92 protein-coding genes and 1 other RNA gene (1 of these 93 cut by a window edge) are annotated in these 115343 nt (G+C 52.8%); 18 read left to right on the top strand and 75 right to left on the bottom strand.

Features of this window, described 5'->3' with window-relative positions; genetic code table 11:
* Nucleotides 1–162: 162 nt before the first annotated feature.
* The 4 genes from MKZ24_RS13065 to MKZ24_RS13050 all read right to left on the bottom strand — a co-directional run bounded on the left by MKZ24_RS13065 (nucleotide 163) and on the right by MKZ24_RS13050 (nucleotide 2380).
* Nucleotides 163–876 (bottom strand): lytic transglycosylase domain-containing protein, encoded by a 714-nt coding sequence (locus MKZ24_RS13065; RefSeq protein WP_042238553.1) that lies wholly within the window; start codon nucleotides 874–876, stop codon nucleotides 163–165.
* A 191-nt stretch (nucleotides 877–1067) separates the two neighbouring features.
* Nucleotides 1068–1469: a hypothetical protein gene (locus MKZ24_RS13060; protein WP_042238554.1), complete on the bottom strand. Its 402-nt coding sequence runs from the start codon at nucleotides 1467–1469 to the stop codon at nucleotides 1068–1070.
* Between the two features lie 11 nt (nucleotides 1470–1480).
* The gene (locus tag MKZ24_RS13055; protein WP_042216770.1) at nucleotides 1481–1702 is read right to left on the bottom strand and encodes a DUF1540 domain-containing protein; all 222 of its coding nucleotides are present in this window, start codon (nucleotides 1700–1702) and stop codon (nucleotides 1481–1483) included.
* A gap of 180 nt (nucleotides 1703–1882) precedes the next feature.
* Nucleotides 1883–2380, bottom strand: a complete 498-nt coding sequence (locus MKZ24_RS13050) for a YpuI family protein (protein WP_042238555.1) — start codon at nucleotides 2378–2380, stop codon at nucleotides 1883–1885.
* Nucleotides 2381–2661: 281 nt separating this feature from the next.
* Here MKZ24_RS13050 and MKZ24_RS13045 point away from each other — a divergent pair, with 281 nt between their 5' ends.
* On the top strand, nucleotides 2662–4539 hold the full coding sequence (locus tag MKZ24_RS13045; protein WP_340783560.1) for a S8 family peptidase: 1878 nt from the start codon (nucleotides 2662–2664) through the stop codon (nucleotides 4537–4539).
* A 36-nt stretch (nucleotides 4540–4575) separates the two neighbouring features.
* On the opposite strand, the gene pdxR is transcribed toward MKZ24_RS13045, so the two are convergent.
* Nucleotides 4576–6018, bottom strand: coding sequence for a MocR-like pyridoxine biosynthesis transcription factor PdxR (pdxR, locus tag MKZ24_RS13040; RefSeq protein ID WP_042238557.1), 1443 nt, complete (start codon nucleotides 6016–6018; stop codon nucleotides 4576–4578).
* Between the two features lie 96 nt (nucleotides 6019–6114).
* On the opposite strand from pdxR, the gene MKZ24_RS13035 reads away from it, so the two are divergent.
* Nucleotides 6115–7329, top strand: a complete 1215-nt coding sequence (locus tag MKZ24_RS13035) for an aminotransferase-like domain-containing protein (protein ID WP_042238558.1) — start codon at nucleotides 6115–6117, stop codon at nucleotides 7327–7329.
* A gap of 115 nt (nucleotides 7330–7444) precedes the next feature.
* On the opposite strand, the gene rnpB is transcribed toward MKZ24_RS13035, so the two are convergent.
* The 30 genes from rnpB to MKZ24_RS12885 all read right to left on the bottom strand — a co-directional run bounded on the left by rnpB (nucleotide 7445) and on the right by MKZ24_RS12885 (nucleotide 47416).
* Nucleotides 7445–7861, bottom strand: an RNA gene (gene rnpB / locus MKZ24_RS13030) — RNase P RNA component class A.
* Between the two features lie 72 nt (nucleotides 7862–7933).
* A complete protein-coding gene (locus MKZ24_RS13025; protein ID WP_042238559.1) occupies nucleotides 7934–9049 on the bottom strand; it encodes a Nif3-like dinuclear metal center hexameric protein in 1116 nt (371 codons plus the stop codon).
* Complete coding sequence (locus MKZ24_RS13020; RefSeq protein WP_042243205.1) at nucleotides 9025–9795, bottom strand: tRNA (adenine(22)-N(1))-methyltransferase; 771 nt, start codon at nucleotides 9793–9795, stop codon at nucleotides 9025–9027. The genes MKZ24_RS13025 and MKZ24_RS13020 overlap by 25 nt, the downstream gene beginning before the upstream one ends.
* Before the next feature lie 5 nt (nucleotides 9796–9800).
* On the bottom strand, nucleotides 9801–10625 hold the full coding sequence (locus MKZ24_RS13015; protein ID WP_042238560.1) for a hypothetical protein: 825 nt from the start codon (nucleotides 10623–10625) through the stop codon (nucleotides 9801–9803).
* A 159-nt stretch (nucleotides 10626–10784) separates the two neighbouring features.
* Nucleotides 10785–11918, bottom strand: a complete 1134-nt coding sequence (rpoD, locus tag MKZ24_RS13010) for an RNA polymerase sigma factor RpoD (protein WP_039304147.1) — start codon at nucleotides 11916–11918, stop codon at nucleotides 10785–10787.
* Nucleotides 11919–11958: 40 nt separating this feature from the next.
* The gene (gene dnaG, locus MKZ24_RS13005; protein ID WP_231637709.1) at nucleotides 11959–13794 is read right to left on the bottom strand and encodes a DNA primase; all 1836 of its coding nucleotides are present in this window, start codon (nucleotides 13792–13794) and stop codon (nucleotides 11959–11961) included.
* Nucleotides 13795–13818: 24 nt separating this feature from the next.
* Nucleotides 13819–14292, bottom strand: a complete 474-nt coding sequence (locus tag MKZ24_RS13000; RefSeq protein WP_039304144.1) for a YaiI/YqxD family protein — start codon at nucleotides 14290–14292, stop codon at nucleotides 13819–13821.
* A 178-nt stretch (nucleotides 14293–14470) separates the two neighbouring features.
* On the bottom strand, nucleotides 14471–16552 hold the full coding sequence (gene glyS, locus MKZ24_RS12995) for a glycine--tRNA ligase subunit beta (protein ID WP_042238561.1): 2082 nt from the start codon (nucleotides 16550–16552) through the stop codon (nucleotides 14471–14473).
* On the bottom strand, nucleotides 16545–17432 hold the full coding sequence (glyQ, locus tag MKZ24_RS12990; RefSeq protein ID WP_042238562.1) for a glycine--tRNA ligase subunit alpha: 888 nt from the start codon (nucleotides 17430–17432) through the stop codon (nucleotides 16545–16547). The genes glyS and glyQ overlap by 8 nt, the downstream gene beginning before the upstream one ends.
* 458 nt (nucleotides 17433–17890) lie before the next feature.
* Entirely contained in the window at nucleotides 17891–18646 is a 756-nt protein-coding gene (gene recO / locus MKZ24_RS12985; protein WP_042238563.1) for a DNA repair protein RecO, read from the bottom strand.
* 36 nt (nucleotides 18647–18682) lie between these two features.
* Nucleotides 18683–18826: a YqzL family protein gene (locus MKZ24_RS12980; RefSeq protein ID WP_076244089.1), complete on the bottom strand. Its 144-nt coding sequence runs from the start codon at nucleotides 18824–18826 to the stop codon at nucleotides 18683–18685.
* Between the two features lie 205 nt (nucleotides 18827–19031).
* Complete coding sequence (gene era / locus MKZ24_RS12975) at nucleotides 19032–19925, bottom strand: GTPase Era (protein ID WP_039304132.1); 894 nt, start codon at nucleotides 19923–19925, stop codon at nucleotides 19032–19034.
* Nucleotides 19926–20316: 391 nt separating this feature from the next.
* Complete coding sequence (locus MKZ24_RS12970; RefSeq protein WP_039304130.1) at nucleotides 20317–20736, bottom strand: cytidine deaminase; 420 nt, start codon at nucleotides 20734–20736, stop codon at nucleotides 20317–20319.
* Between the two features lie 331 nt (nucleotides 20737–21067).
* Nucleotides 21068–21463, bottom strand: a complete 396-nt coding sequence (locus MKZ24_RS12965; RefSeq protein WP_042238564.1) for a diacylglycerol kinase family protein — start codon at nucleotides 21461–21463, stop codon at nucleotides 21068–21070.
* Entirely contained in the window at nucleotides 21463–21966 is a 504-nt protein-coding gene (gene ybeY, locus MKZ24_RS12960; protein ID WP_042238565.1) for an rRNA maturation RNase YbeY, read from the bottom strand. The genes MKZ24_RS12965 and ybeY overlap by 1 nt, the downstream gene beginning before the upstream one ends.
* A complete protein-coding gene (locus tag MKZ24_RS12955) occupies nucleotides 21938–24217 on the bottom strand; it encodes an HD family phosphohydrolase (protein WP_042238567.1) in 2280 nt (759 codons plus the stop codon). Before MKZ24_RS12955 ends, ybeY begins: the two co-directional genes overlap by 29 nt.
* Before the next feature lie 17 nt (nucleotides 24218–24234).
* Nucleotides 24235–25206: a PhoH family protein gene (locus tag MKZ24_RS12950; RefSeq protein WP_042216800.1), complete on the bottom strand. Its 972-nt coding sequence runs from the start codon at nucleotides 25204–25206 to the stop codon at nucleotides 24235–24237.
* Nucleotides 25207–25221: 15 nt separating this feature from the next.
* Nucleotides 25222–26403, bottom strand: coding sequence for a sporulation protein YqfD (gene yqfD, locus MKZ24_RS12945; RefSeq protein ID WP_042238568.1), 1182 nt, complete (start codon nucleotides 26401–26403; stop codon nucleotides 25222–25224).
* Nucleotides 26400–26693, bottom strand: coding sequence for a sporulation protein YqfC (yqfC, locus tag MKZ24_RS12940; protein ID WP_039304110.1), 294 nt, complete (start codon nucleotides 26691–26693; stop codon nucleotides 26400–26402). The genes yqfD and yqfC overlap by 4 nt, the downstream gene beginning before the upstream one ends.
* 263 nt (nucleotides 26694–26956) lie before the next feature.
* The gene (locus tag MKZ24_RS12935) at nucleotides 26957–27571 is read right to left on the bottom strand and encodes a hypothetical protein (protein ID WP_340783530.1); all 615 of its coding nucleotides are present in this window, start codon (nucleotides 27569–27571) and stop codon (nucleotides 26957–26959) included.
* 16 nt (nucleotides 27572–27587) lie between these two features.
* Nucleotides 27588–28589: a flotillin-like protein FloA gene (gene floA / locus MKZ24_RS12930; RefSeq protein WP_340783528.1), complete on the bottom strand. Its 1002-nt coding sequence runs from the start codon at nucleotides 28587–28589 to the stop codon at nucleotides 27588–27590.
* Nucleotides 28590–28674: 85 nt separating this feature from the next.
* Nucleotides 28675–30009: an NfeD family protein gene (locus tag MKZ24_RS12925; protein ID WP_340790158.1), complete on the bottom strand. Its 1335-nt coding sequence runs from the start codon at nucleotides 30007–30009 to the stop codon at nucleotides 28675–28677.
* Nucleotides 30010–30382: 373 nt separating this feature from the next.
* Nucleotides 30383–30826: a GatB/YqeY domain-containing protein gene (locus MKZ24_RS12920; protein ID WP_039310385.1), complete on the bottom strand. Its 444-nt coding sequence runs from the start codon at nucleotides 30824–30826 to the stop codon at nucleotides 30383–30385.
* A gap of 15 nt (nucleotides 30827–30841) precedes the next feature.
* The gene (gene rpsU, locus MKZ24_RS12915; RefSeq protein WP_005547957.1) at nucleotides 30842–31015 is read right to left on the bottom strand and encodes a 30S ribosomal protein S21; all 174 of its coding nucleotides are present in this window, start codon (nucleotides 31013–31015) and stop codon (nucleotides 30842–30844) included.
* A 138-nt stretch (nucleotides 31016–31153) separates the two neighbouring features.
* Nucleotides 31154–31513, bottom strand: a complete 360-nt coding sequence (locus MKZ24_RS12910; RefSeq protein ID WP_042139435.1) for a histidine triad nucleotide-binding protein — start codon at nucleotides 31511–31513, stop codon at nucleotides 31154–31156.
* Nucleotides 31514–32118: 605 nt separating this feature from the next.
* Nucleotides 32119–35628: an SMC family ATPase gene (locus MKZ24_RS12905; RefSeq protein ID WP_340783525.1), complete on the bottom strand. Its 3510-nt coding sequence runs from the start codon at nucleotides 35626–35628 to the stop codon at nucleotides 32119–32121.
* A complete protein-coding gene (locus MKZ24_RS12900; protein ID WP_042238573.1) occupies nucleotides 35625–36812 on the bottom strand; it encodes an exonuclease SbcCD subunit D in 1188 nt (395 codons plus the stop codon). The genes MKZ24_RS12905 and MKZ24_RS12900 overlap by 4 nt, the downstream gene beginning before the upstream one ends.
* A 734-nt stretch (nucleotides 36813–37546) precedes the next feature.
* The gene (locus MKZ24_RS12895) at nucleotides 37547–41737 is read right to left on the bottom strand and encodes a UvrD-helicase domain-containing protein (RefSeq protein ID WP_340783519.1); all 4191 of its coding nucleotides are present in this window, start codon (nucleotides 41735–41737) and stop codon (nucleotides 37547–37549) included.
* Nucleotides 41734–45270 (bottom strand): helicase-exonuclease AddAB subunit AddB, encoded by a 3537-nt coding sequence (gene addB, locus MKZ24_RS12890; RefSeq protein WP_340783516.1) that lies wholly within the window; start codon nucleotides 45268–45270, stop codon nucleotides 41734–41736. Before addB ends, MKZ24_RS12895 begins: the two co-directional genes overlap by 4 nt.
* 745 nt (nucleotides 45271–46015) lie before the next feature.
* The gene (locus MKZ24_RS12885) at nucleotides 46016–47416 is read right to left on the bottom strand and encodes a class I SAM-dependent rRNA methyltransferase (protein WP_340783513.1); all 1401 of its coding nucleotides are present in this window, start codon (nucleotides 47414–47416) and stop codon (nucleotides 46016–46018) included.
* Between the two features lie 102 nt (nucleotides 47417–47518).
* Here MKZ24_RS12885 and MKZ24_RS12880 point away from each other — a divergent pair, with 102 nt between their 5' ends.
* Entirely contained in the window at nucleotides 47519–48508 is a 990-nt protein-coding gene (locus MKZ24_RS12880; protein WP_340783511.1) for a Na/Pi cotransporter family protein, read from the top strand.
* An 88-nt stretch (nucleotides 48509–48596) separates the two neighbouring features.
* On the opposite strand, the gene MKZ24_RS12875 is transcribed toward MKZ24_RS12880, so the two are convergent.
* The 16 genes from MKZ24_RS12875 to MKZ24_RS12800 form a co-directional block, all read right to left on the bottom strand.
* Nucleotides 48597–49424 carry an energy-coupling factor transporter transmembrane component T family protein gene (locus MKZ24_RS12875; RefSeq protein ID WP_340783509.1) on the bottom strand — a complete coding sequence of 276 codons (828 nt, stop codon included), beginning with the start codon at nucleotides 49422–49424 and terminating at the stop codon, nucleotides 48597–48599.
* Nucleotides 49421–51127 carry an ABC transporter ATP-binding protein gene (locus MKZ24_RS12870; RefSeq protein ID WP_340783507.1) on the bottom strand — a complete coding sequence of 569 codons (1707 nt, stop codon included), beginning with the start codon at nucleotides 51125–51127 and terminating at the stop codon, nucleotides 49421–49423. The genes MKZ24_RS12875 and MKZ24_RS12870 overlap by 4 nt, the downstream gene beginning before the upstream one ends.
* A 97-nt stretch (nucleotides 51128–51224) precedes the next feature.
* Nucleotides 51225–51785, bottom strand: coding sequence for an ECF-type riboflavin transporter substrate-binding protein (locus MKZ24_RS12865; RefSeq protein WP_042238584.1), 561 nt, complete (start codon nucleotides 51783–51785; stop codon nucleotides 51225–51227).
* Between the two features lie 183 nt (nucleotides 51786–51968).
* Nucleotides 51969–54221: an Ig-like domain-containing protein gene (locus MKZ24_RS12860; RefSeq protein WP_042238586.1), complete on the bottom strand. Its 2253-nt coding sequence runs from the start codon at nucleotides 54219–54221 to the stop codon at nucleotides 51969–51971.
* Between the two features lie 311 nt (nucleotides 54222–54532).
* Nucleotides 54533–55876 carry a tRNA (N(6)-L-threonylcarbamoyladenosine(37)-C(2))-methylthiotransferase MtaB gene (mtaB, locus tag MKZ24_RS12855; RefSeq protein WP_042238588.1) on the bottom strand — a complete coding sequence of 448 codons (1344 nt, stop codon included), beginning with the start codon at nucleotides 55874–55876 and terminating at the stop codon, nucleotides 54533–54535.
* Nucleotides 55877–55879: 3 nt separating this feature from the next.
* Entirely contained in the window at nucleotides 55880–56644 is a 765-nt protein-coding gene (locus tag MKZ24_RS12850) for an RsmE family RNA methyltransferase (RefSeq protein WP_042238589.1), read from the bottom strand.
* A 157-nt stretch (nucleotides 56645–56801) separates the two neighbouring features.
* A complete protein-coding gene (locus MKZ24_RS12845) occupies nucleotides 56802–57485 on the bottom strand; it encodes a site-2 protease family protein (protein WP_042139450.1) in 684 nt (227 codons plus the stop codon).
* A gap of 2 nt (nucleotides 57486–57487) precedes the next feature.
* On the bottom strand, nucleotides 57488–58564 hold the full coding sequence (gene prmA / locus MKZ24_RS12840; RefSeq protein WP_042238590.1) for a 50S ribosomal protein L11 methyltransferase: 1077 nt from the start codon (nucleotides 58562–58564) through the stop codon (nucleotides 57488–57490).
* Between the two features lie 215 nt (nucleotides 58565–58779).
* Nucleotides 58780–59343, bottom strand: a complete 564-nt coding sequence (locus tag MKZ24_RS12835) for a DNA-3-methyladenine glycosylase I (protein WP_442950532.1) — start codon at nucleotides 59341–59343, stop codon at nucleotides 58780–58782.
* Nucleotides 59344–59751: 408 nt separating this feature from the next.
* Nucleotides 59752–64284 (bottom strand): S-layer homology domain-containing protein, encoded by a 4533-nt coding sequence (locus MKZ24_RS12830; RefSeq protein ID WP_340783493.1) that lies wholly within the window; start codon nucleotides 64282–64284, stop codon nucleotides 59752–59754.
* Nucleotides 64285–64493: 209 nt separating this feature from the next.
* Nucleotides 64494–64880, bottom strand: coding sequence for a hypothetical protein (locus tag MKZ24_RS12825; protein ID WP_340783488.1), 387 nt, complete (start codon nucleotides 64878–64880; stop codon nucleotides 64494–64496).
* A gap of 19 nt (nucleotides 64881–64899) precedes the next feature.
* A complete protein-coding gene (locus MKZ24_RS12820) occupies nucleotides 64900–65082 on the bottom strand; it encodes a hypothetical protein (RefSeq protein ID WP_156123311.1) in 183 nt (60 codons plus the stop codon).
* A 169-nt stretch (nucleotides 65083–65251) separates the two neighbouring features.
* Complete coding sequence (locus MKZ24_RS12815) at nucleotides 65252–66163, bottom strand: methyl-accepting chemotaxis protein (RefSeq protein ID WP_340783484.1); 912 nt, start codon at nucleotides 66161–66163, stop codon at nucleotides 65252–65254.
* Nucleotides 66164–66467: 304 nt separating this feature from the next.
* On the bottom strand, nucleotides 66468–66842 hold the full coding sequence (locus MKZ24_RS12810) for a hypothetical protein (protein ID WP_042238598.1): 375 nt from the start codon (nucleotides 66840–66842) through the stop codon (nucleotides 66468–66470).
* A 175-nt stretch (nucleotides 66843–67017) separates the two neighbouring features.
* Complete coding sequence (locus MKZ24_RS12805; protein WP_042238599.1) at nucleotides 67018–67197, bottom strand: YfhD family protein; 180 nt, start codon at nucleotides 67195–67197, stop codon at nucleotides 67018–67020.
* A 35-nt stretch (nucleotides 67198–67232) separates the two neighbouring features.
* A complete protein-coding gene (locus MKZ24_RS12800) occupies nucleotides 67233–67589 on the bottom strand; it encodes a hypothetical protein (protein WP_042238600.1) in 357 nt (118 codons plus the stop codon).
* A 302-nt stretch (nucleotides 67590–67891) separates the two neighbouring features.
* Between MKZ24_RS12800 and MKZ24_RS12795 the strand changes: the two genes are divergently transcribed.
* Nucleotides 67892–72430 (top strand): S8 family serine peptidase, encoded by a 4539-nt coding sequence (locus tag MKZ24_RS12795; protein WP_340783479.1) that lies wholly within the window; start codon nucleotides 67892–67894, stop codon nucleotides 72428–72430.
* Nucleotides 72431–72768: 338 nt separating this feature from the next.
* A complete protein-coding gene (locus MKZ24_RS12790) occupies nucleotides 72769–73248 on the top strand; it encodes a GNAT family N-acetyltransferase (protein ID WP_081956636.1) in 480 nt (159 codons plus the stop codon).
* A gap of 95 nt (nucleotides 73249–73343) precedes the next feature.
* Here the strand turns inward: MKZ24_RS12790 and dnaJ are convergent, their stop codons facing one another.
* From dnaJ to hrcA, 4 genes are all read right to left on the bottom strand, one after another.
* A complete protein-coding gene (gene dnaJ, locus MKZ24_RS12785; RefSeq protein ID WP_042139464.1) occupies nucleotides 73344–74468 on the bottom strand; it encodes a molecular chaperone DnaJ in 1125 nt (374 codons plus the stop codon).
* 218 nt (nucleotides 74469–74686) lie between these two features.
* Nucleotides 74687–76534: a molecular chaperone DnaK gene (dnaK, locus tag MKZ24_RS12780; RefSeq protein WP_042238604.1), complete on the bottom strand. Its 1848-nt coding sequence runs from the start codon at nucleotides 76532–76534 to the stop codon at nucleotides 74687–74689.
* Between the two features lie 111 nt (nucleotides 76535–76645).
* Nucleotides 76646–77236 (bottom strand): nucleotide exchange factor GrpE, encoded by a 591-nt coding sequence (grpE, locus tag MKZ24_RS12775; protein ID WP_042238606.1) that lies wholly within the window; start codon nucleotides 77234–77236, stop codon nucleotides 76646–76648.
* Between the two features lie 49 nt (nucleotides 77237–77285).
* Nucleotides 77286–78317, bottom strand: a complete 1032-nt coding sequence (gene hrcA, locus MKZ24_RS12770) for a heat-inducible transcriptional repressor HrcA (protein WP_039309603.1) — start codon at nucleotides 78315–78317, stop codon at nucleotides 77286–77288.
* A 224-nt stretch (nucleotides 78318–78541) separates the two neighbouring features.
* Here hrcA and MKZ24_RS12765 point away from each other — a divergent pair, with 224 nt between their 5' ends.
* Nucleotides 78542–79255 carry a hypothetical protein gene (locus MKZ24_RS12765; RefSeq protein WP_340783471.1) on the top strand — a complete coding sequence of 238 codons (714 nt, stop codon included), beginning with the start codon at nucleotides 78542–78544 and terminating at the stop codon, nucleotides 79253–79255.
* A 365-nt stretch (nucleotides 79256–79620) separates the two neighbouring features.
* On the opposite strand, the gene MKZ24_RS12760 is transcribed toward MKZ24_RS12765, so the two are convergent.
* From MKZ24_RS12760 to gpr, 7 genes are all read right to left on the bottom strand, one after another.
* Nucleotides 79621–80765, bottom strand: a protein-coding gene (locus tag MKZ24_RS12760) for an IS3 family transposase (protein ID WP_156123389.1) whose coding sequence is annotated in 2 segments (ribosomal slippage) — nucleotides 79621–80492 and nucleotides 80492–80765 — 1146 coding nt in all. Because the reading frame shifts where the segments join, the coding sequence is not laid out codon by codon here.
* 160 nt (nucleotides 80766–80925) lie between these two features.
* The gene (locus MKZ24_RS12755) at nucleotides 80926–81435 is read right to left on the bottom strand and encodes an N-acetyltransferase (protein ID WP_340783469.1); all 510 of its coding nucleotides are present in this window, start codon (nucleotides 81433–81435) and stop codon (nucleotides 80926–80928) included.
* Nucleotides 81436–81509: 74 nt separating this feature from the next.
* Nucleotides 81510–82682, bottom strand: a complete 1173-nt coding sequence (gene hemW / locus MKZ24_RS12750) for a radical SAM family heme chaperone HemW (RefSeq protein ID WP_340783468.1) — start codon at nucleotides 82680–82682, stop codon at nucleotides 81510–81512.
* Nucleotides 82683–82921: 239 nt separating this feature from the next.
* A complete protein-coding gene (gene lepA / locus MKZ24_RS12745; RefSeq protein WP_340783466.1) occupies nucleotides 82922–84733 on the bottom strand; it encodes a translation elongation factor 4 in 1812 nt (603 codons plus the stop codon).
* Nucleotides 84734–84955: 222 nt separating this feature from the next.
* Nucleotides 84956–85474, bottom strand: coding sequence for a hypothetical protein (locus tag MKZ24_RS12740; RefSeq protein WP_340783464.1), 519 nt, complete (start codon nucleotides 85472–85474; stop codon nucleotides 84956–84958).
* 30 nt (nucleotides 85475–85504) lie between these two features.
* Nucleotides 85505–86917, bottom strand: coding sequence for a stage II sporulation protein P (locus tag MKZ24_RS12735; protein ID WP_340783462.1), 1413 nt, complete (start codon nucleotides 86915–86917; stop codon nucleotides 85505–85507).
* A gap of 159 nt (nucleotides 86918–87076) precedes the next feature.
* A complete protein-coding gene (gpr, locus tag MKZ24_RS12730; RefSeq protein WP_340783460.1) occupies nucleotides 87077–88087 on the bottom strand; it encodes a GPR endopeptidase in 1011 nt (336 codons plus the stop codon).
* A 180-nt stretch (nucleotides 88088–88267) separates the two neighbouring features.
* Between gpr and rpsT the strand changes: the two genes are divergently transcribed.
* Nucleotides 88268–88540 carry a 30S ribosomal protein S20 gene (gene rpsT, locus MKZ24_RS12725; protein WP_039309591.1) on the top strand — a complete coding sequence of 91 codons (273 nt, stop codon included), beginning with the start codon at nucleotides 88268–88270 and terminating at the stop codon, nucleotides 88538–88540.
* 166 nt (nucleotides 88541–88706) lie between these two features.
* Here the strand turns inward: rpsT and holA are convergent, their stop codons facing one another.
* From holA to MKZ24_RS12700, 5 genes are all read right to left on the bottom strand, one after another.
* Nucleotides 88707–89726 (bottom strand): DNA polymerase III subunit delta, encoded by a 1020-nt coding sequence (holA, locus tag MKZ24_RS12720; protein WP_340783456.1) that lies wholly within the window; start codon nucleotides 89724–89726, stop codon nucleotides 88707–88709.
* 287 nt (nucleotides 89727–90013) lie between these two features.
* Entirely contained in the window at nucleotides 90014–91273 is a 1260-nt protein-coding gene (locus tag MKZ24_RS12715) for a zf-HC2 domain-containing protein (protein WP_340783454.1), read from the bottom strand.
* Entirely contained in the window at nucleotides 91270–91821 is a 552-nt protein-coding gene (locus MKZ24_RS12710; RefSeq protein WP_039309588.1) for an RNA polymerase sigma factor, read from the bottom strand. The genes MKZ24_RS12715 and MKZ24_RS12710 overlap by 4 nt, the downstream gene beginning before the upstream one ends.
* A 278-nt stretch (nucleotides 91822–92099) precedes the next feature.
* Nucleotides 92100–92342 (bottom strand): hypothetical protein, encoded by a 243-nt coding sequence (locus MKZ24_RS12705; protein WP_042238617.1) that lies wholly within the window; start codon nucleotides 92340–92342, stop codon nucleotides 92100–92102.
* 200 nt (nucleotides 92343–92542) lie between these two features.
* On the bottom strand, nucleotides 92543–93184 hold the full coding sequence (locus tag MKZ24_RS12700) for a bifunctional 2-keto-4-hydroxyglutarate aldolase/2-keto-3-deoxy-6-phosphogluconate aldolase (protein ID WP_042238620.1): 642 nt from the start codon (nucleotides 93182–93184) through the stop codon (nucleotides 92543–92545).
* Between the two features lie 342 nt (nucleotides 93185–93526).
* On the opposite strand from MKZ24_RS12700, the gene MKZ24_RS12695 reads away from it, so the two are divergent.
* The 4 genes from MKZ24_RS12695 (at nucleotide 93527) to MKZ24_RS12680 (ending at nucleotide 95595) form a co-directional block, all read left to right on the top strand.
* Nucleotides 93527–94480 (top strand): sugar kinase, encoded by a 954-nt coding sequence (locus tag MKZ24_RS12695; RefSeq protein ID WP_042238622.1) that lies wholly within the window; start codon nucleotides 93527–93529, stop codon nucleotides 94478–94480.
* 102 nt (nucleotides 94481–94582) lie between these two features.
* The gene (locus tag MKZ24_RS12690) at nucleotides 94583–94705 is read left to right on the top strand and encodes a hypothetical protein (protein ID WP_269322077.1); all 123 of its coding nucleotides are present in this window, start codon (nucleotides 94583–94585) and stop codon (nucleotides 94703–94705) included.
* 109 nt (nucleotides 94706–94814) lie between these two features.
* Nucleotides 94815–95243, top strand: a complete 429-nt coding sequence (locus tag MKZ24_RS12685; RefSeq protein ID WP_340783445.1) for a hypothetical protein — start codon at nucleotides 94815–94817, stop codon at nucleotides 95241–95243.
* Between the two features lie 127 nt (nucleotides 95244–95370).
* Nucleotides 95371–95595, top strand: coding sequence for a hypothetical protein (locus tag MKZ24_RS12680; protein WP_156123315.1), 225 nt, complete (start codon nucleotides 95371–95373; stop codon nucleotides 95593–95595).
* Nucleotides 95596–95879: 284 nt separating this feature from the next.
* Here MKZ24_RS12680 and MKZ24_RS12675 read toward each other — a convergent pair whose 3' ends face one another.
* The 6 genes from MKZ24_RS12675 to MKZ24_RS12650 form a co-directional block, all read right to left on the bottom strand.
* Nucleotides 95880–96401, bottom strand: a complete 522-nt coding sequence (locus tag MKZ24_RS12675) for a phosphotransferase-like protein (protein ID WP_042238627.1) — start codon at nucleotides 96399–96401, stop codon at nucleotides 95880–95882.
* A 348-nt stretch (nucleotides 96402–96749) separates the two neighbouring features.
* On the bottom strand, nucleotides 96750–97775 hold the full coding sequence (locus tag MKZ24_RS12670; protein WP_340783440.1) for a LacI family DNA-binding transcriptional regulator: 1026 nt from the start codon (nucleotides 97773–97775) through the stop codon (nucleotides 96750–96752).
* 509 nt (nucleotides 97776–98284) lie between these two features.
* Entirely contained in the window at nucleotides 98285–99151 is an 867-nt protein-coding gene (locus MKZ24_RS12665; RefSeq protein WP_340783437.1) for an IS3 family transposase, read from the bottom strand.
* An 11-nt stretch (nucleotides 99152–99162) separates the two neighbouring features.
* Nucleotides 99163–99480: a transposase gene (locus MKZ24_RS12660; protein ID WP_340783434.1), complete on the bottom strand. Its 318-nt coding sequence runs from the start codon at nucleotides 99478–99480 to the stop codon at nucleotides 99163–99165.
* A gap of 496 nt (nucleotides 99481–99976) precedes the next feature.
* The gene (locus MKZ24_RS12655; RefSeq protein ID WP_340783431.1) at nucleotides 99977–101092 is read right to left on the bottom strand and encodes a hypothetical protein; all 1116 of its coding nucleotides are present in this window, start codon (nucleotides 101090–101092) and stop codon (nucleotides 99977–99979) included.
* A complete protein-coding gene (locus MKZ24_RS12650; RefSeq protein WP_052416673.1) occupies nucleotides 101089–101625 on the bottom strand; it encodes an RNA polymerase sigma factor in 537 nt (178 codons plus the stop codon). Before MKZ24_RS12650 ends, MKZ24_RS12655 begins: the two co-directional genes overlap by 4 nt.
* Before the next feature lie 248 nt (nucleotides 101626–101873).
* Here MKZ24_RS12650 and MKZ24_RS12645 point away from each other — a divergent pair, with 248 nt between their 5' ends.
* From MKZ24_RS12645 to MKZ24_RS12615, 7 genes are all read left to right on the top strand, one after another.
* Complete coding sequence (locus MKZ24_RS12645) at nucleotides 101874–102863, top strand: LacI family DNA-binding transcriptional regulator (RefSeq protein WP_340783426.1); 990 nt, start codon at nucleotides 101874–101876, stop codon at nucleotides 102861–102863.
* Between the two features lie 72 nt (nucleotides 102864–102935).
* Entirely contained in the window at nucleotides 102936–104672 is a 1737-nt protein-coding gene (locus MKZ24_RS12640) for an ABC transporter ATP-binding protein (protein ID WP_340783424.1), read from the top strand.
* Nucleotides 104629–106431 (top strand): ABC transporter ATP-binding protein, encoded by a 1803-nt coding sequence (locus MKZ24_RS12635; RefSeq protein WP_340783422.1) that lies wholly within the window; start codon nucleotides 104629–104631, stop codon nucleotides 106429–106431. The genes MKZ24_RS12640 and MKZ24_RS12635 overlap by 44 nt, the downstream gene beginning before the upstream one ends.
* Nucleotides 106432–107094: 663 nt before the next feature.
* Complete coding sequence (nrdI, locus tag MKZ24_RS12630) at nucleotides 107095–107454, top strand: class Ib ribonucleoside-diphosphate reductase assembly flavoprotein NrdI (RefSeq protein WP_042139483.1); 360 nt, start codon at nucleotides 107095–107097, stop codon at nucleotides 107452–107454.
* On the top strand, nucleotides 107441–109525 hold the full coding sequence (nrdE, locus tag MKZ24_RS12625; RefSeq protein WP_340783415.1) for a class 1b ribonucleoside-diphosphate reductase subunit alpha: 2085 nt from the start codon (nucleotides 107441–107443) through the stop codon (nucleotides 109523–109525). The genes nrdI and nrdE overlap by 14 nt, the downstream gene beginning before the upstream one ends.
* A gap of 37 nt (nucleotides 109526–109562) precedes the next feature.
* On the top strand, nucleotides 109563–110522 hold the full coding sequence (gene nrdF / locus MKZ24_RS12620; RefSeq protein ID WP_042216898.1) for a class 1b ribonucleoside-diphosphate reductase subunit beta: 960 nt from the start codon (nucleotides 109563–109565) through the stop codon (nucleotides 110520–110522).
* 381 nt (nucleotides 110523–110903) lie between these two features.
* Nucleotides 110904–111683 carry an alpha/beta fold hydrolase gene (locus tag MKZ24_RS12615; protein WP_340783410.1) on the top strand — a complete coding sequence of 260 codons (780 nt, stop codon included), beginning with the start codon at nucleotides 110904–110906 and terminating at the stop codon, nucleotides 111681–111683.
* Between the two features lie 28 nt (nucleotides 111684–111711).
* On the opposite strand, the gene MKZ24_RS12610 is transcribed toward MKZ24_RS12615, so the two are convergent.
* Both MKZ24_RS12610 and MKZ24_RS12605 read right to left on the bottom strand, forming a co-directional pair.
* Nucleotides 111712–114633: a ComEC/Rec2 family competence protein gene (locus MKZ24_RS12610; RefSeq protein ID WP_340783408.1), complete on the bottom strand. Its 2922-nt coding sequence runs from the start codon at nucleotides 114631–114633 to the stop codon at nucleotides 111712–111714.
* A gap of 210 nt (nucleotides 114634–114843) precedes the next feature.
* Nucleotides 114844–115343 carry the 3' portion of a deoxycytidylate deaminase gene (locus tag MKZ24_RS12605; RefSeq protein ID WP_039300969.1) on the bottom strand. It continues 19 nt past the right edge of the window, so the window shows 500 of its 519 coding nt (coding positions 20–519); the start codon falls outside the window, past its right edge — the gene reads right to left on this strand; it ends in the stop codon at nucleotides 114844–114846.

Raw genomic sequence — 115343 nt, 5'->3', positions numbered from 1 at the left:
CTGCCAGGCATATACGGCTACGCCGTTCTTGGTGGACGGTAGCCTTTCAGCGAGAAAGAATAAGTATAGCAAAATTCATACTTTATTTATATGTTGCAAAAAGGATCAAACGGGCTGCTGCCGCCGGAGCGGCTTGATGCAGATTCCGTTTGATCCTTTATATTATACCGCGTATTGCGCACGGGCGCGTTCTATTTTGGCAATATAGGCCTGAGTTTCCTTCGGAAGCCCTGAGAGATTCGCCATAAGCTCTGCGTCGTTATTGACGCCCAGCTTGTTAACCCGGCCCGGCCCGGCATTATAAGCGGCCAGTGCCATATTCTCCTCACCATTGTAACGTTTGAGCTGATATGAGAGGTAACGCACGCCTCCGTCAATATTCTGGGCGGGATCAAACGGATCGGAGACCCCCAGCCCGTTCGCCGTTCCATCCATTAATTGCATCAGCCCTTTGGCCCCAGCAGAAGAAACAACATTAGGATTAAACGAGGATTCCGTATCAATTACAGCCTTGATCAAATCAACAGGAACGCCATATTTCGCACTGGCCGTCTGGATCAGCTCTTCGTAATCCGTCGGCACTGTGTGCGTTATTTCCCCGGAAATGCTGTCGTACGTTTCAGCTGTTCCACCGAGCTGCTGCCAGAGCAGATTACTTAGTGAAGAAGTATCCGTGAGTGAGGTTAAAGTGCTTCCGCTGCCGCCGCCGGTTGCGGATTGCAGGGCCGCCTGCTGTAGTAAAGCGGCGAATTCCGCTGCCGAAGAACCTGTTACCCCGGATGAAACCTTGCCGCTTCCGCCTTTCATGCTTGAACTCCTCAGATCAACCCATTTCAGTTGCCCGGTTCCGCTTGCTGCAGCGGGGTCGATTGCCATGCTCCCATTCCCTCTTCCATAATAAATCTATATAAATAAAATAAAGCATTCTATTTAAATTTGAAATACGGCTTTATTTTACAATTTATTTGCAGTAATTACTATATGCCAAACAGAAAAAACAGACCTCAGACCCGCATAGTTAGGTCTGAAAGCCTGTTTTGAAACCAAATTTCTGCATGCATTTTACTCTAACGGGCAAAAGGAATTAAGACAAAATAACTTAAGGTAGAGACAATTCCCAGTCCCATGGACCAGGCGCCAGCAGTTTTTTGTCCCCTGGCATAGGCATAATACCCGAGCACTGCAGCAATAGGCCCCATAATTATTGACCAGATAAATAAGGAAACCACACCAAAACCGAGGCCAATATAACCGATTGTCCGTTCATCACTTTCCTTTACACTGCCGGTTGTACGTTCTGTTTCCCTGTTGGCGGTACTGTGGACCTGCACGGGAAGCGGACTGATTTCAGCAGCATATTCCTCGTTGTGACTTCTGTCCCGCCGGGGGTAATCCACTCTGCGCGGACGCAAAATAATTTTCCTGCGTTCCGAACGGTCCACTTTGGGTTCATCATTCTGATTGTCCATAAGGGCCTCCTCTAAGCGTTCGGCTTGAACGTCAGACAACAGGTTGCAGACGAAGTTCCGGCATGATCATGATGATTGTTCGCCGTAAGCTCTTCAGCATATTCTTCTTTGAAGTGGCTGCCTGCATGCTTGTCAATTTCAATTACAATTTCCTCGGCACGGCACAGGTTCTGTTCTCCCCAATAATGACAGTTGCTCACACTGCATTTCACAAGCGGTTTTGCGTTTGTCATAATGATCACCTCGGCTTCATTATGTCCTCTCCGCTTTACTGCTATGCGGCTGAATGGTTTCCAGCTGATGAAACGGCGCCGTTCATATAGGCACACGCAAATGTGCACGCAAAAAAAGACCAGGATGTCATGTTGCTCATGACAAACCCGGTCCTTTACCCGAAACTGGCAGATCCGGTACTACACCTGATTCTGCATCCGTTTCTCCGTTAAATAATCGTTCTCATAATAAGCCAGATCATCGCGCAGCTCTTCATAGACCTTAGTAATCTCCATAATAATATCGCGCGCCGGACGAACCGGCTTCTTGCGGAAACGGATCGCATCCTGACCTGTGTAGGCATAGCGTCCATCTTCGGAGTAGCTTTCATTCTTAGGATAGAAGAAGTTGTTCACTCCAAAATGATATACATTATATAGCGCTTTTTGCGCGAAGGCTTCATCAAAAGTGGCGCGGCGCAGAGCAACCCCAAGCTTCTCATAAGACATCTCCGAGAACACCAGCAGATGGCGGAGATCGGACAAGAACCCTTGATAGAAATGCAGTGTTTCTTCACCCTCTTCGGCAACCAGTTGCGGCAGCGCATGCTCGTTCAGGAACAGTTCCATTTTTCCGATTACGGATTTAAGTTTTTCTCTCGTCGATACACACAATTTCTGCACATTAGCTGCTGACATGGCGATTGCTCCCCCTTATTAGTCCTTGCTTTGTAGTCGTTACGACATAATCATTTCGAATAGTTCTATCTTGATAGTATCACAAAACTTCACCGGTCTCCACCCACCGCAGGTGAGGAGAGTCATCCCGGTCCAGCAGACCGGATACAAGCCCCGGAAAGCGCTTATTTTCTGATATTAACATAAAACCCTGTACGGCGGTATCCTTTTCTCCGATGCATAAAACCAGCCCTCTCTTCTAAACCTAACAGGTATTACAATGCCAGGAAGGAGCGGAAACCATGTCACGAAAAAACTTAACCGTCGCCGGTCTGGTCACTGCTGCGCTGACGGTGGTGCTGCTTACTTTTGCCCTGCGGCCGGAAGACAGCGCCATAAGCAGTACCCTCAGACAAGCCTCTGTGCCGAATCCCTCTCAGGAGAAAATCATCAAGAAAACAGCCCTGGTACAGGATGTGAGTGCTACTGACCGCCTGAACCGCGTGGATGTAAGCAAACATCTTAGAACTATGCTATCGGATACCCACGGCGCTTCGCCTGAGGATATCTCAGCATATGCCAGGAACTTACAGCAGGGACACGGTCATATCACCATGCTGATGCTGATTGATTTCCGCACGCAGAAGACAACTACCTATAAATCCTCTCTTCCGGAAGGAACGGACCAGGAGAACAAGCAGCTGCTCAAATACCTGAACACAGCCAAGTCGGCCATCAAGGGGCATCAAGCCTATGAGTCCCCGTCTTTTGTAATCGGCAGCAAGAAATATTATTTCGTGGCACAGCGTGACCAGGAGGGCCAGCTCGGCGTCATTGCCCTGATCAATCAGAAGATTCTTGACCGGGTAGCCCAGCACCAGCTGAAGAATCTCCGTCTGATCCCTTACCCTAAGGAAGGCAAGTACCGCGTAGAATCCGTTCATGCCGATACGCTGCAGGATCTCACTGTCAAGACAGGCCATGACAATGAGAATGCCAGCCATTACTACGAGAACGAGATCGTCGTCCGCTTCCCTAACGGGCATCCTACAGCAGGCCAGCTTCAGACCATTGCCGCAGATATTCAGTGCAAGGAGCCGCGTAAGCTGGGGTATGCCTATATTTTCCGCTCAGAGAAGATGAACTATTCCCAGCTCAAAACCTACTTCGCTTATAAATGGCACCCGCAATACTCCGAGCCTCACTATATGTATTTAACCAATGATACAGTGAGCGAAAATACAGGTGCCAATGTTATAACGCCTAATGATCTGCTCTTCTCCACCTATCAGTGGAATCTGCCGGCCATTGAAACAGAATTGGGCTGGAATCTGTCCAAAGGCAGCAAGGAAGTCGTTGTAGCCGTGGTGGATACCGGAGTTCAGGCGGACCATCCCGATCTGCAGGGCCAGCTGCTGGCCGGATATAATGCGATAACTAACGGTGGAGCGCCGGATGATGATGTCGGGCACGGCACGCATGTCTCAGGCATCATCGGAGCGTTGACCAATAATGAGGAAGGTGTGGCCGGCATCAGCTGGTATAACAAGATCCTTCCGGTAAAAGCGCTCGACAACTCCGGGGCTGGCACCACTTATTCTGTTGCCGAAGGCATTATCTGGGCTGCCGACCATGGCGCCAAAGTGATTAATCTCAGCCTGGGCAATTATGCCGACTCCCAGTTCCTGCATGATGCCATTAAATATGCCTATGACCGCGACGTTGTCATTGTCTCCGCTTCCGGCAATGACAATACCGAGCGGCCGGGCTACCCGGCGGCCTATGAGGAGGTAATTGCCGTGGCCGCAACCAATTCCACCGGAGAGAGAGCGTCTTTCTCCAATTACGGGGATTATATCGATGTGGCCGCCCCCGGGGAAAGTATCGCCAGTACCTATCCTGATAATCAGTATGCGGCATTATCCGGTACCTCGATGGCCAGCCCCCATGTGGCAGCGCTCGCCGGGCTGGTACGCTCGCTGAACCCCGGGCTGACCAATAAGGAAGTAACCGAGCTACTGACCTCAAATGCGGTGGATCTGGGTGATGCCGGACATGATAAATACTTTGGCTGGGGTCAGGTAGATATCTACCAGACCCTTCAGGCTGCCGGCGGAGGCCAAGTTCCCCTGCAGTTATTCCCTCAGAATGTCGGTAAACAGCTGAAATCTATGCAATGAGTTACACGCTTGTCCGCCCGGCCAGACGCGTGAGGCTTATTGGCGGATTGAACGCAGATGCCGGTCCAGCAGGCGCAGGAACTGTCTGAGCCCGCGCTCCATGTCTTCTTGCGTAAGCTGCGAATAACAGAGCCGGATATGGCGGGAAGGCGTGTCTCCGGCATAGCAGACATCTCCGGGCAGGAAGGATATCCCTTCCTGATCAGCCAGCGCATGCAGCTTGTCTATCCCGGGGGATTCGGGCAGCTGCAGCCATAAGTTCAGGCCGCCCTCAGGCAGCGTCCAGCTGACTCCGGCCGGGGCATACTGCTTCAGAAGCATCGCCGCCGCTTCCTTGCGAAGGCGCAGGGCGGTCCGCAGCTTCGCCGCGTAGGCCTCATACCTGCGGTCGATGAACGGCAATACTGCCCGCTGGGTCAGCAGCGGACTGCCCAGGTCACTCGACGACTTGGCGGCAATCAGCCTGGACAGGATATTGCCTTCAGCGGCAACGCAGGCGATCCGGCATCCGGGCGCGAGCACTTTGCTGAAGCTCTTCATATAGACTACATGCCCGGCGCCATCCATCGATTTGATCGACGGCGGAGGCGGCTGATGGAAATACAGATCACTGAACGGATCATCCTCCACAATGAGACAGCGGTAACTGCGGGCAAGCTCCAGCAGCCGCTGTCTTCTTGTTATGCTCATCGTAGCGCCGCTGGGATTCTGAAAGGTAGGGTTCGTATAGATGAGCTTCGGCGGTCTGCGGTCACACATTGCAGTAAGCCGGTCCACCCGCATCCCTTGCTCATCCATCGGAACGAAGATCATCTCTGCCCCCCGTCCGGCAAAAACATCAATGGCACCCGTATAGCTAGGCGCCTCCAGATATACGGTATCCCCGGGACCGACGAAGGTCCGGGCCACCAGATCGATTCCCTGCTGTGAACCGCTGGTAATCATTAAGTCATTGGACCCAATCGCTATGCCCCGGCTCTGCAGATGCCTGCGCATCACCTCCCGCAGCTCCTGATCGCCCTGGAAATTCCCGTAGGAGGCCATCAGCTCTGGCTCTTCTTGTACCAGAGCCGCCATAGTGGCACCAATCGGTTCAAGCGGAAGGAGGCTGCTGTGTATCGCTGCCAGATGGAAGGGATACTGCACTTCCGAATAATTGAAGTTGCGCCACAGCTGTGCCCGCGGCAGGTAGTCGTCATAAGCGTCCTGCCATCCGGCTGAAGTATCGGGCACATTCCGCTGCCGCTCCGCTACATAACAGCCTTTGCCCTGGCTGCAGATAATATGACCGCGGGTTTCCAGATCAGCATAAGCCTTGCTGACGGTTACCTGGCTTACCTTCAAGGAGGAGGCCAGACCTCTTACGGAGGGCAGCTTACTCCCCGGCTGGAGCAGTCCGGAAGTGATCCGCTGGGCTATGGTCTCACTGATCTGCTGTGGCAGAGATTTAGTGCCGCTGCGGAGTAAATCAATACGCATCCCGTTTCCCCCTTGACTGTTATATTTAGCGCTTTACTGTTATACTGCTATACCGTTATGATACAACAAAATTCAGATTAGCGGGGAGCATGAACCATGAAGATTAATTATGCTGAGATGACGAATCACCTGGGGTCCTCAGCTGTCCGTGACATTCTCAAAATTACGCAGGGCAAAGATATTATCTCGCTGGCGGGCGGCTTGCCTGCTGAGGAGCTGTTCCCTGTAGAGGCTGTCCGCGATGCCTATAACCGTGTACTCGCCAGTGATGTTTCAGCGCTGCAATACGGCTTAACCGAGGGATACCTTCCGCTGCGTGAAGCGGTCGCTGCAAGATTGGGACAGCAGGGCATTCCGGTGTCCGCACAGGAAATGCTCCTCACCACCGGTTCCCAGCAGGCTATAGATCTGCTCTGCAGAATACTTATTGATCCGGGTGATGCCGTACTGGTGGAAGCTCCTACTTATCTGGCTGCCCTGCAGGTGCTGGGAACTTACCGCGCAGACATCCGCGTGGTGGACAGCGATGAACAAGGTATGCTGCCTGAGCATCTCGAAGAACAGCTCCGTAAGCACCGGCCTAAGCTCCTGTATGCCGTCCCTACGTTCAACAATCCTTCAGGTGCGACCTGGAGCAAAGAACGCCGCGAACAGGTTGTAGGGCTATGCCGGAAATACGGCGTGCTGATATTGGAAGACAATCCGTACGGGGAGATTACCTTCGATGAAATTCCTGGAGCTTATCCGCCCACACTTGCCTCCATCGACAGAAATCTGGATGGTAGTTCCTGTGTGGTCTATACAGGCACCTTCTCCAAAATCGTGGCACCAGGGCTGCGCACAGGCTGGATCATCGGCCCTTCAGAGCTGATCCGCATCATCGCTAAAGCCAAGCAGGCTGCTGATCTGCATTCCAGCGCCATTGATCAGCGCGCCCTGCATGAACTTCTGCAGAGGTTTGACCTAGAAGAACATATCCGCCTGATCTCCCGTGAATATCAGTCACGGATGAAGCTGCTCTCGGCCGAGCTCTCCTCACGGAACTGGGAGGGGGCCAGCTTCCTTGAGCCGCGCGGCGGCATGTTCCTATGGCTGACCCTGTCCGGCCGCATTAATACTGCTGAGCTGCTGCCGCTTGCCGTAGAGCAGGGCGTCGCCTTCGTTCCCGGCGAGGTATTCTACTCCGCCGGGCCGCTGAAGAATGCGATGCGCCTCAACTTCACCCATACGCGGCCGGAGCTGCTGCCCCTTGCGGTGCAGCGGCTGGAAGTAGCCATGTCCCGGTATGAGGAACGTCTGCTTCCTATGTAGCCATTGCTCCGAAAGTTACCTATAACTATATACAAAAGGCGGCCCCCTGAGGAGGCCGCCGTCTTAATGTCTGTAAGTGTATTGAGTTACCGCACAGTGCTTATTCGTTGTCAGTTAGGAAAGTTTGCCGTAAGCCGGGTTCTGTGCTCGTTGTGGTTCAAACGGGAACTACCCTCCCACCATAAGCGACAATCATCTATCTAGGCCATACATTACTGCACAGCTCCAGCGACCAACCTAGACACGCCTCAGGCGAAGGCTGCTTCTCCCGGTTAGGGAAGATGCTGCGTCTCATTAGGTCTTGCTCCAGATGGGGTTTACCAGGAACGAAGTCACCAGCGTTCCTCGGGGTCTCTTACACCTCGGTTCCATCCTTGCCTGTGCTGCCCGAAAGCAGCCATCGGCGGTCCATTTCTGTGGCACTATCCTTCGGCTCGCGCCGACTGGACGTTATCCAGCATCCTGCCTTATGGAGCCCGGACTTTCCTCCCGCGGCGTTCTCACGCACACCGGCGATTGTCTGTCAAACTTTCCGGAACAACATTGTATATTATACAGACTTGCACCAGCGGACACAAGTGTTAATAATTTCAATTACAGCCGCTTAGAGGAAATTGAAAGGCTCGGTGTCCAGCTTGGAGGCATACACCACAGTACTGCACTTATGCTCTGTCAGCTTGCCGGTAAGAAACTCCGCAACTTTCTCCTTCATGATCTTCTCTGCATTATGCCCCGGGTCAATCAGTGCGATGCCTGCCAGGTGTGCATCCTGCGCCGTATGGTAATCGATATCACCAGTCACCAGCACATCCGCTCCTTTGAAGATGGCACTGCTGTAATACTTGGCACCGGACCCGCCCATAACAGCTGCCTTGCGGATAGGCCGGTTCAAATCACCAACGACACGCACATGGTCAACATCCAGACCGCTCTTCACGGTCTCCACGAACTCTCCCAGCGTAGTTGGCTCCTTAAGCTTACCCACTCTTCCAAGGCCGAGGCTGCGTCCCTTGAGGTCCATGGAATAGAGATCATAAGCCACCTCTTCATACGGATGAGCCTTCAGCATAGCCTGCACAACCTTATTGCGGATCGGATGCGGCACAATGGTCTCAATGCGGATCTCTTCAGCCCGTTCCAGCTTGCCTTGCTTGCCGATATAAGGGTCTGTTCCCTCCTGAGGAATGAAGGTGCCATAACCTTCGATGTTGAAGCTGCAATGGCTATAATTGCCGATCCAGCCCGCACCGGCATTCAGAATCGCATCCAGCACCTTCTGATGGTGATCCTTCGGCACAAAAACAACGAGCTTGGACAATTGCTCCGTATGAATATCCTTGATCGGTGCACCGTTCTCAATACCCAGCGCTTCCGCCATCCAGTCGTTCATTCCGCCTTCCGCCACATCCAGATTGGTATGGCTGATATAGACGGCAATGTCGTTTTTGATCAGCTTCTCATACAGCCGGCCCATGGGAGTGTCTGTGAGAATGCCTTTGACCGGCCGGAAAATAATCGCGTGATGGGCGATAATCAGATTACAGCCTTGGGCAATCGCTTCGTCCACGACACTGTCATTGACATCCAGTGCCACCAGTACGCCGATAATCTCCTTCTGCAGGCTGCCCAGCTGAAGCCCGACATTATCCCATTCCTCCGCCAGATGCTTCGGGGCAAGCTGCTCCATATATCCAATTACAGTCTGTCCTTTGGCAAACATTCCAGCACCTCCGCTATCCGCTTGATTTGTGCATTGATCTTGCTGCGCTTCTCTTCTGCCGCCTCCTGCTCAGAACGCGACAGTGAGGCCAGAATTCCTTCCAGCTTGGAGATTTCCCCCCGCCACTTCGCCGTGAACACTTCATTCGGCGCTTGCAGCAGCCAAGGCCCCATCTGCAGGAGCAGGGACTGATCAAGGACCACCCCGCCGCCGGCGAGCGCTTGTTCCCGGTATAGCTGTTCATTCGTCCGGCCAGCTTCACTGCCTTCAGGGACCGCTGTCAGGATCTCATAAGTTTTGCCGTCTTCCTCCAAAATATGCTCCGAGATCAGCACCCAGCCGTTACCAAGCAACCAGCGGCGCAGAATATCCTCGCCCACATTCGGCTGCAGCGCAAGTGTCTTCACCCCGGCCAGCTTCCCCTGCTTCTGACCGCGATCAAGAATAGCGGCGATTAGCGATCCGCCCATACCGGCAATCGTGATGCAGTCTGCTTCTCCCGGCTCCAGCACCTCCAACCCGTCCCCGCGCCGCACGGCAATCTTCCGGCTGAGGCCAGCTTCAGCTACGCCTCTGCCTGCTGCTTCATACGGTCCCAGGTTTACTTCCCCCGCAATTGCCGAAGGCACACGCCCGCTCTCCACTGCGGCTACAGGGAGCAAGGCATGATCCGAACCGATATCGGCAAGCCTGCTTCCTTCCGGTACCTGCTCCAGCAGAAGCTGAAGCCGGTCTGATAATTTTATATTGTTCATGAGGCCACCCACGTTATCCATTTTTTTCTGAAGATGAACAGCAGCGCTAAGCCAACAGCGATCTTCAGTATTAATACAAGCGAAGTCCATTCCGGGAATCCCGATCTGAGCCATAGCGCATCGATTTCCGGCATCAGCCAGAGTGAAGCGCCGACGCCCAGGTATACACCTGAGACCCCGCTAACCCGATGATACAAAAGCCAGCTTAGCCAGATCATCAGCACACAGAGCGGAAGCCAGAGCAGCTCCAGCATGAGAATGGAAGCATCCGGCCTCGCCTGGCCAAAGAATCCGGCATACAGCAGCGCCCAAAAAGCAAAACCGCAAAAATGAAGGAGTCCGATACGCAGAAAGAATCCAAGTACACACCATAGGAGACCGCAGGCTGCAATCAGCAAAGGTCTCCAAAAATCGGGATCCAGATCATGCAGTGCAATTAGCCACAACCCGAACCCAAGGGTTAACACGCTGCCGATTCCCGCCAGTACCAGACTAATCATCTTGTTACGGTCCAGATAAATAGCCGAATAGCCATAACAAACAATTAATACACAGAGCGCCGTGGCAAGTTGCAAAGGCCAGGGAAAAACGCTAAAATAAAGACTAATCAAGAAAATCAAGGAAATTATTCCAAAACCAAACAGCCATATTTTGATGCTTCCCTGCTGGAGATTCCGCAGCGACACCGGATTGCTATCCTTAATTTCTGCTTGATCATCATACAGGTTGGTCAGGAAATCACAATATTGCTCCGGCAGCAGCTTGCTTCTTCTCCAGTACTGAATTTCTCTTAAAATAGTGTCACGTTTCTCCAAATTCAACGGCTCATCCCTCTTTCCAGATCTTGCCTCCGGCCTGTTACAAAACTCCCCGCAAAGTGGGGCTTTAGCTTCGATGATGACTCAGGTACTTTGCGGGGACCCAGAATATACACAAAGGACCTCCTGCCACCGTGCAGCAGAAGGTCCGGCCCTATACGTCTATTCGAGGAAATCCTTCAACCGCTTACTGCGGCTCGGGTGACGCAGCTTGCGCAGTGCTTTGGCTTCAATCTGGCGGATACGCTCGCGGGTAACGCCGAACACCTTACCCACTTCTTCAAGCGTTCTCGTCCGTCCGTCATCCAGTCCGAAGCGCAGGCGAAGTACATTCTCTTCACGCTCGGTGAGCGTGTCCAGCACATCCTCCAGCTGTTCCTTCAGCAGCTCATATGCCGCTGCATCCGCAGGCGCAAGCGCCTCCTGATCCTCAATGAAATCTCCCAGATGCGAATCATCTTCCTCACCGATTGGTGTTTCCAGTGATACCGGCTCCTGGGCAATCTTCATGATTTCCCGAACCTTCTCTACGGTCAGTTCCATCTCAGCCGCAATCTCTTCCGGCGAAGGCTCACGTCCCAGTTCCTGCAGCAATTGGCGGGAAACCCGGATTAATTTGTTGATGGTCTCCACCATGTGCACGGGAATACGGATCGTCCGTGCCTGGTCGGCAATCGCGCGGGTAATCGCCTGACGAATCCACCAGGTTGCATAGGTACTGAATTTGAAGCCTTTATTGTGGTCAAATTTCTCAACGGCCTTGATCAGACCCATGTTGCCTTCCTGAATCAAATCCAGGAACAGCATGCCGCGTCCGACATAACGTTTGGCGATACTGACTACGAGACGCAGGTTTGCTTCTGCAAGTCTCCGCTTCGCTTCCTCGTCACCATTCTTGATTCTCATTGCCAGTTCCACTTCATCGTCAGCCGATAACAGCGGAACACGCCCGATTTCCTTCAGATACATCCGGACGGGGTCGTTGATCTTGATGCCCGGAGGCAGCGACAGATCGTCGTCGAAGCTGAAATCATCACTGTCTTTGTCCTCATTATCCTCACTGGGCCGGAGGCTGTTGACCTCTTCATCATTCTCATTGACAACTTCGATCCCCAGATCGCTCAGCTGCTCGTAGAATTCCTCCATCTGCTCGGGGTCTTGATCAAACGGCGATAATTTCTCCATAATATCTTTGTAGTTGAGTGATGATCTTTTCTTACCATGATCAATAAGCTGATCCTTAACCTGATCCAGAGTAAATTCCGCTTCCAGTTCAGTATGCTGATCGTTCGCCATAATTCGACTCCCTCCTCCCTAGGTACATCCTGTCAATGTCTCATTGTCTCTCTAGGGCTAAAATTTCACTTGCTATTTGTGCTGCACGCAAAAAGTCACCGGATTTTTCCGCCTGAATCATCTCTTCACGCTTGGGTTCGATTTTGCGCTGCAGAGGATACTTCTGCACTTCACGAATGCAATCGTCCAGAACCTGGGTATTCCAGTCCGGAGGGGTATCCATCATGGAGATCGCCGTAGCAGTCTTCTCCAGACGGTCATCCTGAAGCGATGATAGAAACCGGCTGATGCCGGGTGGTTTGCCTTGCGCATAATAGGCATATAGATAAGCAGCAATTGCCGCATGATCATCAATATTGAACTCTTCCCCGAGGCGTTCGCCCACATAGGCCGCCGCCTCCGGATCTTGAATCATCAGTGATAAAAGGCGCCGTTCCGCAACATGGTAAGCAGGCAGCAGCGTAGGTGTCTGCACCTGCCCTTTTTTATGCCTACCATTATTCCACCTTTTGTCGTTATTATCCCCTTCGGGAATGTTTTTTTGCATGGACGCCCGAAGTAAATTGCAATCCTGCTTCAAGCTGTCATAGGACAGCTCCAGCTCGGAGGCGATTTCCCTCAGATATACCTCACGCTCCGTCGAAGAATGGAGTCCGGCAATAATCTCCAGAGCCTCCTTGACATAGGCAATTTTGCCGTCTTCCTCTAGGAGTATATGGTTTTTTTTCAGATATATAAGCTTAAATTTTATGGAGGATACGGCGGAGTCAATCACCTGCTCCCTGAATCTGTCCCCGCCATGCCGGTTGATGAATTCATCGGGGTCCAGGCCGCTCGGGAGCAGCGCAACCTTAACTCTCAGCCCGCTTTCTTCGAGCAGCGGAATGGCCTTGAGTGCGGCAGCTTGTCCCGCCTTATCTCCGTCATAGGAGAGAACTATCTCATCCCCCAGGCTTTTCATCAGCGCCACATGGCCCTCGGTGAGCGATGTACCCATGGTTGCCACCCCGTTATGCACACCTGCATCCCAAGCCGAAATGACATCACCGTATCCCTCGAACAGGACGATTTGCCGCGTTTTGCGGATGGATGCTTTGGCCTGGTGCAAATTGTACAGGATCCGGCTTTTGTTGAATAACCGGCTCTCTGGGGAATTCAGATATTTCGGCTGCCCTTCACCGAATATTCTTCCGGCAAAGGCGATGGTCTTGCCCATGCGGTTAGCAATCGGAAAAATGACCCGGCCGCGGAAACGGTCCAGATAACCCTTGCCTTCCCCCCGGGCAGACAGCAGTCCGCCCTTCTCCATTTCGGCGAGATCAAAGCTCCGTTTCTCCAGAAACTGCAGCAGTGTATCCCAACGGTCCGGCGCATAGCCAATTTGAAACTGGTCAATCATTTTATCGCTGAACCCCCGGGTTCTTAAATAATCCATGGCGGCTGTGCCGTATTCCGTGTTCTTCAGCAGATAATGATAATACTTCGCCGATAAATCATACGCCTGAATCAGCCGATCCCGCTCTGGATCGGGTGGAGCGAGCGCTCCACCTCTGCCCTCGGGCACGGGTATATCACTTTCTTCCGCCATTATTCTGACTGCTTCGGGAAAGGATAATCCTTCGATCTCCATCCTGAACTTGATGGCATTTCCACCCATACCGCAGCCAAAGCAATGAAATACTCCCCGGTCAGGGGTGACGGTGAAGGAAGGGGATTTCTCCGAATGGAACGGGCAGAGGCCCCATAAATATTTCCCCTGCTTGGACAAATGGACAACCTTACCGACTGTATCGACAATATCATGCCGCGCCAGCACGCTTTCGATAACCTCTTCCGGAATATTACCGTGTCCGCTAGCCACATTAGCCACCTTCATCTCTTAACAAATAAATATAATTCGCTATAGCTGTACATTCTCCTGCAAAAAAGTTAAAAGTTTTGTCAGTTTATGTTGAAAATAAATTTTTTCCTCTGCGGTAATCGCTTTTGGACCCTTGGAATAGTGGCCGCGCCTGCGCTCTACCGCCCGGGCATGCCTGCCCTCCAGCATAAAATCCATTTTGGAATCCTCATACTCCTGCCCCCGGTTCGAGAGCACCCTGCAGCGTTTGCCCAGCGCCAGCGCCGCAAGTCCATAATCCTGCGTAATTACGACATCTCCCGCAGAAATATGATTGGCGATATACAAATCGGCACTGTCAGCTCCGCGGTCCACCTGGACAACCGTGACACCTTCTTCAGCTTTGAGCACATGGTCGTAAGAAGAAACCATCAGCACCGGTATGCCAAAGCTGCGGGCCACGGTATTAATCTCCTGTTTGACCGGACAAGCATCCCCATCAACGACGATCTTTCTTTCCTGGGACCTTACCATGATTCTCACCAAATTCCCGTGTAATATATATACGCTCCGCTTGGCAGAAATCCTTCTTTGTAAAGCATAAATACGGAACGAGTGTCAACTTACACATTGGCACCGTTCCGTATATTTATACCCTAAACCCTCGATCTATACCATAAGTTACAAACAATAATTGAATTTCAACCCTTGATTACCACACCAGCTTGCCGAAATCGGCAAATAATCTGGAATCTACGTTAATCGCAGACAAGAGTGCCAGACGGTTAGCGCGAACCGCCTCGTCTTCAGCCATAACCATAACGGAATCGAAGAATCCGGTAACGGCATCCTTCAGCCCCGACAGAATCTGCAGTGCTTCTGCGGCATGCAAGGCAGCCAGAGCTTCGCGGTAAGGATCATGAATACTCTGCCAAGTCTGATACAGCTTCTGTTCGGCTTCTTCTTTGAGCAGAGAAGGGGCGATTACCGTTCCCTCGGCTGCTTTGGCCGCCAGATTGCTGACGCGGGTCAGGGAATCCACAGTGATTTTGAAATCAGCTACGTCTGTTACTGCATTCATAAGCGCAAGACTTCTGCCTACCACATCAACGATATCATCGAAACCGGCAGCAGTAGCTGCATCCACAACATCATAGCGGACATTGTTGTCGGATAATAGGCGTTTGACGCGCAGACCAAAGAACTCGTAAAGGTTTATACGCAGCTCAGGGGTGAAATGTTTCTCTGAACGTAAACTTTCATGAACTTCCAGCGCTGCAGCAAAAATTTCCTGCAAACTGAGGCTGAGCTGATGCTCCAGCACCATCTGTACAATTCCTGCCGCCTGCCGGCGCAGCGCATAAGGGTCCTGGGAACCGGTCGGGATGATCCCGATCGAGAAACAGCCTACAATTGTATCGATTTTATCGGCAAGGCTGACTACCAGACCTGCCTCCGTTGAAGGAACGGCATCCCCTGCAAAACGCGGCTGATAGTGCTCGAAGATCCCTTTAGATACATTATCAGCTTCACCGGCCTTGCGGGCATAATCTTCACCCATTGTACCTTGCAGCTCAGGGAATTCACCCACCATTTGCGTTACCAGGTCGAATTTGCAGATATCCGCTGTCCGGCTGACTTCAGCGGCAGCACTTGCCGGCAGCGCAAGCTTCACTGCCAGGCGGTCGGCAATCGCGCGGATACGGCGTACTTTATCCCCTACGCTGCCCAGTTCTTCGTGATACACGATATTCTCGAGCTTGGCCAGCGCATCGTTAATCTGCAGCTTCTGATCCTCTTCATAAAAGAACTTGGCATCCTGAAGCCGGGCACGCAGCACCTTCTCGTTACCCTTGGCGATTACATCCAGCGATACGGCATTCCCGTTACGGACAGTTACGAAGAACGGAAGAAGCTTGCCGCCCTCCCCGAACACCGGGAAGTAACGCTGATGCTCGCGCATGGAAGTGATCAGTACATCCTGTGGAATATTCAGGAAAGCTGGGTCGAATGTTCCGAACAGGACGGTCGGTGTTTCTACCAGGAACAATACCTCTTCGAGCAGATCTTCCTTGATCGCAATCTTCCAGCTGTTCTCTTCTGCGAGCTTATTGATTCCGCTCAGAATCAGCTCTTCGCGTTCCTTCACATCTACCAGCACATGCTGGCTGCGCAGAGCTTCCACGTACCCGGCAGGCTCAGCAATCATAGCTTCCTCGCCCAGGAAACGGTGGCCGCGGCTCACGTTGCCGGCTTTGACTCCGGTAATCGTAAGGTCAATAATCTCCTGGCCGAAGAGCGCGACCATCCAGCGGATCGGACGGACAAATTTGAAATCATAAGCACCCCAGCGCATATTTTTCGGGAAAGTCATTGCACTGACAATACCTGTTAGCCCTTCAGAGAGCAGGGAGGCCGTTTCGATTCCGGTACTGCTCTTGGTTACATAGATATATTCTACGCCGGCCAGTTCCTTGAACGTAAATTGCTCCGGTGCTACGCCTTGGCTGCGGGCAAAACCAAGTGCCGCCTTGCTCCACTCACCGCTTGCGTCCACTGCGATTTTGCGGGACGGGCCTTTGACTTCTTCACTCACATCTTCCTGCCGCTCAGCAGCATCCTTCACCAGTACAGCAAGACGGCGCGGTGTTGCATATGCGGTAACGCCATTGTGGCTAATCCGCGAGGCTTCGAGCCACTTGGCTGTTCTATCCTTCAACTGTTCCATGGCGGCGCGGATGAAGCGGGCCGGTATTTCCTCGAGACCGATCTCGAACAAAATGTCTTTAGACAAGGTCAGCACCTTCTTTCTTCAGCAGCGGGAAGCCGAGCTTCTCGCGTTCCTCCAGATATGTTGCCGCTACGGTGCGGGCAAGATTGCGCACTCTTGTGATGAAACCCGTACGTTCGGTTACACTGATCGCTCCGCGCGCATCCAGAAGGTTGAAGGTATGCGAGCATTTCAGCACATAGTCATAGGCGGGGAAAACCAAATGGTTGTCCATCGCTCTGCGCGCTTCCTCTTCGTAGGTGTTGAACAGGGTGAACAGCATTTTGACATCCGAAACTTCAAAAGTATACGTGGAATGCTCCACCTCCGGCTGATGGAACACATCACCGTAAGTCATTCCGTCTACCCATTCCAGGTCGAATACATTTTCCTTATCCTGAATGTAGGAGGCAAGACGCTCCATACCGTAAGTAATCTCAACCGCTACCGGGCTGGCTTCAATTCCGCCTACCTGCTGGAAGTAGGTAAATTGCGTGATTTCCATTCCGTCCAGCCACACTTCCCAGCCGAGGCCCGCACAGCCCAGAGAAGGATTCTCCCAGTTGTCTTCGACAAACCGCACGTCATGCAGCAGGGGATCTACGCCCAGTGCCTTCAAGCTATCCAGATACAGCTCCTGAATATTGTCCGGGGACGGCTTGATGATGACCTGGAACTGGTGATGCTGGTACAAGCGGTTCGGGTTCTCCCCGTAACGGCCGTCTGACGGACGGCGTGAAGGCTCGACATAAGCGACCTTCCAGGGCTCCGGACCGAGTGACCGCAAAAAGGTCATGGGATTCATCGTGCCCGCCCCTTTTTCCGTATCGTACGGTTGGACGAGAATACAGTTCTGGGCTGCCCAGAACTGCTGCAGGGTCAGAATCATCTGCTGAAAGTTCATACTACCGACTCCTTCGCTTTACAAGTGTGTACTGCCTCTTTACTTATGACTGGCTCTTGCTGCTGCGCGATGGAGGCGGCATCAGCTTTATGTATCCCTGTAGCAGATTATGGAGAGTATATCCTTCATAAGTCCGCCGCAAGTCAAAAAAGCTCCCGCCCCCATGCCTGATTAACAGACATAGGGACGAGAGCCTATAATTCTTCTCCCGCGGTTCCACCCTACTTGATTACGCTACGCGAAATCCACTTTTCATACTGCCGCTTCCGTACTCCCGGGCGCCATGTTCATGAACGTTGTCCTGCCAGGCTTCCACTACCCCCGGCTCGCTGAAGCGACAACTCGATTCATTACTTTCCCGATCACTGCACTCTCTCCATGTCTGGAGCAATCACGGCATTCCTATAAATTGATGTAAAAAGAAACTGAACTTATAGTAACGGATAATTCGCATTTCGTCAAATATTGTATTTATCAAGCTGATCGAGGAAACTCTGCGATTTCAGCCGGAGCCCCAACTGCATATCCATAAATGCCCGCATAATGGCCTTGAGCTCTGCGCGTGTCTCTGGCTTCACATCCACATTGCCAAGTCTGGTCAGATCAAGTAGCGCGAATAGACGCAGCAGCTTCAGTGCACGCGGAGAAATCTCCATCGCGGGAGGATCATTATGCCGGCAGCTGCGGCAGATTACACCGCCAAGACGCGGACTGATTCTAAGCTCCTCATCCGGCTTGTCCATATCGCAGACTACACAGGTATCAAGCTGCGGGCCATAGCCTGCCGCCTGCAGCACTTTCATTTCAAAAACATTTATGATGATGCCGGGCTCTTTGTCTTCTTCAAGTGCATTCAGGCAGGCATTTAGTTGACGGAACCAAAAGCTTCCCGTTTCTTCATCATGCAGTACCCGGTCAAGCAGCTCGCAGGCATAGGATGCATACGCCGCTTTGACAAGATCCTCACGCAGCGGATGATGGGACTTCGTAATCTCCCCGGCATTCAGTGTTCCCAGTCCGCCGTTGTTGCGGAAAAACACAAACTCTCCTGTTGTGAACAACTGGATCAGGGCAGCATGGCGGCTTTTCACCTTCTTGGCGCCCCGTACCAGAACCCCTACTTTACCGGCGTTCTCGGTGCAAAGCGTAACAATTGCGTTCCCTTCGCCGTAGTCCATGCTGCGGATGACGATCCCTTCCACCCTGTATAGCATGCCTCTTCTCCCAACCACTCGGCAAGCAACCAGTCCTTATTGTGCTTCTTCATCAGTGACCATCTCTTCCTCCGCCGGCAGCGGTCCGCTGCTCTCCGGCGAATCCCCAGCTTCTCTGTACAGCAAATAAGCATCGACATCTCCAGTCATTGCAAAATACTTCCACGAAAAGTTCCGCATTCGTATTCATCCTTTCTTCGGAAACACGATGTCTCTTCAGAAGTAGGATGTACGAAGCTCAGGGATCTATCCTTGCAATTCCTGCCAAGTACAAGAGGCTTTGCTGTCCAGTTCAAGGACAGTACCGTTTCAGCGAGAAATATAAGGTTAACGTATAGTAAAACATATACTTTCTTATATTTCAATGCAGCAGCGGAGGGAAGGTTTATTGGTCTTTATGGAAGCCCAAATCCCGCAGTACGCGGTCCTGATTGCGCCAGTCTTTTTTCACTTTTACCCATAGTTCCAGGAAAATCTTCGAACCCAGCAGGTTCTCAATATCCGTCCGCGCACGCCGTCCGACTTCCTTCAGCAGGGCACCCTGCTTGCCGATAATGATCCCCTTCTGGGAATCGCGCTCCACAAAAATAACCGCTGAAATATGCACTACGCCATTCGGTTCAACGCTCATGTCCTCAATCGCCACCGCAATGGAATGCGGCACCTCTTCGCGGGTCAGATGCAGAATCTTCTCGCGGATCAGCTCCGCACAGACGAACTGCTCCGGGTGATCGGTAATCTGGTCGTCCGGATAATACTGCGGGCCTTCCGGCAGATACTTCTGCACCTGCTCCAGCAGCGTATTGACATTGCTGCCCATTTTGGCAGAAATCGGCACGATCTCGGCGAACTCATGCAGCTTGTTGTATTCGGTAATCATCGGAAGCAGCGCTTCCGGCTCGATCTTGTCAATCTTGTTCATCACGAGAATGACCGGTGTCTTGATGGAGTTCAGCTGTTCCGCGATATAACGGTCACCGCCGCCCATGCCCTCAGAAGCATCCACCAGGAACAACACAGCCTCCACTTCATGCAGGGTGCTCATCGCCGTCTGGTTCATGTAATCGCCCAGCTTCGACTGTCTTTTATGGATGCCCGGTGTGTCCAGGAATACGATCTGTGAATTATTAGCGGTATATACCCCGTGAATTTTGTTTCTGGTGGTCTGCGGCTTGTCCGACATAATGGCGATCTTTTGGCCAATCACCTGGTTCATCAGTGTCGATTTGCCTACGTTCGGTCTGCCGATAATGGCGACAAACCCTGATTTGAATTTCATATAATCCTCCTATTTATCTTACAACTTGGTCAAGCTGGAAACCTTGATACTAGGTCAAAAGCGCTTCGATCCCCCTAATTCCCCCTTCGCCAAGGGGGACCCCAAGGGCCCCGGCCCTCTGGACACCCGGAACTGGCGTGGGCACAGTGTTGGCACGGAGAAAGCGGGGTTGGAGCATGAGCGCTTACGTTCCCTGCGGGAACACGCTTGACTGCGGCGCTGGAAAGACTGGTTACTTGGACACCTAAACCTCGAAAACAAACTTAATTGTATTTTGTGCACTTATTCTGTTTAGACTCAGAACCATTACAGGTTTAATTGTACAAAATACAATTAAACTATGAATACAGGCATAATTAACCCCAACTAAATACTTCACCTGTCTTGCTGCCTACTCCGGAGCCTGGCCCTGCTCCAGGTCCGCGGGACCGAAAGCGCCGGGCAGCAGGTCACGCACGGTAGTCTCCACGATGTCGCCCTTCAGGTTGCCGAGAATGACCGGCATATCAGGGCCGCACAGCTCAACCATTACCTGGCGGCAGACGCCGCAAGGCGATACAGGCCCGTCCGTATCCGCGACTACAGCGATAGCCCGGAAGGTACCCGGCTTATGCCCGTCGGCAATCGCGCGGAACATAGCAGTCCGTTCCCCGCAATTGGTCGGGCCGTAGGCAGCATTCTCAATATTACAGCCGTGGTGAACATTCCCGTCCTGGTCCAGCAGTGCAGCGCCGACCCCGAAACGGGAATAAGGTATATATGCATTGGCTCTTGCCTTGATCGCTTCCTGAAGAAGTAGGGCTGAATCCATAGTTGTCCTCCTAAAAAGTTTTGTGAGCATATACTGCTTCGATTATTCTCCGTACAAAACTTGCTTCGTAAGCATAACCTTAGTTTTGTGAGTATACACTGCTTCGATTGTCCTCCGTACAAAACTTGCTTCGTAAGCATAACCTTAGTTTTGTGAGCATACACCGCTTCGGTTATTCTTCGTATAAAACCCGCTTTATAAGCATGCACCGCATCCATTATTCTTCGTACACTACCGGCGCTTAAGCATGGCCTGGTATTGTGGTTCTAAGTAAAGATGACGGAGCGCACAAAGCGGATCCGCCTCTCCCTAAGCTGAAGTTGTAAACTGATTATGACATAAGACTTGTGATCCAGTCCATCACGGGATGATAAAAAACATAGATTCCCGTAATAACAGCAAACACCGCCGTAAGCAGTACAGCTCCTGCGGCGGTATCTTTGGCCTTCTTGGCCAAGGGATGAATCTCCGGCGACACCAGATCAATCGTCGCTTCAATCGCCGTATTCAGCAGCTCGGCGGTCAGCACCAGCGTAATCGCCAGAAGCAGCAGCATCCAGCTTGACACAGGGAGCCTGAATGCAGCGGCGGCGGCCAGCACTATAACAGCAAGGCCGCTGTGCACCTTCATATTCAGCTCCGACCGGAAAGCCGCAGCAATGCCATGAGCCGCAAAGCGAAAGGAATGCCAGAATTTTTTGTGGCCGACCGCCGTGTTCTTGACCATTAGCGTGTCAACCCGACCTGAGCCAGAACATTCTCCTGCTTAGACATCATCTCGGCCTCAGATTCCGGATCCTGATGGTCATATCCCAGCAAATGCAGGAATCCGTGAACGAACAGGAAGCCCAGCTCGCGCTCCAGCGAATGACCGTACTCCAGCGCCTGCTCTTGCGCACGCGTTACGGAGATTATAATATCTCCGAGCACGTTAGGTACTTCCTCCAGTTCCTCCCCCTCACCATCGGGCACAGCATATATAATTTCCGGCTCATCTTCTCCGGTCTCATTCATCGCGAAGGACAGCACGTCCGTTGGACGGTCGATTCCCCGGTACTCCAGATTCAGCTCATGGATGCGTTCGTTATTAACGAAGGTAAGATCCACTTCCCCCTCATCGATCCCTTCAGCTTCACCCGCTTTCTGCAGAATAATCTCCAGCAGGGCGATCAGATCGCTGTTAATCTCATGCTCTTCCTGTTCATTGCTCCAAACGACGCTCAGGCTCATTTTTGATGGCCCCTTCCTCTTTTTTGGGCTTGCGCACATCCTCGGGATACTCAATCCGGGAATGGAAAATACCCATTACAGTCTCTTTAAGTGTCCGTGCAATAATGTCCAGCTCTTTGATGGTCAGGTCGCATTCATCGAACTGATGGTCATCCAGCCGGCTTTTGATAATCTTCTCGATCATCGTTTCTACCTGCACAACGGTAGGCTTGCGGAGGGAGCGGACCGCGGCCTCCACACTGTCGGCGATACCGACCACTGCAGATTCCTTCGACTGTGCCTTCGGCCCCGGATAACGGAAATCCTCCTCCGTGAAGTCAGGCTCTACACCCTTCTCCTCCGCAATCTTCAGTGCTTTATGATAAAAATAATGCAGGAATGTCGTACCGTGATGCTGCTCCGCGATATCCCGGATCGGCTTCGGCAGCTTGTACTCCTTCTGCATCTCCACCCCGTCTCGGGCGTGGGCCACAATGATGGATTTGCTCAGCTTCGGCTCAATCGAATCATGAGGGTTCTCCATATTGTTCTGGTTCTCAATGAAATAGAACGGCCGTTTTGTCTTGCCGATATCATGATAATACGAACCCACCCGGCACAGCAGGCCGTCCGCCCCGATCGCTTCAGCCGCAGCCTCAGACAGATTCCCGACCATAACACTGTGATGGTATGTTCCCGGTGTCTCCGTAAGCAGCTTGCGCAGCAGCGGATGGTTCGGGTTAGATAACTCGACGAGCTTCAGCGCAGACAGGATGCCGAAGGTAGCCTCGAAGAAAGGCATCAGCCCAATGACCAATACAGCGGTCAGCAGACCGCTTGCAAACGAGAAGCCAAGAGCGTACAACGTCTGGGTCTCATTCCAGACTCCCCCTCCCAGCATGGTCAGTATAGCTACCGTGAGAGTGCCAAACAGGGAAACCATAATTCCGCCTTTGAGGAGCGTAGAGCGCTGACCAGCACGGTGGGTGGCGAATATAGCAACATAGCATACGATCAGTGCAAAGAACCCGAAGGTGAAATCAAATAGGGTATTCTGCTGCACATTCAGAATAATACTGGCAAGAACACTGAATAAAATAGAACAGAAATAGGCCAAAGTCATATCCAGGAGCATGGTGATCAGCATCGCACCTATAGCTACCGGGGCCAGATAACCGATATATGAACGGACATCCGTCTGCAGGAACGCCGCCAACTTCATTGTAAGTATGGTAATTATAAATACCAGCACCAGCATAAGCAGCTGGGAGTTATTATACTTGAATCCCGAGGTACCGCCATTATAGCGGATGAATGTCATCAGCCCGAAGGACAGCAGCACTGAGAGCAGCAGCAGTCCAAATTGCGGCCAGTAGTTGACTTCCTTGCTCAAGAGACCATTCTCGTCCAGAAGAGCATACAGCTCTGGAGTAATCTCCTGATTCTTGGCAACCAGCACGTCCCCCTGCTCAATGAACACATCCGGTGTATTCTGGCGGGCCTGCACCTTCGCTTCTTTGGTCGCATCCTCGTCATAGAATTTGTTGGCGGTAATGACCAGCCGCACCAGCTCCTGCACCACCTCACGGGCGGTCCGCTGGCTCAGCGAACTGACGCTGACCTGCTCAGCCACCTTGGCGCGGGCGGTCTGGGCATCGGTTATCTGATCATTCATCAGCTTGGTGACAATATCCCGGGCAACCGGCTTCATTTCAATGATATCCTGAGAGGTCAGCCGCGGAATCTTAATATACGTCTCTTCCGGAATCACATACGTCTGATCCTTGATGACCGACTGCATTTCAGTCAGCAAATGCTCTGAATACGTTCCCGCTTTACTGCTGGCAGCAACAAAATTAAGTATAAAATCATTGGCACGCCGTGGAATCTCCTCGCGGTATATCTCCGTCTTATCGCTTTGGGATATCGTATCATCCTGATTCAGCCGGTCGATCCGGTCGAGCAGCAGGGTTACGAGATTCTCAGCCCGCATAGGAATAATTGCATACCGGTTGGCTACGTTCTCAGCCGCTTCTTCCTGGGCTTTCAGCTTGGCATTGGTGTCCAGGATTTGCTTGGGTGCTGTGATTTCCTTGGCACTGCGTGTTCCCTCTTTGATATCATACTTTTTGGGCAGCAGATCAGAAGACAGGCTGAAGTAGAAAACAAGCCCCAATAACAGGAAAAGAGCATAGCGCGAAACCGCGCTATACTTCCATCCGCTGGAGCTATATACAAATCCGCTTAATTTCGATGGTTGCTTTGAGGCCATGAAGACAATCCCCTTTTTTATTGGAGGTTTTCGGCAGAGCGGTCATAGGCAACGATAATTTTCTGCACCAGGGAATGCCGGACTACGTCCTGTTCTGCAAAATAGACAAAGCCGAGCTCCTCAATACCGGATAATATCGTTTTGGCTTCAATCAGCCCTGACTTCTTGCCGCGCGGCAGATCGATCTGGGTAACATCGCCCGTAATGACCATCTTGGAGCCGAAGCCCAGCCGGGTGAGGAACATTTTCATTTGTTCAGGTGTGGTATTCTGGGCCTCGTCGAGGATAATAAAAGCATCCTCCAGCGTACGCCCGCGCATATAGGCAAGCGGCGCGATCTCGATCAGTCCGCGCTCCAGCGCCTTGGCTACCTGATCAGGCCCCATAACGTCGTACAGGGCGTCATAGAGCGGCCGCAGATAAGGATCTACCTTCTCCTGCAAATCTCCGGGAAGGAAGCCCAGGTTCTCGCCTGCCTCCACTGCCGGACGTGTCAGCACAATTCGTTTGACAGAGCCTTCCTTGAGCGCCGTGACAGCAAGCACAACAGCGAGATAAGTCTTACCCGTTCCTGCCGGCCCGATGCCAAAGACGATATCACGCTTTTTGATCGTTGTCACATAATGTTTCTGGCCAATGGTTTTGACGCGGATCGGTTTACCGCGGAAAGTTGTTGTAATCTCACCTTTGAACAGGTCAAGCAGCTGATCGGCACGGAAATCCTTCGCCAGCTCTACAGCATACTGCACATCGCGTTCACTTAGTATGTAACCGCCCCGTACCAGGGACAGCAGCACATTGAACAACTGGCCCAGCATGTCCACTTCACGCTCTGCTCCGCGTATAGTAACCTCAGCTTCACGCGAGTCGATCACCGCCGGAATTTCTTTCTCGATAATTTTCAGGAATCCGTCCTGCGGGCCGAACAGGGATTGAGCTTCTCCCGCATTTTGCAAAGATATACGAATGCTTGCAGTCTGTTCTGACAAGTAGCCTCATTCTCCTCAATTGTTTACTATCGGAAGTTCTTCCGCGATTCTCTCTTCCACTTCAAACAGCACTTTCATATAAACTTTACCATTCTCTTTCTTCTCATGCAAAATTTTTTGACTTTTGATGACGCTGTCAGTGCCGTAACGTGCGAATATATCACGCTTGGCCCGGCTCAGTCCTTCCTCCCGCGCGGCCTCCGGAGTCAGCATTTCAGTGGTATATTTAATTTCCATTTCCTTCTCGGTCATCAGGCCCAGCGGCAGCTTAAAGGACCGCCAGGACAGCATATCGGGCTCCGTAAGCGTGCGTGACTTCTCAAAGCCGGAATCCCCGTACCCCCATAGCTGCACCGCCCATTTGCCGAGAACGAGATACGTGCGGTCTTTGCGTTCTCCTGTATAGGAACTGCCCGTTCTTTTGAGGGGCACCTCAAGATTATATTCATGCCATACCAGGCCTTTAACATCGCCTTTTGCTACTACAAACTCTATATTCTCCTCGTCCCCCAGTGCTCCGGAGATGAGGATGTCCCCTTTTTTGACGCGGGAGTTTCGGCTCACCACAGGTCTGCCCTGCTCCGCATAGATTTCGGTGACAACCGCATCCGTCCTGCTGATCAGATGGCGCTTGCTGAGTAGCGGCTTAGTCTCCGGGCGGTCGGCTTCGACAACCTGGATCGTAATGCTCGTCCCCGTCCGGTGAAACCCTGCCCACGTCAGCCCCGGAACAAGGGTGGTCAGCTCCCTGGAGAGCTTGTCCGACTCTTCCATCCGCCAAATCCACTGAAAAGGGTACACCCCCTCCTTGCGTGCGGCTTCGAGAATGTCCTCGGTGGGAATGCGGGTATTCCCTTCAACCTTGATGCTCCACACCATAGAGGACAGCAGCAGCAGCCCGACACCAAAGACCAGCAGTCCTGCGGCAAAAAACTTCCGCTTCCATAAGCGGGCCGCCCGGAAAGGAATTCCGTTACGGGCCGTAACATGCATGCGGCAGCCTGTCTTCTTAAGGAGCGGACGGAGTCTGAAAAAATCATCCAGTAGCAGGTTCAGCGAAGCGCCGTCCCCGGCAGGCCTCACATCCCAGATGACGATGCCTGCTCCGGTTACAGCGTTGATAAAGATCTCCACCTGCGGTCCCGTCACATGCAGTGTAACGAACCCCCGCAGCGATGACAGAGGCGGCTCTTTCATGGATTCTCCCCACTTTCCTTATACCTGATTTCACCGATAATACCTTCAACGGCAAGCTCCTGGCCCAGAATATTGCGGATGACCAGCCCTTCACCGGAAATCTCTAAATATCCTTTGGCCAACGCCAGCCTGAGCTGCTCCGATGAGAAATGCAGCACGCCGCGGTGGTTCTCAATATACAGTTCCTTATTGCCGATCAGGGTGATCCGGGGCATCTCCTGCAATACATCCTGCGGAAGATCCAGTACCCCGTTTGTCCATCCCCGCAGCCTGCGGCCAATACGGGTCATATATAGACGCTCCCCCTTCCTGCCTTCTGTACACCTTATGCGGAAGGGCGTTTTTTTATGAGAAGAACTCACATCATTTGTGCCGGGACACACCTGCGGCTCCAACCGCCCGGCAGCGGTAGATGCAGCAGATTCTGCAGGATAAGTCCACGGAACCACGCGGCAAAAAGCCCGGATCTGCTCCTCTTAAAGAGCAAATCCGGGCTTTCAGGCAGAGCATAGATATAACCGCAGTGCAGAGTAACCGCTCATCTGCCGGGGGTTCAGCCTTCCTTGCGGACAGAGGCATGCGGTTGCCGGGAACGGGGCGGTCCCAGAATCTCCGCCCATATCAGGCCGCTGCGCAGCGCCTCACGGTCCTGCGCCAGCGGATGCTGTCCTATACCCGTCTGAGACGGGCTGGCACCCTCTGCGTCACTCATTGCGCCTGTGTACGGCACTGCAGCCGCCACGCCGTCAAAAGCCGTCTGCAGCCGCTCCAGCTCCCGCTGCATGCGTTCTGTCCGCGCCTGCACACCGTCCATACTGCCGGTCTGCTCCAAGGACACCCCTTCGCCTGTCTCATAGTCAGGCGAAGGCAGCTCAGCCCGCTCCGGCCAAGCCGGCGAAGCGTCGTACTCCCGCTCTTCCGACGCGGAGTCAGGCCGACCCGAAGCCCCCCGACGCCCGCCGGGCTCCGGAAATCCGCTGCCCGGGCGTTCAGGGCGTCCGCTATCCGCTGCCTCGGCGGGAACACGGGGGCGGCGCAGCGGATTGCCTTCGCCCCCGCCGCCAAAGGTAGGCATGCCGCCGCGCGTGGAGGACTTGCCTTTATTTTTGTTCCAGTTGGTGAATATCGCAATTACCGCAATGACCACGATGTAGATTATGCTGCTCATGGGGAATCACATCCCTTTATTTGTGGGGCGGACGGCTGCTGTCGTCCCCGTCGTTTAATTTACCGAGGGAGCCGCGCATCTGCGTATCGGCCTCAATATTTTTGAGGTTCATGTAGTCCATTACACCAAGCTTCCCGGAGCGCAGCGCCTCCGCCATAGCTAGCGGAACCTGGGATTCGGATTCAACCACCAGCGCCTTCATCTCCACCACCCGGGCCTTCATTTCCTGCTCATGGGCGACAGCCATGGCTCTGCGTTCCTCCGCTTTGGCCTGGGCGATGCGTTTATCCGCCTCTGCCTGCTCGGTTTGGAGGTACGCGCCAATATTCTTCCCAACATCAATATCCGCAATATCTATAGACAGAATCTCAAAAGCCGTACCAGAGTCCAGACCTTTGGACAATACCGTCCGCGAGATAGAGTCGGGATTCTCCAGCACATCCTTATGCGAATCACTGGAGCCCACTGTAGTTACGATCCCCTCGCCGACTCGGGCAATAATCGTTTCTTCACCGGCACCGCCGACGAGACGGTCGATATTGGCCCGGACGGTTACCCGCGCTTTGACCTTGACCTCAATCCCGTTCTTAGCCACAGCCGCAACAATCGGAGTTTCGATCACCCTTGGGTTAACGCTCATCTGAACCGCCAGCAGCACATCGCGTCCCGCCAGATCGATGGCTGCAGCACGGGTGAATTCCAGCGGAATATCCGCTCTCTGTGCCGCTATCAGCGCATTAACTACCCGGTCTACGTTCCCTCCGGCAAGGTAGTGGCTCTCCAGCTGGTTGATATTCAGCCCCAGCCCTGCCTTGGTAGCCTTAATCAGCGGATTGACAATCCGGCTTGGCGTTACCCGGCGCAGCCGCATCGCTACCAGTGTAATAATGCTGATTCGAACGCCCGATGCCCAGGCCGATACCCACAGCATGACCGGGAAGAAGCTGAAGAAGACGCTTAGTACAATGATCACGACAACCGCGATCAGCAAAAAAGTAATCATAGATGCTTCCATCATACGCTTTACAACCTCCGTTATTTTTGGGATTAACCTTATTCCATACAGTATTACACGTTGCTGCCAGCTCATAACAGAGGTACAGCTATTTCACGGATTCCTTCACGACCACCCGGCCGCCTTCGACCTTTACCACCGAAATAGCGGTTTGCGCGTCGATGAATCCGCCCTCTGTCACCACATCAATCCGCTCGCCGCCAATGGCGGCAGTTCCGGCCGGGCGCAGCGGAGTTACGCTGATTCCGGAAGCTCCGATCAAACTCAGCTTCTCTGCCACAGGCACAAACCCCTGCTCCTTGGTGAGGCTATCCTGGAGAATGAACCTGTTCCAGATCCCCCGCTCCTTGAAGGCCACAGCCACAATCACAATCACCACTGCCGCTGCCGAAAAAGCAATGCCCAGACTGAACATCGCATGTGTAAAGCTGTAAGCAGCTCTTACAACACCGGCCACAAGGCTGACGGAGCCCAGCAGCCCCAGAATACCAAAGCTGGGCACAAACAGCTCGAGCACCAGCATTACGAGTCCCAGAATGAACAGCAGCAACGTCTCCGCCCCAGCGAAGCCAGCCACATAGTTCCCGAAGAAATAGAGAGCGAACGCCAGCGTCCCGATAATTCCGGGCACCCCAAAGCCGGGTACCAGCAGTTCAATGAACACCCCAGCGATGCCGACGAAGAGCAGAATCGTCATAATAACTGGATTCGTCAGAAAATGCGACATTTTCTCCGCACCGGTATGCTCTACGCGAAAAATGTCATCTGTGGAATAACCCAGCCAAGTAATGGCCTCATTGGCTGTACCCGCAATACGGTCGGCATAACCTGCCTGGAGCGCTTCCTCACTGCTCAGAGCGATGATCTCCCCCTGCCCCTTGGACACGCCAAGCTCGGGCTTGTTCACCACCAGGTTGATGTCCATCATCCCTGCAGCCACTTCCGGATCACGCCCGTTCAGCGATGCGGCTCCTACCATCTTGGATTTCCAGTAGGATACCATTTTTGCGTCATCTACGCTCTTGCCATTCCTGTCTACCAGTGAAGCGGCACCGATCATACTGCCCGGCTTCATGATAATGGCGCCAGCATTAAGCGCTATGTAACTGCCGGCGGAAGCGGCGTCGCCTTTGATATAGGCCGCGGTAGGAATTTTGCTGTCCCTGACCATATTGCCGATTTGTTCAGCTGAATCCACCCGGCCGCCCGGTGTGTCAATCTCCAGCACAATCAGAACCGCGCCGTAATTGGCAGCCTCCTGAAACCCGCGTTCCAGAAAGCTCTGCAATCCGCGCTCAATCTCCTGATCCACCGGAATGATGAACACAGGCCCGCCCACAACCGTACCCGCAGCCGGCGCGCGGACCGCTTCATTATCTGCATGGACCCTGCCCGCTAACGGCAGAACCAGCAGAATCATCATCGCGGCAATGCAGGACAAGACCCCTATGCGTAACTTTTTCAAGCTTGCTGCCTCCCTTCTGCACGAATTAAAACCACCTGCATCCTTATCATATAATAAAACGCAGCATATAATCCTTAGTACGCCAGTTTCTGCACAGGCGTTTCAACAGCCTGTTGTACAACTATATTCTGCCGGGCAAACCGTACAGGTAATTTAGGATGATAAATAGCGATGGCAAAAAGCGAAGAAATAAATGTATTTTGCTTTGATGAGGGAAGATAGGGGGTGATAGATATTGAGAGGCTGATATTTTCGAAGCTATTACTACGTGGAGTCGGCAACTCTCCACATAACGAAAAACACCCCTAATTAAAGGGGTGCTAGCGTTATATTATTGCAGAAATTGCTGAACCGCCTGGTTCACGAGTTTACCATCGGCGCGACCTTTGACCTTAGGCATCAGTGCGCTCATCACCTTACCCATTTCACTTTTCGAAGAAGCACCGGTTTCCTGGATGGTCTGCTGTACAATTACTTTAATTTCTTCTTCGGAAAGCTGTTCGGGAAGATATTGAATGATAATCTCGATTTCTGCCTTAGTACTCGCGGCAAGCTCTTCGCGACCCGCTGCTTCAAATTCTTGGAGGGCATCTTTGCGCTGTTTGATTTCACGACTAAGGATATCAAGCACTTCGTTGTCGTCTAATGTTCTCTTCAAATCTATTTCAAGATACTTTATTGTAGAACGAACCATTCGAATGGTGGAGAGTCTGAACTTGTCCTTACTCTTCATCGCTTGCTTCATATCTTCGTTTAATCGTTCGCTAAGATTCATGCGTGGGTAATCCTCCTAAAACTTTCTCTTACGAGCAGCCTCAGACTTCTTCTTGCGCTTTACGCTTGGCTTCTCATAATGCTTGCGTTTCTTCACCTCAGCCAAGACACCATCTTTAGCAATGGAACGTTTAAAGCGACGAAGTGCAGCATCAATTGTCTCGTTTTTGCGAACTTTCGTTTCAGACACCAGTTTTCCCTCCCTCCGACCAGACCGTCCAAGAGCATAACAACACGGTTCATCAAATTTCATTATAGGTCAAACCTAAATAAGGTGTCAACCTTCGTGCTATTATTTTTTAGCAGGTCTGTTATATTGAATTCCTGATTATGCGTGGGAAGCAGAATTCCCGACGAGGGCACCGAGTTTGGCTCCGCCCAGCAGATGATAATGCAGATGAGGCACCGCTTGTCCGCTGTCCGGTCCGCAGTTGTTAATCAGCCGGTATCCGGAATCAGCGATTCCCAGTTCTACCGCAATTTGCTGTGCTACAGCATGGATTTCGCCGATCAGCGGCAGATCTTCGGGCGTGACATCATTCATCGAAGCAATGAACTTCTTCGGGATGATCAGCACATGCACAGGGGCTGCAGGCTCAATATCGTAAAACGCCAGAATCCGTTCATTCTCGAATACTTTGCTCGCCGGGATAGAACCTTCGATAATTTTGCTGAACACAGTTTCCATACAACGCTTCCTCCCCAAAATTTGTAATGCAGAAGCTTGCATCCGGCACTTTCCGCGGTAAAACCTGTAGCACCGGCAGTTCTTATGTTGTAAAAACAGGCGTATTCACGTCCATTTCCCTCCATAAAAATCCACCGCTCACAGGGGCATACCCTGTAATCATTAGCTCAGCTTTTGGCCGGCGGGGCACATTAGCCTGAATCTGTTGGTTATTCCGGCCTGATCCGCTTCGCGACAAATATAGTTTATGACTCTAATCATACAGGAAATTGAACGATAACGAAAGGCGGAGTCCAAGCATACAGGCTGCTCCAGGGAGAAGAAAATGAAATAAGGACAAGGAGGACAAGGCTGTATTATAACAGGCAGCATAATTCTGGTGCGGTGGAGTGAGGGTGTAATGCATAGGAATTTCATTCAAAAAAAGACAAAAAAAAGAAACACCCTTCACAGCTCATATGAGCTGCTTCGGCGGCGGACGTATGAGAAGGAACAAATTCCCTGTCATACGTCCGCCGAGGTGTTTCAAATGATGTCGGCTTAGCTGTATTATAACAGGGGGTTGAAAGTGTATCTGTGATCGTTGTCACATTCAACCCCGACTTTCACATTTTTTCCAAAAGAATGGTTGAACCCCCGCCGCCCTGCTCTGCCGGTACTACAATCAGCTTGCGCGGCAGACGGGCACGAAGCTCCGGAACATGGCTGATGATGCCTACGGACAGCTGGTCATTGTGCAATCTTTCCAGTGAGGTTATCACGGTATCGAGCAGATCCGGGTCCAAGGTACCGAAGCCCTCATCCAGGAAAAAGAATTGCAGCGGGTATTGTCCGCGCAGCTGAATCTGGGCTGACAGAGCTAACGCCAGCGCAAGAGAGGTCAGGAAAGTCTCTCCTCCGGAAAGCGTGGATACCGGCCGTTTCATCCCCCCATTCCCATCATCACGGATGACAAAACCTCCGCCGGAGTCCACTTCCAGCGCATAACGCTGCTTACTCAGGAAACGCAGGCGCTGTGAGGCAGCCTGACATACCTGCATCAGCTGTTCTTCCGCTATATATTCCACAAAGGCGTTGCCGCGCAGCACCGTCTGCAGCTTGGACAAGCGATCCTGCATAGCAGCATGTCCTGCCCGCTGGCCTTCAAGCTCCATCCAGCGGATGTGCCGCTGCTGCAGATCCTCCAGATCACGCTCCGCACGTGCGCGGGCCTGAAGTGAACTCTCATCCTCTTCCCTGCACTTCTGCAGTGACTCCTGGCTCTCCTGCCACGCCTCACCGCTAAGCACAGCACCACCCAGCTTCTCCTCTATGCTCCTCAGCTGCAATGCACACTCCGCTTCCTCCTCGCGGTGAGCCCGCACCCGTTCAGCCGCCTGAGCCCGCTCAGAGGTCTCCAGCGACGCAGCTTCAACCTCAGCGGCTGAAGTAAACGCCGAAGTCTGCAGCGCCTCCTTCCACTGGGAATCGGCTGCCGTATAATGCTCATGGGCAGACTCTGCAGCCTGACGGGCAACCGCTGCTTCCCGGGTCTGCTGCTGGGCGTTGTCCGCCGCCTGGCGGTGCTCCTGCCGGCTGCGTTCAAGCGCAGTCTGAAGCTCCAGCAGCCTGCGCTCGCATTCCGCCAGCAGCGCCGCCGGCGGACGTCCGCCGGTCCATTCCCGGAGCAGCTGCTCTTTGTCACGTGCGAGCGCTTCTTTGCCTTCAAGCTGGGCGTCCCACTGCGCGAGCTCCTTGTCGAGTCCGGCCAGCTGCTCCTGCAGCGTCTGTACAGCTAAACTCTTCTCGTCCAGGAACTTGACGCTGATCTCCAGCCGGCTTCGGATCTCCTCGGCCCGCTCATCCTTGGCGAGCAGCTCCTGATAGGCTTTCTCCGCCTCCTCAGGCGCAAGCTCCGGAAAGAGCCCGTTCCATTCTTTCCTAAGCTTATTCGCCGAGGCAGCAAGTTCCTCCGCCTTGGCGGCCAGTCCCTGCACCCAGGTCTGCTCGGCTTCGGCACCGGCCGCTTCCTTGTGATACAGCTGCTCCAGCTCCTGCATGGAGCGCTGCCAGTCTGCGGCCGCACGCCGCAATTCTCCGGAGCGCGCCTTCAGCGAGGACAGCCGGGCATTCAGTCCGGATAATGCTGCCTCATCCGGAATGTCTGCGGCTGCAAGAGACTGATGGGCTCCAGGTGACTCGAGCGGTGCAAGCGAGTCACACACGGCTGAGGACTCGAGCGGTGCAAAAGAGTCGCGGGCAACTGAGGACTCGAGCGGTGCAAAAGAGTCGCGGGCAACTGTGGCAGCAGACTGGTTCATCGCTTCTTCGGATGCTGCTCCGCCCAGTTGGGCAAGCCATGATCCGTCCTGCTCCAGCAGGCTGCGGAACAGATGGCGCGTCTCCAGCGCCTGTAGGGCCAGAACGCGGACATGGCGGAGCCGTTGGTCCAGCTCCTCATGTTCCCCCTGCTCCTGCTTAAGCGCAGGGGAGGGATGGTGCTGGCTGCCGCACACCGGGCAAGGCACACCCTCCTGGAGTTCACGGGCGAGCGCCAGCGAGAGCCTGTGAACCTCCTGCTCCTTCAGCGCAGCTTCAAGCGCGCTGGTGTGCTGCTCCAGGCGGCCGGCAGCGGCTCCCGCTGCACCTTCGGCCGCCCGCAGCTCTTCCTGGTGCAGGGCAGCGGCGGCCAGCAGCTCCCCGCGCCCTGCCCCAAGCGCCTGCCGCTGCGAAGAAGCAGCGGCCAGGCGCGCCTGCGCCGCCGCGAGCACCGCTGCGCGCTCGCGGTGCTCACGTTCTGCCGACTCCCGCAGGAGCTCGGCAGAACGCAGCCCCTGCAGTCTCTGCATGGCTTCCTGCAGAGACTGCCGCTCCTGGGAGCGGACCGCGAGCGGCTGCAGGCTCTGCTGCAGCTCGTGCTGTTTCTTTTGGCCACGGGCCAAAAGCTCACGCTCCCGGGCCAGGCTCTCCCGCCCGGCGGCAAGGCCCCGGGCGGCTTCGTCCCCCCGCGCCTGCAGCGCCGCGCGCTCCCGGCGCAGCCCGCCGAGCTCGGCTTCCAGCTCGAGCGCGCGGCGGAACAGGCCCTCCTCCTGACGGAGGGCCGGCTCCCCGGCGGTAAGCGCGGCCTGTGCCGCTGCTTCCGCCTCCGCCTTTACCGCCGCCTCCTGTCCGGCGGCGGATGCCAGAGCCTCCAGGCCCTCCGCGCGGGCATGACGGCTCTTCCAGGCCTCTTCCGCGCTTCGCCAGGCCTTCAGCGCGGGCAGTCTTTTCTCGGCATCGTCAGCCTTGCCGAGCTTCTGCTCCAGGAGGAGAATCTGCTCCTCCTGGGCCTGTAGAGCCTGCCGCTGCTGGCCCCGGCGGGCTTGCTCCTCCTGCAGCTCACGGATGCGGGCGAAGCGCTCTGCGCGCGCCGCCGCTTCCGTGAGCCGCTTGCGGCATTCCTCCGCATGCCGGACTGCCTCCTGCACCCGGACAGCTGCCGCTTCCACGTCTGCCTGGCCCGCGCTGCCCAGTCCCTGCTGCTCGGCCTCCAGCGCGCGCAGTGCCGCCTCGTTCTCTTTGACGCGGCGGCTGAGCTTAAGGGCCAGCCCGTCCCCGTATTGCTCCAGATGGAACAGCCGCTGAAGCATCTGCCTGCGATCTACACCGCGCAGGGACAGGAACTCGGCGAATTTGCCCTGCGGCAGCACCACCGCCCGGGTGAAGTCATCCATCTTCAGCCCGATATGCTCCTCCACACAGCGGGTAACATCCGCAAGCTTATCGGCCATCACAACATAGCCATCATCCTTAACCTCGATGAACCGGCTGATGGTATTACTGACCGATTGCTCTCCGGTCCGCTTAAATTTGCGTTCCACCCGGTAACGCCGCACTCCGGAAGAAGAGGTCAGCTCGAAGGTGAAGGCTACACTGAGCTGGTCCTCAGAATGGTTCATAATGCCTTGAGTCCCGTTTACTGCGCGCTCCACTTTCCCGTACATTGCCAGCGTGATCGCATCCAGCAGACTGGATTTGCCGCTGCCGGTCGGACCAAAGATCCCGAACAGCCCGGTCTCGGTAAGACTGGTAAAATCTATTTCCTGCTGCTCTCTATAGCTTTGCAGTCCAGATAGTTTCAGTAGTATCGGCTTCACTTCAGCATCTCCTCCCCTTCCGCAGATTCCTGCTGTTCTTCTTCAGCGAGCTCCAGGAACAGCTCAATCAGGCTGTCGTCCGGTTCCGCACCGCCCGTCTGGCGCTGGTAGAACTTGCGGAACAATTCCTGCACAGGCATGCGTGAACGTGCCATCTCTTCCAGCTCCTGCTCCATCTGCGGATAAACCGGACGGATATGTACGATGCCTTCCCGTGACTTGCGCAGCCGCTGGATATCGTTCATCGACATCGCTTCCGTCAGACGTAGCTCCAGATCGATGAAGGCCCCCGCATCCCTGCCTTCATCCAGCCAGCTGTAGACCTCCTGCAATCCGCCGGTTGACTTCCAATTAACCAGCGGACGGCCGCAGCTCAGATAGATTTCTTCGAAGACCGGCTCCCCGCCGGGCGCAACATCTATCAGGGCAACAGACTTTGCCTGCCCTGCCTCAGAGAAGCTGTAGGCGAGCGGCGATCCGCTGTAGCGGATCATTCCGTCGCCCTTGACCCGCTGGGCCCGGTGAAGATGCCCGAGTGCCGTATACTGTGCACCGCAGGAGAGCGCCGAAGGATCTACGGTATAGGCACCGCCTACCTGGATCGGGCGTTCAGAGTCGCTCTCCACCCCGCCCAGCACATAAATATGGCTCATCGCCAGATTGACGGTCTGCGGCGTAAACTCCCGGCCGAGCAGATTCATCAGCCTGCCGACTCGTGCGCTGTAAGCCAGCCGCAGTTCAGCCTCTCCTCCGTCACCGGCGAGCAGCTCGCCAAGCCGGGCTTCGGAGGGGTAAGGGAGCGCAGCGATTTTGGCAATCTCACCAGTCCTTGCAGCATGCACCGTCACCGGCTCTGAGGTCGGCATCCCTACAAGTGTAATCCCCTGGCTGCGGACAAGCGGAGACACGGAAGCTACACGCTCCGGCTGATCATGATTGCCCGAAATGACAACCAGCGGCCTGCCGCCTGCCGTCAGTCTGGCCGCAGCCTCGTAGAACAGCTGCTCCGCCGCAGCTGGAGGATTGACCGAATCATAGACATCTCCCGCCATCAGAATCAGATCCGCCCCGGAGGAATCTGCAATCTCCACCAGTTCATCCACGAACTGCTCCTGCTCCTTCTGCCGACTTCTGCCCTCCAGCGTCCGCCCCAGATGCCAGTCCCCCGTGTGCAATATGCGCATTTCCGCCCTCTTTTCCCCGCCTATCCGCGGCAATCATAGATTTAGATATAGATGTTTGGATTGCCTGCTGCTGTAGCCAGAGCAATTTCGGATAATCTGCCGTTTGTGTTGACCATCCGCGTATTTTGTTGAAATCCTGCACGAAATACAACATTTTCCTCATAATATCGATCCTAATCCGGAATTGTTGTATTAAAGACAATTCTGCTTCTCCAAGCGGATCAGCAGGACAATTCTTGTATTACGTACAACAATCTTTCGAATAGTTGTGAATATAAGAATTCAAGTTGTATAACGTACAACATTTGCTTGTGTGTAGCGTAAATATAAAGATCTCATTGCTGCCACCTGCAAATCAAGTATAAGAATTGAAAGATTCGGGGTGACAGATCATCGGTGGCCGGTTACTTGTTTGTTTACAGACTAAGCGTTGGTTATATAGATACTCTTTGTCAGTCTATCAGGTCAGTCTATATCGTGACTCCAGAGAACCCTTGGCTCTCCGGCCGTTACCCGTCTGCAGATTTCTTGAATTAAACCGCTTTTCACGGTGGAAATCCGCAGACAAGCCATACGCTGACACTTCTATGTTCTCAAAATTGTCCCTGCCACGTTTGCCTCTATCTATATATTTTCAGGTTCAAACTATATAGGTTCTTAATCTCTTAATCTCTTAATTTCTTAGTCTCTTAGTCTAATTTCATTCTTAGCCTCTTAGCCTCTAATCCATATTCTCACAGCCTCACAGCATGTCCGCCATCGAAAAAGTACAACCAGACCTCGCTGACCGGCTCGCCCAGAATATCAAGCAGCGCCTTGCTGTACAGCTCCAGCTGGAAGCGGTATTTCTCAGTCAGCGTTTCGAGCCCTCCCTCTTGCACCGGGACGAAATCTGTTTTGTAATCAAGCAGAATCAGGCGCCCTTCCTCACGGAACAGACAGTCGATTACCCCTTGAATCAGAACGGTCTCATTGAAGGCTCCGCTGGCGCCGTCAGCCGGGAGTCCCGCTGCCGCTTCGTCCAGGTATGCAAGTCCCTGGTAAGCCTCGTCTGCAGGAACGCTATAACTGAAAGGCTGCTCTCTGGTCTTCCAGGAAGACTTAAAGAGTCTGCGGCCCAGTTCACTAGTACAGAAATCCTCTACTTCGCCCAGTTCAACCGCGTCTGCCTGCTCCTTGCTGAGTATGGCAAGCCGTTCAAGTCGTGCAAGCGTGGCCTCGAGAACAGACCGGTCCACCGGCTCATCCAGCGGAATATGCTGCATAACGGTATGATACGCGGTTCCGCGCTCAGCAGAGGTAAGTCCCCGCTTTTCCATAAATTTCGGGCGCTGCAGATGCAGGCTGTCACCATATCCGACACCGCCGCTTCTTGCGTTCTGCTCCCCATGAATATAGGTATCTTCCAGCAGATCAAGGGAGGGCTGTTCCTGCATGGACAGCAGTGCCTTCAGCTCGGTCACTGATGTTTTGGCGGGAATGCCTGAAGCAGCCGCATACGGATAGGTCCACTGCAGCCTGTCTGCAATCTCCCCTGCTGAGGCAGTTCCCAGCGAAGGCACAGTCCTGCCCCGGCGGAGCGCCTCAAGCGCCATACGGCGTTCTTCATTCTTGTCACTGTCACCGTCTGCTGCCAGAAAAGCTCCGGAGCCAAGCTCCGCAGCGCCGAGCACCGAAATGCTCCAGTTGGACTCATCGCCGTGAAGTACCGTAGACACCGTGCCCTCACTTCCCGCAACCTTGCGCAGAATAGCTGCTGCGGGATGGCGGATCAGCGCCGGTCCCACCCAGTCCAGATAGCTGCGGCCCCGGGCCAGCAGATGGTCTGCCAGGAGCAGCTCCTCCCGGCCTTGCATAGCAGTCCAGCCAGATACTGTGCGCGGCAAATCGCGGACCGTGCCTACCAGGATCATTTTGTCGCGCGGACGGGTCAGTCCGACATAGAGCACGCGCATCTCCTCAGCCAGCAGCTCCAGCCGTGAACGGCGGTTAATGGCCAGGTATGGCAGCGTCGGGTAGCTGACCCGTGTCTCCCTCTCCACGAAGCGGGGGCCGAAGCCGAGTTCCTTATGCATCAGGAACGGGGAATGCAGATCCTGCCGGTTGAACATTTTGGCCATGCCTGCCAGGAATACAACCGGGAACTCCAGACCCTTGGACTTGTGGATCGTCATAATCCGGACGCCGCCAGCCTCCTCGCCGCTGCCCCCGGCAACGCCCAGATCCCCGCCGTTCTCTCTCAGCCGTGAGATAAACACAAGGAAGCGGAACAATCCTCTGGCTGAGGTCTCATTCTCGAACTGAACAGCCCGGTCATACAATGCCTTCAAATTGTTCTGGCGCTGAAATCCGCCGGGAAGTCCGCCAACCCATTCCAGATATCCGCTTTCCCGGTAAATACGCCAGATTAGTTCGCTTAAGCTTCCCTGCCGGGCGGCGTTTCTCCAGTCCTCCAGCATGTCCCGGAAGGTCTTCAGCTTCATCCGTAGCTGCGGATGAATAGCCGTCAGCGCTGCAGAGGCTTCTGTCTCGGCAGCCCTGTCTTCAAGCAGAGTCTCTTGCTCTGATGTTGTGACAAGATCATACGCTGCAGCAGTCTCTGCCGTTAAATCACCGCCTGCATCGCCGCCTTGCTCTACCCGCAGGGCCGCACCCGCTGAACCCATCGCCAGAGGATTGTCCCCCGGTATATCCGCAGCTTCTGATGCCGCAACCAGCGCATCATAGAACGTTCCGGTGCTGCATAGGCGCACCTTAGCCAGTTCCTCCTCGCGCAGATTCACCACCGGCGAGCGCAGTACACCGGCCAGCGGAATATCCTGGCGGGGATTATCGACAATCTGCAGCAGCGAAAGGGCGATCTCCACCTCGGTAGCCTGGAAGTACCCCTTGTTCTGGTCGCCGTATGCTGGAATGCCTTCATTCCGCAGCTCTTCAATCATCAGCGGCGTCCACACACGGGCGGAACGCAGCAGAATAACGATATCGCCGTATACTACCGGACGCATGATGCGCAGCGCCTTATCATAGATCATCAGCGGTTCCCCACCGGTCATTCCTGTCATCTGCGAGATGCGCTGGGCAATGGCCCGTGCTTCCAGCTGTGCAGTCTCACTCTCTACTGCCTCATTCTCCTGCTGGGGCAGCTCATCGTCCTCCCCGGCTTCCTCGGGCTGTCCGGATGCAGAGGTCCCCTTATCGATCAGCAGCAGCTCCGGCGCAAAATAAGTATCCGGCCCTTTCTCCGCCGCTCCCGGGAAGTTGGCTCCATAGACCAGCTCTGCACGCTGGTTATAGCTTATCTCCGCAACATTGCTGTCCATGATCTGCCGAAAAATCATATTTACGGCATTCACGACTTCCAGCCGGCTGCGGAAATTGCGGGCCAGATCGATGACTGAGCCGCCGGCATTATAGCTCTGCCCGGGACTTGCTTCAGTCCGGGCATCCGCTTCACCGGCAAGCAGGCTACTGCCGTTACCTTCAGCAGACGGCCCAGCGTTGAACCTGCGGTATTTGTCCAGGAACAACCCCGGTTCAGCCAGGCGGAAGCGGTAGATACTCTGCTTCATATCCCCGACCATGAAGCGGTTGCCGGGGAACTCACGGGAGATCAGCCGGACGATCTCCTCCTGTACGCTGTTGGTATCCTGATATTCATCCAGCAGCACCTCATCGAACTGGCTGCGGTATTCCATCGCCGCATCCGAGGGCAGGGAATGTCCCGGATGCGAGTCCGGATGGCGCAGGATCTGCAGGCAGTAATGCTCCAGATCACTGAAATCCACCAGCCCCCGGCCCGCCTTCTCCAGCCGGTAACGTTCACCGAACCCGATAACCGTCTCCGCCAGCTCGTGCATCAGCGGTGCCGCTTCATGGAGTTCACCCAGGAAAGATTCCGCCGGGCGCCCGAATAAGGATTTCTGCAACTCCAGCAAGCTCTTCTTCACTTGATCACGGGTTGCCTTAACACTCTCCTGCAGGCCGGGATCAGTGGAATCCTTCTTGCAGGGCTTCAGCTTGCCGAAAGAGATTTCCATGAAAATATCATAGAGATCAGCCCATGGCTGCGATTCTACCGCATCCCGTAACCCCTGTGCCATATCCAGATCGGCCGTCAGGTTATCCGCATAAGGAGCCGGTCCGCCGGGTTGAAGCGCGATCTCGCGGGCCTGCAGCAGCTGGCTAATGGCACCATCCAGCGTCAGCCTGGCTTCGGCAAGAATGCTCTGCACCCATGGCGTATGGCTCAAGGCCTCCGCATCCGGCAAAGAGAAGTCGGCAGCGGTATCCCGCAGCCACTGCGCCGGCCAGGGATGGCTGCGCGCGAAATCATGCAGCCGCTGAATCAGCGAATGCACCGCATCATCACTGCGCTCACCGCTGAACCAGTCCACAAGCCGGACAAATACGCTATCGTCCCCGTCTTCAGTGACCTCACCGTATTTCTCCTCCATCAGCTCTTCCAGCAGCTCCTGGCGCATCATTTCCGCCTCATGCTCATTGAGTATACGGAAGCCCGGATCAATCGGAATCAGCTGATAATACCGGCGGATCACTTCAAGACAGAAGGAATGCAGCGTAGTAATAGAGGCTCTGCCCAGCAGAGCAAGCTGGCGGCGCAGATATTCGTTCTCACCGCTTGTGTCCTCTTCCAGCTTGCGCTCCAGCGCCTCCCGGATCCGCTGCCGCATCTCGGAGGCTGCAGCCTTGGTGAAGGTCGCTACCAGCAGCCGGTCCACGCTGAAGCCTGCTTCCTCATTGCTGATTTTGCGGATAATGCGCTCTACGAGTACAGCTGTTTTACCGGAACCTGCTGCTGCCGCGACGAGAATATCGCTGCCGCTCTCGGCAATGGCGCGCCACTGGTCGTCACTCCACAGACTCCCTTCCGGCTTCGCTTCCGTTACAGGATGTATGCTCACAATTTCTCTCCTCCTTTGCGGGACAGCAGATCCCAGATTACTTCTTTGCCAGGCTTACTCAGATTATTGTAGCCATTGCCCTCCACAGCCTCGTCGAACTGGCAGACCGGGCGGAAGGAGCAGAAGGTACAGGCGGTCTCCTGCTGGATGCGGTAAGGCTGAATGGCCACATCGCCTTCCGTAATACGCGTACCGATATCCGAAATCGTGCTGCGCACTGAAGACAGCAGCTGACCCCATTGCTCGGGGGTAGCTACAGACGCGCTGCTGTAAAAGCTGCCGTCGCTCTTTAGCGCTACCGGAACAATTGAGGAATACCCTTTGTCGAGTGTGGTATCCATCAGTGAGACCACTTCACGGTCTGCCGTCAGCAGACCCTTCATCTTGAAGCGCTTCATCAGTTCCTGCTCCGCCTGCTCCCGGTTCATCCCGTTGGCCGAGGTCAGCAGCGGATCATGAACATGGAAATAGAGCGCGCCTGCCGGGAGTGCAGCCTGACCAAGCCATTGCTCGGAATAGGTGAGCAGCACATCAAGATAGGTCAGCATTTGCAGCGACAATCCATAGTAGACCTCATGCAGCTTGAGATCCTTCTGGCTTGATTTGTAGTCGATGACCCGCAGAAGTATACCCTGCTCGCCTTCAGCCATATCCACACGGTCAATCCGGCCGACCACCTCCATTACGCAGCCATTCGGCAGTGTAATTCTCAGTGGAGGCAGATCCTTCCCGGGGCCGAAATCCAGCTCCAAACCTATCGGCTCGAAGCTCCCCCTGCGCGAATGCTCGCCGAGGATCACTGAAGCGCGGCCGACAATATTCTTCAGCTTGCGTGAGATATAGCTGTAACGCTTGCTGCTCATCAGAATTTCGCCCTGCAGCAGCGGGGACAGACGGTCTACCGTCTCGCCCGCCTCACGGCGGCATTCTTCGGCCGTCATACTGCCCCAGCTGCGGCCCTCCTTCTGCAGCCGCTGCGCCATTTGGCTTAGAGCCGCATGGAACAGCTGCCCGATATCCGGGGCCTGGAGCTTATAGAGCTGGCGTTCCTTCAGCCTTAGCCCGTAAGAAGCGAAATGAGAGAAGGAGCAGGCGACAAATTTCTCCATGCGCGACACGCTGCCGCGCAGTGTGGAGCCGCCATACAGCCGCAGACTGGTCTCCCGCTTCAGCCTGATCCCTTCGTTGCGGTAGAACAGCGAGCCCAGCAGCCGTTCAAGCTGCAGCTTCATTGAGACTTCCGCCTGCTCATCGGCCGCAAACCAGTTATAGACATCCCACCACAGGCGGGGAATCTCCACCCCCTGGCGCCACTGCCGGAGCTGAAGCATCAGCATGCGGAGGGTTTGCTCAGGATGGCCGATAAATTTCATGTGGACCGCTTCCGCAGACGCGCATTCATCAGCTGCCTCCCCTCCCTGGGGGAACCCTGACAGATACTTCTCATCCAGCCCTTCAGGGAACATGCCCTGCAGCTGGCGGATAATCTCCGAGGGCAGCAGCGCTTTGCCTTCATCATCAGCCGTTGCGTAACTAATCCACAGTTTCCTGCTGGCAGTTGTAAGCGCATTGTAGATCAGGAAGCGCTCATCCAGCAGCTTGCGGGATGAACCGGGGGCGAGCTCCATACCGGCATTCTCCAGCAGCAGACGCTCTCCCTCGGACAAGATCCCGTCTTCCTTGAACTGTGCCGGAACCACACCTTCATTGAAGCCCAGCAGGAAGGCATACTTCACTCCAGACACCCGCGTACGGTCCATCGTTCCCACCAGCACCTGATCAAGGGCAGGCGGGACTAGCCCCATCTTGAGCTCAGCCAGCCCTGTTTCCAGCACGCCGGAGAACAGTTCAAATTCCATTTTTTCCCTGCCCATCATCTCGGCAATCTGATCGAGCAGGTCCAGCACAGCACCCCACAGCTGGTTATGCTCACGGGCAGCTTCCGGGCGTCCCTGTTCCAGAGACTCCGCCCCCATCCGTTCCAGCTTACGCGCTGCCTCTGTGTCCTCAAGCAGCAGATATACTGCTCTGCACAGCTCCAGGCCGCTGCGGCTTGATTTGACCCTCTGCTCAAAAGCCTGCAGCGGTCCTGTGATCGCGCTCCGGCAGGCTTCCATTCTGGCCAGCATGGCTTCATCTACGGCCTCACTGCCCTCCAGCGAGAGACGGGGAATGCCTTTCCAGGAACGGCCGTCAGTCCACCGGTACCCGTGAATACCGCAGGCCAGCACATAATTCTCCAGTTCATCCATATTGGCGCGCGTAATACTTCCGTCCAGCGGAAGCAGCAGCTCGGTCTTCACGCAGCGGAACACATCCTCATAGCGCCAGCGGCGGCGGACTACATCCAGAGCGGAACGGATGAATTCCACCAGCGGATGATGCAGCTCATTCAGCTTCTGGTCCAGGAAGAAGGGAATGCCGAAGTCCTGGAACAGCGGAGCAATCAGCGGCTCATAATCCGTCATATTCCGCATGAATACAGCCATCTCACCATACTTGGCCCCTGAATCTCTGGCCAGGCTCAGCATCTCGCGCAGCACGCCTTCAACCTCGGTCCGGCGGGAGGCCGCAGCCCGGATACTGACTGCCTCCTCCACTTGCCCGGCTGCTCCGTTCCAGCGCAGCCGGCGCTGGAATCCGCGCTCCAGATGGGCGAGAGCCGGACTGTCCTTGAACCTTGGAAGTACAGGCGGGGCCAGAAGCTGGTCCCAGACTGTAAGGCCCATCTCCTCAGCCATTCCCCGCAGCTTGATATACGTAACCGCAGCCGGGTGAAACAGCTCCAGCTCATGCGGTGCCTGGCCCGAAGGATAGATCCGGTCCAGCGTCAGGGCAATGTTGACCCCCGAGGCATATTGCATAAGCTCACGCAATACGATGAATTCCTGATTGGTAAACCCGTGGAACCCGTCTACCCAAATCTCGGCTCCCCGGATATAGCCCGAATCTTGAATATGCTCGGCCAGCTCCGCAAGCCTGTCCTCCTGATCCATGTACAGCTGTGACATTTCCTGCTCCAGCTCACTGAAGACCAAGTGCAGATCTTCCAGCTTGCCGGCCAGAATCGGACTTCCTCCCAGCGCATCCCGCATTCTGCCGAGCTGTTCTTCTAGGTCACCCGCTCCAAGGCAGCAGCGCTTGAGCTCCGTGTGCAGGCTGCTGAGCCGTTCCACGAATCCGGGCCGGTCCGAGGAGGCGCCGAACAGCTTCAGTTCCTCCTTGCGCCGGTTGACGATCTTATAGATCAGCATCTTCTTGCCTTCCTCGCTGATCGGCAGACTCGCACTGCCGCCGGTCTCCTGCTTCACCCTGTAGGCCAGCCGGGAGAAGCTGAGTGTCTGAGCGCGGATGCTGCCCTTGACGTTGCCCGCAGCCAGCAGCCCGCGCTCCGCACCGAATGATCCCTGTTCAGGGACAAGTATAATTATCGGCGCTCCAAGCGGCTCTGTCTTCAGCCGCGTAGATACAGTCTCCCATATTGTAGTTGTCTTGCCGCTGCCCGAGCGTCCGATCAAAAAGTTAACCGTCATATCAGCAGACTCCTTCCGTGGCGGAGAATTAGAATGCAGGCCGCCCTGCTGCTGCACACACAGAAGCGGATTGCCTGATGAATATCAGAATCTATGAATAATCTCGTCCCAATAGTATAGCATACCTCCACCGCGCGCTCCAGAACGTACGTTTGCCATTGTTTGCAAATACCTGCCGCTTTTTTTCAGGCCACGGCTACCTGGCAACAGCAAAGAAGACTCTCCCGAAGCCATGGATCGGCTGGTTGGGAGAGCCTGGATGAAGGATAAACCGGATCATTAAATGGAGAAAATCCAATAAAATCAGCAGAGTCACTCCTCCGCTGATTCCATAACCGGGCGTACAGCCCTTTAGCAGCCAGCAACTCAGCAGCACTTCGTACCGTCTTATTCGGCCATTCTTGCAGCACTCCGCGCGGTTCCTCTGCTTTGTTCATGATCCCCACCCCGGGAAGCGGACTGAAATTCCGTTATATGAGCAGATCAGGCGGATTCGCCGGGCAGACGGACTCAGATTCCGCTAAAGGACAAGTCAGAGCTCCTAATGGAATCCAGCAAGCAACATAACGGAATTCCAGTCCGCCTAGACCCCATTCTGAGGTTTTTTGGAGAAATAGAGGCCCCTCAGTCCGCTTCTCTCTGCTGACGGCTCCCTGCTACAGTACCAGCAACTTCTCTGTAAGAAAAAGAGAGCCTCAGTAGCTGAGACTCTCCCGGACAAGCCCTCCGGCTTGAACTAACATCATTATTTGCTGCGCACTTCGAAGATGGCAAACTTCAGATAATGCCCTTCGTCCACGCCGAGGATCTGCGGGTGATCCTTGCCTGCGGCCCGCCACTCGATCAGCCGGAGCACTTTGCCGGCATCCTTGGCCGCTTCCTGAATGGTCTCCAGGAACAGCTGCGGCTGCATATGGTACGAGCAGCTGGCCGTAACCAGATATCCGCCTTCGTTAACCAGCTTCATGCCGTGCAGATTGATATCCTTGTAGCCGCGGACGGCGCCTGCTACAGCACTTTTGGTTTTGGCAAAAGCGGGCGGATCAAGAATAACCACATCCCACGTGCGTCCGCCGCCTGCCGTCATCGGCTTCGCGGTATCCGCCTTGGCAGCCGGTTTAGCGCCGGGTTTGCTCTCTGCCGCCGGGCCTGTCGCCCGCTCGGAGCGTTCTTCCAGCCCCTTAACCTGATTGCGCAAGAACGCAAACGCATCATCCACTACAAATTCCACCCGGTCGCTGAATCCGTTGATCTCCACATTGGCTTTTGCACTTTCAATCGCATGCGCGGACACATCGAGGCAGGTTACCTTCTTGGCGCCGTATTTGCAGGCATGCAGGGTGAAGCTGCCGGTGTGCGCGAAGCATTCCAGCACGGTTGCGCCGTCCCAGAATGGGAAGGTGACCGGCTTGCCGCTTTTATTGACCGGCAGCATCTGGAGCGTACCGTCCTGTGCCGCTACCTCCTGCAGCGTAATTCCGCTGCGCCCGCCCCAGCCCTTCATGAGCGGAGCGATGGAAGCTCGATTCTCCCGCTGATCGAAGAAGTAGCCTGTCTTCTGGCCTTCTTCAATATCGACAATGACCTTCAGTCCATTCTCGCTCACCGTGATGTGGCGCGGGCATTCCCCGTAGAGTACGCCTGTGGTCTGTTCAAGGCCTTCCAGTTCGCGGACGCTGACATCACTGCGCTCATAAATGCCGCGCGGAGCCATTACCTGCACCAGCGCTTCCACGATCTCGGAGCGGTGCTGATCCATGGCCAGGGTCAGGAGCTGCACGACGAGAACCTCCCCGAAGCGGTCGATGATCAGCCCCGGTAGGAAATCCGCTTCCCCATACACCAGGCGGTAAGCATCCGCACCCGGCAGGAAACGCTCCCTGTGCTGCAGGGCGGTTGCGAACCGGCCGGCAAAAAATGCAGTATCCATCGCTGAAAGCTTACTCTGCGACAGAATTCTTACCCGGATCTGCGAGGCCGGATTGTAATAACCCGTGGCCAGATAACGGCCCTGGTGATTCAGCACATCCACAATTCCCCCTGCCAGCGGCTCTCCGTCTACCGAGGCCACTTCGCTGGCGTAGACCCACGGATGTCCCTGTTCCAGTCTTTTCTTACGGTTTCGTTCCAGAATTACCGATGCCAATGACTTCAACTCCCTGTTCTTGTTGCTGGATTTGTATACATGTCCTATGCAATGCCTTCATATATTGGTGTACAACCCCCGTCCAAAAAGGAGCCTGTCCTTATGATCCGTGACCTGCTGTTCCCTGTCATTTATGGCCTTGTCATATTTCTCGCCGGCATGAAGGTGATGGAAGCCTGCTTGTCGAGGCTCGCCGGCCCGCTGCTAACCCGGAGTCTGCATAAGGCAACCTCTACACCGGCAAAAGGCCTGATTGCCAGCAGCCTGCTGTCCGCACTGCTGCAGAGCAGCACGGCCGTAACCGTGCTGACCATCGGCATGGTTAATGCCGGGCTGCTGACGTATGCCCGGACGCTTGGCATTATCCTCGGCAGCAACATCGGCACCTGCCTGACTACAGAGCTGATCAGCCTGCAGATCAGCACACTGGCAGCGCCGCTGCTGGCCGCTGCATTATGCCTCTGGGCGGCCGCAGTGATGGCCGGCGAGCTATCCCCGCAGGCATGGCGGCTGGTTGAAGCCTGCCGCCGGATCTCGGGGCCGCTTCAATTCATCTGCCTCGCGGTAGCCGGCTTCGCCCTGGTCCTGTGGGGCATCGCGGTCATGCAGTCGATCGGCCCCTCCCTTGAAGGCAGCGAATTGTTCCGCTGGTTCCTCGGGCATGCCTCCACCAGCGCACTGTGGGGACTGGCAGCAGGTGCCGTGCTGACCGCGATGGTGCACAGCAGCGCGGCGGTGATCGGCATGGCGATGGGCCTCGCCACCAGCGGCGTCATGCCGCCGGAGCTGGGGATCGCCATCGTGCTCGGCGCGAATATCGGCACCTGCGTCACGGCCGTAATCGCCGCCATCGGCAGCACGCCGTCTGGCGTATTCGTTGCCTGGTCGCATGTGGCGCTCAATGTCGGCGGCGCCCTGCTGTTCCTGCCCTTCATCGGGCCGCTGCAAAGCCTGTCCTCCTGGATCGGCGGCGGGCCTGCAGCGCAGCTTGCGCATGCCCAGACCATTTTCAATGTCGTGTGCTCGCTTGGGGTACTGCCGCTATGCTACCTGCCCGTATGGACCAGGCTGGAGCAGCGGCTTCAGCGGTAATCCACAACGTCCGGCCAGGATTACAACTGTCTTATTATACTTCAATCCGCTCCGCAGTTCTACGGAAGCTCCACTTCCAGCATCCCCCTCAGAAAATACTATAAAACCGCGAGCCGTCATAAAAAGTAATAATCGTCGCGGCTGCGGCTATCCCCACCATCAGACACAGCGCAGTATAATCGCTGCGGGTAAACGGCCGGGCCTGGTACCAGGTCCGGCTGCGGCCTGTTCCGAAGCCGCGCAGCTCCATTGCAGTGCTGATCTTCTCAATCCGCTCGATACTGGTCAGAATCAGCGGCAGCAGAATGGATACGATGTTTTTCAGCCGCTTTGGCAGCTTCTCCTTACGGGAGATATCAATGCCCCGCGCCTGTGCCGAGAATGAGATGTTCTCATAATCCTGCTGGATGTCGGGAATATAGCGCAAGGCCAGCGAAACGGAATAAGCGATCTTGTAATTGACCCCGACCCGGTTCAGCGAGGCGGCGAATTCACTCGGATCTGTCGTCAGCAGGAACAGCAGGGCCATCGGAATGACCACGGCATACTTCAGAGCGATATTGAATTGGTAGAAAAGCTGCTCCGCAGTCAGTGTATAACGTCCCGCGAGATGCAGCAGATCATGCCGGGTGCCGTAGATGCGTGTTCCTTCCAGCGGTGAGAAGGCAAAGATCGCGATGTGATTCAGCAGGAAGAAGAGCAGAATGAAGTAGAGCACAAAGGCATAGTCCTGAAACCGGACCCGTGAAATGCGGAATACGGCCAGGCTGAAGAGCAGCATCAGCAGCAGGCAGCGGGTATCGTAGGTAATCATGGCAGAGACCGACCATACGGCAAAAATAATCAGCTTCGTTGCCCCCGTCAGCCGGTGCACCGGTGAATCCTGCCTGGTATAGGTTAGCATCTTAGCTTTCATCTGCGGCGGTTCCCCCTGTCAAATTCTATAAACCGCCGGACAAATTCTACCGGCTGGTCAATTCCGGCCTTCACCGCCAGCTTGAACAGTGAAGTCTCCTTCAAGTTAGCGCTGCTCACAATATTCCTGTCCGTCAGAATCACCTCCGGCCGGGCATCCGCCAGCTTCCTGCCCTCCGCCAGCACAATCGTCCGTTCCGCGTACTCCAGCATCAGGTGCATATCATGGGTAATCATAATCACCGTGATCCCGGAGCTGCAGAGTCCGCGCAGAAACTCCATAATCTCGTTATAGTGCCGGTAATCCTGCCCGGCGGTCGGTTCATCCAGAAGGAGCACCTCCGGCTCCAGCACCAGGATGGAGGCAATGGTCACCCGTTTCTTCTGCCCGTAGCTGAGCGCTGAAACCGGCCATTCGCGGAACTCATACAGTCCGCAAACTTGGAGCACCTTATGTACCCGCTCGCGGATTTCTTCTTCCGCGAAGCCCCGCAGCTTAAGTCCGAGGACAACCTCGTCATACAGCAGCGTCATGGAGATCATATGATTCGGATTCTGCATTACGAAGCCGATATGCTCTGCCCGCTCCTTGATCGTATCCGCTGCCAGATCCCGCCCGTTCAGCAGAATACTTCCCGCTGACGGCCGGTAGAACCCGCAAATCAGCTTCGACACCGTTGATTTGCCCGCTCCGTTCCTCCCGGCAATGCAGAGCATCTCGCCGCGGCGGACGCTGAAGGACAGTCCCTGCAGCACCGGAGCCTGCTTGTCATAGCCAAAGGTAATATTCCGCAGCTCTAGCAGCACAGGTGCTGCTTCCTCCTCCTGCGGCACTTCGCTGGCCTCATACCAGGCAAGGAGCTTGGCAGCTCCTGTCTCCAGCTTAATCCCGTCCAGATGCTGCGGGTTCATCTCCGGCGTAATTTCGCAGCCGGCATATTTGAGCGCGGTAAGATAGAGCGGCTCCCGGAGGCCTGACTCTGCAAGCAGCGGTGAACTCAGCAGCTGCGCAGCCGGCAGGTCCGCCGCAATCATTCCTTCATTCATGACAATGATCCGGTCCACCGGCCGGTGCAGCACTTCCTCCAGCCGGTGCTCAATGATAATGACCGTATTGCCGGTCTCACGCTGCACCCGGTCGATCAGCTCAATCGCCCCGGTTCCCGTATAGGGGTCCAGGCTGGCCAGCGGCTCATCGAACAGCAGGACATCCACATTGCTGACCAGCACGCCGGCCAGCATAGTCTTCTGCTTCTGTCCGCCGGACAGCTCCTGCGGAGAGGCTGTCAGCAGGTCCTGAATATCGACCGCTCTTGCCGCAGCTTCCACCCGCTCATGCATCTCCCGCACCGGAACCGCTGCGTTCTCCAGACTGAAGGCAATATCCTCGCCTACGGTCAGGCCGACAAACTGCCCGTCCGGGTCCTGCAGCACAGTCCCCACCACCTCCGACAGGCCGGCAATCCCCAGCTCCTTCGTGTCTCTGCCTTTAACGGTCAGGGTACCGCTTATTTCACCGGGATACGCAAAAGGAATCAGGCCATTGATACAATGGGCCAAGGTGCTTTTGCCGGAGCCGGAGGGCCCGACAATCAGAATCTTCTCACCTTCATGAATCTTCAGGTTAATTTTATGCAGTGTAGGTTCCTGCTGGGCCCGGTATTTAAAAGTGAAATCGGTGAATTCTATAACCGTTTTGCTCATGGGTAACCTTCCTCATATGCTGATTTACGTATCATAACTGACCCGCTCAAACAGAAAGGCCGGTGACGGGCACCGGCCTTTCTGTTTGAATTATATATTATTGTAGTCTTTTCAGGCTACCCTGTTTCGTTCTCGTCTTGGAGTAGGCTATAGCGAGCAGTGTTCCGATGACCGCCACCGTTACAATGTTGGACGCTCCGGCGATCAGCCCCTGGGTGAAGACCTTGTTAGCCGGTTCCGCGTAGATAAGAATATCCAGCAGCGGCGCTACCACGAACCAGGCAATGGCGTTAGCTGCAATCTGCGCAAGATTGAAGGCTATGATCTCTTTCCGGCCGAATTGACCGTCCCTGATCAGGATTCTGGCCACCAGCAGCCCGATAATCAGCCCGACTAGTCCCGAGGAGATGACCCAGCTGAACCAAGGCGAGCCATAGAAGATTGCATCCTTCAGTGTATGCCCGATCAGTCCGATGAAGAGCCCCGCAACCGGTCCGTATAGTAGCGCAAACAGCGCCAGAAGTGCGTATGTAGTCTCAATGTTGGTATTCGGAATACCTGAAGGAATGGAACCGAACCTCCCCAATATTACGAACAACGGCGAACCGATGCCGATTGCCACAATCGTTTGAATGGATAATGCCTTGCGCTTAGTCATCTGCTTCATCTCCCTTAATGGACTTTATTGTACGCTTTTTCCGAATTATACATTGGTTTACTCGGGATTACTATAGTGGAGAAGAAATTATCTGATCCACCAATACGTTAAAAAACCTGAACACCGCCGCAGAGGCCATGTCCAGGTCTAATGATCTTACTTATAGCAGCAGCCAGTACAATACTATTTCACTGAAACAGATACCGTAACTGTCTTGGTGCCCAGCTTACCTTTAACCGAAGTGGTTCCCTTGCTTACCGCTGTAATCTGCCCGGAGGAATTCACTTTAGCCACAGAAGGTTTGGAACTGGTCCAGACTACGCTTCCTGTGACAACAGCGCTCTTGCCTGTATCATACAGCGCGGTTACAACTACGTTTTTACCTGCACCCGGTGCAAGAATCAGCTTATTCTCACTGACCGTAATCTTCATCAGCTTCGGCACCACTGAAATTTTGACAGTAGCAGGAATTCCCTGGTAGGTACCACTCAAGGTTGCTGTGCCTTCAGCGATCGCTTTGACCGACGTCCCCTTCACTGAAGCCACATCCGGATTAGACGATACCCAGTTCATTCCACCCGAGAAGTTCGCAGTTTTGCCATTTGAGAAATATCCGGTGACCTTAATCGTCTTGGAGCCTTTGATATTCATCTCAAGTACAGCCGGTTCCACAACGAGCTTCACAACCTTCTGCTCAATCGTTACCGGAACACTGATTGTCTTATTGGAATACGTACCTTTGAGTGTTGCCGAGCCTTTGACCAGACCTTTAATGGTCTTGGCAGCTGCCGATTGCTTGAGAACCGCGTTACTTCCGCCCAGTTCCCAGACAATGGTGTCTGTCACATCGAGCTCATCACCGTTCTCCAGTACGGCCTGAACCGCAGGGAGCGGCGTTTCTTCACCGATGACCAGACCCAGCGCATCCTCCGGTCCAATCAGCACAAGCACTTTATTCTGAACGGTTACTTTGTATTCAACGGTCTTGGAGCGGATCGCAGTCGCAGAACCTGCAGTTACTGCACCTTCCTTGATCTTGCCCGTCAGGGTAGCTGTGCCTGCCTTGCCGCCGGTAAGCTTCCCGTCCTTAATCGAGACAATCTCTTCATTGGCCGAGGTCCACACGATTTCATCGCTGATATCCAGCTTGGTTCCGTCATATTTGGTTCCGTTTACCTTCGGCAAGCCGGCAGAGTCTGCTGTGTATATTTCCTGTTCCGTCTTCTCAAGGGTCAGCTCTGTCAGGGTTGGATAGACCGTTACCTTGAAGGTTTTGCTGATTCCGAGGTGATCTGCTTTGATGACAGAAGATCCTACCGCTTTGCCTGTCACTGTAGCAAAGGCTTTGCTGGCATCCGCAACATTTGGAGTCACCGAAGCTGTCATCAGGTTATCAGAGGTCCAGATAGCCGATGCCGTCTGGTTCGTGGTCGAATTGACCGCATTGCGCATCGTTGCTGTTACATTGAGGCTTTCTCCCAGGAAAATGGACTGGTCGCCGGATGGTGTCAGTAGAAGCGCTTCATAAGGCGCCCGCACATAGACGTCAACGGACTGGTCCACACCCAGGTAGCTTGCTGTAATGACAGCCTTACCCACGCCAAGAATAGTAATCATGCCGTCTTTTACTGTAGCTACGCTCTCGCTTGAGCTGCTCCAATCTGCCTCTTTCTCGATAGGGAGCTCATCACTCACCGCTGTAGCTTTGGTTACTGCTTTCAGCTGCACCGGGTTGTCTCCAACCAGCATTTCAAGCTCTTTGACTTCCACACCGCTCACTTTGTCTTTAAGCATGATTGCCGAATACGGAAGCTCCACATCCGCCTTGAAAGTCTCAGTTAATCCCTTGTACTTGGCAGTAACTGTCGCCGTCCCTTCGCCAACCAGCGTAATCTTACCCGCTGTAATCGTCAGTACGCCTGAATTCGAGCTGCTCCAGTCGGCATCCTTCGTCACATCTTTCTCTTCAGTGGCGGATTCGCCGCCCTTGGCCGTTGCGGTAACTAGGAGTGAGGCTTCTTTGTCTCCCAGTTTGTAGCTGCCCTCCGTGCTGCGTTTCAGTTTCAGATCTTTATACGGATACGTAACAGATACCTCAACAGTATCAACCGCATTATTACTGTAAGTAGCTGTAATCATTGCCGTCCCGTAAGCAAGCGGCTTGATCTGACCGTTAATTACGCTGACAACTTCATTCTTGGAGGAGGTCCATGTGGCGGCTGCCGTCACATCCCTCTTGGAAGAAGAACCTTCAACACTGGCATATACCTTAAGCTGCTTCGGTGTCTGGCCCACGGTTAGCTCTATTTTGTCAGAGCTGTCGATTTCAATAGAGTTGATGTCTCCAGCAGCGGCAAAGACGTTTACCGGAAAAGCTGCAGCAACGAGCAATATCATAATGAGGAGCGTTTTTGTCATTTTCCTGTACACGGTCATCTGTTCTCTCCTTAGACGGTCTTATTATCGGTGGCCTTTTACCACACTCTTCCACTATATCGACAAATAGAGCCCAAGTCTTTACCCTATTTTCAGTTTCAGCCGAATTCAGGTCTTTATAACTATATAAATTGCGCTCTATATCTATACATTTAGTTCCAGCAGGCAGAACTGAACTGATGAGCCTCTGCCGGCGGGCGGTAAGCCTGTAGACTTATCCGCTATAGATCAGGAAGCCAAAAAGGGAACCCATAGAGCCGTTACCGGCTCCTAAAGGCATCCCCCTTGGTGTTGTTTATCCTTGTGTACGCTTACGCGCGGCGCGGTTCTGCTGCAGCTCTGCTTACGCTGACAAGCTCACCGCGGCATTCATTCACGCCAGCTTCTGTCACCTTCACCTCGCAGAGCTCGCCCTGAAGCGAATCATCCCCGCTGAACAGAATCTGCAGATAGTTGTCGCTGAAGCCGTGCTGAATGCTGCGTCCCGGTGATCCCTTGGCTGCACGTTCCGGAATGACGGACAAGGTCTTGCCGACGAATTTCTGCGCATAAGCCAGCTGCATCTCCTCAGAAAGATCAATCAGCTGCTGGACACGCGCATTCTTGATCTCTTCATCCACTTGGTTCAGCATCCGTGCTGCAGGCGTACCGGTCCGCTTGGAATACGGGAACACATGCATCTCAGAATAGTTGACCGCCTTCATGAAGTCATAACCGGCGCGGAACATCTCCTCGGTCTCGCCCGGGAAGCCGACGATAACATCGGTTGTAATGCCTACATCCGGCATCGCCTGGCGGATCAGCTGCATTTTGGCATAATACTCTTCAGTCGTATATTTACGGCGCATCGCCTTCAGCACGTCGTTATGTCCGGCCTGCAGCGGAATATGCAGATGGCGGCACATCTTGGAGCTGCGGTTCAGCACCTCAAGCAGCTTCTCATCAATCTGGCTGGCTTCAATCGAGCTGATGCGGACCCGCTCCAGGCCATCCACCTGATCCAGCTCCCACAAGAGATCGGCCAGACGGTAATTCTCCAGATCATCGCCGTAGCCCCCGGTATGAATCCCGGTCAGGACAAACTCCTTATATCCCGCCTCCACAAGCTGATGTGCTTGGGCGACAATCGATTTCGGATCACGGCTGCGCGATAGCCCGCGCGACCAGGGAATGATACAGAAGGTGCAGAAGTTATTGCAGCCGTCCTGAATCTTCATGAATGCACGCGTCCGGTCAGCGAATCCGGGAACGTCCAGCTCCTCGAACTCCCGGGTCTTCATAATGTTGCGGACCGCATTCACAGGCTGGCGCGATTCCTGAATATTCTTCACATGGGTCATGATATGCTCGCGGTCCTGGTTACCGATGACCAGATCGACGCCGGGGATATCGAGTATCTCTCCGGGCGAGGTCTGCGCGTAGCAGCCGGTTACCGCAACGATGGCTTCAGGATTGCGGCGCACCGCGCGGCGGATCATCTGTCGGCTTTTTTTGTCACCCGTATTGGTAACAGTACATGTATTGATCAGGTAGACATCGGCGGAACCTTCGAAATCCACCTGCTCGTACCCTTCATTTTTGAACAGCTGCCAGATGGCTTCGGTGTCGTAGAAATTGACTTTACAGCCTAATGTATAAAAAGCTACGGATGGCATTGTTTAAGCTCCCCCCATTTCTCCGGATTCATATAGAATGCAGGCGGCGGCGACCATACCTGCGGTTTCACAGCGCAGAATGCGTGCTCCCAGACCTACGGAGACCGCACCGGCCTCTTCGGCCGCGCGGCATTCCTCCGGACTGAAGCCGCCTTCCGGTCCGACAACAATCATTACCTTGGCAGTAGAATCCTGCGGCAGCGAGAACAGCCAAGGCGCGGCTGCGCTGCGGAGCTGCAGCCCTTCTTCTTTTTCATAACAGAAATACACCGCGTCATACTCACTGAAGCTCTTCAGCAGCAGCTTCCAGCTCAGCGGCGAATGCACTTCCGGAACGATATTCCGGTGGGCCTGTTCAGCGGCCTCCTTGCAGATTTTGCGCCAGCGCTCTACCCGCTTGCTCTCCTTGCGTTCATCATACTGCACAATTGTCCGCTCGGAGAGGAACGGGGTGAAGGCAACCGCACCGATCTCGGTACATTTCTGGATCACCGTCTCCAGCTTGTCCCCCTTCGGCAGGCTCTGGGCTACAGTAATCTTAATCCGCGGCTCGTGGGTCATGGCCAGATTCTCCAGTATGCTCACGGTTACGAGGCCAATCTCTATTTCAGCGATCTCAGCCAATGCCTCGCGGGAAACGCCGTCGCTGACAATCAGCTTATCCCCTGCCTTGCCGCGCATTACCTTGGCGATATGCCGGGCATCTTCGCCGTCAATGCTTACCTTGTCTTGGCCGAACTGCGCCGGTGTTACGAAATAACGCTGCATCTTTTATCATCATCCTGTCTCTTATTCAGCGTAAAAGCGGCGGCGTTCCCGTCAAATCAGGTCCCGGCCGCCGCTTCACTCACATGATTAAACCTCGAAAATACCACGTTATATTGTACAACGTTTAGAGCTGCATGAACATCCCTCAATCTGAATTCTAGCCGCCGAATAATCCGTAAAAGAATTGCACGGCTCCGGCGCTCATTTGATTGGCCCAGTTATCCAGCGGTGTAATCGTGTAGGCACGCAGACCCGGGATAAACAGAATCAGCAAGAAGATGAAGACTGCCCACTGCTCATACTGTTGCAGTCTCCCGCGGATCGGACGAGGAGCCAGATCCTCCACGATCCGGTAACCATCCAGCGGCGGCAGTGGAATCAGGTTGAACAGGAACAGGAAGAAATTAAGTTGAATGAAAATGCCGAAGAACCAGTAAATAGCCTGAAGCACGCGGTCATTGCTGATAGATTCCAGCACTCCGGTCGCCGCCAGAGCCGAATAAATCATTGCTCCGAGGAACCCCAGCAGCAGATTGCTGATCGGACCGACAGCAGATACGATAACGCCCATCAGACGGGGGCGGCTGAAATTGTCACGGTTGACCGGAACCGGCCGCGCCCAGCCGAATCCGGCGACCACAAGCAGGATAATTCCGAAGAAATCGAAATGTACCGCCGGGTTCAGGGTCATACGGCCGAGCAGGCGTGCTGTCGGGTCACCGAACTTATTCGCAAAGTAAGCATGGCTAAACTCATGTACTGTAAAGGCGATCAGCAGGGTAATAAGCAGGAACGGAAGCTGTTCCAGCGGCATTCGTATAAAGCTCTGCAGAAATTCCATCTCTACCTCTTTCCGGCTGTGAACGCCACCCAATCTTCTTCACGGGTTACTTCTATAATCTCGAAACCGGAAGACTTCAGCGCTTCCGCCACAAGTCCTTCCTTATCCTTGTAAATACCGGAGGTGATGTAGATTCCTTCCGGCTGGAGTGCACGGTACACATCATCCGTGAACAGCACAATAATCTCGGCCAAAATATTCGCTACGACAACCCTCACCGGCAGGGTAACTCCCAGTCCGCCGGCAGCCGGAGCAGCGGCAGGAACAGCTTCCTGTCCAGCCTGTCCAGCCTGTTCAGCAGTATAGCCTGGTCTGGCCGAAGGCCACATATCTCCGGCTGTGGTATCTGCCGCCCGTTCACCGCCGAGCAGGGAGAGCAGATCGCTCTCCTTAACCGTGATGGCAGCTTCAAGCCGGTTCAGTGCCACATTCTCACGGGCGCTCTCCACCGCCACCGGGTCCAGATCCAGGGCCAGGACGGATTTCGCGCCCAGCAGCACCGCGCCTACGGCAAGGATACCGGAGCCAGTGCCGACATCAATTACTTCATCGCCGCTGGCGACATGCTTCTCAAGTGCGCGCAGGCACAGCGCCGTCGTAGGGTGCGTCCCCGTTCCGAAGGCCATACCGGGGTCGAGCTCGATAATCTTTTCATCCGGGGAGGCCGGGGTATACTCTTCCCATGTAGGCTTAATGGTCAGCCGTTCCGATACGCGCAGCGGCTTGAAGTACTGCTTCCAGGCATGGGCCCATTCATCCTCATCCACCGTCTTCCAGGAGATCAGCGCTTTGCCGGGATCGATCCCGAACCCTCTCAGCTCTTCCACCCTTGGCGTTACCTCCGCCACAATCTCGTCCATTGCCACGGTTTCGGCATAATAGCCCTTAATTACCGCTTCCCCCTCGGGGATGTCATTCAGCGGCTCATCGTATAATTCACCATAACGGGTATCCCGTATTTTATTCAGCGTCCCGGATTCCTCAATGGAAACACCGCCCGCACCGGCCTCATACAGCAGATTGGATATCATCTCCTGTGCTTCCTCCGTTGTATGTACCGTCAATTCGTGCCATAGCATGTTAGTAAATCCTCCTGAAAGTTTTGTAGCATATGCTCCGTTGGTTCTGCTTCGCAAAACTTGCTTCGAAAGCATAAGCTTAGTTATGAGAGCCCAGTCTCCCTGAAATCACTCCGCGTAACTGGATTCGAAAGCGCGGGCCTAGTTGTGTGAAGCATATCTAGGATAGTATAGCATTTCTTACCCGTGCAGCGCCAAACTGCGGGTCAGATCCTTTAATCCGTCACACCGCTGCGGCAAAAGCAATCCAGGACATGGTCGTCCACCATCCCCGAGGACTGCATGAATGCATAACAAATGGTTGAACCGACAAACTTCATCCCCTTGCGCTTCAGCGCCTTGCTCATGTTGTCAGACTGCGGAGTGGTAGCGGGAACCTCCGATCTGCTCTTCCATTGATTCACCACCGGCGTTCCGCCTATGAAGCTCCAGAGATATTCTCCGAAGCTGCCTTCGTCCCGGCCAATCTGCATATAGGTCTCCGCATTGCGGATGACCGCATTAATCTTCAGCCGGTTGCGGATAATCCCCTCATTCTGCATCAGCTCGGCTATCTTGTCCTCCCCGTACAGCACAATCTTCTGCGGATCAAAACCGTCGAAGGCTTCGCGGAAATTCTCCCGCTTCTTCAGTACCGTATACCAGCTCAGTCCGGCCTGCATGCCCTCCAGCATCAGCAGCTCGAACAGCTTCAGATCATCATATAGCGGCTTGCCCCATTCCTCGTCATGATAAGCAATATAAACAGGGTCCTCATTCACCCAGGCGCAGCGTGTTATCGTCAAGTATTGTTCTCTCCTTATGCATTGAAATGGAAATTCAGGATAGTTGTATTATGTACAATTAAAAACAGCGAAAAGGGATACTTGCCACTTATAAGTGTAGTCTGTACAACTAAATATGCCCAATGGCCGAGAACCCGCCACATAGAGCCGTTTAATTGTATGAAATACAACTAAACGGATAATCGGTTGTAAATCAGACGTTCTAGTTGTACAAAGTGCAATTCAGTATACCGCATTTCCCGTAATCGGGTCACTGCCAACCCACTATATATATCTACTGCGAAATCCATCCACTAGATGACGCCTGAGAGCCTTCAGCATAAAAAGAGCAGCCCCGGCCGGGCTGCTCTTCCTGTTGGACTTGGACTTGTCTATTCCTATACTCGCTATAAAATGCGCCGATTATTCCATGAGCTTATCCATAAGGCGGAGGATCATCACTACCGATTCGGCGCGGGAAGCCGGTTCCGCCGGCTTGAACTGTCCATTGCCTTTTCCTGTTACGATACCTGCTCCAGCAAAGGCATTGATTGGTCCTGCCGCCCAGCCCGCTGTGACATCGGAGAATGGAACACTATCGCTGCTCACATAATTCGTCAGACGGGACAGCATCGTCACCATCTCCGCCCGGGTGATCTCCTGCTTGGGATGGAAGGAGCCATCAGCGTACCCGGTGATCACTCCATTGCCTTGAAGGGCAATAATAGCTTCCGATGCCCAATGCCCCTGCGTATCGGAGAAGCCGGTGCCGCCCGCTGCGCTCAGACCAAAGGCCTTGAACAACATCGCTGCAAACTCAGCGCGGGTTACTTTGGCGTCAGAGCGGAAGGAACCATCCGCATAGCCGGTTATAATCCCCATCCGGGCCGCACGTTCGATGAATGCGGCACTCCACAGAGCCACAGGGGTATCCGGGAATGTAGCTGCAGGAGCGGTTTCCCCTTTTGCCATGATCGCTTTTACCTTATCAAGATCTACTCTGTCGTTGAACACAGGCTTCGTCACGGTTGGCAATGTTGGCCCCGTAGTTACAGCCGGTGTAGGCGTTGCTGTTGCAGCTGGTGTGGGCGTTACCGTTGCAGCCGGAGTTGACGTTGGCCTTGGAGTTGCTTCAGGTACCGTGCCTCCGTCATTGTTGCCTGTAGCCGCCGTTACGGAAACCTGAATCTCCTTGCTTACTCCTCCGTATGAAACTGTGATCTTTGCCGTTCCTGTACCCACTGCTGTGACTACCCCCGCTTCGCTCACAGCTGCAACCGAAGGATTGCCAGTGGCATATTTCGCTTCCAGGGTCTTGAGGGCTGTAGAAAGGTCAGAATATTTCGCCGTGACTGACAGGCTTTGCGTCTGACCTGTTGTCAGGGAAACCGAAGCTGGCGTAACCGCCAAATCAACCACTGCCGGTGCGGAAACCTCCGTAATCACAATCGGAACCGCAACGGACTTGCCTCCGAACGAAGCCGTGACCGCTGCTTCGCCTGCCGCAACGCCCGTGATAAGCCCCTTGTCCGATACAGAAGCAATCCCAGGGTCAGAAGATAGCCAAATGACTTGATCCGTAACTACCAGATTCTCTGCATGATCATATACTGCCGTTATTACAGAAGCTGCAGACTGGCCCACTTGGAGCCTATGAGTGCCTGGATCAGCTGTCAGTTTCAGCAGAACAGGAACCGTGCTTTCCGTCTGAACTGTTACAGCAATGCTGACAGCCGGCAAGTTCCCATATTGTGCCTCGATTGTAGTACCGCCTGCTGCTACTGCGTGAATCACGCCTGTGGCATCTACCGTAGCTACATTGCCATTGGAGGAACTCCAAATTGCTTCATTCGTGACCTCTGCCGTGGACTTATCGCTATACGTAGCGGTGAGAACTGTCGCGCGTTTCTCCCCGGCCTGCAATGTCAGCTCCGTAGGCGATACCGCCACGGAAGTCACGGTAAGCTCATCCTTCTTCTCAATAATATAATTATCTATTAATGCATCGCTTTCTGTAGTACGGGCCTGGATGGTGATTTGGTCATGGCTGACTTGAATGGCAGAATACACCGGAACGTCCTCGTCAAACATGAAATTAAGATACTCATACTGCTTACCATCGTAGAATTTCCAGCCGGAGGCGCCCCCGTCCAGATAGACTGTCCCGCGCTCGCCGTTTAGTAGCGGCTTTCCTCCATTCATCGGATAGGTGCGCGCATACACATGGTCATGGCCTTCCAGCACCAGATCTACTTTCAGTTCCTCCAGAACAGGTGCAAAATACGTTTGCGTGTATTCAATTACATTCCCGCGTCCATCTTCGGTATGATAAGCAGGCTTATGGAACATCACAATCTTCCATTTCTTATCACTTGCCTGAAGATCCGCACGCAGCCATTCGGCTTGCTTAGCCATGGTTACTTCGTCCGCCTCAGAGTTCAGCACAATGAAATGTACCTCACCCGAATCGAAGGAATAGGCGTACTCCTTCTGAACGTCCGGGCCGTTCTCCGGCAGATCAAGTCCCTTGGCAAAAATCTCCTTGCCTGCACCTTTAACATCATGATTCCCCATCGTGTAGCCTGAAGGAAGGGAGGAGGCATAGACTGAAGAAGCTTCCCAGAACTGGTTCCACTCATTCAGGATTCCTCCGTCGTCAACCATATCGCCGCCATGCATAATAAACTGGGTGTCCGGATAACGTGTTAAGGAATCACTGATCAGCTGCTGATAGATTTCAAGCCCGTTATCTCCCTTGGTATGCGAATCGGTTACGAATACAAAAGAAACAGGGGTGTCCGGAGCTGCAGCCAAAGTTTTGTATTCATACCAGGCACTCCAATGACCTTCATAGCCCACCCGGTAATGATAAGCCGTACCCGGCTCCAGGCCGGTAACCAATGACTTGTGGAACTTAATTTCACCCAGCGGTCCGCCCTCCACTTCATGGATGACCTCCACTTCAGTAAGCGCAGACTGCTCTACCGCCTGTTGCTCAGCATTGCCCAATCCTTGGTCTACCAGGCCGCTGTCCTTCACATATTGAATCGAAGTTGCTTGAACTCTGGGGGCTGTCTGCCAGCCCACGCTCAGCATCGTACTCATATCTTCGGTAACAAAGGTCTGGACATATTTCGGATCATCTCCGCCGAATTGGGTTACAACGTTCATGCTGAAGCTCTCACTGGTACCGCCATCCTTGACCGCCTGCACTTTCCAGGTGCCGATCGCGAGATTGGCCAGCGAAGTATGAATTTCGCCCTTGGCATCCGTCAGTCCCAATCCTTCGGTAAGACTCTTCTGCTGTACATCAGCAGAGGCGATGTAGCCTGTCCCTGTTCCATCCGGAAGATATACCTTGACGAATCCGGCGTTGCTTCCTGCTGTAGCGAAGAATTGCCCGTTGTTCTCTGCTGTAAGCAGCACAGCGGACGAATGATCAGCGCTTGTATATATACTCGAATTGGCGGCTGTTACCGTCACATAGGTCTGAGGGCCGCTTGCATCGGTAAAATCGATCTCCGCCCCTTCTACCGGAGCTCCTGCATGGGTAGTAACGGTAATGATATTCTTCGTTTGCAGGCCCGATCCCTTGACGGTTAAGGCATACGGGAAACCAATCTTATAATTAACCGGAGAGGCAAAAGAGCTTACGGCAGTCCCGCTGCCATACCCAAAGCTGCCTTCCGCCATGCTGAACTGCTTGTAGGTCTCGCCACGTTCCATTTTTGCGGACCGGCTCACGGCGAAATCGATGCTGGCCAAAGCATCCGCAGAATCTCCCTGCAGTCCTTCTGCGCTAAATTCAACATAGCCGCCTATATTGTCGATGGTGCTCTGGACGTTGCTTAGACCGTCACGTGCATGCACAGTGTCAGCCTGAAGCGTGTGCGGGTCGAACTTAATCTGGGTCAGCACGCTGGTTGCTTCGCCGACACCCTTCGCCGCCAGCTTCAACCGGTAAGGCTCGTTGCTGACCGCTTCCTCCGGCCCTTCCAAGGTGAGCATCGCCCCATGCTCAATAGTAAAAGCATACTCTGCTGAAGCCGGATTGCCGGCCAGATCCTTCACTTCGGCAACCACTTGATGATAACCGCCATCCAGCGGCACCTCAGGGTGATAAGTAATTGCCTTAGTGTCCAGATCGTAAGCGTAAGCGGCCGGTGCAACGGACTGGCCATCCACAGTTAATTGGATCGAGTCTGGATCAATGCCCGACTTCGCATCATCCGCCGACAGGATGATATCGGATACAGGAGCAGTCAAGGTTTGATCCGGTGCGGGCGAGACTGGAGCCAGCACGGGAACATCCATATCCTCATCCGCCGGCTCATCATATATAAGTCTGACATCGTCGATCCAAATGGAGCCTTTGTTCTTTTTGCTCATTTGGCGTTCTTTCATCTGGAAGTAGAACGCTACGGTACCGGGCAGCGTCAGATCACTCCCTATTTCGGCCTCAACATACTTCCAGCCGCTCCAGTCTATCCCTGTCTCTTCGCTCCTCATTTCATACGTCTTGGACTTCCCGGTGGCTGAGATATAGAACTTGGAGGTCAGACCATGCCCTTCGTTATTGGCGTAAATCCACATGCCGATTTTGTGGGGCGTTCTGCCTGTTAAGGCTAACTGCGTTGCAGGCCCGACTGCAACCTGGGAGGGATTATCGGTTATGCCGATAAAGTCATAATCAATCCGTAAGGATTTTGCCCCGTCACGGACGTATTTCGGATCGGTTTCAAGCGCCATATTGCCGCTGTAGATGCGCGCACTGTCAAACTTCAAGTCTGCCAGACTCACCTGTTCAAAATCCTCCAGCATAACGATACCGCCAGGCTCAACTGGATCCCCATACACGGTCGATGAAGAGAAGGAAGGTGGAATGAACGGGATCAACACCGACATTGCCAATATCCCGGTTAATACTCTCTTTACAAGCGGATGCTGCTTACTCACTGCCTGCCACGCTCCTCGTTGTCTGTTCTTGTTCACCTCTAAATCACAATTTTAAAATTTTAATTTTAAAGGAGAAGTTATTCCAGCATAACGCGGCAACGTATTCGTGAGATCATCGCAATGTAAGCACAATAAATATTCAGCCCAATGAATTCCCAGGCGTCTCCTAATAAAAAAGGCGTCCGCCCCTTTTCAGGTTTGGACTGCCTTTAAGGCTGCAATTGCACCCGCGTCTCTTTGTCCGGCCCGTAGATAGAGTAGAAGAACATGTATATAGAAGCTTCTGTTCCTTTGAAGTCCTTATACACATCAATGCTGTGGTTCGTTCCTTCTCCCCGGAAGTTTACTATCACTATTTTACCTAAGATCCGGTCTTTCCCTGTGCCGATATGAGTCTGATTCACGCCGCCAAAATGGGGATCAACGCTCTTCGTCTCCACATAGAGATCCGCCCCCTGCATATAGTAGGTCCACTGTACCGGATAACCGCCGGTTTCCCGGATCAGCGTCTGCTTGTCGCTGGAGATGTTGGTCAATTGGAGTGGTGTCTTATCATCCTCATGCCGGGTAACCTTATATTTCCCTACAAGCGTCATTGGCGTCGTCTTTGAAATCTCAAGATCTGCCGGTCGTTCGAACCGCAGGGTTGTCAGATCTCTGTCCCCGGTTGTCGAATACCAGCTTCTCTACCGGGGGTTCCGGACTCCCCTTGAACAAATGCAGATTAGCCATCAGCTTCTGCTGCAGACTGTTCCTGCGTTTCAAGTGATTCAGGCAGGTATTAACCGTGACTTTCATAATCCACGCCTTATTGTTTGGAATACCTTTATAACAACCGTGGGCTTCAAAAGGTTCATTTTCTACTAACAATAAGCAAAAAAAGCATGTCTCCACGTAAATCCCCGGGATACATGCTGTAAAAGGAAATTCTATGTTGAACTGGAACAGCATTCGGAGAAAGCCACCGTCAGACGATGTTCATTACTTCACGCGCCTGATTGTCCAGTTCCTGTGCGGAGGATGCAATCAAAGTGAATTCATTCAAGGCTACCTGAATCTGCTGCTGGCTCACAGCCACATTCTCCTGAACCAGATTAAGTCCGTTAGATATTTTTCCTACTTCCTCTGTAATGGCCTGGACACTGTCGCGAACCTCTGTGATCTGATCCTGAACCATTGCGGACAGCTTTCTTACTTCTTTGGCCACTACGTCGAATCCCCGGCCGAACTCACCGGCATGGGCAGCCTCAATTGCCGCATTAAGCGCAAGCAGGTGGGTCTGTGACGCAATATTACGGATCGTCTGCACCACGCCGTGAATGGCCGCTGCCTGCGTCTGCAAATTCAGCAGCGTATCCGTATTTTCGCTCGATACTTCAGCGATTTTATCAATACTCACCAGCAGCTCCTGACTCCGCTCAATTCCTTTTTCTGCACGCTGATTCAGGCTGTCAGCCATTTCCTGCAATTGTTCCACTACACGGTTCATATTATTCTGTCTGCCAGTGATATTGGTCGCCACCTTCGACACGCCAATGACATGCGTATCTGTCTCATCAAACACCGGCATATACGTGGCTTCGAGCCAGACTGATTCCCCGTCCGCGTCCATCCGTTCGATTTTATCCTGAAAGCTCCGGCCGGCAAACAGATTCTGCCAGAATATCTCATAATCAGGGCTGTTCACGAACGAGGGGAAACACAACTGCTTGTGCTGCATTCCGTACATATCCTCCACCCTATATTTCACCGAGCTGGCAAAGACCTCATTTACATAGGCGACACGGCGGTCCAGATCAAATCGGATCATAGCGAGATTCTTTTCCAATGCTTTGACAACCAATTCGTCTGTAACTACTTGGGCTGATAGATTCTCCATTATGACTACTCCCTATAAATCTCAATTTTTATTTTATCCGGCTTTTTTATTGGTTTTGGTATTATTCACTTTACTTATATTAACGGATATCCGGGCAGTTTGGATTATACTAATGAATTAAAAAAATCAGCGTAAATGAAGCAGCTGCACAAGGAAGGCCTCCCGATGCCAGTCACGGTCCAGCTACACAGAAAGCCCCGCCCCCCGGCTGGCGGAGAATGGGACTATCTTTCTTAGAATGGGCTTATGAGTCTATTGAGACATTAACCGATGTGGCCATCCGCATATATGTACAGATTCCGCACTATTTCCTGGGTCCGTAATCCCCGATCTTAATTCCCCATACACTATCCTTGTGGTACGCAGCCGCTTCCTGCAGATCCGGGAGTCTGGCATCCTGGGGATAATGGCGCTCCAGATACTGGACGAAAGCCCGGCGCAGACCGATCTCATTCTCCAGCTTATTGAACTCATTAGGGTGCTTCTCCATTTCGGCAAGTGAAGTCTCCCAAGCTTCCAGATCAGCAGCCTCCGATTGCCCGGTGCGGACTTTCGCAGTAAGCTCCCGAAGCTCCCGGTAAGCCTTTTTTACTTTGGAAGAATAGACTTGCTTCTGGTTCAGGAAGGTTAGCAGCGCAACCAGTAACGCCAGTCCAACCCATAAAATAACAGTATCCACGTAAGTAACCCTCCCGGTTTGGCATATCTCTTCATTATACACGGCTGAGCACAAAAATACCCCACTTCTGTGGGGCATCCGCTACAACATTTACATCATGGCCTGACCAAATTATATGCTGGAAAAAGCTCCTGTTTAAACTCGCGCCAAGTTCACATTTTAAGGAAGATTTCCGCTATTCCTTCTTCAGAATCTCCTCCATCTGTCTTTTATCAGCCTCCCGGGAGCGATCCATTGCCTCTATATCATCGTGATCCGCTTCAGCCGCTGAGAATTCAACATCCTCTGCCTTTGCCTCATAGAGCATCTTCAACTTTTCCGTCTTGGAGAAAATTTTCGAGTTTTCTCTGTCCACTATTAATCAGCCTCCCAAGTAGTGTTATCTGACAATCAAATCATCCCGCCGGCTTCCTCAATGAGTGACAGCGCCTGATCATAAATGGTCGAATCTACAATTACAGTCAGCAAAATATTTCTGCCTGTCGGTCCGCCATCCCCGCCGTGACTCATCCCGCTGCCGCTCGTATGCGATGCAGAGAGGATGCCCGTATGCTCACTGGCTGCGGTCATGGAATCCATACTTGCCAAATTGCCGGTAACCGGATTCACTCCGGACTGCAGCCCGCTTCCGCCAAATCTGCTGAACCTGTCAATGGAGACCTCTTCTACCCGCAGCGCCTGAAGCTTGCGGGAGACCCCTTCCGCTTCTTCCGGAGCCCTAAAGTACGCCAGTATATATCTTTCCAAGACCGTATCCCCGCTCTCTTGAGATTCAAGCTCTTAGTTGTACATGTTTATGTTGTCTTGGCAACGCCATTTTTATGCTTTTATTTCAATAGCCGAGTATATGAATCGGATTTCGACAATTTATTCAGCACTTTACCGTAATATGGTACTAAAGTAGTATATTCCAATCTGTAAATTGACTGTAAAATAAATGTAATTTTCACTATTATTTTTCTTCAAAGCAGTTAAGCCACTCGGAAGGGAGAGAACCGGTTTATACGGTTGCTGAAATGAAAATCAAATACTACTGGGGAGGATATTAAATGTTCAGACGCTCCATTCGCAAATTTGGCATAGCCACTGCAAGTTTTAGTCTAGCGGTTTCCCTTCTGCTTCCTTCCGCATCTTTCGCAAGCAGCACTTCGTTTTTACCGGCAGCACCGGATCTCAAGAATCATATCTCTCTGCTTAACTCCAGGCTAGGCAACACCCCGGACTCCTTAAAATCATCCATCCAGAATTACACTTCAGTATTAAACTCCAAACCGCAGAATTATGCGGGCAACATCACTACTTCAGCGCCTGTAACTTTCATTGTCCAATTGCAGAATGACCCGGTCAAAGTAGCTGAGAATCAGGGCGCCAAGAGTAAGACACCTGCTTTGCAGCGTAATATTCTCCGTACGGAGCATAACAGCTTCGCTGCCGCTGCCGCTGCGATTGGTGCAAACACCGGCCATGAATATACGGAAGTGTTCAACGGCTACTCCGTAACTCTGCCAGGTAATCAAGTGGACAAGCTGCTCACCTTGCCGGGCGTGAAGGCGGTCTTCCCGAACCAGAAGGTTCATGCGCTGGAGACTGCAACAGATTCCTCCACTCTTACTGAGACTCTCAAGGATACCGTGGATGCCACTAAGGTCGGCAACGGGGATATCTTCGGTTCTGATGAACTGAATGAGGATGGCATCACTGGTGAAGGAATTCAGGTTGCCGTAATCGATACCGGTATCGATCCCACTCATCCTTACCTTGAGGATTTTTATGAGGATGGTCACGGTTATGATGTCGTCGATGGTGATTCTCAGCCATACGAAACAGAACCTGACCCTGCTTACAAGCCAATCAACGGCAATCCTTATGAGACGGCTCACGGCTCACACGTATCTGGTATTATCAAGAGCGTAGCGCCGGATGTTGAGCTTTATGTGTACCGCGTACTCGGCCCATATGGAAACGGCAGTACGGACGACGTTATTGACGGCATTGAAAGAGCCGTTGCTGACGGTGCTGACGTTATCAACCTCTCGCTCGGTTCAGATGTGAACCAGCAGTATTCGCCTGATGCCATTGCAGTGGATAACGCCGCTGACGCCGGTGTCACCGTTGTACTGGCCGCAGGGAACGCCGGTCCCGAGGCTGAAACTGTCGGAACACCTGGTAGTGCACACCGCACCATATCAGTCGCCGCTTCTACGACACCTGCTGATGTTACTTTTATTAAGGTGGGTGTTACCGACATTGTCTATGGTATCCAGGCGTCCGAAGCTGGATTTCCCGAAGAAGCCAACGGCTTGGAAGTTGTCTATGCCGGACTTGGACTTACTGTAGATGATTATATGAATGCAGATGTAGAAGGTAAGATTGCTATCGTTGACCGCGGAAGCAACACCTTCGTGAACAAATCAGCAAATGCCCGCTCAGCAGGGGCTGTCGGCTTGCTGATCGCTAACAACAGAGCAGGTGAGCTCAATGCCGCTACTGATGCTACCGGAGTCCCTACTTACGGCATTACCCAGGACGAAGGCAAGGCGATCAGGGCTGAACTGGCAGCGGGCCATAATACGCTCTCATTCTCTGTGGGTCCAGATAAAGACAACCTCATCGCCGGGTTCAGTTCGCGCGGACCTGCACTTCCGGACTTCACCATCAAGCCGGATGTATCGGCTCCTGGTGTAGCCGTGAATTCATCAGTACCGGTATGGGAAAGCGAAACCGGCTACGCCAAGTTCAACGGAACCAGTATGGCCAGCCCCCATGTGGCCGGGGCAGCTGCGCTGCTGCTGAGCTCAGGTAAAGAGGCTAATGGACAGGCGTTAACCCCGGATCAGGTAAAAATCCTGTTAGCCAATAATGCCACTTCGCTTACAGACCGTAATAATAAATATTACAGTGTATACGAGCAGGGTGCCGGGCTGATTAACCTGCCTAAGGTGCTGAAAGCTTCAGCCATCGCACGTGTCCCTGAGGTGCTTGACACTAAGCGTCCGGAAACAGAAATACCTAAGGTTAAATACGACACAGGTTCCTTGTCCTTCGGACTGGTGACTGCGGCGTCCACTGTGACTAAGACCGTGTATGTAGACTCCCTGGCTAAGGAACCCAACACTTTCACTATTGGTGTGGAATGGCGTACTCCAACCCATAAAGGTATTGAGTTTGCCAATCTTGAAACCTCTGTTGAAGCAGATGATTACTTCCAGGTACCGCTAACGGTAGCTGCGGAAGCTGTAAGCGGAAAGTACGAAGGTGTACTGACGCTAACTTCAGGTACAGAGACTCTGACTCTGCCGTTCAGCGTGGTAGTAGGTGTGCAGTACAAACCTGATACAATCACGAATTTCGAAGTCGGTGCAGAGAATTTCGAGTTCATCTCACCTAACGGTGACGGACTTCTGGAGAGCACCTACCTGACCTTCTCTGTAAATGAAACCGTAGAAAACCTAGCGTTAGAAGTTGTTTCATTGGATGGTTCTACAACCGTTGTCGGAGACGTATACGCCACAGGGCAGAAATTCTACCCCGGCCTCTATGAAGAACCTGAATGGACTGGCATCGTTGATGTTCAGGGTGAGTCTTATGTATTGCCTGACGGCATATATTCCATAACCCCTGTCCTGGACGGCGGAACGACCCGGTTCGATGATCTATCTGCTATTGTTATTATTGACCGGGAAGCACCGGAAGTCAGCGGTACAACAATAACGGAGCACGCCCGGACGAATGAGCAGGAACCACGAGGTGCAACCATTAGTGGCGTCATTGTTTACGATCTGATGTTCGAGCTGATCGATGAAGAGACGGATCCGAATGAACTGCTTGCAGTATCTGCAGCCTATGAAGAACCGGATGGCACTGTAAAAGAAGCGGATGGCTATATTGATTCCAACGGTTATTTTGAAATTGAGGTTCCTTTGACCGAGGGCTTGAATCAGTTCTATCTGTACGCTTACGATTACGCTTCAAACGGTTGGATCGATTATAACCAGCTTCTGCGCTACAACACAGATCAGACAGTTGCTACGGTCTCACCTACAGCTTCCAGTGCAACTGTAGAGTTGGGCACTTCAATCACCATCGACGCTGGCTTCTCCGTAACTGAGAATGTGTACGGTATCTACGGAGCCACTTTCAATTTGCTCTACAGTAATAGCCTGGCTCAGCCAAATATCAAATCAAGCGTACAATTAGCAACATATCAGGAAACTCATTTTCCTGGTGTACCATTGCTTGAGTATACGAACCTGATTCATTTGGAGGATGGACGCGATGTCCAGCAGTATGGCGTTCATGTAACAGACGGAGCTTATGATGGAATTGGTACCGGATCATTAGGACAGTTCACATTTACTCCGACTAAAGCCGGAACTTACACCTTTGAATTATCGGATATCAAGCTTTGGAGCGACAATTACTCGGCGACAATTCCGGCAGGTTCATCGACTGTGAGTGTTGTCGTGAAAGAACCATTATCAAGCTCAAGTAATCCATCACCATCTCCAAGTACAATAGCAGCAGCTTCAGGCACAACTGCGACTTCCGGACAGCTTACTGTAACAGCTGATCCTGCAGGTGGTAAGCCTACAGCGAGCCTGGCTGTTTCCGACTCCATTCTGGATGCGTCATTGAAGAGTGCGGTGAATAACAATGTCGTACTGAGCATCACTGATGTAGACTTCTCCAAATACGGACAAGTAAGCATTGTGCTCACATCTGCCCAGGCGGACAAGCTGAAGAGTTCCGCAAGTGCACTCAGTCTGAACGGTAAGGGATTCTCCTTAACCATTCCGGCTGGCACACTTCCGGACTTCATTACCGCCACTGGCCTAACCGTCACACTCGGTTTGCATGAGGAAGCGGATACCGCTCCGCTAAGCGGCATTACCGGAAGTATTGATATCGGCTCCTCCTCACTGACCCTCAAGAACGGCTGGACCACAAGCAAGCCTGTATTTGTACAGCTTGCCCTGAACCCTGACGGCTTGAAGGATGCCCGCAAGACAGGGGCTTATAAAGAGTCTGCTGAAAACTCTTGGAGTTATCTGCAGTCCGGAACTATTCCGGCAGACGGCCTGCTGCAGTTCAGCATTACCGGTGACGGTACCTACATTGCTGCCGCCCGTAATACCAGCTTCTCCGATATAGGGATACACTGGGCCAAGGATGCCGTCGAAGTTCTTGCCGCTCACGGTATCGTAGCCGGTAAAGGAACTACCGCTAGCTTCAAGCCTGCTGACAGCCTAAATCAGGCTGAGCTGTTGACTCTGTTCGACCGTTTGCTCGGCAAAGGTGACACCTGGACAACACACATCAAGGAAAGCGGCTCCCGCGATGTCCTGACCCGCGAAGAAGCAGCGGTAATTCTGGCTGAGGCACTCGGTGCCGATGTTACTTCCTCAACGCTGACCTTTAAGGATGCAGGTTCTATCTCGGCTAACGCCAAGAACGCAATCGCTTATGCAGTAAGCAAAGGCTACCTACAGGGAGTGGGTAACAACACCTTCAACCCGAAAGGTACCCTGACCCGTGCCCAGGCTGCTGTCATCCTGGAGCGTGTGCTCGAGGATCTACGTAATCAGTAAGCAAGTAATCTGTATCGTAACTAATATGCCCTATTAAAGCGGCGGCAGCATCCTGATTTGTGGATGCTGCCGTCGTCTTTGTGCTGATTTCAAATCGTTAAGGTAAACAAACCCGAGTTTGCCTGCCTCTTTGCCAGGTGACTTAGACAATAAATTCAGCCAACAGGCAGTAATTTTTAATTATAGACAAATTATATCGACCCTATAGGATAGGATCCAATTAGAATAATATCAGGATGTTTTGGAGCAGCCGGGATACTTAATTGAAAAAAAACGGCCTAAATCACACCATTGAAAATACTGCTTACCAGAAAGCTAAGCTAACGGAACAATAGTTAATTTATGAGGAGGAAATAACTCTGCAAATCATAACTGAACGGCTAATCATTACTGCATTTGACCAACAAAATTACAAGAAGGTATCTGAAACGTACCCTATCGGGAAGCATACCGCCGGATATTTAGCTCATCTTGAGGAAGACCCTGAACTGCTGGGCTGGGGAGTGTGGTTTGTAACATTAGCTGATAATAACCAAATTATCGGAGACATTGGATATAAAGGGAGACCGGATATTCAAGGAATTGTAGAAATCGGATATGGAATAATTCCGGACATGCATAATAAGGGGATAGCTACAGAGTCGGTGAAAGCAATAATGGAATGGGCATTCTCTTCAGGACAAGTGAAGAAAATTGTGGCAGAATGCCTTATAGATAACCTTCCTTCCATTAAAGTTCTGGAGAAATTGGAAATGACCAGAGTTAGAATAAAGGATGGAATGATTCATTGGGAAATAACAAATAACCGGCATCGTTGAATTAAAGGAGAAAAAAAACGCCCGCCTCCAATTCCCTGGAGGCGGGCGCTGCTATGCGGCTCCGTAGGGCCGCAGGATTGATACAATTATGAAGATCAGTCCCCGCGGAACGCACGCTTCACGCGGTCAAAGAACGATTGCTCCTGCTCATGAGTGTTCTCCCCGTTGTGGGAGGCGAACTGGCGGAGCAGGTCTTTCTGCTCATCGCTGAGCTTGCTCGGCGTGACCACGATGACACGGACATGCTGATCGCCGACTCCGCTGCCGCGCAGATGCGGAACACCTTTGCCTTTGAGGCGGAAGAACGTGCCGGTCTGTGTGCCTGCCGGAATCTTGAGCTTCACTTTTTCGGTAAGTGTAGGGATTTCGATCTCGTCACCAAGCGCCGCCTGAGCGAACGTCAACGGAACCTCGCACATAATATCATCGTTCTCGCGCTCGAAGAAATCGTGATTCTTGACGCGGAAGACAATGTACAGATCTCCGGCCGGGCCGCCGCGTGTGCCGCCTTCGCCTTCACCGGTCATGCGCAGCTGTGCGCCGTCATCGACACCGGCAGGAATGCGCACATGAATCTTGCGCTGTTTCTTAACCTTGCCCTGGCCTGCACATGTTGTACATTTTTCTTTGATGATCTTGCCGGTGCCGCTGCAATGAGAGCAGGGACGGCGGTTACGCATCTGTCCAAGCGGTGTATTCTGCACGAATTCCTGCTGGCCGCTGCCGTGACATACGGAACAGGTCTCCGGCTTCGTTCCAGGTTTGGCACCGGAGCCAAAGCAGGTATCACAGGTCTCCGTGCGCGGAATGGTAATATCGGTTTCTTTACCGAATACCGCTTCCTTGAATTCAATGGTCATCGTATACTGCAAATCGCCGCCGCGCTGCGGTGCATTGGGATCACGCCGTCCGCCGCCGCCGAAGAACATGTCGAAAATATCGCCAAGACCGCCGAAATCTCCGCCGCCGCCGCCAAAGCCGCCGCCCATGCCCTGGTTAGGATCAATATGTCCATATTGGTCATAACGAGCCCGCTGCTGCCCGTCACTGAGGACATCGTAAGCTTCCTTAACCTCTTTGAACTTGGCTTCTGCATCGCCCGCTTTATTCACATCCGGATGATACTGGCGCGCCAGCTTACGGTACGCTTTCTTCACATCTTCGTCTGAAGCATCTCTTCCGAGGCCCAGTACCTCATAATAATCGCGTTTATCTGCCACTGCTTTCACCTCCGTACATCGTTATTCTTCTGCCCTTAACATGGCAAGTAGAAACGGCTACACCGTCCCGCGGGGACGGCACCGTTTCTTCGAGAAATGTAAGAAGAAATTTATGACGGGAAACCCATAAATCCTTACATTTTAAAGGGAAAGCCAAAACACGGGATGCCCCGGTTTTGACCTTCCCCTCTCACCAAATAGAAACTTATCGTTTAAGGTTAACCTTGATTCTTCTCATCGTCAACCACTTCATAATCAGCGTCTACCACGTTGTCTTTCTTGGCATTGCCTTCAGAAGCTCCCTGGCCGCCTTCAGCGCCTTGCTCAGCTTGTGCAGCCTGTTCATACAGCTTCACAGACAACTGCTGTACGATCTCATTCAGCGCCTCTGTAGCGGCAGTGATTTCTTCCAGGTTGTCGGTTTCAAGGGAAGCCTTCACTTTGTCTTTGGCTTCATTGGCTTTCTCGATTTCGGAAGCATCGACTTTGTCAGCCAGGTCCTTGATGACTTTGTCCGTGGAGTATACGAGCTGGTCAGCGTTGTTCTTTGCTTCTACCAGTTCTTTACGCTTACGGTCTTCCTCAGCATGCAGCTCGGCATCCTTCATCATCTGTTCTACTTCAGCATCGCTCAGGCCGCTGGAAGAAGTGATAGTGATCTTCTGGCTCTTGTTGGTGCCTTTATCCGTAGCAGATACGTTAACGATACCGTTGGCATCGATGTCGAAGGTTACTTCGATCTGCGGTACACCGCGCGGTGCCGGTGGAATCTCGTTCAGCATGAAGCGTCCCAGTGTCTTGTTGCCGTTCGCCATCTGGCGCTCACCCTGCAGCACGTGGATTTCCACGCTTGGCTGGCTGTCAGCGAAGGTCGAGAACACCTGCGATTTGCTTGTAGGGATCGTAGTGTTGCGCTCGATCATCTTCGTGAATACGCCGCCTGCAGTTTCAATACCGAGGGACAGCGGAGTTACGTCAAGCAAGACTACGTCTTTAACATCACCAGTCAGCACACCCGCTTGAACAGCAGCACCAAGGGCTACTACTTCATCCGGGTTAACGCCTTTGTGAGGCTCTTTGCCTGTAAGCTTCTTGATTGCATCCTGTACGGCAGGAATACGAGTGGAACCGCCGACCAGCACGATTCTGTTCAGATCAGCAGGCGTCATACCGGCATCGCTAAGCGCTTGACGGGTTGGTCCCAGCGTACGCTCTACCAGGCTTGCAGTCAGTTCGTCGAACTTGGCACGGGTCAGGTTGACCTCCAAATGCTGAGGTACTCCGTCAACAACCGTGATGAACGGCAGCGATACAGTAGTTGTCAGTACGCCAGACAGCTCTTTTTTCGCTTTTTCTGCAGCGTCTTTCAGACGTTGTACAGCCGCTTTGTCCTTGCTCAGGTCAATGCCTTGCTCTTTCTTGAATTCAGCCACGAGATAATCCATAACCAGCTGGTCAAAATCATCCCCGCCCAGACGGTTGTCACCGCTGGTAGCTTTGACTTCGAAGAAGCCGTCGCCCAGTTCGAGGATCGATACGTCGAATGTACCGCCGCCAAGGTCATAGACAAGGATCGTCTGGTCTTCGGATTTCTCCAGACCGTATGCAAGTGCTGCTGCCGTTGGCTCGTTGACAATACGCAGAACTTCGAGACCGGCAATCTTGCCCGCATCCTTCGTAGCTTGACGCTGGCTGTCATTAAAATATGCAGGAACCGTAATAACCGCCTGGGTTACTGTCTGGCCCAGATAGGCTTCGGCATCGGATTTCAGCTTCTGGAGAATCATCGCCGAAATTTCCTGTGCGGAGTAGTCTTTGCCGTCAATGCTTTCTTTGTGGTTCGTACCCATGTGGCGCTTAATGGAAGCGATGGTACGGTCCGGGTTCGTAATGGCCTGGCGTTTCGCTGTTTCACCGACGATACGCTCGCCGTCTTTCTTGAAGCCTACCACCGACGGGGTTGTACGCGCGCCTTCCGGATTCGGGATAACGACGGCTTCGCCGCCTTCCATAACGGCAACGCAAGAGTTGGTGGTTCCAAGGTCAATACCGATAACTTTACTCACTGTAATTTGCCTCCTCAGACATAAGGTGAAGCCCCGGGGCTTCAACCATTCATATTGTTATTGTGGTGTAACGTTGTTTTCATATAATAATGCTCACTTATATAGACAGAACTACATGCTGACTTTGACCATGGCCGGACGAAGAACTTTATCTTTCAGGAGATAGCCCTTCTGGACTTCTTCTGTCACGATGCCTTCCTCGTGCTCCTCGCTCTCCACCTGCATGATCGCCTGATGATATTCAGGGTTAAAAGGCTGTCCCACCGTTTCCATAGCTGTAAGTCCTTCAGACTTAAGTACCCCGTCCAGCTGACGGAAAATCATATTGATGCCTTTGGTGAACGCCTCGGAATCTGCGCCTGCCGGAGATGTAGCCAATGCACGCTCGAAATTGTCGAGTACCGGAAGCAATTCAGTTACGAGCTTGGAAGTCGCATATTGCGCAAGCTCTTCCTTTTCCTTCTGTGTGCGGCGGCGGAAGTTATCGAAATCAGCCTGTACACGCAGTGCGCGCGCCTGATGTTCATTCGCAAGCTCCTGCAGCCGTCCGAAATCCTCTCCACTGCCTGAAGCCGCCTCGCCGGCCTCTTCAGCCGTAAATGTGCCAGTGCCTTCTGCAGCTTCCGCCTCATCAGCAGCCTGGTTCTCATTTATGGAGGGATCATTCTGTTCTTTCATTTCCTGAACCTCTTCCTCTTTCAAGTTGTCTTCACCTCCTTATCATCATTCACCGTAATCAATTACGCTCTGTTCACTTATACCAGTGTGCCAGCATCGCTGTCAAATCCCGGGACAGAATCCCCAGAATGCCCATTACGCGCGCATACTCCATCCGGGTCGGACCCAGGATACCGATGCTCCCCAGCGCCTTGCCATCCAGCGAATAGGTAGCGGTAATCAGACTGCAGTTCGCAAAAGCATCATGCTTATTCTCTGTACCAATGCGCACTTGCATCCCTGTTCCGCCGCTTGCCGGGGTCAGCATTTTGAGCAGGGTTGGCGTCTCTTCCAGCAGGTCCAGAATATTCTTCACCTTGTCGACGTCCTTGAACTCCGGCTGGGTCAGCATATTCGTTGCACCGCTGAGATAGATGCGCTGTTCATGGTCACTTTCGAGCGCCGTGTCCAGCACCTGCATTAATTCTTCATAGTGGGAGATGTGACGCTGCATTTCCTCACCCAGCTCGGAATAGAGCTGGCTCTTCAGCTTATAGAGCGGTACATTCACCAGCTTGCTGTTCAGCAGATTGACAACCTTCTCCATCTCGGATACAGAAATATCCGGAGGAAGGTTGACGATCTTGTTCTCCACCTGCCCCGTGCTGGTAACGATAATCGCCACCGCAGTGTTGTCATCGAGCGGAAGCAGCTGAAAGTGGCGCAATGAAGTATGAAAAACCTCCGGTCCCAGCAGGATGGAAGTATAATTCGTCATATTGGAAAGAATCATTGCCGCATGTTGGATAACCTGCTCTGTCGCATTCAGCTTCTCGGCGAAAAAAGCGCGGATCGTGCCCAGTTCGGCCGTTTCGGCGGAATTCCACGGTACCAGATGGTCCACATAATAGCGGTAGCCCTTATGAGAAGGGATTCTCCCTGCCGAAGTATGAGGTTGTTCCAGGTATCCCAGGTCCTCAAGATCAGCCATTTCGTTGCGGATCGTTGCAGGACTGTAGCCTACATCGCCGCGTTTCGAGATACTGCGCGAGCCTACCGGCTCAGCGGAAAGAATATAATCATCTACGATTGCATTCAGTATCATTCTCTGGCGTTCAGTTAACATGTTATTCCCTCCTATCGGCTGTGGCTCCGATTCGTTAGCACTCTAGTCAGATGAGTGCTAACCACTATTACAAAAATACCAAACTGACCTTGGCATTGTCAAGTCAGTTTCACAAATCACAAAGCACTGCCGGATGCATTTTTTTCAAGATAAAACCATTATTTCGGATATGCCCCCGCAACCATTCATCCGCTTCATCGTCAGATAGAACAGGGGGTGATGAAATGCGCTTGATGAAATCATGGTTATTTGCCATATCCGCAGTGATCCTATGTGTGCTGTTGCTTACGGCCTATACAGTGAAAACTACTCAGAACAAGTGTTACTTTGGCGAAGTGGATTATGCATCCGTCCTGCAATGGAATGGTGTCCTCTATGGCGGTGATACGGATAGTGATCTCAGCGGACTGAGCAGAGGGAATGCTATCGGCAAGGTTACCTACAGCAAAATCGAGCATAGGTGTCCCCGTAAGAAGATGCAGGATGGAGATGCCACGAATCTGAAGACAGGTACACCGCTCTATGAAGTGAATGGATATGAACCTTCGGCGAGAATCTGGGCGGGTGGCCAGCTCTATGAGGCGTACAGCAACCCTGCAGCCAGAACCCTTAACGATCTGCTGGATGTCACCGGCAAAATACAAACCGTCCGTTTCATCAGCGGGAATGACGGTTCAGACCTGATGGACTTTACTCCGGAGGCCAACGCCATATTTATCCGTGAATTCCCTAAGCTGGAGTACATCCCGCATGAGGAGCTGTCCAAACAGACCAAGAGCTGGGTAGGCAATCTGTACTGGATGGAAATCGAAATGAAAGACGGGTCCACCAGAAGGATTACCTATAATACAATGTTCCCTTCATTTCACTCTGCCTATGCCACTCCGGAGCTGGCCGAGCTGATAGAGCAGCAGCGCAAGCTTATTTATGCCAGGTAACCGGTCAACAGCATGTGTGCGCGAATCGGAATTGTTGTATGTTTTACAACTTGGACTCTTAGATAGGCAGGTGTTTAGGCGGATTGTTGTACGAAATACAGGAATTGTCCCGCTGAAGCGCTTGAAGGCGGAGGATTGTTGCCTTTCGTACAACAATTTCGGATTATGGGCAAGATTATGAGGTAAATGTTGTATAATGTGCAGGATTTCTCATCGAGAAGTTCTTGCGACAACAGCAGCACAGATCCAAATATTCACTATATAGAGTGAAGTGTAACATCCACATATCCGCGCAAAAAAACCACTCCCCCCCGGAGGGGGACTGCCCCCCGTTCGTGAGACAGGGATCAAAACACCCTGCAAGTTCAAGCAGCCAGTCGCCGGAAATCCACCGGTGACTGGTTATTTAGTTTCGCCTGAATCCGAATTGAGTTATAGTAAGTGATGTAGTCTCGAACGGTCTGTTCAACGATTGCCGTCGTTGTACACATGAGATCTTCGAGGTAGAACGTTTCAGACTTTAGGGTGGAATGAAACGATTCGATGGGGGCATTATCGGCGGGCGTTCCCTTGCGGGACATGCTCATGGTAATGCCTTTTCCTTTGACTGCAGTCTGGTACATCTGAGACGTATATACACTGCCCTGGTCGCTATGAAGCAGCATATTTGCCCGTTTTGGAAGTTGATTCAGTGTATGCAACACTAAAGATGTGTCTTGCTTGTCCGCTATACTGTAAGCTACAATCTCCCCATTGTATAGGTCCAGAATGCTCGAGAGATACAACATCTTCCCTCCAAACGGTAAATAGGTAATGTCCGTGACGAGCTTTTGCAGATGCCCCTCTGCATGAAATTGCCGCTTCAGCAGATTTTCTGCTGGATGTGCTGGCTGCCCCGGGGCCTTACGTTTCTTCCTCCTTACACGGCATTGTAGCCCTTCACGCTGCATAATCTGTTGAACTCGTTTGTGGTTTATGGGTTCTTCTGCCCGAAGGAGTGCGGTGATTTTCCGGTACCCATATCGGAATTTATGCTGTACGCAAAGCTGCCTTATCTTCTCCGCTATAGACTCTGAAGGCTCGGTTTCTACTGCGGCTTTCCAGCGGTAGTATGTGGCTCTTGCAATCCCAAGCCATGCGCAAGCCTCTTTCACCGTTACTTCTTCTCGAATGGACTCGATCCAGGTAATAACGACTTGCGGTTCCACCTCCTTTCCAGTTCCCTGTACTTTTTTAGCACGTCTAGTTGCTGCTTTAAGAAACGATTCTCCGCCTTTACTCTTTCCAGCTCCGTAGAGTGTTCTGGACCTTTTCCGTAGCTGTACTGTTTGCCCACGGGCTGCTCCAGACGATGCACTTCGCCTTTTCGATACCACCTCATCCATGTCTTTAACTGTGTGTTATTCCGTATCCCTAGCTCCTCCATAACCTCTCTGACCGGAACTCCTGCCAACCTCATCTCAATGGCTTTCATTTTGATTTCTACCGGGTAACTCACTCTCGTTGCCAACGCAAAAACACCTCCAAGATTATCTCCCTATCTTACGACAGGGTTTCATTTTCTTGTAGGTGTTTTGATTTGTCTCACGTTATGGGGTCAGTCCCAGGTTCCGATCCGTAGGCAGTGGTTTCTTATTATATAGGTTGCCGCAGAACCTGTGGCCCCCGGGTTAATCCAATCTCTTCAGCACAGCGATTTCATCGCAGGCATGCTGCTTCTTGCAGTTCACGCAATCTGTCCAAACCTTCTCGGGGAAAATCTCCTTCTCCACCACATCGAAGCCGTTTCTGAGGAAGAAATCCACAGCATAGGTCAAAGCCATAATCTTCGGAATTTTCTGGCGTCTGGCTTCTTCGGTCAGCTTCTCCAGAATCATCGAGCCTACGCCTTTGCCCTTGCCTTCATCGCGCAGACCGATCGAACGTACCTCTACGAGGTCGTTTCCGAGTCTGAACAAGGATCCGCAGCCGATAAATCTGCCGCCGATTTCGGCAATCACGAACTGATCGATCTGGCGGGCCAGTGCTTGCCTGGAACGGGGCAGCATAATTCCGCGCTGAGCGTATTCCTCTATCATCAGATACAGCGGCTCTACATCCTCCACTGTAGCATTTCTGCATATCACTTGCTCATCTCCCGCAGGAGAAGACTGGCGGAACACATCCGTTTTGACAAGCACTTTGACTCACCCCTCGTTGTTAATATGAATAAATATACAACAGAGTGAATTACAATTCAAGGGGTATTTTAAAATTAAACTTCTGTCAAAGCACCGACAAATTCTCCAAATACATCGTTGCCGAACAGGATTCCCTGCTTGCTCAGACGATAGGTGTCCCCGGCCTGCTCCAGCAGCCCGGCCTTAAGCATTTTATGCAGCGATCCTGCAAAAATATCCTCCAGCGACTTCCCGAATTGTGAGCGGAATGCCGTATCCGACACCCCTTCGCGCATCCGCAGGCCGACCATCATGAAATCCTCCATCGCCTCCTGCTCAGAGATAGGGAAGCTGTCCAGACGGGGCAGCCCGCTGCGCGTAGCCTCATTATACGGATTAACGCCCTTGATATTCATATGCCGCTGGCGGCCCACATATCCGTGCGCCCCGGCACCGAGGCCATAATAATCCTCGTTGCGCCAGTAGGTAATATTGTGGCGGCTCTCCAGCCCCGGCTTGGCAAAATTACTGATCTCATATTGCGTATAACCCGCAGCCTCCATGGTGGACATAAGCAGCAGATACATCGCCAGCTCATCCTCTTCATTCGGCAGGGGAAGTTTGTTCTTATTAAATAGGGTGTGGAACAGCGTGTTCTCCTCAACCTTAAGACTATAGATAGAATAGTGGGGAAGATCCAGCGCCAGCGCCTTGTCGATGCTCTCTCTCAGCATATCCACCGTCTGGTTCGGCAGGCCGAACATCAGATCCAGCGAAAGATTATCAAGCCCGGCCGCGCGGGCATTCTCCAGACTGCGGTAGACATCATCCACATCATGAATGCGGCCGATTCCGCTCAGCAGCTCGTTCTGGAACGCCTGAACGCCGAAGCTGACCCGGTTGACGCCGCCTTCCTTCATTACTCTGAGCTTATCTATATCGGTAGTGCCGGGATTAGCTTCCATAGAGAACTCGATATTCTCATCCCATTGCGGGAAGTGTCTGCGGACCGATTGCAGGAAATAGGCCATCTCATCCGGTTTAAGCACTGTAGGCGTACCGCCGCCGACAAAAATGGTCTTGATTACACCGGGAGGCGTGTTCTTCACGGTCAACTCCATCTCACGGTCAAGGGCATACAGATACTCCATGACCGGCTGATCCTTCAGGACATAGGAATTGAAATCACAGTAGAAGCACTTATTGGTGCAAAAGGGGATATGAATATATACGGCCTCAGGGGGACGGCCATTGTGTGCTGTGTTCATAGCTGTCTCCTTTGTTCTATTTAATGTAAAAGCTGTTTGCAGCCTCTGCTGCTGAAAAGTAAGAAGAAACGGCTGCGCCGCCCTGCTTAGGACGGCACCCGTTTCTGCGAGAAATAAGCGATGATTATTATCTTAATCCTGTTCCTCCGGGAAATATAATATTCCCAGAAAAGGGAAGCCCTACGGCTTCCCTTGCAGGTCTATAACCCAGCTGTCAGCTCCAAGGAGCTTGCACACTGCTACTCAATCTGAAGCACAGCCATGAACGCTTCCTGCGGCACCTCTACGCTGCCGACTTGCTTCATGCGCTTCTTACCTTCCTTCTGCTTCTCCAGCAGCTTCCGCTTACGCGAAATGTCACCGCCGTAGCATTTGGCCAGTACGTTCTTGCGCATCGCCTTAACGGTCTCGCGCGCAACCACCTTCGTACCGACGGATGCCTGGATCGGCACCTCGAACATCTGGCGCGGGATAATGCCGCGCAGCTTCTCGCAGATGACCCGGCCGCGGTTATAAGCGCGGTCGCGGTGAACGATGAAGGACAATGCATCGACCTGCTCATTGTTGAGCAGGATATCCATCTTCACCAGATTCGACTGGCGGTACCCGGAAATCTCATAATCGTAGGAAGCATAACCCTTTGTTCCCGATTTCAGCTGATCGAAGAAGTCATAGACAATCTCGGACAGCGGAATCTCATACGTAATGGTTACACGGTTCGTATCCAGATACTCCATGTTAACGAATTCGCCGCGTTTGTTCTGGCATAGCTCCATAACTGTACCCACGAAGTCGTTCGGTACAATAATTCCTGCCTTCACATATGGCTCTTCAATGAAGTCAATCGTCCCGATCTCCGGATAATGCGACGGATTGTCGATCTGAATGGTCTCACCGTTAGTCAGCTTGATGCGGTAAATAACGCTTGGTGCTGTAGTAATCAGCGGCAGATTGAACTCGCGCTCAATCCGCTCCTGAATGATCTCCATGTGCAGCAGTCCAAGGAAGCCGCAACGGAAGCCAAAGCCCAGAGCACTGGAGCTTTCCGGCTCGAAGCTAAGGGAAGCATCGTTCAGCTGCAGCTTCTCCAGCGCTTCACGCAGATCATTATAATCAGAGGTCTCAATCGGATACAGACCACAATAGACCATCGGATTGATCTTGCGGTAGCCCGGCAGCGGTTCAAGCGTCGGATTCTTGGCATCCGTTACCGTGTCACCGACACGCGTGTCGCCAACATGCTTAATCCCGGCCACAATGAACCCGACATCGCCGATGTTCAGCTCAGGCACAATGGTCATACGCGGCATGAATGCCCCGACTTCGATAACTTCAAAGGTCTTGTCGGTTGCCATCATCTTAATCTTGGAACCGGCACGGATACTTCCGTCCATAACGCGGACATAGACGATAACGCCTTTGTACGGGTCATAGTGGGAATCGAAGATCAGAGCCTTGAGCGGTTCTTCGGAGTTGCCTGTCGGCGCCGGAACCTGCTTAACGACCTGCTCCAGAATCTCCTTAATGCCGATGCCGGCTTTGGCGGAAGCCAGAACCGCTTCGCTCGTATCCAGCCCGATTACATCCTCAATCTCCTGCTTCACCCGGTCAGGGTCGGCATTCGGAAGGTCAATCTTGTTGAGCACCGGAAGAATCTCCAGATTGTTATCGAGTGCCAGATACACGTTAGCCAGGGTCTGGGCTTCAATCCCCTGCGCTGCATCCACTACCAGCAGTGCGCCTTCGCAGGCGGCAAGACTTCGGGATACCTCATAGGTGAAATCGACATGCCCCGGTGTATCAATCAGATTCAGATAATAATCCTGTCCATCGTCGGCACGATAGGTCAGGCGTACAGCCTGCAGCTTAATGGTGATGCCGCGTTCGCGCTCCAGATCCATTTGGTCGAGTACCTGCTCCTGCATTTCACGCGAAGTGAGCGCACCTGTATACTCCAGAATGCGGTCAGCCAGTGTCGATTTGCCATGGTCTATATGTGCAATAATCGAGAAATTGCGAATTTGTTGTTGTCGTTTCTGAACGTCAGTCATTCCTTACCCCCACAGACAGCCTAATGTTAATCCTCTTATTATAACAGTACGGGCTTCACCCATCAATCCCGCCAGCTGCGGGAAAATAAAGAAACACCCGGGGCAGCCAAAAATCACAGGAGAATCCGTAAAAAAGAACGGCTGCACGCTCCAATTCAGCGGCAACCGTTGCATAATGATATATTAACCTCCAAAGTCTGTCCGGCTGCACACGGGCCCCCTTCACTCCTCCGATGAATCGAAGAGGGAGACTACCCAGCGGATGCTTTTCTGCGAAGCCTGCTGCAGCAGGCCGGCCGTCTTGTCCGCGAGCACATCTACGGTCGGCTTCTGTTCCTCAGGAATCAGAATCTGCTCAGGACTGAGGGTAGTGTAGTCCTTCACTTCCTGCTGCGGAAGGCTCCCCGTGCCGGCTGCTGTATCCGTACCAGCTGCAACTGGCTGCTGCACAGGCAGTACCTTGTAGGCCCCGGTAGCCGGATCAATGACAACCGGCACATACACATAGGCTTGCCCGCCCTGAGCCCTACCCGCGGCCGGAAGAGACGCGGCTCCCGCTGTACTGCTCTGCCCAGCCTGGAGCTGTCCACCGGCCGAAGAAGTATTCCCGGCCATAGTGTTCCAGCCCGGCAGCACGCCGGAGACTCCTGAACCGCTGCCCCCGCCGAATTGCAGACCCACCAGAAGCCCGACTCCCGCCCATATCCCGACCATGACCAGCTTTTTACCGAACCGCGTCATATTCTCCGCTCCTTTTTCAAGTGAATTAGCTTAGGAAGCACCGCCTGCGGATGTCTTCGCGCTCGTGCCCTCCAGTTTGACATCGCCCTGTTCAGGCGCCGCCGCTTTCTCTGCATCCCGGCTGGCCCAGTACACATCAGCGATGGCATCTGCCAGAATATCTGCTGTCCGCTTCAGCTCTTCGGCAGAATTATCGATTCCGCCTACCTCAATCAGCACGCTGTTCGGGGATAGTGTCTGGTTATACTCCCCATTATTCCCGTTTCCTGAGGATTTCCCCCATATGCCACGGGATACTCCCGGATAATTTTTCTCCAGCAGCTGATGAATCTGATTGGCGAAGGCCTCATTTTGCTTCCAATTCTTATTCGCATGCCCGAGGATGAAATACACCTGCGCATAATTTTTACCGTTAATTTCTGCAGTGGTTTTGCCATGCCGCTGCGAGTCGCGGTGGATATCGATCAGCTCGCTCATTTCCTGATTGGCGGCCATCGCCGATTTAACAGTCATTCGTGAATATTTATAGGAGAAGTTCCAGTTATAATCCGGCACCTCCGTGGCGTAATCCTCCTGTGCATGGACAGTTCCTATCCCACGGGCTTCCAGCCGCTTGGCAATATATGATCCTACCAGCATTACATTCTTGGAAGGAACCGCAGAGCTTGGATTATCGCTTACTGCGCCAAGCAGAGGATTATAGGCCTCACGGGGATGGGAATGATAGATTAGGATACGTTTGATCGAGGTATCCCCGGTACCGTTCTCCGCATCTCCGCTCCCGGAATAACCTTCACTCTCACCAGGGTCTGTAACCGTACCGCCTGAATCCGGTGCAGGCGTAGCCTCCGGCTGCACAACTTCTCGGCCCGGGTTGTCCGTTTCGCCTCCGGCAGGCGGATCATTGGTCCCCGCCTCTGTGCCTGGGCCCAGGTCCGTTCCCGGATCAGCACTGGTTCCCGATTCCCCACCAGCCGCTAACTCATCGACACCGGGATGATAATCCGCAGGCGCCCCCGCGGTACCTGTCCCCCCGGAGCCTTCCCGGAGCAGGAAGGGATCATCTGCTGCAAGGCCGGGCATCTCACGCGATACCAGACTCTTGGGATCGCCCGGGTCCACACTGGTAAGCAGCCGGAATACGAAGGAGGTGACCTTGTCGCCCGAGAATGCTGAAGGCTCCTCACCCTGCGGCAAATGCGGAACCTCCATGCCCAGCAGCTCCATGAAGAAGCCGCTGGAGAGTGATGCAGCCAAGCCCTTCATAGAGGGAATGGGTGAAGAGTTCAGCTTCTGTCCGGCCAATCCGCCGGCTCCAAGCAGCATGAAAAATACAAGTGAACCTCCGGCCAGCAGCAGCATCGTTCTCCCCAGCGACAGAACATCTAGCAGCCTTCCCCGCAGCCGGCCAATATTCCATAGCTGAAACCATTTTCTGTTCATGATTGTTATGTCCTCCTCTAAGCCCTCTGTAATCTCTCATACTCCAAATCTATGAGCGAAAGAGTAATGCTAGAACCTTAGAATGAGAGGACATAGAGAAGACCCGCAGGCAGTGCTGCCTTGCGGCAGACTGTGCGGGCCTATGAAGAACGGTGCAGATTAGTGAGTATAGGCTCCAACATTGCCCGGATCTACCGCTTCATGCAGTGCAGCGTTGAGTCCACTGGCGACAATATTGGCGATCTCTTCAATGAACTCGTCGATCTCCTTGGGGGTGACGATCAGGTCATGCCCCAGCGGTTCAAGCACTTCCTTAACCAGCGCCAGCCGCTCCTGCTCGGAGATATCATCCAGCAAGCCCATAATCTCTTTGGTATGGGCACCGCCGCCTTCCATATTCCCGAAATGATTGCTCATCATCTCCAGCACGTTGTTGACGATGGTAGAGGCGTAGCAGACAGTAGGGACACCGATGGCGATGCAGGGAACACCTAGCACCTCCTTGGTCAGACCCCGCCGTTTGTTGCCGATGCCTGAACCCGGATGGATGCCGATATCGGCAATCTGGATCGTTGTATTGATTCTTTCCAGCGAACGGGAGGCCAGGGCATCAATGGCTATAATCACATCCGGCTTCGTACGGTCTACAATCCCTTGTACAACCTCACTGGACTCAATGCCGGTCAGGCCGAGCACACCAGGGGCAATCGCACTCACATTCCGGTAGCCGGGGGAGACCTGATCAGGAACCAGTTCATAGAACTGCCGGGTAATCAGCGAATTCTCTACGACCAGCGGCCCAAGAGAGTCCGGAGTTACATTCCAGTTGCCAAGCCCCACAATAAGTACGGAGGAGTTCCGGTTAATGCCGATCCTGTCCAGAAAATGCTCAAATTCACGGGCAAACACAGTGGAAACCTTCTGCTGCAGGCCGGTATCGCCTCCGCGCAGTGCAGGAACCTCCAGCGTCACGTAGTTGCCGATGGCCCGTCCGATCGCCTGGGAACCGGCATTGTCTGCTACAGCAAGCCGGGTAACCTTGATGCCATCTGCTTCTTGCACTTCTTCATTGACGCCGGGAATGGGCACATTGGACCGCGCCTGAGCCATTTCCTTTGCTTCCACTGCCAAATCCGTTCGTACCGAATACAGCTGAAGATCCAGTTCCATTATTAGTTCAGCCTCCTTAAGCATATTGCCGATAGTGTGCGAGAGAAAGCCGCTGTTTATACAATCCCCGGTGCTATAATTCAAAAGCTTTTAGTGTTGCTTTTTGCTACCCTTCATGCTAAACTATTTTAAGTTGTGAATCATATGATGATTTCGAATGTCTTCCAGGAGGTGAATGCAATGCCAAATATCAAATCCGCGGTTAAACGCGTCAAGACGATCGAGAAACGCCGTGCACTGAACGCTTCCCAGAAGTCCGCGCTTCGTACAGCTGTGAAAACTGCTGATGTAGCACTGACAGGTACGGAAGTGGAAACTGCTCACGCTGCTTTCCAAGCTGCTTCCAAAAAGCTGGACAAGGCTGTAACTAAAGGCCTGGTTCATAAAAATGCGGCTGCCCGCAAAAAATCCCGCTTGGCTAAGAAATTGAACGCTCTGAAGGCTCAAGCTTAAGCCACGGGCGACAATCATAACGAGCACTTGAAGAACCTGACCGCTATGCTGCATACGGTTAGGTTTTTTTGTGCTCTTTTTTCATATACCGGAACACCCCAAGAGCCTGTCCACCCGCATTCATACGGAGCGGACAGGCTCTTGGGCTACCCTAACCTGTACCTGATTACACGCCAAGACGAAGCATAAACATCTCCAGCCCCAGCACTTTATCAATTGCGCCTGTCTTCATCTGATAATCAAGATCGGCCAGTATGCTGAGAATCTGCCGTAGACGCTGACTGCCGAACTTATGGGCCTGCTCTCCCGCAAGCTTGACTGCATACGGGTGCAGCCCGAGCTGGGAGGCAATCTGCCCTTGCGAATAGCTCAGACCGGACAGATCCTTGACCTGCAGGATGATCCTGAACTGCCGCGCAATCAGTGCCGCGATCTTGATCGGCTCCTCCCGCTGCTTCAGCAGCTCATAGAGTGTATTGAGTGCCTTATCGAGGCGCAGATTCGCAATATCCTCCACCAGCGTAAATATGTTCTGCTCCGTGCCGCGGTGGACCAGACTCTCTACTGCTGCAGCATCTACCTTACCGCCAGTACCCGCGAACAGACACAGCTTGTCCATCTCAGCCGACAGGCCCTGCAGGCTGGTTCCGGCACTTGCAATGAGCACCTCAGCTGTGCCCGGAGCAGCCGTACAGCCCCGGTCGCGGAAGCCCTTTTCCACCCAGCGCAGCAGCTCTTCCGCACCCAGCGGATTGAAGGCTAAGACGGTGCCGGAGGCCTTGGCGGTTTTGACGATTTTTTTGCGTTCATCCAGCTTGTCATTATTCACCATAAATACAATTACGCTGAATTCGGCAGGGTGCTGCATATAATCGCTCAGCAGCTCTACACGGTGTTCAATCTTGGTGTTCTCCTTACCTGCCGTGAATAGGGCGGCATCCCTTACCAGTAGCAGCTTGCGCTCTACCATAAACGGAACCGTCTCTGCTTCTTCTATGACGGCCTGCACCGGCGTTTCGGAGAGATCGAAGGGAATCACCGCGAAGTCACGGTCCTCTTTGGCTATCAGGTGTTCCTCCAGCATGGCCGTGAATTCATTCATCCGGAATTTCTCGCTGCCATACAGTACATACAGCGGTGAAATTTTCCCCTGTTTGATGTCTTTGGCCGCCGTTTTGGCATCCATCCCGCCACTTCCTTTTCCATTTCATTGCCTGGTTGTGTACAACGTACAACACATACATTCATACATTTTAACAAAAAAACGCCTGCAAACATAGACAAAAACGGAGCAACCTCGGCAGCCAGGGCCAAAGTTGCTCCGTTTCAGCGGCGCATCTATATAAACGACGGAGAGGGAAGCTCTAGAAACTTACCATCCGCCGGTCATACCGATGATACTCGCAAATCCAGTAATTCCTATCCTCATACCCTAGCATATTCCGCAGGTGCTTAAAAAGTTCCAGTTCGCGATTATTTATTGGACGTTGCCGCGTCCGGAGTAATCACGGGGCTGGACTGGGGGGAAACGGAAGCTGATGGAGCAACGGAAGGAACCGGTGCTGATGTCTCTGCCGGAACCGTATATGTCTTCGTTGCCTGCGTACCATCCTGCAGCTGTGTTACATAGGTGAACTGGCTGCTATCTTCCGACCACACGCCGGAGACCCACGTCCCTTCTATGGGCAGAGAATTCAGCGCAACCCGTCCTCCCTCTGCACTGCCTGCCGGAGCGCTGTAGATCACAACCTGCTGTCCTGCCAGCTCTGCCGTATAACGTCCATCCGGAGAAGACCATGAAGGCTGGGAAGCTACCAGCGCAGGCAGCAGACCGATTGGTCCAGGCTCCGCTGCGTTCGGGTCCTGCGGAGCACCTTCCTCCGGTGCTGCGGTATCAGCCGCTGCATCCTCCTGGACCATGCCCATGAATATCTGGCTCTGGGCAGCCGGATCAGCAGCACGGTCATTATTCCCGCTGCTGGCCTTCCGGGAATTCTCTGCCGGCGGTGCTGTGGCATTGCGTTTGGCGGAAGGAGCTTGCGTTGCCGGAGGCTCCTTGGCCGGAGCCGGACCTGCGTCTGCTCCGTCAGCATTGTCTGCAACATCCGCACTATCCCCGGCAGCAGGCCCTGTACTGTTCAGAGGAGCATCTTCTTCAGCATTCGGCTCCGCCGTGGCTTGTTCTGAGAAGAAGATCTCAGCGCCGCCGTCAGTGCTGTTGTTCTGTCCTGCATCTGCCGGAGCTGCATTGTCTGCGGCTCCCGTTATCATCTTAGAGGAAGCTTCACTTCCTGCTGCATTATACGCCTGATCCATATCCGCACCCGGCATGCTCTCCGGCAGGTTGAAGATAGCGAATAACAGAATCACCGCTGCCGCAGCAGCGCCGATGCCTGTCCGTGTTGCTATTGAAGCGCCCTTGGATTTCTTACCGCGGGTGCTTTGACGTGTAAAGGGAACAATCTTGGGATCTTCGGATCCCACCATAACAGGCTCCTCCCGGACGCCGCGGTCCAGCTGTTCTAGCTGCGGCAGGATAGAGTCGACCAGACTGAAGGGCGGCTTCACATCCGGTAGCTCCTCCAGTTGCCGGGAGAGCATCGTCAGCCGGTCAAAGACTTCCGCGCAGGAAGGACAATCGTCGATATGACGGAACATTTCAAGCATTTCTTCCTGACTGAGATCATGATCTAAATAGCGGTGCATCCATTCCATCACCTCCGCGCACTTCATCCTGACACACCACCTTTCTGATACTCCTGAAGTCTATTCTGCAGCTGTGCCCGGGCCCTGAACAGGTAGGATTTCACCGTGTTTAAAGGCAGATCCAGACAGTCTGCAATCTCGTTGTAAGAAAAATCCTGTAAATACCGGAGTACAATCACCGTCCGGTGATGCTCAGGAAGCTGATCGATCGCCTCGCGGATATCCTCTGCCAGGTACCCCGACATCACTTCGCGCTCTACGTTATGCTTATTATCCTGGAACACCATTTCGTGCTCATCGATAGAAACAGTAGGCTTCGTTCTCCGGAACTTGTCAATACAGATGTTCGTCACAATCCGCTGAACCCATGTTTTGAACTGGGCCTTCTCCTCATAGGAGCCGATCTTGGTATACACCCGGATTAATGCCTCCTGGGATGCATCCAGAGCATCCTGTTCATTATGCAGAATGTAGAAGGCCGTCTTATACACATGTCCTTCAATTTCTCGCAATAGGGTGATTAGAGCGTCGCGATCGCCCGCTTGAGCGGCTCTGATGAGTCCCTGCTCCACCACGAAGGTTCCCCCTCTCTATGCAATCTTACTGACGCGCAAGACTGCGAATTTGTTGCAAGCCTGTAATCAATATTTTTGGAATACCAAACTTGGATAATAACGCCATAAGGAAGACCTGGTTTCCGTTTCCTGCGGCTGCCGCAGACCGGTCCATAATCCTTACTAAGCATACAGGGGATGCTTCAATCATTCAAATACTCTTTTATAGAAGTTTGTTACAAAAATGACATGGAAAACAGGCAGACCCGCGCGATAACCCCCCGCGAATGAAGACTGCCCTATAATTTATAAAGTGTAGCTGCGCACAGCAGGAGGACGGCATAATTCTCTCTGGAATCATCATCAAGCACATATACTTCACCCTGCGTAAAAAGTTGCGGATGATTATAGTTCCGGTGCAGCTTATAAAAAGCCCCTGCAGTCACCCTGCAGCCGTGTACAGCGGAGCGGATTTCTATATACTCCGCCTCTTCCATATTCAAAGTGGGATACAGCTTGCTACGAATATCGTCGCCCGGCATGGCATCACCTTTCAGGAAAGCTCATCAATTTCGGCAGGTGCTTCAGCACCCCAGTCCTAGATGTAAGTATTGCCCTGATCAGCCTTTTTCCATCATTTACACATCCGGGAAATCAAGTAGACCAAAAAAATGCCCCGCCCAATAGAGGCAAGGCATTTCACATGGTATAAAGCTTCAGATCCGCGAACGGCTCTGCCAGCTTACAGACCCTGGATCTCTTTGAATTTCGCCACATACTGCGCAGCCAGTTCTGTGATTTGGTCATAACGGCCTTCTTTGGCCGGTGCAGTCAGGTTACCCCCGATGCCGACAGCGATACAGCCGTTCTTGATCCACTTCTCCATATTGTTCAGATCCACGCCGCCGGTAGGCATAATGTTCACATGCGGCATCGGGCCCTTAACTGCCTTGACATAATCCGGTCCGAACGCACTGCCAGGGAACAGCTTCAGTACATCCACGCCCAGCTTCAGGGCTTCCTTCATTTCATTCAGCGTCATGCAGCCCGGCATATAAGGAATGCCGTAAAGATTACACATCTTGGCGGTATCTTCTTCAAAAGAAGGGCTGACTACAAATTCCGAACCGGCCAGAATAGCGATTCTTGCGGTAAGCGGGTCGAGTACTGTACCTGCACCGATCACAGCGCGGCTTCCATATTCGGCAACGAGGCGCTTGATCGCCACATCCGCATCCGGAGTCGTGAAAGTTACTTCAATGTTGTTCAGTCCGCCTTCAATACAGGCTGCCGACATTTTATAAGCATCATCGGCATTATCCGCGCGGATAACGGCCACAACGCCAACAGACGTGATGTTCTGCAATACTTTGATTTTCTTCATTTAGAAACTTCCTCTCTGGGTACATTCTGATAAGAATATTTATTTAGATAAACTAATTTATCTAATTTACTAACAACAGGCTTTATCCTTCTAAGAAAATAGTAATAATATTGTTGCCATCAGTCAATATATATTTATGTGAACAACGGAATTACACTCTAAGGAAACGTATAAAAAGCTTATATATCAAGGAATTATGGCTTAAGGTACGCAACTTCCTAATAAAATAGGACCGCTGAATGAGTAATGCCATATTGTACAAAACCGTTTTATGTGATAATTTCAATTTATATTCTATCCCAAACCTTTATACGGGGTTCATTCTTTTAGGAGGAACTATTAATGAGTAAACAGCTGGATGCAGTCACATTCGGGGAGCCTATGGCCATGTTCTACGCTAATGAAGCCGGCCCCTTGCATGAGGTTACTTCTTTCTCGAAAGCGCTGGCAGGCGCGGAGAGCAATGTGGCCATCGGATTGTCACGCCTGGAGCACCTGACCGGTTATGTGACCAAGCTTGGCGAAGACAACTTCGGCCAATTCATCGCCTTGGCGCTGAATAAAGAGAAAATTGATACGGACAGCATTACAACAACCAAGGAGTTCTCCACCGGCATGCTGATCAAATCCAAAGTGCTGACCGGAGATCCCAAGGTTGAATATTTCCGCAAAAATTCCGCCGCCTCCAAGCTGAGCCTGGCTGACTTCAACGAGGATTATTTCGCTTCTGCAGGTCATTTGCATGTGACCAGTATCTCTTCCGCCCTCTCGGCTTCCTGCCATGAGTTCTCGCTGCATGCCATGGAATTCATGAAGCAGCGCGGCAAAACCGTCTCGCTCGACCCGAATCTGCGCCCGACCCTCTGGCCGGACAAAGAAACCATGGTCAATACCATCAATGACCTGGCGACCCGCTGCGACTGGTTCCTGCCGGGACACGGTGAAGGCAGAATCCTGACCGGCCTTGATACTCCGGAAGAGATTGCCGGTTATTATCTGGAACGCGGCGTATCCCTGGTTGTCATCAAGCTCGGTCCTGAAGGCGCTTATTACAAAACGTCCACCGGTGAAGAAGGTTATGTGGACGGCTTCAAGGTGGAGCAGGTTGTGGATACAGTCGGCGCCGGAGACGGCTTCGCCGTTGGCGTAATCAGCGCCATGCTGGAGAAGCTGAGCGTAGCCCAAGCTGTGAAGCGCGGCAATGCGATCGGCGCGCTCGCCGTAATGTCGCCTGGTGATATGGATGGGCTTCCAACCCGTGACGGGCTGGAGAAATTCATGAACGCTGGCGTATAATAGGCAGTTATCTGAAGCTGCCAGAACAGCCTCCCCCAGAGAAGTGTGATACAGCAAACAAGGGTGCCCAGGAGCCAGGCTAATGGCTTGGGGCACCCTTGTTTGGCAGAGCGGGATTGCGGCAGCTGCTATGAAATGGCGGCATCACGCCCAAGCAGTATCGTTGCGGACTGGAGAGACGTTATTCCGGCGATTCCGGCGATTCCGGCCATTCCGCTTACCTAACGGACTCAGTGCAGTTAGAATAAAATATGTCAAGGTACCGTTTTATTAATCAACTAACAGGAAACGTTTGTTCAATACATTTATTCATTCAATTACCTTGGAGGTTACCATGATAACTAATGAAGCGATGTCTACACTATTGCTTAAAACCAAACCTTCAGGGGCTAGTAATAACCATGAATACGCCCATTTTGTTGAATGGGATGGCTGTATTTTAATTAGTTGTTTTGCAAGAGATTTACCGAGTAGTTTCGATAAAACAACTTACTCAGACCGTACAGACTGCGAGACATCGATAAACCACTTGCACTTGGAGAACCTCTCTATAGCATTAGAATTAATTGACGTATGGGAAAAGACACTCCGTCGTAACTTCGCAGGGGAAGAACTTAATATTGTAGTTACTTGTGAACCTGATGGTAAAGAAGCTGTTGCTCGTTTTTATCAGCTAAGACCGGAGGAAGTTACCTGGTTGAATGAAGAAAATGATCTCGAGAATTATAACCATGAAGCAATACTTCTTCTAAAGGTGCATTAACCTAAAGGGAAACGAGAGCACCACGACATGATGGCAACGTCACTTTGGGGAGAGATATGCGTTGGTTCGATTTCATTTTAAGACAACCCAAGAATCAGAAAGTTTCTGTTTGGAAATAGTCTGCTACATGATTGAGGAGTTTGGTATCTCGGAGGAAGAGGCTGTCGACAGGATAAATGATATGTGGGAAGGAGTCAACTGGAATGATGATATCGAATCCGAAAATTATGATTTAAGATATCATGAGCATCCGAAAGACTGGGCGTGTATTATTTATTTTGGACATGAGTCACAATGGTGGAGAAAAGAGAAACCTGAATTAACTCCACGACCCTATAAAAAGTTGCGCTAACGGAGAACGATAGCTCAATAATACCAAGAAAGCAGCTGATTCATGTGATCGGCTGCTTTTATTCAATTAAAGGGCAGGACATTTAGTTGAACAAGAGAAGTGGAGGTTTTATGTCGCATTTGACGCATATTGCTCACTAGTGATTTCCAAAAGAGAGCTCGTTTTGAGGGACCCAATATAATAACCAACAGCTGTCTTAAACTGATACATAAAGTTTAGACAACTGTTGGTTTATTGAAATAACGTTTCCCTTTAGTGGAATGTGCGGCTCTGAGTAAAGAAATTCATATTTTTTCTGCAAATATACTTTTTAATATCAAATCTGCACATTCTTCGGAGGTGTTTAAATGAGTGTTGACAGTACAATTATATTGGATATCTTTTGCCATGATTTTATGTTGCCACTCAGATTGATCTTCAGTTCTATTTTCTCTTACAATATTTCTCTGACGGCAAATATCTAAAGGGCAAAATACTTCAACAATGAATAGTGGGTGCTCAGAAAATATATTCTTCACTTTTTCATAATGTGGTTTCAACTCAGGTCTTTCTACCATAATGCCATCAATAAGAACATTTTTCCCATGGTCAGAAAATAATTTAGCTGTATGATACATCATGATAATTGCTTCACTTAAATACTTCCAATAATCTTCACGGAGATAACGTTCACCTATCATTTCTTCAAAAAGGTCATTAGCAACAACATAAAAAAATTCGTTCGATTTTAACTGTAAAGCATCTACTATTGATGTTTTTCCAGCACTTGTAACACCGTTTAAAAATACGATTTTACCTCTGTCCATTCTTTCAATACTCCTTAGTAGTTAAATTAATTCCATTTTAACATTGAAATCAAAAGTTTGGAAATAAAAAACAAATAGAATATAACTATACTCCCCGTTCGCTAAAGAAGATCTTTCATCGACTCGAGAGTCATAGTGATCGTTGCACAGTACGAAGATATTCTGTAATAAAAGAAAGCGTGCTTATTCAACGGGGAACGATAGCAATAAACCGCCTTTCAACGAAGGCGGTTTTCTTATGGTTAAATATCAACATTAGAATTTAACATAGCCAATAAAAAAGAAGCGCCCCATGAAGCCACAGGGCTTAAAGGACGCTCCTTTTGGTACAATCGTTTATAAACCGTTTTATTTCTTCAGCACTGGCGGGCGGACCGACTGGCCCTGCTGCAGCGAAGGCGGAAAACGGTAGGTAATCGGCACAGAGCCGTCCGCATCGTTGATCAGGGAGAGCATAATCTTCGCAGCCTGCATGCCCATCTCATAAGCCGGCTGGCGGATCGTAGTGATGTCCGGATTATAGATCCGGGCGAACTCAGCATCGTCAATCCCGATGACGGACAGCTGGCCGGGAATGGCAATGGCATTACGGTTCGCGTACTTAAGGATCTCGCCCAGTACAAGATCATTGGCGGCAATCAGCGCTGTCGGCGGCTGGGGAAGCCGCAGCAGCTCATCAAGTGCGGTGGCGATTTCTTCCCGCGGCACACTGCGCATATAGGTATCCTGCAGCGGCAGGCCTGCTTCCTCCATAGCCTTTTTGTATCCGCTCATCCGCTCTTTGCGCGGGGTAATAGCGTTCAGGCCAAGCGGCAATGACAAAATGGCGACTGCTTCATGCCCGTGCTTGGTCAGCTCCCTGACCGCTGTCTTCACCGCCATCTCGTTATCGAGCAGCAGGCTCTGGGTCGAGATCCCGTCTACCAGCCGGTCCATGAAGACCAGCGGGTATTCCGCTTCAATCAGCTTAATGTATGGCGCAGGCTGATCTCCGGTCGGGAAAATAATCAGACCGTCCACCTGGCGGGCGACCAGGGTCTCCACATAAGTATTCTCCTTATCCGCATTCTCGTCAGCGTTGCAGATAATGACCTGAATTCCGTGGCGCTGCAGCTCATTCTCAATCGCCCGGATACACTGGATGGACAGCGAGTAATCAATATTGGCCACAATAATACCCACCATATGCGTACGGTTCTGCTTCAGGCTGCGGGCCAGTCCATTCGGCTGGTAGTTAAGCTCATCAATAACCTCAGCGATACGCTGTCTGGTCGCTTCACTCATATATTTGAACCGTTTATTCAAAAATTGCGAAACTGTGCTTTTCGATACGCCCGCTTTCTGGGCCACATCTTCTATGGTCAGCTTTTTCATTTACCCCGCCCCACTCTTCTATATAGAACCAGATCTAGTTGTTACATTACCACTAAGATTACCTAGTGATAAACGGAGAAAAACTTTACTTTCTGATATTACCAAAAAGTATAGCTTTTTTTTAGTAAATTATCTAGAGGAATTGAGCTGAGGGCGCGAAAATTGGAACTATGCGGTGTCGAAGGCTAGGAAAGGCGATTCGCGATTGGGTGGATAGTGCCGGGGCATTAGCGGCGGGCAGGCGATGGCGATTGGCTAAAGAGAGTGGGCTAGCAGTGAAACATTACGATTGTGATTGCGGGTAGCAGATGGTGTGATATTGGGGTCGGCGGCCGGTATGGGCCAGTGGCGTGATATTGATGATCGGCTTGAGGTAGAAGACAAAGGGCGAACTTACTAAAAAGCGCAGCCAGCACGATAGGATCGGACTGAGATGCGCTTATATTCTCAAAAATCATCATTTCGCCGTGCTTGCGGACTCCATGGACCTCTGTCAACAAAGTGGACGTTCACGCGACCGATTTTCTGTTAAATTGCTCGGCAAAACGGGCAGGCGAAAGATACCCTAGTGCACTGTGGATTCGCTTGCGGTTGTAGTAAAACTCAATATATTGAAAAAGAGCCGTGTACGCCTGCTCCTTGTTTTTGAAACGCGGATTGCAGTAGATGAGTTCTTTCTTTAAAAGGCTATGCCAGGACTCCATACAGGCGTTATCGTAGCAGTTCCCTTTGCGGCTCATGCTTGCTTCCATGTGGTAAGCCTTCAATTGGTCACGGTACTCGTGAGAGGTGTACTGGGAACCCCGGTCCGAGTGGTGCAAGAGTCCTTTTCCCGGCCGTTTAGCAGTGTAGGCATCCTGTAAGGCATCCAGGACCAGACGGGTTTCCATATGGTCGTATAAACGCCATCCTACAATTTCACGCGTACACAGATCCATGACGCTCGCCAGGTACAGCCGGCCCCCACGGCATGGAATATATGTAATGTCTGTCACCCATACTGTATTGGGTGTAAGGACTTTAAACTGCTGGTTCAAGGTATTCGGGGCAATCGGATGGTTAGGGTTGGAGCTGGTAGTCTGGACACGATACGTCTTGGATACAATGGAGCGGAGCTTCATTTGCCGCATATACACACTTACGGTACGTTCCGTAATGGTAAAGCCCTCTTGATGCAGCAGCCGGGTGATCTTGGGACTCCCATATCGCCCCTTCTGATCCTTGAAGTGATAGTCTATTCGCTTCAGGATCGCCGCTTTTCGAAGCTTATACGCCGTTGAAGGGGATCCTGTCCGCCACTTATAGTATCCGCTCCTGGACACCTGTAGGATTTTGCACATCTTCTCCAAGCGGAACTCGGAGCGATGGTTCTCCATGAACTGGAATTTCAGTTCCTTGGTTTGCTGAAGATGTGCACTGCTTTTTTTACGATTGCGAGTTCTTCCTCTACATCGGACAGCTTGCTCTCTTTCTCTTGCAGTAACCGGTTCACTTCTTTCAACTGGGCTTCGAGTTCCCGGACCCGATCCATGCTGGCTGCCGGTTCATACTTCAGTTCCCGGTATTGGCTCATCCACTGATGTAGCGTGCTTTTGGGGATATTCAGTTCTTCCGCCAAATCCGCCACCGTTTTCGTTTGCTCTTGAATGAACTGCACGGTCTGCTTTTTGAACTCTTCGTTATAGCGTTGCCGATGTTCTCCCATTGAACACACCTCCGTTAGTCTCATTATCGGCCAGTCTGTTAACGGGCGTCCACCTTTTATTCTAACTGCACCAGTGCTCTTATTCACTGTAAGTCACCCAAAAACTGCGCAATTGGGAAACAATAAGCGCACTCCAGTCCGCAAGAGTGGTCAAATGTGCCAAATAGAGATAATAAGCGCTTTACAGTCCGTAAGGGATAGGAGTTTGGGAGCAAACCGCAGAATGTGAGAAGCTGGGGTGCTGAAGTGCTGGGGGCTAGAAATCTGAAAATCCGGATATCAGGAGTTGGGGCTTGAAATTTTGGATAATTTAGGAAATTAGGGGTTTGGGAGCAAAAAGAAGAGGTCCCCCGTAATCTCACCGGGCTTCCTCCTGCATCTCCTCGCATGCGTCAGCTCCGGAGCCTCGGGCAGCATCAGTCGACATCTAAGGCAGCACCAAGCTCCAACTCGCGCAATTCATAAATGCTCAATTTCCTTTTTGGGCTGGTGCAACTCAATGTCCGTACACCATGCTCTGCCATTCGGAGTCGGAATACCACTTCCGGCCGAGGAGGATCGCTACTTCCGCTTTACGTTTTGTCCCGTTCACTTCATAAGTAGCCGTCTGCTGCTGCCCCTGAATGTCCATGCCGATCTTGCTGTCCACGTCCTGAATTCCGCCTGTTGCCATGTCGTATAGCCGGCCATGGACGTCGTAACCGTTATGACTATTTTCGCTATAATAGACGAGCAACATATTATCATTCACTTTATCGATTGCAAGATAAGATCTGTATTCGAAGTGTTCATTCTTCAAAGTAAACAGATCAACCGGCGTAACGGTCTCACCGGCTGCGGCCGCAGTTACGTTAACGGCTGAGAGTTTTACCGGGGTTCTGATTCCGCCCTTGCCTAACGTATATGTGCTGCTGGTCATAACCACATGATCGCCGCCGGCAAAGATTACGCCTAATTCATAATAGCTCTGCGAACCTCCCGCATACAGCGGAAAGGAATAGATCCGCTTAGACGTAGCTTCTGATAGCTCAGGCTGACCCTTTGGAGACAGATATAATGTGTAAGGCTCAGTAGGATGTGTGTATTTGGGCTTACTGTAATTTACCATTGGCGGCGGAGGCGACCAGACAATTCCGGCTGATGTCTCGATGGCATGCGCTTTTGTCTTATCTCTGTTCGAAGGCAGCGGCATGTAATACTTCATCCCGCCAAACTCAAATTCCACAGAGCCAATCGGCGGATTGTAAGATTGCGGCGATGCGGAAGAAGTGGCTGCAGGAGATGCCGAAGGCTGAACTGCCGCTGCACCAGAACTTTGGTTGAAGATCGCCGCCAGCTGCCCCATCGGATTGCTGTCCCCCCATTGTCCGAACGGCCAGAGCAGCACGCCGAACAGCAGGACCGCTGCCAGTCCTCCCAAGCCTGCTATACGCCCGAACCGTTGGCGCTGCCCGCTTTTTCCCGAAGAACGCTTCTCGGCAGCCTGTTCGATCCGCGCCATTAGCTGTGGTGTAAAGCCCGGCTCGGCCAGCGGGTTGCGTCCAGCTTTGTCATACCAGTCCTTCGTCCCGCTCATCACATGTACTTGTTCGTCCCCGTACTCTCTCTTCACAGGTCTTCCTCCTTTATCGCCGTTCTCACTTTATTTCTGGCCCGGCCCAGCCGGGATTTGACGGTCCCCTGCGCGATACCGAGCAGAGCGGACATTTCCGCTACTGATAAGTCCTGCTGAATATCCAGCACAAGCACCTCTCTGTACTTATCCGGCAGCTCCATAATGATCTCCCAGATACGGCTCACATATTGATTGCCGATGGCCTCTTTTTCAGCAGACAGGGCTGCTCCAGTATTCTGATGATTACCTAGCGGAGCAAATTTCCGCCAGAAGCTGTTCCGCCTCCAGCTGAACGCGGTGTTGCGCGTGATGGTCAGCAGCCAGGTTTTCAAAGTGGCCTGGCCCCGGTACTTGCCGACACTCTTATATGCCTTAAGGAATACCTCCTGACTGATGTCACTCGCCTGCTCCCGGCTGCGGGTTAAGAAAAAAGCATAGTTCCACACATCCGGGCCGTAAGTCTCCATCATTTCCCGCAGGGTCATGGACGGAGCGATGGTCACGCTATAAGGCATCTCTCTACTTTGCATGCTTCTCTCTCCCCTCTCGCCCAATTAGACTCAGCAGATCAGAAACGGTTCCCAGTAAACCCCATATTCATGTCAAAAATTATTTACGTATAAGGAATGCATACGATTGTCCTCAAATTTACGTTAAAAAAATTTATTTTTTACGTTGTTTTTTACGTTTTCTATCGTAGATTCCCATTGAATGGATGATTATAATAACAGTGCCGGAAGTGATATGCAGCGGCAGCACGATAAAGCGGGGGATTCTTTTGAAGACTAAAAAAGTAACGATCACACATATCGCCCAGGCCATGGGCCTCTCACCTGTATCGATCAGCCGGGCACTCAGCAATCAAGCCGGAATCAGCGACGAGCTGAAGGCGGCCATTGTGCGGAAAGCGGCGGAAATGGGCTATATTAAGCCCAAAAAGCATACGCCTGCCCGAATTCTGGTGCTGCACCAGAAGCCCTATTCGCATGATAACAGCAATTTCAGCTATATGGTACAAGGGATTGAGCTCGCTTTGCAGAAGGCGGAGACCGATTACAGCATCGAGTTTCTGGATAAGGAGAATCAGAATAAGCTGATCCTCCCTTACCGCCTGAGCCGGGGCTTCAAGTTCGACGGGGTTATTCTGATCGGCAGATTTAATCTGGAATACGCCTCGTTTATCCATGAGCAGATTCCGAATCTGATTTTCTATACCGGTTATTCGCCAGCCTACGACTACGACAGCGTATGGTTCAGCTTCCTGGGCGCCGGCTATAAGCAGTGCAAATATCTGCTGGACCGGGGGCACCGCCGGATTGGTTTCATCGGAGATCCCAGTGCCTACCGTAACAAGGAAAAGAAAACGGGTATCACCTCTGCATTGGAAGAGCACGGGGTGCCTGTGGATGACAAGCTTTTTCTGGGGCGGGATGATACTCTTCACATGAGACTGTCCGGCCTTATTGCGGAAGGCCAATTGCCCAGCGCATTCATCTGCGATCATGATTTCACCGCGGTGGAACTCATCCGTGAGCTTCAGGAGCAGGGCATTAAAGTGCCTGGAGAGGTGTCGGTGCTCAGCAGCGGCAATACCGAGGTCTCGGCCTTCTCGCTGCCCGCTTTGACCACGATGGATCTGAATATCGAATATTCATGCCGCACCGTTGTCGCCACACTGCTCAAACGGATCGCTGAGCCCGGCAAACCTGCCGAGAACATCGCCATTCTCAGCACACTGGTGGAGCGTGACTCCGTGCGTGAACTGTAATTTTGTAAACTCAGGCACTTTATTTAACATGGGTACTATATTTTACAAGGGTACTGTAAAGGTGGGGAACCGATGAATTCATCTGTATTACTGCGTTTCTTCAAGTCCCGCAAGCTCAGCTATATCATAGGCTTTGCCTTCATGTTCGCCGCCTCCTTCATTCAGACATTATTTCCCAAAGTGCTGGGCAGCGCGGTCGATCTGATGAAGGATAACGGTTTTGAGCCACGGCAGGTGCTAACCCAGGTTCTGTGGATGGTGCTGATTGCGGCTGTAGTCTTCCTCTGCACCTTCCTCTGGAGAAATATCATCATCGCGAATGGGCGGAACCTGGAGTGCTACATCCGCGAGGAGCTGTACCGGCATTTCCTGAAGCTCTCTCCCGGATTCTTCAGCAGCCGCAAGACCGGTGACCTGATCGCTTATGCCATCAACGACATTTCAGCGGTGCGCATGACCTTCGGTCCGGCTACGGCGATGTCTTTTAACGGAATTGTCATCTGTATCTCCTCGGTCTATTTCATGTTCGCGTCAGTCAGCCCCAGCCTCACTCTAATCACATTGTCCCCGCTCCCTTTCATCATCCTCTTGATGCTCTTCAGCGGCCGCAAGGTTCAGACCCGGTTCAGAATCGTACAGAATCAGTTCGGCGCCGTCTCTGACAGGGTTCAGGAGAACATTTCGGGCATCCGTGTCATCAAGGCTTATGTGCAGGAACGCTCGGAAATGGAGAAATTCAGTGAGCTGAGCAGCCGGATGAAGCAGGCCAACCTGGACCTGATTAAAGTCTCTGCCGCACTTCCTGCGATGATCGAATTCGGCTTCGCCGTCTGCTTTGTGATGAATCTGATGTTTGGGGGCCGGATGGTGCTGCGGGGGGAGATCAGCATCGGTGATTTTGTCGCTTTTAACGGATATCTTAGTCTGATTGTAAGTCCCATTGTGTCGATCGGACGGATCGTGACGATATTCCAGCGCGGGTTGGCTTCCCTCGGAAGATTAAATGATATTCTGCGGGTTCAGCCTGAAATCATGGATCTCCCGCACGCTCTCCCTATTCAGCCGGAAGGATCTATGGAGCTGCGCCAGCTGACTTTCTGTTACGAAGGTTCCGATGTTCCGGCATTGCGGGATATTTCACTCGTTCTGCCAAAAGGACACACGCTGGGAATCATCGGCAAGACCGGCTCCGGCAAAAGCACCCTGGCCTCCCTCCTCTTCCGCTTCTTTGGCGTGGAGCCTGGTCACATTCTACTCGATGGGCGGGATATCAACGATTATGCCCTGGACCCGCTGCGGGAGGGGCTTGGGGTTGTGCCGCAGGATACCTTCGTATTCGCCGCCTCCGTGAAGGACAATATTGTCCTGTTCAAAGACGGCTACACAGACGCAGATGTGCAGCATGCCGCAGCGCTCAGCCAAATTGCCGGAAGTATCGAGGCGTTCCCGGAGGGCTATGATACTCTGCTGGGTGAACGCGGTGTGAACCTGTCCGGCGGACAGAAGCAGCGGCTCGCAATCGCGCGGGCACTGATCCGGAAACCGGCCATCCTGATTCTGGACGATGCGCTGTCAGCGGTGGATGCGGTAACGGAAGGACAGATTCTGAACAGCCTGCGGCAGACCCGCAAGGGGAAGAGTAATATCCTGATCTCTCACCGGGTATCGGGCATCATGGAAGCCGACGAGATCATCGTGCTGGATAAAGGTCGTATTGCCGAACGGGGCACCCACGAGTTGCTGCTGAAGAAAGGAGGCATGTATTATGACATCTATACCGAACAGCTTGAAGAAGGAGAGGTCTGCTAGACGGGACAAATCGGAAGCTGGTGCAGTGAGGCTGCTGCTGCGGTTATCTGCCCCTTACAAGTTCCAGCTCCTGCTTGCCTGTCTGTGCGTGGTGATTGTAAATGGCGCTTTTCTGATCCAGCCGCTGATTCTTCAGCGCGTGATCGACCACTTCCTGATCGGAGGCGCCGCTCAGAGCGGACTGAATTCGATTGGAGGCTTAGCCCTGCTGTATGTGACCGTAGCTGCGGCTGGCGGGATCTTCTCGTATCTTCAGGCGCTGATTGCCGGCAAAGCGGGACAGAGCCTGATCCATGAGCTGCGGGTCAGAGTGTTCTCCATCATTGAACGGCTCCCCCTACCTTATCTGGACCGGACCTCCTCCGGGCGGCTGATTACCCGGGCCACCAACGATACAGCTGAGATCAGCGAGCTATACACGGATGTGGTCATCTCGCTGGTCAAGGATGTGCTGCTGCTGCTGGGGATCATCTACGCCATGCTGCTGCTCAGCCCGTCCTTAACGCTGGTTTCTTTTACCGTCATTCCGGTGATGACCTTCCTGGTTCTCTTCATTAAGAACCGGATCAAAAAGAACTTCTTCCATATGAAGCATTACATTGGACAAATCAACGGGTTCATTGCTGAGAGTATCTCCGGGATGCGGGTTATCCAAAGCTTCCGCGCAGAAAAGGAAAAAGAGGATCAATTCCTGAAGCTGAACGGGGAATATTTCAAAACCACCCTGATTCAGGTCCGGCTCAACAGTGTGCTGAAGCCTGCCTCGGATATGTTCCAGAGTCTGGCTGTAGCCATTCTGGTCTGGTACAGCATCAGCCGGATCTCCGGCGGAAACCTGCAGATCGGCGTGCTGTTTGCGTTCACGACGTACATCAAGCAGTTCTTTGGCCCCATCTCCGATCTGGCTGACAAGTACACTTCCATACAGTCTGCCCTCGTATCCACAGAGCGTATCTATGAGCTGATCCGTGAGGAGGACCGCCTGGAGCAGCCGGATCGCGGCTTATCCATGGACCGCCTGCATGGAACCATTGAGTTCCGCCATGTCTGGTTCGCCTATAACGACGCCGACTGGGTGCTGAAGGATGTAAGCTTCGTGATTGCTAAAGGGCAGACCGCCGCCTTCATCGGTGAGACCGGTGCAGGCAAAACTACAATTATCAGTCTGATCAACGGCTTCTACAGCGTGCAGAAAGGCGAGATTCTGATTGACGGTGTCAATGTGAACGATATCCGGCTGGATGATCTGCGGCGGAATATTTCCGTTGTCCTCCAGGACGTCTTCCTGTTCTCCGGCACCATCCGCGACAACATCACCCTTGGCGATGATATTGCCGAGGAGAACGTGCTGGAAGCGCTGCAGGCCTCCTGCGCAGAAGAGTTCGTGCTGGGCTCTCCCGGCGGGATGGAGGGCCCTGTCACCGAGCGGGGCGGCACCCTGTCTGCCGGCCAGCGGCAGCTCATCTCTTTCGCCAGGGCCATCGCCCATGATCCGGCGATCTTCGTGCTCGATGAAGCCACCGCTAACATCGACACGCATACAGAGAAGTTGATCCAGAAGGCGATCGACAACGTCGCCAGCGGCAGAACGACGCTGATCATCGCCCACCGATTGTCTACGATTGCCGGTGCGGATCTTATCATTGCGATGAAGGAAGGCCGGATCGCCGAATCCGGCCATCCGCGCGAGCTGCGGCAGCGGGGCGGCTATTATGCCGAGCTGCTGGAGGAGAGCCGAAATCATATTATGAGTTCGTGAGACATTCGTAACCTTCGGAGTCTGCTAATTGCACTTTCTGCAATAGAATCCGCAATTTGCTAAGCTAGATCTCATTCTGCTGTATTTCGTACAACTGAATTCTGGAATTCTGCCCATGAGTCCCTCATTTACTGAATTCTTATGTACAAAATGCTACAGATTCGATTTTCCTGCGGATTCCGGGTTCATCTAATGTATGAAGTGCAACAGAATCAGAATCCAGCCTTGTCCGAACTCCATTAGCCAACATCAGCATTTGAAAAACTCCACGCCACCAGTCCCCCGGGCGGCTTACCGCCCGGGGGACTGGTCTGCCCACTTGTCCGCTGCCGGGGCAGCCAAAAATCAGCGGCTGTCACGGGCAGCTCCCCCTCCTTCAGGTACAATTTCCGCCGGATACAGGCGCAACAAAATACTTAAAAAAAATACTAATAAATTATAAGAGAAAAGAACGCAGGCGGGGCGTGGTTTTATCCCTTTTTAACCAGTAAATCAGGGGGGGAGAAGGACCTGTTGGTCTATTGACTTTTCAATATATGGTAGTAAAATGATTAAACGTTACTAAATATAGTGTATATAATAGAAAAGCCAATAAATCTAGTGAAATTGCCCGTCATCATTTGTCAAGTAGAAATAGCTACATGTTATAGGAGGTTAGGGACCATGTTGATTGCTTACGATTCCAAGACCGGCAACGTTAGAAGGTTCATCAATAAGCTGAAGCTTCCCGCTGTTCAAATCGAAGAGCATATGACGATCGACGAGCCTTACGTGCTTGTTACATACACCACCGGATTTGGACAGATTCCAGAGAAGGTAGCTTCTTTCTTAGAGAAGAACCATTCCAGGCTCAAAGGCATCGCCGCGAGCGGCAACAAAAACTGGGGTGAGCTATACGCGCACAGCGCAGATTTAATTGCACAGCGTTACAACGTACCGGTGGTCGGCAAGTTTGAGTTGTCGGGAACATTTGGTGATGTACAGCGCATAAAACAGGAGGTGGACCGGGTTGCGGCATATTGAACTGAACAACATGTTGATGAAGAGAGACGAAAGCGGCTTTTTCCAATTGGATAAGGACCAGGAAGCAGTAGCCGAGTTCATGCGGGATGTGGAGCGGCGTAGCCTGACGTTCACAACTACCAAAGCGAAGATCGATTATATGATTGCCAATGATTACTACGAGGACCTGTATGACCGTTATTCCGCAGCTGAGATGGAGGACGTCTACCGGATTGCCCACGAATATAATTTCCAGTTCCCTTCCTATATGGCGGCTTCCAAGTTCTACACAGATTATGCCGTCAAAAGCAATGACCGTAAGCAGTATCTTGAGCATTACCCGGACCGCGTAGCTGTGGTGGCCCTGCATCTGGGACGCGGCAACGTGGAGACAGCCCGCACGCTGGCCCGCTCGATGATGGAGCAGCGTCTGCAGCCGGCTACCCCGACCTTCCTCAATGCCGGCAAGAGCCGCCGCGGCGAGATGGTCTCCTGCTTCCTGCTGGAAATGGACGACTCGCTCAATTCGATCAACTATGTACTGAACACCTGCATGCAGCTGTCCAAGATCGGCGGCGGTGTTGCGGTCAATCTGTCCAAGCTGCGCTCGCGCGGCGAGACGATTAAGGGTGTAGAGGATGCTGCCAAGGGCATCATGCCTGTTCTGAAGCTCATGGAAGACGGCTTCTCCTACGCGGACCAGATGGGTCAGCGCAAGGGTTCGGGTGCGGCTTACTATAATATTTTCGGCTGGGATGTACTCGAATTCCTGGACAGCAAGAAGATCAACGCCGACGAACGGACACGCTTGAAGACGTTGTCTATCGGCCTGATCGTGCCTAACCGCTTCTACAAGCTGGCGCAGGATAATCAGCCGCTGCATGTGTTCGCACCTTATACGGTCTACCAGGCGTACGGTACGCATCTGGATGACATGGATCTGGACGTCATGTACGACACTCTGCTCGCCGATCCGCGTGTGAAGAAAAGAATCGCCATGAGCGCACGCGACATGCTGACCAAAATCGCCATGATCCAGCTCGAATCGGGCTATCCGTATATTATGAACAAGAGCAATGCGAATAACGCCCACGCCCTGCGTAATGTGGGTCAGATCAAAATGTCGAACCTGTGCACCGAGATTTTCCAGCTGCAGGAGACTTCGGAGATTAACGACTACGGACAGCAGGACGCGATCCGGCGTGACATCAGCTGTAATCTGGCTTCCCTGAATATCGTGAATGTAATGGAGCACGGCAAGATCCGTGAATCTGTGCATGAAGGCATGCTGGCACTGACTGCTGTCAGCGACATGACTACGGTCTCCAACGCCCCAGGCGTGGCCAAAGCGAACAAAGAAATGCACTCCGTAGGTCTGGGCGTGATGAACCTGCACGGCTATTTCGCCAAGAACAAGATTGCTTATGAGAGTGAGCAGGCCCGCGATTTCGCCCGGACCTTCTTCATGACGATGAACTTCCATTCGATTGAAAAGAGTATGCAGATCGCGGCGGAGACTGGCGAGACCTTCCATGGCTTCGCAGAATCGGATTATGCGTCCGGCGTGTATTTCGACCGTTACCTGACCACGGATTACCGTCCGGTTACTGCAAGAGCACAGGAGCTGTTCGAGGGCATCTACATTCCTACAACCGAGGACTGGAAGCAGCTGCGTGATGACGTCATGAAGAACGGCCTGTACCATGCCTACCGTCTGGCGATTGCGCCGACTGCGAGCATCTCTTACATCCAGAATGCCACGTCCAGCGTTATGCCGATTGTAGAACAGATCGAGACCCGCACCTATGCCAACTCGACAACCTACTATCCGATGCCTTACCTGCGTCCGGATAATGTATTCTTCTATAAATCTGCATACCAGATGGACCAGTTCAAGGTGATTGACCTGATTGCGGAAATTCAGCCTCATATTGACCAGGGTATCTCAACGGTCCTGCATGTGAACAGTGATGTAACGACCCGTGAGCTGGCCCGCTCTTACCTGTATGCGGCGCACAAAGGGCTGAAATCCCTGTACTACACCCGGACCAATAAACTGTCTGTCGAGGAATGCCTGTCCTGCTCCATCTAAGAGCGAGCACAGGTACAGAAAGGGAGAATCTATCATTATGAGCGCAATCAAAGCCGTGAACTGGAACCGTCCGGACGACGACTACTCGCTGATGTTCTGGAATCAGAATATTATGCAGTTCTGGACCGACGACGAAATTCCATTATCCGATGACAAAATGTCCTGGCTCACGCTGAGCGAGATCGAAAAGGACTCTTATATGAAGGTGCTGGGCGGACTGACCCTGCTCGATACCATCCAGGGCGGCGTTGGCATGCCGCAGATTATGGAGCATGTGGACGGCTTGCAGCGCAAGGCGGTCCTCGGCTTCATGGGGATGATGGAGCAGATCCATGCCAAGTCCTACAGCAGTATTTTTACAACACTGGCCTCTACCGAGGAGATCGACGGCATCTTCCGCTGGGTGGAGGACAATACGTTCCTGCAATTCAAGGCAGAGACCATCTCGGAATATTACAAGAAGATTGAGTCGCCCAAAGACCTCTATCTGGCGATGGCTGCCTCTGTTCTGCTGGAAAGCTACTTGTTCTACAGCGGCTTCTTCTACCCGCTCTATCTGGCCGGCCAGGGCAAAATGACCTGCAGCGGCGAGATCATCGACCTGATCCTGCGCGATGAGAGCATCCACGGCGTCTACGTCGGCGTGCTCGCCCAGGAGATCTTCGAAGAGCTGTCCGAAGACGACCAGCGCGATGTCTACCAGACTCTGGTCGGACTGCTGCGTCTGCTGCATGCCAACGAGGAGCAGTATACCGAGCAAATCTATGCCCAGATCGGGCTCGTAGATGAAGTGAAGGCCTTCCTGCGCTACAACGCCAACAAGGCGATGATGAACCTGGGACTCGACCCGCTGTTCGAAGAGGAAGAGATCAACCCGATCGTCCAGAACGGAATCAGCACCCACACCAAGCAGCATGACTTTTTCTCCAAAAAAGGCAACGGCTACGTCCGCGCGATGAACGTGGAGCCTTTGCGGGATGAGGATTTCCGGTTTTAAATAGATCGAACTTGTAATTTTTCTATCCTAGGATAGTCATGGCTACAGAGAATGTTTGGACTTCCGGCCGCTGCCCGTCCCCAGATTTCTTGATTAATACCGCTGCCCGCGGTGGAAATCCAAACCGAGCATATGCTTCCGATGCGAGCTTTCCTACGGAAAGCTTTCAGGCGGACGCTACCGCTCCTACAGTTCCAAACTTCTCTTTCGCCATTCATCCCTTAATTTTTTATTTTCCAAGTTCAATCTATTATGTTGTATGTAAGAAAAGCACCCGTCAGCTGAGAGACAAGCTGTCGGGTGCTTTTTTTTGAGACTAAATCCATGTAGGAACGTACCAGTAGAAGTGAATTTGATTTTGTCGAAGAGGAGTGTGCCGGTGTGGCCTTGCATGTTCAGGAGTATGGAGATCAAAGCGCATCTTATCTGATGGTATTCTTACACGGTGGCGGAGTGAGCGGCTGGATGTGGGATAGACAAGTGGAATATTTCGCCCATTATCATTGCATGGTTCCAGACTTGCCCGGACACGGGTTAAGTAATGATGACGTTATATTTTCAATTCAAAGCAGTGCAGAACAATTAAACCAAATAATCGGAGAACAAGCAGGCGGAAAGAAAGTCGTCCTGATCGGATTCTCTTTAGGTGCACAGGTTGCTGTCCAGATGGTTAGCCTGAGACCTGAGCTCATTGATTTTGCCATAATAAACAGTGCTCTGGTCAGACCCATGTCGTATGCTAAAAAGTGGATTCGACCGGCAGTCAGACTAACCTTCCCTTTAATTAAACAGAGATGGTTCTCCAGGCTTCAGGCTAAGACACTATATCTAGGCGATGAATACTTTGAACGATATTATGCCGAGAGCTGCCGGATACAGCCTGTCGCCTTGATCGCAGTGCTGGAAGAGAATATGACGTTCACTATTCCATCCGGTTTCAGTGAGGCCACAGGCAAGATACTGGTTACAGTAGGTGAGAAAGAAAAAGCTGTGATGAAGCAATCTGCTAAGGATCTTGTTGCTGCGAGCTCCAATTGTAATGGCGTGATCATCCCTGGCCTTGGACACGGGGTCTCTCTGGCGATGCCTGACTTCTTTAATCAAATGGTCGACATATGGGTGCATAAAGATGACGTACCCAAGGAATGTAAAAGGGTTTGATGTATTTGTTTTGTTCATCGTAAATAGTTTATTCCGTATCCTTCATATTAAGCTTATGTCTCATTATTATCGCTTCCTTACCCACCATAAGCTGAATCTCCCCCTGCTGATCGGTCCGGTATACCTCTGTATTTGCGTCCTCCAGCCGGGCTAGTACATCGCCGTTCGGATGCCCGTACAGGTTGTTCACCCCTGCTGAGATTACAGCCGCTGCCGGATTCCAGAAGGTGAGCCAGTCCGCACTGGTGGCGGTTTTGCTGCCGTGGTGGGCGACCTTGAGGATGTCGGTGGGCTTACCTGACTGTATTCCAGCCTGCTGTGCGGATTGCAATATCGCTTCCTCCGCCGCCTGGTCCATATCGCCTGTGAAAAGAAAGCTGCGGCCGTTCATCTCCAGCCGGAACACGACCGATTCGTGGTTCTGATCCTCCACCTCGTTTAGCAGATTCTGCCCGTCCGCAGGCGGCTCCGGCCAGAGAAAATGCAGCTGCGCCGCCTCATCCGGAGTCAGGACCATGCCCTGCTGTACCGGATACAGCCGGACTCCTGCGGCAAGCGCTGTAGTCATCAGCTTAGTGTATGGTTCCGTATCCGCCAGCGAGCCGTTGAACAGCAGCGCCGACACCGGCATTCCCTCCAGCACCGCCTGCAGCCCTCCGGCATGGTCCTGATCGCCATGTGTCAGGATCACCGCATCCAGCCGGTGGATGCCCCGCTGCTTCAGCAGCGGCAGCAGCGTCTTGGCCCCGACCTCGAACGGACTGCGGCGGATTCGCCAGGCCTCCTTCTTTCCGAAACTCACCGTTCCGCCGCCGTCCACCAGAATATGGGCTCCGCCCGGCGTGGTAATCAGGATGCTGTCTCCCTGCCCCACATCCAGGTAGCTGATCGCTCCCGTCCTGTTCAGGTCCTCCGCATTGTAGCCTCTGTACAGCAGAAGCGCCAGACTGGCAGCGCACAGCACAGCGGCAAGGCTGCTCCAGCGCGTAACGTCTGAATGCGGAAATGCCTGGAGGGCCAGCGCGGCTCTTCTACTGTTCGCAGCTGCCGCTGGGACCGCCTTGTTGCTGCTGGTATTGCCGGCCTTACCGCGGCTGTTTCCCGGCAGCTCCAGCTCGGCCAGCGGCCGGGTCTCATCCTCCATATACTGGGGAACAAGCGTAATCTCTGTCCGTCTCTTCAACGCATACAACAAGCCGTAAAGTAGCCCGTAGTATAGGCAAATCCATAGTAATGAAGGTGAAGCCCAGATCAGCACACCTGCCGTAAACCCGTTTACCCACTCTACCGCCGCAAACGTAGCATTATTCAGCAGCTCTGCAAGCTGCACAGTTAAGAGGGCTGCAGTATTCCAGAACCGTCCAATCAGCAGAGCCAGCGTACCAAGCGGCAGCACCAGGAACGTGATGAAAGGCACCAGCAGCAGATTGGCGGCAAAGGACAGCAGTGAAAATTGGTTAAAGTAATAAATAGTCAGCGGGAAAGAGACCAGCTGTGCAATAAAAGTAACCGAAAGCGCACCCGCCATCCAGGAAGGTAAACGTCTGAACAATGGCGCGGCCAGCGGCGTATATACCATGAGACCTGCTGTCACCAGAAAGGACAGCTGAAAGCTGACGCTGAGCAGCAGATACGGGTTCCAGACCTGCATCATCAGCGCGGCAGCAGCCAGAATGTTCATTCCATCCTTAAGGATACCGAGCCTTGCGGCAAGCAGAGCAATCATGCTCATTATCCCGGCGCGAACCACTGACGGTCCGGCACCGGACAGCAGTACGTAGGCTGGTACAAGCAGTAATGTTACCGTGAGTGCTGTTTCTCTCGTGAAGCGGCAGCGGCGCAGAAGAAATAAGATCACCCCGACATAAACCGCAACATGCATTCCCGAGATCGCCAGAATATGAGTCAGCCCCAGCTGTGAGAACTGCTTGAAGGTCTCCGGGTCCAGATCCTCCTGGATACCGATGACAAGTCCCTTCATATAACCGGCATGCGGCTCCTCGAATAAGCGCTCCATCTCTGCGCCGAGGGTGGCGCGCATCCTATCATTCCAGCGCAGAATGCCGGATAGCTGCCACGATGCCGGAGGTTTAGCCGTTACACTCGCAGTTCCGGCCCCTTTCAGCAGCCAGTGAGTCTTTTTCGTGAGCAGATAGGCCTGGTAGTCGAATCCGCCGAAGTTACGCGCTATCTGCGGCTGGGCCAGCTCTCCTTCAATGACTACCCGGTCTCCCCGCTGCCATAGGGCAGCTACAGCGATTTCGCTTTCTTCCTGAAGCTTGATTTGAACGGCAACCAGTTCCCCTTTTGCTTCCTCTTCTGCTCCTGTTGCGTCTGCCCCTACTCCTGTTTCAGCTTCTGCTTCTGCTTCTGCTTCTGCTTCTGCTTCTGCTTCTGCTTCTGCTTCTGCTTCTGCATCTGTTTCAGCCCCTTCAGCTGCTGCGCTTCCTCCTTTTTCTGCATCTGCTGCTGCATCTGCTGCCGCCCCTGCCGCTACCACGACAGCTACTTTTTCTTTTGTAGCTACTTTAGCTCCCGTTTCTACATTCGCCGCTGTTTCGGTCTCCTGACTTCCCTGCCGCTCCAGTCCGATCCGTGACAACTTCAACGTAAAATCAACCCGGTCCCCGTCCCGCTCCACCGGGGAAGCAATAACGCCTGCGGCTGTAACGTTAGCCTCATTCAGTTCGGTTGCCGATCGCCCCAATTGCTCCCGCAGCAGGCTCACGTTACGCGCTTCACTCCACTCCCAATACAGGACTGCCGCAGCAATCGCCAGCCCGAACACAGCAGCCGTTCTCCAGCGTATGCCGCCGCTGACCGCCCAGATTGCAGGCAGCAGCAGTAGGCCTGCGAGGTAGAACAGCAAGCTGCGGCCGGAAAACATACAGCCTGCCGCACTTCCGGCAATCCAGCAGATCGTGAAGCTTAAGAGCGGCCTTCTGTTCATCTGCATCTCTCCTTTAATCATGGATCTACTCTCTTCTTCCGTCAAAATGGAGCTCTTTTCCTGTCCCGCTGCCGCAGCAACGACAAAGAACCCCTGCAAACGCAAACACATGCGTAAGCAGAGGTTCTTCCCCTGAAGATCTGAAGCTATCCATAACACTAACCTGTCCCTATTCTGTGTGGTGATGCAAGTCCTCCGGTATGCTTCCGGTTATTCTGATACCGAGATCATCGTTTCCTTCGGCGGCTCATAGTTCTCCAATTGGCGGAACACAATTCCTTTGGAGGACAGCATGGCCTCCACCTTCTCCATATCCTTGCGGTACGGACGCAGATAGACAATCTCTACAATCCCGCTGTTGGCCAGCATATTGGCACAGGTCCAGCAAGGTTCATCCGTGACGTAGACGGTACTGCCTTCCCGGTCACTCCGGTCTGTGAACAGCAGCAGATTCTGCTCAGCATGGATTGTACGGATACAGCGCTGCTTCTTCACCATGGTCTCTACGCCGTCAATGATCTCCCGCTCATATTGCTCGGAGACCATACAGCCTGCTTCCGAGCAGTCCGGAACACCCATCGGTGCGCCGTTATAGGCGGTGCCCAGCAGCTTCTTACCCTGCACCAGCACAGCACCGACATGACGGCGGGGGCAGCGCGAACGGGTGGAGACCATGCAGGCAATATCCATGAAGTATGTATCCCAGTTCT

Origin of the sequence: Paenibacillus sp. FSL R7-0297 (assembly GCF_038009025.1) — a bacterium.
Lineage (GTDB): Bacteria > Bacillota > Bacilli > Paenibacillales > Paenibacillaceae > Paenibacillus_AQ.
Note: the sequence above shows the minus strand (reverse complement) of the source record. Positions and strands in the feature narration are given on the sequence as shown.

What these genes read in the sequence shown, in the direction of transcription:
- MKZ24_RS12980 (WP_076244089.1), bottom strand. Translation starts at nt 18,826, where the DNA reads ATGCGGAACTTTTCGTGGAAGTATTTTGCAATGACTGGAGATGTCGAT.
- MKZ24_RS12850 (WP_042238589.1), bottom strand. Translation starts at nt 56,644, where the DNA reads ATGCAGCGTTATTTCGTAACACCGGCGCAGTTCGGCCAAGACAAGGTA.
- MKZ24_RS13035 (WP_042238558.1), top strand. Translation starts at nt 6,115, where the DNA reads ATGAAGATTAATTATGCTGAGATGACGAATCACCTGGGGTCCTCAGCT.
- holA (WP_340783456.1), bottom strand. Translation starts at nt 89,726, where the DNA reads ATGGATGCCAAAACGGCGGCCAAAGACATCAAACAGGGGAAAATTTCA.
- era (WP_039304132.1), bottom strand. Translation starts at nt 19,925, where the DNA reads ATGAAATTCAAATCAGGGTTTGTCGCCATTATCGGCAGACCGAACGTA.
- MKZ24_RS12670 (WP_340783440.1), bottom strand. Translation starts at nt 97,775, where the DNA reads ATGAAAAAGCTGACCATAGAAGATGTGGCCCAGAAAGCGGGCGTATCG.
- MKZ24_RS13025 (WP_042238559.1), bottom strand. Translation starts at nt 9,049, where the DNA reads ATGTTTGCCAAAGGACAGACTGTAATTGGATATATGGAGCAGCTTGCC.
- nrdI (WP_042139483.1), top strand. Translation starts at nt 107,095, where the DNA reads ATGTTGATTGCTTACGATTCCAAGACCGGCAACGTTAGAAGGTTCATC.
- MKZ24_RS12795 (WP_340783479.1), top strand. Translation starts at nt 67,892, where the DNA reads ATGTTCAGACGCTCCATTCGCAAATTTGGCATAGCCACTGCAAGTTTT.
- gpr (WP_340783460.1), bottom strand. Translation starts at nt 88,087, where the DNA reads ATGGAACTGGATCTTCAGCTGTATTCGGTACGAACGGATTTGGCAGTG.
- dnaG (WP_231637709.1), bottom strand. Translation starts at nt 13,794, where the DNA reads ATGAAGGTGGCTAATGTGGCTAGCGGACACGGTAATATTCCGGAAGAG.
- MKZ24_RS12715 (WP_340783454.1), bottom strand. Translation starts at nt 91,273, where the DNA reads ATGAAGTGCGCGGAGGTGATGGAATGGATGCACCGCTATTTAGATCAT.
- MKZ24_RS12870 (WP_340783507.1), bottom strand. Translation starts at nt 51,127, where the DNA reads ATGAGCAAAACGGTTATAGAATTCACCGATTTCACTTTTAAATACCGG.
- MKZ24_RS12970 (WP_039304130.1), bottom strand. Translation starts at nt 20,736, where the DNA reads ATGGATTCAGCCCTACTTCTTCAGGAAGCGATCAAGGCAAGAGCCAAT.
- MKZ24_RS12665 (WP_340783437.1), bottom strand. Translation starts at nt 99,151, where the DNA reads ATGGAGAACCATCGCTCCGAGTTCCGCTTGGAGAAGATGTGCAAAATC.
- ybeY (WP_042238565.1), bottom strand. Translation starts at nt 21,966, where the DNA reads ATGAGCCTGAGCGTCGTTTGGAGCAATGAACAGGAAGAGCATGAGATT.
- MKZ24_RS12650 (WP_052416673.1), bottom strand. Translation starts at nt 101,625, where the DNA reads ATGCAAAGTAGAGAGATGCCTTATAGCGTGACCATCGCTCCGTCCATG.
- MKZ24_RS12860 (WP_042238586.1), bottom strand. Translation starts at nt 54,221, where the DNA reads ATGACCGTGTACAGGAAAATGACAAAAACGCTCCTCATTATGATATTG.
- MKZ24_RS12740 (WP_340783464.1), bottom strand. Translation starts at nt 85,474, where the DNA reads ATGACGCGGTTCGGTAAAAAGCTGGTCATGGTCGGGATATGGGCGGGA.
- hrcA (WP_039309603.1), bottom strand. Translation starts at nt 78,317, where the DNA reads ATGTTAACTGAACGCCAGAGAATGATACTGAATGCAATCGTAGATGAT.
- yqfD (WP_042238568.1), bottom strand. Translation starts at nt 26,403, where the DNA reads ATGAAAGAGCCGCCTCTGTCATCGCTGCGGGGGTTCGTTACACTGCAT.
- MKZ24_RS12875 (WP_340783509.1), bottom strand. Translation starts at nt 49,424, where the DNA reads ATGAAAGCTAAGATGCTAACCTATACCAGGCAGGATTCACCGGTGCAC.
- MKZ24_RS12880 (WP_340783511.1), top strand. Translation starts at nt 47,519, where the DNA reads ATGATCCGTGACCTGCTGTTCCCTGTCATTTATGGCCTTGTCATATTT.
- MKZ24_RS12695 (WP_042238622.1), top strand. Translation starts at nt 93,527, where the DNA reads ATGAGTAAACAGCTGGATGCAGTCACATTCGGGGAGCCTATGGCCATG.
- MKZ24_RS13060 (WP_042238554.1), bottom strand. Translation starts at nt 1,469, where the DNA reads ATGGACAATCAGAATGATGAACCCAAAGTGGACCGTTCGGAACGCAGG.
- MKZ24_RS12920 (WP_039310385.1), bottom strand. Translation starts at nt 30,826, where the DNA reads ATGAATCTTAGCGAACGATTAAACGAAGATATGAAGCAAGCGATGAAG.
- MKZ24_RS12675 (WP_042238627.1), bottom strand. Translation starts at nt 96,401, where the DNA reads ATGGACAGAGGTAAAATCGTATTTTTAAACGGTGTTACAAGTGCTGGA.
- MKZ24_RS12815 (WP_340783484.1), bottom strand. Translation starts at nt 66,163, where the DNA reads ATGGAGAATCTATCAGCCCAAGTAGTTACAGACGAATTGGTTGTCAAA.
- MKZ24_RS12765 (WP_340783471.1), top strand. Translation starts at nt 78,542, where the DNA reads ATGCGCTTGATGAAATCATGGTTATTTGCCATATCCGCAGTGATCCTA.
- prmA (WP_042238590.1), bottom strand. Translation starts at nt 58,564, where the DNA reads ATGCTATGGCACGAATTGACGGTACATACAACGGAGGAAGCACAGGAG.
- MKZ24_RS12865 (WP_042238584.1), bottom strand. Translation starts at nt 51,785, where the DNA reads ATGACTAAGCGCAAGGCATTATCCATTCAAACGATTGTGGCAATCGGC.
- MKZ24_RS12640 (WP_340783424.1), top strand. Translation starts at nt 102,936, where the DNA reads ATGAATTCATCTGTATTACTGCGTTTCTTCAAGTCCCGCAAGCTCAGC.
- MKZ24_RS13050 (WP_042238555.1), bottom strand. Translation starts at nt 2,380, where the DNA reads ATGTCAGCAGCTAATGTGCAGAAATTGTGTGTATCGACGAGAGAAAAA.
- MKZ24_RS12700 (WP_042238620.1), bottom strand. Translation starts at nt 93,184, where the DNA reads ATGAAGAAAATCAAAGTATTGCAGAACATCACGTCTGTTGGCGTTGTG.
- MKZ24_RS12955 (WP_042238567.1), bottom strand. Translation starts at nt 24,217, where the DNA reads ATGGCCTCAAAGCAACCATCGAAATTAAGCGGATTTGTATATAGCTCC.
- MKZ24_RS13065 (WP_042238553.1), bottom strand. Translation starts at nt 876, where the DNA reads ATGGCAATCGACCCCGCTGCAGCAAGCGGAACCGGGCAACTGAAATGG.
- recO (WP_042238563.1), bottom strand. Translation starts at nt 18,646, where the DNA reads ATGCTATACAGGGTGGAAGGGATCGTCATCCGCAGCATGGACTACGGC.
- MKZ24_RS13055 (WP_042216770.1), bottom strand. Translation starts at nt 1,702, where the DNA reads ATGACAAACGCAAAACCGCTTGTGAAATGCAGTGTGAGCAACTGTCAT.
- MKZ24_RS12735 (WP_340783462.1), bottom strand. Translation starts at nt 86,917, where the DNA reads ATGAACAGAAAATGGTTTCAGCTATGGAATATTGGCCGGCTGCGGGGA.
- MKZ24_RS12705 (WP_042238617.1), bottom strand. Translation starts at nt 92,342, where the DNA reads ATGCCGGGCGACGATATTCGTAGCAAGCTGTATCCCACTTTGAATATG.
- MKZ24_RS12610 (WP_340783408.1), bottom strand. Translation starts at nt 114,633, where the DNA reads ATGAACAGAAGGCCGCTCTTAAGCTTCACGATCTGCTGGATTGCCGGA.
- MKZ24_RS12925 (WP_340790158.1), bottom strand. Translation starts at nt 30,009, where the DNA reads ATGATGATTCTGCTGGTTCTGCCGTTAGCGGGCAGGGTCCATGCAGAT.
- hemW (WP_340783468.1), bottom strand. Translation starts at nt 82,682, where the DNA reads ATGAACACAGCACACAATGGCCGTCCCCCTGAGGCCGTATATATTCAT.
- floA (WP_340783528.1), bottom strand. Translation starts at nt 28,589, where the DNA reads ATGATGGAAGCATCTATGATTACTTTTTTGCTGATCGCGGTTGTCGTG.
- pdxR (WP_042238557.1), bottom strand. Translation starts at nt 6,018, where the DNA reads ATGCGTATTGATTTACTCCGCAGCGGCACTAAATCTCTGCCACAGCAG.
- MKZ24_RS12660 (WP_340783434.1), bottom strand. Translation starts at nt 99,480, where the DNA reads ATGGGAGAACATCGGCAACGCTATAACGAAGAGTTCAAAAAGCAGACC.
- MKZ24_RS12635 (WP_340783422.1), top strand. Translation starts at nt 104,629, where the DNA reads ATGACATCTATACCGAACAGCTTGAAGAAGGAGAGGTCTGCTAGACGG.
- MKZ24_RS12900 (WP_042238573.1), bottom strand. Translation starts at nt 36,812, where the DNA reads ATGCGCATATTGCACACGGGGGACTGGCATCTGGGGCGGACGCTGGAG.
- MKZ24_RS13045 (WP_340783560.1), top strand. Translation starts at nt 2,662, where the DNA reads ATGTCACGAAAAAACTTAACCGTCGCCGGTCTGGTCACTGCTGCGCTG.
- nrdF (WP_042216898.1), top strand. Translation starts at nt 109,563, where the DNA reads ATGAGCGCAATCAAAGCCGTGAACTGGAACCGTCCGGACGACGACTAC.
- MKZ24_RS12820 (WP_156123311.1), bottom strand. Translation starts at nt 65,082, where the DNA reads ATGAAAGTCACGGTTAATACCTGCCTGAATCACTTGAAACGCAGGAAC.
- lepA (WP_340783466.1), bottom strand. Translation starts at nt 84,733, where the DNA reads ATGACTGACGTTCAGAAACGACAACAACAAATTCGCAATTTCTCGATT.
- MKZ24_RS12935 (WP_340783530.1), bottom strand. Translation starts at nt 27,571, where the DNA reads ATGAGCAGCATAATCTACATCGTGGTCATTGCGGTAATTGCGATATTC.
- mtaB (WP_042238588.1), bottom strand. Translation starts at nt 55,876, where the DNA reads ATGCCATCCGTAGCTTTTTATACATTAGGCTGTAAAGTCAATTTCTAC.
- rpsT (WP_039309591.1), top strand. Translation starts at nt 88,268, where the DNA reads ATGCCAAATATCAAATCCGCGGTTAAACGCGTCAAGACGATCGAGAAA.
- MKZ24_RS12685 (WP_340783445.1), top strand. Translation starts at nt 94,815, where the DNA reads ATGATAACTAATGAAGCGATGTCTACACTATTGCTTAAAACCAAACCT.
- MKZ24_RS12825 (WP_340783488.1), bottom strand. Translation starts at nt 64,880, where the DNA reads ATGACGCTTGTAGGGAAATATAAGGTTACCCGGCATGAGGATGATAAG.
- addB (WP_340783516.1), bottom strand. Translation starts at nt 45,270, where the DNA reads ATGACGGTTAACTTTTTGATCGGACGCTCGGGCAGCGGCAAGACAACT.
- MKZ24_RS12845 (WP_042139450.1), bottom strand. Translation starts at nt 57,485, where the DNA reads ATGGAATTTCTGCAGAGCTTTATACGAATGCCGCTGGAACAGCTTCCG.
- rpoD (WP_039304147.1), bottom strand. Translation starts at nt 11,918, where the DNA reads ATGGCGAACGATCAGCATACTGAACTGGAAGCGGAATTTACTCTGGAT.
- yqfC (WP_039304110.1), bottom strand. Translation starts at nt 26,693, where the DNA reads ATGACCCGTATTGGCCGCAGGCTGCGGGGATGGACAAACGGGGTACTG.
- MKZ24_RS13000 (WP_039304144.1), bottom strand. Translation starts at nt 14,292, where the DNA reads ATGGTAAGGTCCCAGGAAAGAAAGATCGTCGTTGATGGGGATGCTTGT.
- MKZ24_RS12680 (WP_156123315.1), top strand. Translation starts at nt 95,371, where the DNA reads ATGATTGAGGAGTTTGGTATCTCGGAGGAAGAGGCTGTCGACAGGATA.
- MKZ24_RS12910 (WP_042139435.1), bottom strand. Translation starts at nt 31,513, where the DNA reads ATGGAAACTGTGTTCAGCAAAATTATCGAAGGTTCTATCCCGGCGAGC.
- glyQ (WP_042238562.1), bottom strand. Translation starts at nt 17,432, where the DNA reads ATGAACTTTCAGCAGATGATTCTGACCCTGCAGCAGTTCTGGGCAGCC.
- MKZ24_RS12965 (WP_042238564.1), bottom strand. Translation starts at nt 21,463, where the DNA reads ATGGTCAAGAACACGGCGGTCGGCCACAAAAAATTCTGGCATTCCTTT.